Below are 111,213 nucleotides of genomic sequence, written 5' to 3' on the forward strand. Positions count from 1 at the left end.
GCAGATAAAGTTGGAGGCGTCCGGTAGTTCAGGGTCTATAAACAAGGCCAGGGAAACCACCGCTTCATCCTGACGACCATCGGGCAAGGTCATCTTGCGGCGAAAGTCGATACGACCCTGACTTTCCAGACCAGCCTGCACCAGACGGGCGTGGTCAGCATCGGCATCTTTGCTGTGCAGTGCTACCAACGAAATGCCTTCTTCACCGCGGTCGAGAAATTGCCCCAACTGACGGCCGAAACAGAAGCCGTTTACCGCGTTAGTTCCGAATTTGGAGGCATCCTCTACGCCGATCAGTTCGATGAAGTTACCCGGGAACATCATCAGGGATGTGACACTTCCCCAAGGGTGACGGCTGACCGGGGAGGGCGCGAACCCCATCTTGCGATAGAGTTCCAGTGCCTCGGAGTGATTGCGTACCGTGACCAGAGGATGATCGATACCCTGCGGGAACTGCGCGGTAGCTGTCATGGCGGGATCTCCTGTTAGCGTCGGGATTTTGCTTTAAAGGTAGCGAGGGCTGCGGGAGCGTCGCCTACTACCTTGGCTGGAGCGCCCGCAACCACGGTTCCTGCGGCTACCGGCTTGAGTACCACCGCATTGGCCGCCACGATTGCACGCGCTCCCCCTCAATGTTTCCCAGAACGGTTGCACCGGCGCAAATCAATGCGCCCCGGCGGATCTTGGGATGTCTGTCGCCCGCCTCGCTGAGTGTGCTGCCCAGAGTGACGCCGTGCCACAGGCTTACCTGATCCTCGACTACAGCGGTCTCGCCAATGACCAGGCCAATACCGTGATCGACGAACAGCGCCCGGCCCAGACGAGCGGCAGGATGAATGTCGATGCTCCAGGTATTGGCCGCCCAGTTCTGTAAGAGCACCGCGCTTTGCACGTCTCCTTCAGCCCAGAGTGCGTGGGCGATGCGATAAGCCTGCACAGCGAGGATACCGCGGAAGGTCAGAAAAGCGGTGAGGTGGTCAGGACAAGCCGGATTGACGATTTCCAGGTGGTTTATATCGGCTGCGGCCGCTTCTGCGATACCGGGGTTGGCGTCGATGATCGACTTGAACCAGCTCTCCAGTGCTACGTTACTGGCTTGAGCCTGAATCTGACGTGCGAGGTTTGCGGCAAGCGCAGCCTCGAACGTTTCGTAGTCGAGCAGGTGGCTTTTGGCGTATTCGCCTAATGCTGGATTGCGTTCGCTCAACTGGTGAGCCTGTTCGCGAAGGCGCTGCCAAAGAGGGCTCATATCCATCTCCTGTGTCGGTAGGGGAGTATGGACATGGGGTCGAAGAGCGAGCAAAAACACAAACTGAAAACTTTGTTGCTTTTAGTGCAACACAAAAATGGAGCGTATCAGGCGCAAGGCGCGTTTCTCGCAGGCAGCCCAAAAACGATAAAACCGCGTCAGGGCGCGGTTTTATCGAGGTGTGCAGTTCGAAGTGTTTCAGGATGCCCCTGAAACCGAAGACTCGAATCAGACGTTAAACCTGAAATGCATCACATCACCGTCCTTGACGATGTATTCCTTGCCTTCCAGACGCCACTTCCCGGCTTCCTTGGCGCCTGACTCACCCTTGAACTGGATGAAGTCGTCATACGCCACCACTTCGGCGCGGATGAAGCCTTTTTCGAAGTCGGTGTGGATCACGCCTGCGGCTTGTGGTGCGGTGGCACCGACACGGACGGTCCAGGCGCGGACTTCTTCGACGCCTGCGGTGAAGTAGGTCTGCAGGTGGAGCATTTCGTAGCCAGCGCGAATTACGCGGTTCAGGCCGGGTTCTTCGAGGCCCAGGGCTTCAAGGAACATGTCTTTTTCTTCGCCGTCATCGAGCTCGGCGATTTCGGCTTCGATCTTGTTGCAGACCGGCACCAGCATTGCGCCTTCTTCTTCGGCGATAGCGCGGACCACGTCCAGCAGCGGGTTGTTATCGAAACCGTCTTCGGCGACGTTGGCGATGTACATGACCGGCTTGGTGGTCAGCAGGTGGAAGCCACGGATGGTGGCTTTCTCGTCGTTGCTCATGCTCTTCATCAGGCTGCGTGCAGGCTTGCCTTCGCTGAAGTGTGCAATCAACTGCTCGAGCAGGCCTTTCTGGACCACTGCGTCCTTGTCGCCGCCCTTGGCGTTGCGGGTGACCTTTTGCAGTTGCTTCTCGCAGCTGTCGAGGTCGGCGAAGATCAGTTCCAGATCGATGATCTCGATATCGCGCTTGGGGTCGACGCTGTTGGAAACGTGAATCACGTTCTCGTCTTCAAAGCAGCGCACCACGTGGGCGATGGCGTCGGTCTCGCGGATGTTGGCGAGAAACTTGTTGCCCAGGCCTTCGCCCTTCGAAGCGCCTGCCACAAGGCCGGCGATGTCGACGAACTCCATGGTGGTCGGCAGGATGCGTTTCGGGTTGACGATGGCTGCCAGGGCCGCCAGACGCGGGTCGGGCATGGCCACGATGCCGCTGTTCGGTTCGATGGTGCAGAAGGGGAAGTTCTCGGCCGCGATACCAGATTTGGTCAGGGCGTTGAACAGGGTGGACTTGCCGACGTTAGGCAGGCCGACGATGCCGCAATTGAATCCCATGGTGTTTCCCCTCGAGTGATGTCAGGCCTTCTGGCTGTGCAGGTTTTTCATCGCCCGGTTCCATTCACCGGCGAAGATATCCGGCAGCACGCCGAGGGCAAAGTCGATACTGGCGTCCAGTTTTTCCTGTTCGGCGCGTGGCGCTCGACCCAGGACAAAGCCGGATACCTTGCTGGCATCGCCCGGGTGGCCAATGCCAAGCCGCAAGCGATGGAATGTGTTCTGATTGCCGAGCTGCGCAATGATGTCGCGCAGCCCGTTATGACCGCCATGGCCGCCGCCTACTTTGAGTTTGGCGACGCCTGGAGGCAGGTCAAGCTCGTCATGCGCCACCAGAATCGACTCGACCGGGATGCGATAAAAGCCGGCGAGTGCCGCGACAGCCTGGCCGCTGCGGTTCATGTAAGTGGTGGGAATCAGCAGACGAACATCCTGACCCTGGTGCGTGAAGCGCCCGGTCAGGCCAAAGAATTTGCGCTCGGGAACGAGATTGACTCGTTGCGCCGCAGCAATACGCTCAACAAAAAAAGCCCCTGCGTTATGCCGGGTCTGTTCGTATTCGGCGCCTGGATTTCCCAGGCCCACGATCAGTTGTATGGCGGTCACGACAGGGGCTCTTCCTTTGGAGTTGAGGGTTGAACCGCTGACGACAGCGGCAATGTGGACGAAAACTGCTCATTTACCATGATGTAAACTCAGCGATCTCGCCCGCTTTGCCTGCTATCGCTCGCGATGTCTCCTGAGCAACTCCGACGTTACCAAGTAATGAATTACTCGGCAGCGCCTTCTTCAGCTTCACCTTCTTCTTCGTCTTTGACGATACGCGGTGCGTGGACGTTGGCGATTGCCAGGTCAGTACCGTGTGCCAAAGCGACGAACTCAACGCCTTTAGGGGCTTTCAGTTCGGACAGGTGAACGTTGTCACCTACTTCCAGCGTGCCCAGATCAACTTCGATGAACTCTGGCAGGTCTTTCGGCAGGCAGGTCACTTCCAGTTCAGTGGTAGTGTGCGAGATCTCGCCGCCTTTCTTGACCGGAGCTTCTTCGTTCAGGAAGTGGATCGGCACGATTGCGGTCAGTTTCTGGCCGGCAATAACGCGCACGAAGTCAGCGTGCATCACGTGGCCTTTGGCCGGGTGACGTTGCAGCGCCTTGATGATGACGTTTTGCTTCTTGCCACCAACGTTCAGCTCGATGATGTGGCTGTAGGCCGCATCGTTTTCCAGCAGTTTGGCAACTTCCTTGGCCAGCATGCTGATGGACTCGGGGGCTTTGTCGCCACCGTAGACGACAGCTGGAACCAGGCTAGCGAGACGACGCAGGCGGCGGCTCGCACCTTTCCCCAGGTCGGAACGCTGTTCTGCATTCAGGGTAAATTCGTTCATGTTGTATCTCCAAATTAACCACATCCACCGTTGCGTTTGCGACCAGCGCTCGGATGGTATGGGCAAAAAAGCCCCGCCCTGACCGGATGTCAGGNGTCTGCGTGATGTCAGTTAACGGAACATCGCGCTGATCGATTCTTCGTTGCTGATGCGGCGAACCGCTTCGGCGACTACCGGGGCAATATCCAGTTGACGGATACGGCCACAGGCTTGAGCGGCGGCGGACAACGGGATGGTGTTGGTCACCACCAGTTCGTCCAGCACGGAATTTTCAATGTTTTCGATCGCCCGACCCGACAGCACAGGGTGTGTGCAGTAGGCGAAGACCTTGGCAGCACCATGCTCTTTCAGGGCCTTGGCCGCGTGGCACAGCGTGCCGGCGGTATCGACCATGTCATCAACCAGAATGCAGGTACGCCCTTCGACATCACCAATGATATGCATCACTTCGGAGTGATTGGCTTTCTCACGGCGTTTGTCGATGATCCCGAGATCGACACCCAGGGATTTGGCGACAGCACGTGCACGCACGACACCGCCGATATCCGGGGAAACGATCATCAGGTTTTCAAAGCGCTGATCTTCGATGTCATCCACCAGAACGGGGGAGCCGTAGATGTTATCTACCGGAATGTCGAAGAAGCCCTGAATCTGGTCAGCATGAAGATCAACCGTGAGTACACGATCGATTCCCACCACGGTCAGCATGTCAGCGACAACTTTTGCGCTGATTGCAACACGTGCGGAGCGCGGACGGCGATCCTGGCGGGCATAACCAAAGTAGGGAATCACAGCAGTGATTCGGGACGCTGAGGAGCGACGGAAGGCATCAGCCATCACGACGAGTTCCATCAGGTTGTCGTTCGTGGGTGCGCAGGTCGGCTGAATGATAAAGACGTCTTTACCGCGGACGTTTTCATTAATCTCAGTGCTGATTTCACCGTCGGAAAATTTTCCAACAGAAACATCACCCAGTGGGATATGCAGCTGACGTACTACACGCCGAGCGAGATCGGGGTTGGCATTCCCCGTAAAGACCATCATCTTGGACACGCGCAGTACCTAGAGGCTGAGGGTAACCTGGATGAGTATAGAAAATGGCAGGGGCGGCTGGATTCGAACCAACGCATGGCAGGATCAAAACCTGCTGCCTTACCGCTTGGCGACGCCCCTGTATTGAATCAATCGAGTGCCTGGCACTCAATTCCTGCTACAGAATTTGCAGCTTACGATGCAACATCGAGATGTTGCTTCCTTTCGCTACGAACCCCGTAAGGGTCTCTGTAAGAAGGGCCGAGACTTTATCAGCTTCAGCTTTGTTTGGGAAGGCCCCAAACACACAACTTCCAGTTCCGGTTAATTTTGCTTCGGTAAATTTACCTAACAAATTCAAAGCGTTACGTACTTCTGGGTAACGCCTCTCTACAACCGCCTTACAGTCATTTCGACTGTTTCCCTTGGGAACGGGGCGCACTTTAATGGGCGGCGTGTCGCGTGTCAACAACGGATCTGAAAAAATTTCTGCTGTACTTACAGCGACTTGCGGAACGAGCACCAAATACCACGGTTCTTCCGGGTCCACCGGGGTGAGAATTTCGCCGACGCCCTCAGCAAAAGCGGCATGGCCACGCACAAAAACCGGTACATCGGCGCCCAGCGTCAGCCCCAGTTGCGCCAGACGATCCTCATCCCAACCGAGCTGCCACAAATGATTCAGGGCCAGCAGGGTGGTCGCTGCATCCGAGCTGCCGCCGCCGATACCGCCACCCATGGGCAGGCGTTTTTCCAGCCAGATATCCATGCCCAGTGTGCAACCGGACTGTTTTTGCAGGGCTCGGGCAGCTTTGACGATCAGGTTGCTGTCATGCGGGACGCCGGGAACATCGGTCTGCAGGCGAATCTCGCCATCTTCGCGAACGGTAAAGCCCAGTTCGTCGCCGTAATCGAGAAACTGAAACAGCGTCTGCAGTTCGTGATAGCCGTCAGGGCGACGTCCCAGAATGTGCAGCATGAGATTGAGTTTTGCCGGGGCAGGCAAAACCAGTTGTGGCGTGCTCATGGTCATTGCCCCAGTTTGCGAGGCTGCCAGTCCTTGATGACCAGCGTGACATCCAGGTCCTGCCCGTGCAGCTTGACGCGCTCTGGCAGCCAATAACCGTTCTGCTCGACGTAACTGAGGTATTCCACCTGCCAGCCATCCTGTTCAAGGCTGGCCAGCCGGCTGTCGCCATCAAGTGTCAAGTTGCTTTTGCTGTCCGGTGCCGGCAGACCGCGTACCCACCATACGAGGTGGGACACGGGCAGCTTCCAGCCCAGTTGATCCTGCAGCAGTGATTCTGGCGAGGTGGCTTCGTAGCGGCCCTGATTGGCGACTTCGAGCACCACGGCGCCGGGCCTGCCGGTCAGCCGCGCTGCACCACGGCCGAGCGGGCCGGACAGGCGGATATCGTAGTAATCCTGGCGTTGCAGCCAGAACAGGGTGCCGCTGCCGGAGTCTTTCGGCGCGCGGATACCGACTTTACCGTTGATCTGCCAGCCATCGAGGCTGCTCAGTTGCTGTTTGTGCTCGCGCCATTGCGCGGGGTCACCCTTGCCCTGAACGGCTTCGCGAGAGGTGAGGCCGGCGCAGCCGGTGAGCAGGGCGATGAGGCTGAATACGATTACATGGCGCAAAAACATAACGTCAAAGGGTCTCTGATCCGGTCAAGCGTCGCAGTGTGCTGCGCAGGACGGTGCTGTCGGGTTGTTGTTCCAGGGCCTTGGCCCAGACTTTTTTGGCTTCGCGCTGCTCGCCCTTGGCCCAGAGTACTTCGCCCAGGTGAGCGGCGACTTCGTGGTCGGGAAAGCGCTCGAGGGCCTGACGCAGGTAGCGCTCGGCATCGTCCAGATTGCCCAGGCGGTAGTTCACCCAGCCAAGGCTGTCGAGCACTGCCGGATCGTCAGGGCTGATCTGGTGGGCTTTTTCGATCAGTTCGCGGGCTTCGCTATAACGCGTGGTCCGATCGGAAAGGGTGTAGCCCAGCGCATTCAGCGCCATGGCGTTTTCCGGTTCGCGCTTGATGATGGTCCGCAGGTCTTTTTCCATCTGCGCCAGATCATTGCGTTTTTCAGCCAGCATGGCGCGGGTGTACAGCAGGTTGGCGTCATCCGGGTATTGCTTGAGCGCCTGATTCAATACCTGCCAGCCACGATCCAGTTGATCATTGCTGGTCAGGGTTTCGGCTTCGATCAGGTACAGCTGCACGGCATAATCGGGCTCTTCGGCGCGGGCTTCGGACAGCCGTTTGGCGGCTTCGGCACCGTTGCCGTTGCTGACCAGAATATCGGCCTGGCGCAATTGCGCCGCCAGGAAGTCCGGGCCGGGGCCTACCTGAGCGTATTCGTTGAGCGCGCTTTGCGGGTCATCGCGCTCTTCGTGGATGCGGCCCAGATTCAAGTGCGCTGAATCGACATGCGCGCCACGGGCGATCAGTTCTTCCAGATAGCCCGCCGCTTCGTCCCAGGCCTTGGCTTCAAGGCACACCAGGGCCAGCGAGAAGCGCAGCTCGTCGTCATCCGGATACTGCTGCAAGAGTGCGGCAAACTGCACTTTCGCGTCTTCCATGCGGTTTTGCTCGACAAGCATGCGCGCATAGGTCAGGCGCAGGCGCTTGTCGTCGGGGTATTTCTTGATGCTTTTTTCCAGCAGGGGCACCGCTTCCTTGCCTCGGTTCATGCTTTGCAGCAGACGGGCGTGCAGCAGAATCGGCGCGATTTCACCTTCTTTAGGCGGATTGTCCTCAAGCAGTTTCAGCGACTGTTCGGAATCGCCGTTCTGTTGCAGCAACAGCGCCTTGCCGAAAATCAGCTGACCGTTGTTCGGGTATTTGCCCAGCAATCGGTCAAAGCTCTTGAGCAGACCATTGCGGGTGTCCGGATCTGTTTCGGCCGCCGACAGGGCCAGGAAATCGAAGTGCGTGTCGCCCTGGCCTTGCAGGACTCTTTCCATGTACACCAGCGAATCGTCGTAACGCCCGGCGCGCGCCAGTTGAATGGCGGCGGCGCGTTGCGCTTCAAGATTGCCTGGCGCGTTCCTCGCCCAGATCAATGCGGTATCCAGCGCCGACTGATCGGCACCCATGTACTCGGCAATCTGATAAGCGCGCTCCGAGACTCCTGGGTCCTGGGTCTTGATCGCCTGGGTCACGTAGTTGTCCAGGGCGATGTCGAAGCGGTTGCGCTGGCCAGCCAGCTCCGCACTCAACAGGCTGACCAGGGTGTCCTGAGTGAACGAGCCATAGACCTGCGGCTTGGCTTCAGGCGCGGGCGGGGCGTCCTTTTGAGCGGGCACAGGCTGTGACGAGGCGGGAGTCATGGACTGACAGCCGCCCAGAAAGGCGAGAGCAAGGAACAACGCGGAGGATCTATTCATATATAAGAAGGGCGGCTTACCTGCGGTGTGAGCATCATGACACAAGGCTGTTGGCAAAACCCACAGCCGTCGGAAAAACTGATGCAATGCGTGTGTTTGCAGTGTCGCGGACCCGAAAGCACGGTCTGCGACGAGCGATTGTAGTGGGACAATAATATGTGGTGGTTGTTCTGAGCTTATCGAAGTAGGACAATTACCGGCTTCACGTCACCACCTGCGACCCTGAATGGCCTTCCTTGCACTCGGTATCAACCATAAGACCGCCTCGGTCGACGTTCGCGAGCGTGTGGCATTTACCCCGGAACAGCTGGTCGAGGCATTGCAGCAGCTCTGCCAACTGACGGAAAGCCGAGAGGCTGCGATCCTCTCGACCTGCAACCGCAGCGAGTTGTACATCGAACACGAGCACCTCGGCGCGGACAGTATTCTTGCCTGGCTCGCCGATTATCATCACCTCAGTCTTGAAGAACTGCGTGCCAGTGCTTACGTGCACGAAGATGACGCTGCCGTGCGGCACATGATGCGTGTCGCCTCGGGGCTCGATTCGCTGGTGCTCGGCGAGCCGCAGATTCTCGGCCAGATGAAGTCCGCGTACGCGGTTGCCCGCGAAGCCGGCACGGTCGGGCCATTGCTCGGTCGACTGTTCCAGGCGACGTTCAGCGCCGCCAAACAGGTGCGCACCGACACCGCCATCGGCGAGAACCCGGTCTCTGTGGCCTTTGCCGCAGTCAGCCTGGCGAAACAGATTTTCAGTGACCTGCAACGCAGCCAGGCCTTGTTGATCGGTGCAGGCGAGACCATTACGCTGGTCGCCCGGCATCTGCATGATCTGGGCGTCAAGCGTATCGTGGTCGCCAACCGTACGCTGGAACGCGCCAGCATGCTCGCCGCCGAGTTCGGCGCGCACGCGGTGCTGCTGTCGGACATCCCGGCGGAACTGGTCAACAGCGACATCGTGATCAGCTCGACGGCCAGTCAGTTGCCGATTCTGGGCAAGGGCGCCGTGGAAAGTGCGCTGAAGCTGCGCAAGCACAAACCGATTTTCATGGTCGATATCGCCGTACCGCGGGATATCGAGCCTGAAGTCGGCGAGCTGGACGATGTTTACCTGTACAGCGTTGATGACCTGCATGAAGTGGTGGCAGAGAACCTCAAGAGCCGTCAGGGCGCGGCGCTGGCCGCCGAGCAACTGGTCAGCGTGGGTGCCGAGGACTTCATGTCGCGCCTGCGCGAACTGGCCGCAGTCGATGTGCTGCGTGCCTATCGTCAACAAAGCGAACGGCTGCGTGACGAAGAGCTGAGCAAGGCGCAACGTATGCTGGCCAACGGCAGCAATGCCGAGGACGTACTGATCCAGCTGGCGCGTGGCCTGACCAACAAATTGCTGCATGCACCGAGCGTGCAGCTCAAGAAGCTGTCTGCCGAAGGTCGCGTCGATGCGCTGGCCATGGCCCAGGAACTATTTGCCCTCGGTGAGGGCTCGACGGATAAAACCCCGCAATGAAAGCTTCACTGCTCAATAAGCTGGATGTGCTCAGCGACCGTTTCGAGGAACTGACCGCGCTGCTCGGCGACGCGGAAGTCATCAGCGATCAGACACGCTTTCGCGCCTATTCCCGTGAATACGCTGAAGTGGAGCCGGTCGTTGCGCTCTACGCGCAGTTGCTCAGGGTGCAGGGTGACCTGGAGGGCGCACAGGCGCTGCTCAAGGACAGCGATCCGGACATGCGTGAAATGGCCGTCGAGGAAGTTCGCGAAACCAAGCAGCAACTGGTCGAGCTGGAAGCGCAATTGCAGCGCATGCTGTTGCCCAAGGACCCGAACGACGGTCGTAACGTGTTTCTGGAAATCCGCGCGGGCACCGGCGGCGATGAAGCGGCGATCTTCTCCGGCGACCTGTTCCGCATGTATTCGCGTTACGCCGAGCGGCGTGGCTGGCGGGTCGAGATTCTGTCCGAAAACGAAGGCGAGCATGGCGGCTATAAGGAAGTCATCGCGCGTGTCGAGGGTGACAGCGTCTATGGCAAGCTGAAATTCGAGTCCGGCGCGCACCGTGTGCAGCGTGTGCCGGAGACCGAATCCCAGGGCCGTATTCATACCTCTGCCTGTACGGTGGCGGTGTTGCCGGAGCCTGACGAGCAGCAGGCGATCGAGATCAACCCTGCCGACCTGCGGGTCGACACCTATCGTTCTTCGGGTGCCGGTGGTCAGCACGTCAACAAGACCGACTCGGCGATCCGCATTACCCACTTGCCGTCGGGTATTGTCGTCGAGTGTCAGGAAGAGCGTTCGCAGCACAAGAACAGAGCCCGGGCAATGTCCTGGCTATCTGCCAAACTGAATGATCAGCAGACCAGCGCGGCGGCCAATGCCATCGCCAGCGAACGCAAGCTGCTGGTAGGCTCGGGCGATCGTTCCGAGCGCATACGTACGTATAATTTCCCTCAGGGGCGAGTGACGGATCACCGCGTGAACCTGACTTTGTATTCGCTGGATGAAGTTCTGGCGGGCGGGGTCGATGCAGTGATAGAGCCGCTACTCGCTGAATATCAGGCTGATCAACTTGCGGCACTGGGTGAGTAAATGACCATCATCGCAAGTGTACTCAGAAGCGCCGAGCTTCCCGATTCACCGACTGCACGCCTTGATGCCGAGTTGCTGCTCGCGGCAGCGCTGGGCAAACCGCGCAGTTTTCTGCACACCTGGCCCGAGCGCATCGTCAGCACCGAAGCCGCGGTGGCATTCGCCGGTTACATGGAGCGCCGCCGCAAGGGCGAGCCGGTCGCTTACATTCTCGGCCAGCAGGGCTTCTGGAAGCTTGATCTGGAAGTCGCGCCGCACACGTTGATCCCGCGTCCCGAGACCGAAATGCTGGTCGAGGCCGCTCTGGAACTGGTGCCTGCCTTCGCACCCGCTCAGGTGCTGGACCTCGGCACCGGCACCGGCGCGATTGCGCTGGCGCTGGCCAACGAACGCCAGCAATGGAAGGTCACCGCGGTTGACCGTGTGCCAGAGGCCGTCGCCCTGGCCGAACGCAACCGGCAGCGCTTGCAACTGAATAACGCTGAAGTCTTCGAAAGTCACTGGTTCAGTGGCCTGCAAGGTCGACAGTTCGACCTGATCATCAGCAATCCGCCGTACATCTCCGACGCCGATCCGCATCTGTCGGCTGGTGACGTGCGTTTTGAGCCGAGCAGTGCGCTGGTGGCCGGTTCCGACGGGCTGGATGACTTGCGCACGATCATCGAACAGGCGCCTGCACACCTCAACGCGGATGGCTGGCTGCTGCTGGAACACGGCTACGATCAGGGGCCTGCGGTGCGTGAACTGCTGATTCGCGAGGGCTTCGAGCGTATTCAGACGCGCCGTGATCTGGGCGAGCATGAGCGCATCACGTTCGGATGCAAGCCGTGCTGAGTGACCAGGAGCTGCTGCGCTATAGTCGCCAGATTCTGCTGCAACACGTCGATATCGACGGCCAGCTAAGACTCAAGCAAAGTCGTGCGCTGATCGTGGGCGTCGGCGGGCTTGGCTCGCCGGTGGCCCTGTATCTGGCCGCCGCAGGGGTTGGTGAGCTGCATCTGGCGGATTTCGATCACGTCGACCTGACCAACCTGCAACGCCAGATCATCCACGACACTCAGAGCATCGGGCAGGCCAAGGTGAATTCGGCCATCGCCCGGCTCAGCGCGATCAATCCCGAGATCACCCTTGTCGCTCATCGCGCAGCGCTGGATACCGACTCACTGGACGCGGCGGTGCAGGCTGTCGATCTGGTGCTGGATTGCTCGGATAATTTCGCCACCCGCGAAGCGGTCAATGCCGCCTGTGTCGCCGCCGGCAAGCCGTTGGTCAGCGGAGCGGCGATCCGGCTCGAAGGGCAGTTGTCGGTGTTCGATCCGCGTCGTGCGGACAGCCCTTGTTACCATTGTCTGTACGGGCATGGCAGCGAAGCCGAGCTGACCTGCAGCGAGGCGGGTGTCATCGGGCCGCTGGTCGGTCTGGTTGGCAGCCTGCAGGCGCTGGAAGCATTGAAGCTGCTGGCCGGTTTTGGCGAACCCATGGTTGGTCGACTGTTATTGATCGACGCCTTGAGCACGCGTTTTCGTGAACTGAAGGTCAAGCGAGACCCGGCGTGCAGCGTCTGTGGTCCGGCCAGCGTGCAGGGCGAGCATGCTTGACGTTCATATGAGCCATGGCAGCGATGCGCCGGTCGGAATCTTTGATTCCGGGGTCGGCGGTCTGTCAGTGCTCAATGAAGTCCGTCAGCTGCTGCCCAGCGAGTCGCTGCTGTATATGGCGGACTGCGGGCACATTCCCTACGGCGAAAAGACTCCCGAATTCATCATCGAGCGGTGCCTGACGATTGCCGGTTTTTTCCGCGAGCAGGGCGCCAAGGCGCTGGTCGTCGCCTGCAACACGGCCACGGCAGCAGGTGTGTCGCACATACGTCAGCGCTACCCGGACTGGCCGATTGTCGGCATGGAGCCAGCGGTCAAACCGGCTGCCGAGGCGACCCGCAGCGGTGTCGTCGGTGTGCTGGCGACCACCGGAACGCTACAAAGCGCCCGCTTTGCGGCCTTGCTGGACCGTTTTGCCAATGATGTGCGGGTCGTGACCCAGCCGTGCCCCGGGCTGGTCGAACTGATCGAAACCGGCGATCTGGTCAGCCCGCAAATCCGTCAGTTGCTGCAGCACTATGTAGAGCCGCTACTGGCAGCGCGCTGCGACACGATCATTCTGGGCTGCACGCACTACCCGTTCCTCAAGCCATTGCTGCGCGAAATGCTCCCCGAATCGGTCACCCTGATCGACACCGGAGCCGCAGTGGCGCGACAGCTGCAGCGTCTTTTGGCACGGTCCGGCCTGCTTGCCAGTGGTGTCGCACGCGACACTGTGTATTGGTCTAGTGACATACCGGACAATTTCAGAAAAATCCTACCTTTTTTGTCGCAAAACGTCGGCGATGTGAGAAGCTTCCGTTTGTAAAAAAAACGTGAAAAAAGGCGCTTTTGGGGTGAACTAACGTCGCCTCCGCGGCTTCTATAAAAGCGGCTGATGAATTCCAACACTTTTCGTACAATTTAATATATTTAGGACGTTTCTCATGAAGAGACTCTTTTGCCTGGCCGTGATTGCGGCCGCTTTGGCAGGGCAAGCTTCAATCGCGCAGGCTGATGGTGTTGAGTTTTCGGTCGGTCAGACCGGCGAGTCGACCATGACTTATCGTCTGGGCGTGCAGTTCGATTGGGATAAAACCTGGCTGCAAAGCGACATCGGCCGTTTGACCGGCTACTGGGATGGCGCTTACACCTATTGGGATGGCAAGGACTACAAGGATAACCACAGCTTGTCGTTCTCCCCGGTTCTGGTCTACGAATTCGGCAACGGCAACGTTAAGCCATACGTAGAAGCCGGTATCGGCGTCTCGGTGTTCTCCAACACCCAGGTTGAAGACCGCAAGTTCGGTTCTGCCTTCAACTTCGAAGACCGTATCGGTTTTGGTCTGCGCTTCGCGGGCGGGCATGAAGTCGGTATCCGTGCGACCCACTACTCCAACGCCGGCATCAAAGAGCCGAACGACGGTATAGAAAGCTACGCACTGCACTACAAGATGCCGTTCTGATTTGACTGGCATTCGTGCCAACGCTTCGCTACAGCACAACGTAATGCCCTGCCCAAAGCCATTGCGCATAAAATGCTTTTTTATCGCGATGGCACTGACAACGCAGAGTGCGACGTTAGTGACGGCTGAGTTCTGGCGCTGATCCGGGGGATGCGAGGCAGAACGCCGAGCAAGCCGCACCGGGCCAAGGATGGCCCGTTGCGGCGNAGGCTTTGGTTACTTTGGCCTTATCAAAGTAACTCGCCGAGGGGCGAAAAGGTGACCTGAGTCGGGCACCAATTCACCTGATGTCGAAGAACCGCCGTGTGACGCGGAGCGTCACGAAATGCATTACCACGCGGAGCGTGGGAACGATAGTTATCAACCAGGCAACACTGATCAAAGATAAGCCGTCGCAATCCCTTTGCGTTCATTCAGGCAATCTTCCGCACCCGCTTCGAATTCACGACAGATCAACGGGCGTTTCTCGTAGATCGTACACATCATCGTGTTGCGATCCAGCGCAGCGCACCAGCCGTCATCCAGACGCAACATGACCTCGCCACCCCACTCATCGGTATCGATGTAACGCTCAGGCACGCCCGTATCGGTGATCAGCATCACTTCCAGTTGGCAGCAGCAGGCTGCGCAGGTCGAACACGTGACTGCGGGTTCTTCGCCGTGGATCTCTGCGAGCGGAATGAGTGTAGCGTTCAGAGCGGTTCTCCCGAGTGTCTGGCGGCGCGGGCTGCCAGCCATTGCAGCAGGGGAAATACACCCGCCCAGACCAGGCCCAGCACCAGCATGCCTGGCCACACTCCAAGGGGAAGATGGACCTGTGCGAGTTGCGAGCCGGCATAGTACGACATCGGGCCGCCAATAGCGCCCAGCACGACTGCGCGCCATAGTGGCTTCGCCGTCCAGGCCAGGCAATGATTGAGCGTGGTGCCCAGCACCGCCCACAACAGCGCCAGCCACAGCGGCAAGAGATAGCCGCCCGTGCCGAAATCAAAAACGCCGAGTGTCATCAAGGCACTGTCCAGCACGATACCGATCAAGGTCACGGTCAGAATCAGCCGGCCTTCGGCTGCCCATGAGCTGATCCACATAAAATGCACCGCCAGAACGCCGATGGCGATCAGTAGCCAGAAGCTGTTGCCGCCCAGTACGCAGGCGAACCAGCCGATCTGAAACAACAGCGCATTGGCGATGGATTTAAGCATTGAAGCGCCCAAGCAAGGGTTCGCGCAGCGCTTCGGGCTTGGCGAGCAGCAGTTGCGCGGTGCCAATGGTCCGCTCCAGGAAGCCGCCTTCGCAGTAGCACAGGTAAAACTCCCACAGGCGCAGGAAATGCTCGTCGTAACCCAGCTCAGCGAGTTTGCCGTGAGCGTTTTTGAAGTTGTCGTGCCACAGGCGCAGGGTGCGTGCGTAGTGCAAGCCGAAATCTTCCATGTGCAGCAGGTTCATGTCGGTATCGCTGCCGACGATGTCGAGCATCTTCGCCACCGAGGGCAGGGCGCCACCGGGGAAAATGTAACGCTGGATGAAGTCCACATTGCGTTTGGCCTGTGCGTAACGCTGCTCGCGGATGGTGATCGCCTGCAACAGCATCATGCCGTTGCTTTTCAGCAGGTCCGCGCATTGCTTGAAGTACGTGGGCAGAAAGCGATGGCCGACCGCTTCGATCATCTCGATGGACACCAGCTTGTCATACTCACCGGTCAGGTCACGGTAGTCGGTCAGCAGCAGCGTCACGCGATCCTGCAGGCCCAGTTCGATCAGCCGTCGCTCGGTGTAGGCGAACTGTTCTTTGGACAGGGTCGTGGTGGTCACCTGGCAGCCGTAGTGCTGCGCAGCGTAAATAGCCATGCTGCCCCAGCCGGTGCCGATTTCCAGCAGGTGATCGGTGGGTTTCAAGGCAAGTTTCTGGCAGATACGCTCAAGCTTGTTCAACTGCGCCTGTTCCAGCGTGTCGTCTTCGCTGAGGAACTGCGCGGCCGAATACATCATCGTCGGGTCGAGAAACTGCTCGAACAGGGTGTTGCCCAGGTCGTAGTGGGCCGCGATGTTTTTCTGCGAGCCTTCGCGCGTGTTGCGGTTGAGCCAGTGCAGCGCATGAATCAGCGGGCGGGTCAGGCGTGCCATTCCGCCCTCCATCGCATCCAGCACATCCAGATTGCTGACAAACACCCGGACCACCGCCGTCAGGTCTGGTGTCGTCCAGTAGCCATGAATGAAGGCCTCACCCGCACCGATGGAACCGTTGCTGGCGACCATGCCCCAGGCTGCCGAATCGAGAATGTGGATTTCAGCCTGAATCAGTGCGCCGTTCTTGCCGAACACATGGCGCTCACCCCGTTCGATTACTACCAACTGGCCGTTACGCAGTCCTGCGAGTTGCCTCAGCACGCCTCGACGCAAGAGGTTGGCAGTCAAACCATTGGTGCCCAGATTGGCAGAAAAACTACTGCTACTGCTTTTCATGGAGTGAGTCCTTGGATTGCGCGGCGGCAGCACGGTACTCGCCGTCAGCGGCCTGATGGGAAAAGATGGGTATGCGTTTGACCAGCAGGCGCATGGCCTGCCAATAAATGGCCAGACAGGTTTTCGCGGTCATCCATGGATAAGCGATCAGATAGCGGTGCAGCGTCTTGCGGTTCAGATTCTGGCGGGTCAGATTGAGCGTGGCGTCGAACATCTTCAGCTCGCCTTGCCAGTCAGCCATGTGTACACCGATCCGTTCGGCGGGCTGGCTGAAGCTCATGCGGTATTCGAGATCACGTGGCAGGAACGGGGAAACATGAAAGGCCTTTGCCACGGCAAAATGCTGATGGCCTTCACCGGTGGCGGGCAGCACGTAGCTGTAGCGCTCGCCCCACGGGGTATTGGTGACTTCACACAGAATGCCGGCCAGTGTGCCGTCGGCCTCATGGCAGTAGAAAAAACTCACCGGGTTGAACGACAGGCCCCAACTGCGTGCCTGGGTCAGCAGGCAGACGCGACCCGACGGAATGCGGCCCAACGCTTTGCCGACCCGCTCGCGGACCGCCTGGATGAGCGTCAGCCCTTGCCCGGTCAGCTCTGGCAGATAGTCTCGCTCACGAAACGAGAACGGCGCAAAACGCCCCCGACCTGCCAGTGGGGAAAGCCCCAGCACGCTGTCCTGCTCATCCAGATCCAGATAGAGCAGGCCTATCCGATAGGTGAACTCATGGGCGCGCGGTGCAAACCGCCGGTGGCTGATCCAGCCACTGTAGAGGGCGCTGTTCACAGCGTTTCACCAAAGGCCTGGGCGACACGCAGGCCGCTGACCACGCCGTCTTCGTGAAAACCGTTGGCCCAGTAAGCGCCGCAGTACCAGGTGTGATCGACCCCATTGATTTCCTCCCAGCGCGCCTGTGCAGCGATCGCACCGAGGCTGTACTGCGGATGGGCATAGCGGTAGCGGCCAAGGATTTTGGCCGGGTCGATGGCGACAGTCTGGTTGAGGCTGACGCAGAACGTCGTGTCGCTCTCGATCCCTTGCAGAATGTTCATGTCATAGGTAACGGCGGCCGACTGCTGTTCGCCGCCGCCCAAGCGGTAGTTCCAGCTCGCCCAGGCCAGTTTGCGCTCGGGCAGCAGTCGCGTGTCGGTATGCAGTACCACATCGTTTTCGGCATAGCGCAGGGCGCCGAGAATCGACTGCTCGGCACTCGATGGCTGCGCCAGCAGGGCCAGGGCCTGATCGCTGTGGCAGGCAAACACCACCTTGTCGAAACGTTCGCTGCCCATGGCGCTGTGCAGCGTCACACCTTCGCTGTCACGCTCGACACGTGTGACCGGGCACGACAGACGAATGCGCTCGCGGAACGAGGCTGTCAGCGGTTCCACATAACTTCTGGAGCCGCCCTGAATCACGCACCATTGCGGGCGGTGGGTGACCGAGAGCAGACCGTGATTCTTGAAAAAACGCACGAAGAACTGCAACGGGAAGCCGAGCATGTCGGCCAGCGACATCGACCAGATCGCCGCGCCCATAGGCACGATGTAATGATCGATGAAGCGCTGGCCATAACCGCCGGTCTTCAGGTATTCGCCCAGCGTGGTGTCCGCTGCGATGCGCTGGTTTTCCAGATCATCGACCGATTGGCGATTGAAACGCAGGATATCGCGCAGCATGCCCCAGAACCGTGGCGACAGCAGATTGCTGCGCTGGGCGAACAGGCTGTTGAGGTTGTTGCCGTTATATTCCACGCCGGTGCGCGGATCATGCACCGAAAAGCTCATTTCGGCGGGCTTGAAGCCGACACCCAGCTGGCTTAGCAGGCGAATGAAATTGGGGTAGGTCCAGTCGTTGAAGACAATGAAACCGGTGTCAATGGCGTAGGCGCGGCCCTCGACCTGCACGTCCACCGTGTGAGTGTGCCCGCCGATCCAGTCCGAAGACTCGAACACGGTCACCTCATGCGCGCGGTTGAGCAGGTAGGCACTGGTCAGGCCAGCGATCCCGCTGCCAATGACTGCGATCTTCATTGCGCGTCCTTATTCGACGATTCGTTGCGCGCCATGCGTTTGCCGAGGGCCAGTCGGGCGCGTGCCGGGAGCAGGGCCAGCAAGCTCATGCTGAAGATGAACAACGCCGGAAAGGCGATATCCAAGGGGCGTTTGTTGCGCCCCAGTTTGCTGGCGATATGTTTGGCGGCCTTCTCGACCGGCCAGCGCATCGGCATGGGGAAATCGTTTTTCTGCGTCAGCGGCGTGTCGACGAATCCAGGGCTGACCACCGTCACGTCGATGTTTTCGCTGGCCAGATCCAGACGCAGGGCTTCTAGTAGATAACGCAGGCCGGCCTTCGACGCGCCGTAGGCCTCGGCGCGGGGCAGCGCCAGGTAGGTCACCGCACTGGCGACGCCGACCAGATGCGGCTGATGACCTTTGCGCAACAGCGGCAACGCGTGCTCGATGCAGTAACTGCTGGCCAGCAGGTTGGTGCGCACCACACGTTCGACCATGGCCGCTTCAAACTGCCGGGCATCGATGTATTCGCAGGTGCCCGCGTTGAAGATGGCGGTGTCCAGGGCTCCCCATTGCTGCGCGATATCGCCGGCAATCGCCTTGACTTGCTCGGGGTCGGTGATGTCACCGGTCACCAGCAGCACCTGCGTGGGATAAACGTTCGCGAGGTTTTGCAATGGCTCAAGCGTGCGGGCGGTCAGCGCGAGCCGATGACCGGCGTTGAGCAGTTCTTTGGCCAGCGCCAGGCCAATGCCGCTGCTTGCCCCGGTCAACCAGATGCGTCGTGCAACAGGAGTGCTCATCCCAACCTCTTCTTCAACCAATGGATGACCCGACCCATGATGGGCAGATGTTCGTAGAGCAATGCACCGGCATCGAAGTAGTCCCGGTGCCGATAAACCTTGTCGCGCCACTTCAGGTGCGAACAGCCTTCTACCTGAATTGTCCGGCCGGCGGCTAGACGCGGATGCGAATAACTCATGGTCCAGACCAGATAGCCCTCGCCGGGGCGCACCTCGTCGAAGGCGTGGAAGTCGAAGTGCAGGTCCTGGACGTTGGCGTACAGTTCGCCGAAATAGCGGCGCATGGCGGCAAGGCCGTGGATATCGTGCATCGGGTCGCTGAACGACACGTCTTCGCTGTACAGCTCGGCAACCTGGTCAAGGTTGTCCTTGTTCAGCGCGGCAAAACCTTCGGCGAAGCGATGCAGGAAATCAGCCATGTTCGACTCCTGCGGCCGGCTGTCGAGCCGGTAGGGCCTTGAACGCTGCCAGGGCGCGGGCGCGGCTTTTGCTCAGGTCGACGATGGGTTTCGGGTAGTCAGCCGCGCCAAACAGGTCACCGATTAACGACGGGTCATGAATCTGCTTCTTATTCAGATCCGCCAGTTCCGGCAGCCAGCGTTTGATGAAAACGCCTTCGGGGTCGAAGCGTTCCGACTGCGACAACGGATTGAAAATACGGAAGTAGGGCGCCGAGTCGGTGCCGGTGGACGAGCTCCACTGCCAGCCACCATTGTTCGACGCCAGGTCGCCATCGATCAGGTGGCGCATGAAAAAGCGCTCGCCCTCGCGCCAGTCGATCAGCAGGTTTTTGGTGAGAAACATCGCAACGACCATCCTTAGCCGATTGTGCATCCATCCGGTTTCCAGCAACTGGCGCATCGCTGCGTCAATGATCGGCAGCCCGGTGCGCGCTTCTTGCCAGGCGCGCAGCTCTTCGGGGGCATCGCGCCACTTCAACGCCTCGGTTTCCGGGCGAAAGGCGCGATGACGCGAGACGCGCGGGTAGCCGACCAGCGTGTGTTTATAGAACTCTCGCCATAATAGCTCGTTGATCCAGGTCACGGTGCCCACGTTGCCGGTCTCGAACTCGCCCTGATTGCTGGCCAGGGCCGCGTGCAGGCACTGGCGCGGCGAAATCACCCCGGCCGCCAGATAGGCCGACAGCTGGCTGGTGCCGGGCTTGGCCGGAAAATCTCGTTCGTCCTTGTAGTAGCTGATCTGCTCGTCGGCGAACGCGTCCATGCGCCTTCTGGCTTCCGCCTCACCGGCTGGCCACAGGTCACGCAACGCTTTCGCTGGCGTGGCAAAGCCCTTGACCTGATCGGGAATCGGATCGCTTTTTATCGACTGTGCCGGCTGCGCTTTCGGGGTGCGCACCGGGTGCGGCATGGCCTCGTGCAGTCGGGTGTAGCAGACCTTCTTGAACTGGGTGAATACCTGAAAATAGTTGCCGGTCTTGGTCAGGATGCTGCCGGGCTTGAATAACAGCTGATCGAGATAGCTGTTGAAGTGCACACCGGCTTTTTCCATCGCCTTCTGCACTGCCTGGTCGCGACGGGTCTCGTTGATGCCGTATTCCTGATTGAGGTGCAGGCCCTCGACCTTGAACTGTGTGCACAGCTTTGCCAGCACTTCAGGCGCCTGGTCCCAGGTGTCCGCCTCGCGGATCAGCAAGGGAACATTCAACTCGCCCAGCGCTTTCTCGAGCTCGACCAGGTTGCGCAGCCAGAAGTCGACCTTGCAGTCGGCATCGTCATGGATGCGCCACTGCGCGGGACTGAGCAGGTAGACCGCCAGCGTCGGACCGCGCTCCATGGCGGCGGTCAGGGCAGTGTTGTCTTGAGCGCGCAGGTCGCTGCGCAGCCAGATCAGTTGCATGAGAAGTCCTTAGATAAGTCCGAGCTTGCCCAGCTCGATCTGAGCGCTGAGTACGTCATGGGCAAGGGTCAGTCCAGATATCTCGTTGGCCTGTACGAGCAACTCGGCATTATGGATCTGCACCGTTGGTCCGCCCAGCACGACAGGGCAGGTGATATTGGCCAGCAATCGTGGCAGCTGGGTCACGTTCAGCGACTTGCTGGAATACAGCAATATGCCGCGTGGCTTGAGGTATTCGGCTGCCAGCGCCAGCTCGCCGACCGGCAATGGCCAGTCGAACACCTCGACCGGGCAATCGGCGCTGCTCACCAGCCAGGCCGCGAGCCACAGATGCGGCTCCAGCGGCAGATCGGACTGATTGACCAGCAGCAACGGGCTGCCATTGAGCTGACGGTTGTTGTGATAGATGCGCGCGCCGAACTTGCTGCGCAGCCAGGAGTAGAAAAACGTGCGCTCCAGTTGTGCGCCGAACTTGCCTTGCCAGCGCCGTTCCAGTTCGGCCAGCAGCGGCAGCAGCAACTGTTCACACAGTGTGCGCGGCGGGTACAGCGACATCGCCTGATTGAACACGTCATCGACCCGGCGTTCGGCCAGCTCGCCGATCGCGACCAGCAAGGTCTGACGCAATGCGTCCCAGTCGTTGGTCGGCGGCAGAGCGTCCTGGCGATTGTCATCGATCAGGCCCTTGACCTGACTGACCGACACGCCACGGTTGAGCCAGGTCAGAATCTTCATGACGCGCTGCACATGCTCGTCCGAATACAGCCGATGACCTTTGGCGGTGCGGTGCGGGACAATCAGTCCGTAACGCCGCTCCCAGGCGCGCAGGGTGACGGCGTTGACGCCTGTCTGTCGTGCGACCTCGCGGATCGGCAGCCAGTCGCCCGGCACGTCTGTGTCTGTTTCATTCATGAGTCAAATCGCATTGCGCAGGCTGAGGTTTTCCGGGTGGGGCTGCATGTACACCTGCAGTGCCACATAGGGGTCCGGATGTTGGCGAAAATGATGCTTGAGCAGCGTCAGCGGCACGATCAGTGGCACGATGCCCTGGTGATACTGGGCGATGACCTGCTGGATTTCCTGCTTGTCCTCGCTGGTAATGGTTTGTTTCAAATAACCGCACAGGTGTTGCAGGACGTTGGTGTGCGTACTGCGCGTGGCGCACTTTTTCAAGGCCGCCATCAGTTGGCTGAAGTACAACGGCGCGATTTCGTTCGGGTCGGTGCGGCCCATGCTGCCGAGCATCTTGCCCAGCGCCTTGTACTGCACCGGATCGTTGGCCATCAGCTGGTATTTATAGCGCGAGTGGAATTCGGTCAGGGCGCGCCGGGTGATGCCTTCCTTCAACAGCTGTTTCCAGGCGGCATAGGCAAACACGCGGGTGACGAAATTTTCGCGCAGCACCGCATCGTTGAGCCGGCCGTCTTCCTCAACGGGCAGATCGGGATGACGTTCGCAGAAGGCCTGCGCATAGATCCCGCGACCACCGCCATCGACCGGAGCGCCGTTTTCGCGGTAGACCTTGACGCGCTCCAGACCGCAGGAAGGGGATTTCTGCATGAAGATGTAACCGCATATATCGCCCAGCTCATCGGCCATCTGTATGCCGTAATCCGCCAATGCCTCGGTAACGTCCAGGTCACGATTGACCGTGCCGAGCGCCTTTGGATTTTCTGCGTCGCCTACCAGCCTGATCGGCTCGCGGGGGATGCCCATGCCGATAGCGACTTCGGGGCACGCCTGGACGAAATCGAAATACTTGCTCAGCGCCTGCGTACACAGATGAGATTCCTTGTGTCCGCCATTGAAGCGAACCTCGGCACCCATCAGGCAGGCACTGATGCCGAGTTTGGGTTTTTCGATTACGGACGTCGCCATCAGTCACCTCTACAGAAGACTTGTACAGATAGTTCGTGCTGTACAACTTGTCTTCATCATAGGGGTGTAACTGTACAAGTCAAATTCTTTGTAGAGGGCGGTAAAAGCTACTTCCAGCCCATTCGCCAGGTATCCGCCTGTTGCAACACCTGCCACGGCAGCCGCTCGCTGCGCTGGGTCAGCACAGCCTGCAGTTCGATTTCCAGCACAGTGCCTTCTTCGTCCTTGAACAGCTCGGTGACCAGGAAGTGCTTTTCCCGGTTGAGCGGGGTGGCGGCTGTCCATTTCGACAGCAGCAGCTTGCGCGGGTTGATCTGATTCATTGCACATGCTCCAGCAGTCGGCGCGCTGCTTCCTGGCCACTCAGCCATGCGCCTTCCACGCGCCCGGACAGGCACCAGTCGCCACAGACATAAATGCCCAGATCTGCGTCCGACAAGGCGCCCCATTCGTGAGAGCCGGCAGGCCGTGCGTACAGCCAGCGGTGGGCGAGGCTGAACACTGGCGGGGGCATGGTGCAATCGATCAATTCCGCGAATGCACCGTGCAACTGTTCGGTGACCTGTTCTCTGGAAGCGTCGAGATTCTGCCTGCTCCACTGGCTGGTGGCGTGCAGCACCCAGGTATCGAGCGTGGCGTCGCGACCAGGTTTGCTGCGGTCGCGGGCCAGCCAGTCCAGCGGGCTGTCCTGCACGAAGCAACCCTGCATGGGCGTTTGCAACGGGGTTTCGAAGGCCAGCGCCACGGCCCAGGTCGGGTCCATCTTCACGCCTGCCACGACGCTGGCCAGTTTCGGCGCAGCAGCCAGCAGGGCAGTGGCCTGAGGGGCCGGGGTGGCGATGATCACATGGCTGAAAGGGCCGTGGCTTTCGCCTTCTGCATCCAGCAGGTTCCAGTGTTGTTCGCCACGGAACACTTCAGTGATGCGACACGAGAACGACACCGGCAGATCGCCGCGCATCGCCCGGGTAATGGCGCTCATGCCAGGCGTGCCGACCCAGCGCACCTGCTCGTCCGGAGAGGGGCTGAGCCTGCCGCCATGAAAGTTATAGAGCGAGGGTGTCCACTCGGCGACGTGACCCTGGGTTTGCCACTGCTTGACTGCGGTGGCAAAGCGTCGGTCACGGGCGGTGAAATACTGTGCCCCCATGTCCAGCGAACCTGCGTCGCTGCGCTTGCTGGACATACGACCGCCGCTGCCGCGGCTCTTGTCGAAAAGGTGCACTTGATGCCCGGCGGATGTCAGCGCCTGGGCTGCGGAGAGTCCGGCGATACCGGTACCGATGATTGCGATAGGGACAGTCATAGGGGCCTCGTTACCTTGTCTGTACAGACTACGCCGTAGTTAAAACCTGTACAATCTTCTTGTTTGGTATAACTTGCAGTGGTTTTAGAATTTAGCGGTTGAGTCACATTGCCACTGGCAAGGTCGAACGGTTCAGCGACTCGGGCAAAGGCCTCGAGGCTGCGTTTCATTCTGCTGTGGCCTATGGTTCAGCTGACAGTTTCGTTTTCCGGACCAGCGTCACGGACAGCGTCACTGGTAAAAATAAGACTACCCAATTGTCACCTACGCCACGCGAGGTTATCTGCCATGCACATATTGCTGACCGGTGGTACTGGTTTGATAGGACGAGCGCTCTGCCGTTTCTGGTCTGCTCAAGGCCATGAATTGACGGTATTGAGCCGAAAACCCGCCGACGTCGTCGAGCTGTGCGGCCCTTCGGTGCGTGGCATTGCCAGCCTTGATGAGCTGGGTACGCAGCCGGTGGATGCAATTATCAACCTGGCGGGCGCGCCCATTGCGGATCGTCCGTGGACCCGCAAGCGCCGCCTGTTGCTGTGGGAAAGTCGCGTCGGCCTGACCGAGCAACTGCTGAAATGGCTGGGCACTCGCGAGCAAAAACCTGCGCTGATGATTTCCGGCTCTGCAGTCGGCTGGTATGGCGACAGTGGCGAGCGCGAGATCGACGAAACCTCGCTGCCTGCCAAGGAAGACTTTGCCAGCCAGCTGTGCAACGCCTGGGAAGAAACCGCACAACGCGCCGAGGCGCTGGGCGTGCGCGTGGTGCTGATACGCACAGGCCTGGTGCTGTCCGATCGTGCCGGTTTTCTTCAGCGTCTGTTACCTCCTTTCAAATTCGGCATGGGCGGGCCGATCGGCAATGGCAGGCAGTGGATGCCGTGGGTTCACATCCAGGATCAAATCGCCGCGATTGATTTTCTGTTGAATCTGAATGAAGCAAAGGGTCCTTATAATGTCTGTGCGCCGTCGCCGGTGCGCAATCGTCAGTTTGCCAAGGCCCTGGCCGGCACTCTGCACCGGCCGGCATTCATGCCCATGCCGGCGCTGGCCCTGAAAGTATTGCTGGGCGAGCTTTCGGTATTGCTGCTCGGTGGCCAGCGTGCTCGGCCGGAGCGTTTGCAGGAAGCTGGTTTTACATTCAAGTACACCGAACTCGACACCGCCTTGCAGGATTTGCTGGGTCGCCACTGAACGCTGTTGAAATGAATAGGATGTTGCATGACCGATCACGCTTTGTTGCTGGTCAATCTGGGTTCGCCTGCCTCTACTCAAGTGGCAGACGTGCGCAGCTATCTGAACCAGTTCCTGATGGATCCTTATGTGATCGACCTGCCATGGCCAGTGCGCAGGCTGCTGGTCTCGCTGATTCTGATCAAGCGGCCCGAGCAGTCCGCACACGCCTATGCGTCCATCTGGTGGGATGAAGGTTCGCCCCTGGTGGTGCTGAGCAAGCGTCTGCAGCAGGCGATGAAAAAGGAGTGGTCGCACGGGCCGGTCGAACTGGCCATGCGTTATGGCGAGCCGTCCATCGAAACCGTGCTGACGCGGCTGGCAGAGCAGGGCTTCAAAAAAGTCACCCTGGCGCCGCTGTATCCGCAGTTCGCCGACAGCACGGTGACCACGGTCATTGAAGAAGCCAAACGCGTGGTGCGCGCCAAATCGTTGAAGATGCAGTTCTCGGTTCTGCAGCCGTTCTACGATCAGCCCGAGTACCTGAGTGCACTGGTGGAAAGCGTGCGGCCGCATCTGGAGCAACCTTATGACCATTTGCTGCTGAGCTTCCACGGTCTGCCCGAGCGGCACCTGCACAAGCTCGACCCGACCGGCAAGCATTGCCTGAAGGACGACTGCTGCATGACCGCACCCGCCGAAGTGCTCGCCACCTGCTATCGCGCGCAGTGCATACAATCGGCGGCGGCGTTCGCCAAGCGTATGGGCATTCCTGACGGTAAGTGGTCGGTGTCGTTCCAGTCACGTCTGGGGCGCGCCAAGTGGATCGAACCCTACACCGAAGCGCATCTGGATGAACTGGCGGCGAAAGGTGTCAGGAAGCTGCTGGTCATGTGCCCGGCGTTCGTCGCTGATTGCATCGAGACACTGGAAGAGATCGGTGACCGCGGTGCCGAGCAGTTCAAGGAAGCGGGGGGAGAGGAACTGATCCTGATCCCTTGCCTGAACGACGACCCCAACTGGGCGAAAGAGCTGAACAGGCTGTGCGAGCGTGCGCCGTTGATGTTGTGATGCGCTGAACCGCGGAGCATGGGCACGATAGTGTTCTTCCAGACGCTTATCGTTTCTCACGCTCCAGTGTGGGAATGCCCTGGGTGACGCTCCGCGTCACAAATCTGCGCCGCACCCCATGTTCAGGACAGGACGCAGAGCGTCCAGAACTGCATGCCAACGCGGAGCATTGGCACGATAGTCAAGAAGTGAAGCGTCAAGGCAACTGATCATCCAGTTGCTTGTTCTTCCAGCTGTCATTGCCCGGCAGGATCAGGTTCAGGGCGATGGCGGTCACGGCGCACAGGGCAATGCCTTTCAGGCCGAAATCGTTCGGTCCGTTGCCGGTGCCGATCAATACGCCGCCGATCCCGAACACCAGCGTGACCGAGACAATCACCAGATTGCGCGCTTCGGCCAGGTCGATCTTGTGGCGGATCAGGGTGTTCATGCCCACTGCGGCAATCGAACCGAACAGCAGGCACAGAATGCCGCCCATTACCGGGACTGGAATGCTCTGCAGCAGCGCCCCGAATTTGCCGATGAACGCCAGGATGATGGCAAAGAACGACGCCCAGATCATGATCTGCGGGTTGTAGTTCTTGGTCAGCATCACCGCGCCAGTCACTTCGGCGTAGGTGGTATTGGGCGGGCCGCCGAACAGGCCGGCAGCGGTGGTGGCGATGCCGTCGCCGAACAGCGTGCGGTGCAGGCCCGGCTTTTTCAGGTAGTCGCGTCCGGTCACGCTGCCGACTGCAATCACCCCGCCGATGTGTTCGATGGCCGGTGCCAGGGCGACCGGGACAATGAACAGAATCGCCTGCCAGTTGAATTCCGGTGCGGTGAAGTGCGGCAAGGCCAGCCAGGCGGCGTCAGCGATCTTTTTGGTATCGACCACACCAAAGTAGAACGACAGCGCGAAGCCCACCAGCACGCCGGAGATGATCGGCACCAGACGGAAAATGCCTTTGCCGAACACCGCCACAATCAGTGTGGTCAGCAAGGCCGGCATCGAAATCAGCATGGCGGTCTGATAAGGAATCAACTGCACGCCATCGCCGGACTTGCCCATCGCCATGTTGGCTGCAATCGGCGCCATCGCCAGACCGATCGAGATGATGACCGGCCCGATCACCACAGGAGGCAGCAGGCGGTCGATGAAACCGGTGCCCTTGATCTTCACGGCCAGACCGAGAAAGGTGTACACAAAGCCTGCCGCCATGACACCGCCCATGGTCGCGGCCAGACCGAACTGGCCCTTGGCGAGGATGATCGGGGTGATGAAGGCAAAGCTCGAGGCCAGAAAGACCGGCACCTGACGCCCGGTGACGATCTGGAACAACAGCGTGCCCAGGCCTGCGGTGAACAGTGCCACGTTCGGATCGAGCCCGGTGATCAGCGGCATCAGGACCAGCGCGCCAAAGGCCACGAACAGCATTTGCGCGCCGGATAGAATCGTGCGCCACAGTGGATCGTTGAACTCCTGCTGCGTCATCGGGTTACGCGTCCTTCTGCTTGGTGCCGAAAATCTTGTCACCGGCATCGCCCAGGCCCGGAATGATGTAGCCGTGTTCGTTAAGACGCTCGTCGATGGAGGCGGTGTAGATCATCACATCCGGGTGCGCTTGCTCTACGGCAGCGATACCTTCGGGCGCCGCGACCAGAACCATGGCGCGGATTTCCTTGCAGCCAGCCTTCTTCAGCAGGTCAATGGTGGCGACCATCGAGCTGCCGGTGGCCAGCATCGGGTCGATGATCATCGCTAGGCGCTCGTCGATTTCCGGGACCAGTTTTTCCAGGTAAGTGTGTGCCTGCAGGGTTTCTTCGTTGCGGGCCACGCCGACCGCGCTGACCTTGGCACCTGGGATCAGGCTGAGCACGCCGTCCAGCATGCCGATACCGGCGCGCAGAATCGGCACGACGGTGATTTTCTTGCCTGCGATCTTCTCGACTGACACCGTACCGGCCCAGCCTTGAATGTCGTAATTTTCCAGGGTCAGGTCGGCCGTGGCTTCATAGGTCAGCAGCGCGCCGACTTCCTGAGCCAGCTCACGGAAGTTCTTGGTACTGATGTCGGCGCGGCGCATAAGGCCGAGCTTGTGGCGGATCAGCGGGTGACGGATCTCACGAATGGGCATGGGGAAAGGCTCCAGCGGGGCAAAAATCGGTCTAGGTTAATCTATTCAGCTGTTACTGTCTTAAAGCACGTGCAGTATCGTTACGAAGCTTCGACGTTCGCGGCTTTTGCAAGACACACGCAACGTTAGTCCAGAATCACTTGCTCTGGCTTGAACGGATGCGTACCTTTGCCCGCTTTTCTCAAACTGCCTTACCTGGAGAGCGTCATGTCCGCTGATCTCGAGCATATCCGTCAAGTCATGCGCGAAGCTGACTGCCTGTACACCGAGGCCGAAGTGGATGCGGCCATTGCCCGCGTCGGCGCGCAGATCAATGCCGAACTGGCCGAGCGCAATCCTGTCGTGTTCTGCGTCATGAATGGCGGCCTGATTTTCTCCGGCAAGCTGCTCACCCACCTGAACTTCCCGCTGGAAGCATCCTACCTGCACGCAACGCGTTATCGCAACGAAACCACCGGTGGTGATCTGTTCTGGAAAGCCAAGCCGGAAGTCTCGTTCATGGACCGTGACGTGCTGATCATCGACGACATCCTCGATGAAGGTCACACCCTGGGCGCCATCATCGACTTCTGCCGACACGCCGGTGCCCGCGCCGTGCACACCGCCGTGCTGATCGACAAGGACCACGACCGCAAGGCCCGTCCGGACCTGAAAGCCGACTACGTCGGCCTGCCGTGCATCGACCGCTACATCTTCGGTTTCGGTATGGACTACAAAGGCTACTGGCGTAACGCTGCCGGTATCTATGCGGTCAAAGGGATGTAAGGCATTCTGACGGCCGCTTCTGCGAACAGGGGCGGTCGTCGATTCGCAATTATATGGAAACCCTCAATGAAGCTACTGATTCCCGGCGCCGTGGCGTTGGTGCTGTTGTCTGGTCTGGCAGTTGCCGCACCTGCTGCGCCGGTTTCGGCCAGCCCCATGCACGATCAATACCTGCCGCCTGACGACCTGAGCCTGCGCGAAGGTGTGCCCGAGCAGCAACAGTTGATGCGTGTCACCGAATACACCATCGTTGCCGGTAACCAGCGGCAGTCGAGTCAGCAGCCGATTCCGGTCACCTCGCCCTTGTCGCTGCGCCTCAAGGGCAAGTCGCTGAACAAGGGCGCGTCCATCTCCCAGGTGCTCGTGCACTTCGATGGCGGTGATAGCAAAAGCCTTAAAAAGCCGACCTATGATGAGCCGTCGCGCACCTTGACGCTTTATTACCCGCTGTCCCAATACCGTGTGCTGGTGGACTTGCTGCGCAACGAGAAGGTCTATTGCCAGTTCCTCAGTTATGCCAACGGGCACATCTGGGCTGATCTGCACACCACCTCTGCACGTGCGCGTTGAGCGCGGCGCTCGCCGGAGGGTAAACTGCCCGACCGTGAAAGTGTCTGCGACCCGCTGGAGCCTGTAATGCGTAAAGATAAGAAGCAGTTGATTGGCGATGAGATCGGCGATGAGCAGATTAAACTGTTCCTCGATTTCGAGCCGTATGATGCTACCTCGCCGTCGCTGCACAAGCTGATCAAGGCCTACCGTGGGCTGCGCATCAACGATTTCGAACGCTTTCTGGTGTTCTTCAAGGAAGCGGGCCATGACTTCGATGGCAAGGACGAGCACGGTAACGATTTCATTGCCCTGATCAAGGATCAGCGCAACGCCGATGAATACATCGAACTGATCGAGAAAGCCCGCGGTTGACTATCCTGCCAAGGCTCCGCACTGCCAGGGCTGGACGCAGAGCGTCCGGAACTGCATTCCCACGCGGAGCGTGAGGAACGAGAGGCGCACCAGAGAACACCTATCGTGCCAATGCTCCGCGTTGGCATGCATTTCGTGACGCTCTGCGTCACACGGCTGCGCTGCACCGCACGCGGAGCGTAAGGACGAAAGCCGCAGTTATTTGCGCGCCTGATACGCCTTGCCGTAATGCCGCTCCAATCGTGACTGCAACAACTCCAGCCCGATCGACATGATCCAGTACAGCACCGCTGCGGTGGTCAGCATTTCGATGTATCGATAGCTGGAGCGGCCGTAAGACTGTGCCAGAAACATCACTTCCCAGACGCCCATCACTGAAATCAGTGAGGAGTCTTTGAGCATGGAGATGAACTGGTTGGTGGTCGGCGGAATGATCGTGCGCATGGCCTGGGGCAGGGTAACGCGCCAGAAGATCTGCGCCGGGCGCAAGGCCAGGGCCAGCGCGGCTTCACGCTGTCCGGCAGAGACGCCGATGATGCCCGCACGGAAAATCTCGCTCAGGTAAGCTCCGTAGTTGAGCGACAGCGCGATCACCCCCGCCGTGATGGCTCCGGGCACGATGCCGAGTTGTGGCAGGCCGAGATAGATCAGCAGGATCTGGATCAACAGCGGCGTGCCGCGAAAGAACGAGGCGTAAAAGCTGGCGATGCCGAACGCCACCGCGCTGCTGGAAAGCCGCGCGAGTGCCGTGACAAAGCCGAGCGCCACCGAGACCACGATCGAGCACACTGACACGAACAATGTCAGCGCCGCGCCCTGCAGAAAGCCGTTGGGGGCCAGATGCAGCCCGATCAGATTCGGCAGTTTGTCGAGGATGATCGACAGCTTCAGATCGAAGCTCAGGAAGAAACCGGCGAACAGCACAAACATGGCCAGCCAGGTCAGGTAAAGCCGTGTGCGGAAGCCGAAAACTCGCTTGAGCAGGCTCTGCTCGGCCTGCTCGGGTGGGCGCTGGGGCTGAAAGGAAGTCATTTGCTGATGTCAGCACCGATCCACTTTTGCGACAGCTTGCTCAGGGTGCCGTCGCTCTTGAGTTCGGCGAAGACTTGGCGAACCTTGGCGTCCCATTCCGGATCGTCTTTTTCGATGGCCACCGAGTTGGGTTCTTCATACAGCGGCTCGCCCGCCAGTTTGAAGCGCTTGTCCTGATCCAGGCGCGGTTTTGCGGTCACCAGATTGGTGAGTATCGCGTCCAGCCGCTTGCCAGCACCCAGCCCGAGGTCTTGAAAGGCCACGTTGTCGTTGTCGTACGGGGCGATCTGTACGTCTTCGAACGGGTACTGCAGTGGCTTGTCTTCGGCGCCATCAATGACCAGATTCTTGTTCAGATAGCTTTCATAGCTGGAGGCGCTGGTCAGACCGACCTTCTTGCCGCTCAGGTCCTTGGCCGAATGAATACGATCATCCGAGGCGTTGACTACGATCACCGCAGGCGAGGCGTAATACTCGACCGGGAAGTTGAACACTTCGGCGCGGGCCTTGCTCGGTGTCATCGAGCAGACGCAGATGTCATAACGGCCACTCCAGTGGCCTGCGGCGATCACGTCCCAGGACGGCGTTTCAAGGCGCAACTTGACGCCCAGTTTCTGCGCCACGGCCTTGGCGACGTCGACATCGAAGCCGTCCAGTTCATTCTTGTCATTCAGGAAAGAGAAGGGCGGGTAACTTTCCATGAGGACGTTGACCAGCTCTTTGTTTTTCTGCACGCGATCCAGCGTGGCGCCGGCCATAGCGTGTGTGGAGGCCGCCAGAGTGACCAGGCCGATGCCCAGCAGAGCGCGATAATTCACAGATTTCCCCTGAAAAAGTGTTTGTAGTTTGATGAAAGGGCCGTATTAAATACGTTATACAAGACTGACTCATAATGAGTTTTTTTCATATACATATAAGCAGATCACATATGACTCAAGGCACAACTGTAATTCTCGATGGCGGCATGGGCCGTGAACTGCAGCGTCGCGGAGCCCCGTTTCGCCAGCCGGAGTGGTCGGCTCTGGCATTGAGTGAAGCACCCGAAGCGGTGAGTGCGGTACACGCCGCTTATATCGAAAGTGGTGCTCAGGTCATCACCAGTAACAGCTACGCCGTCGTGCCGTTTCATATTGGCGAAGAACGTTTTGCCCGCGAAGGTCAGGCACTGGCTGCGCTGGCCGGGCAACTGGCGCGTGAGTCGGCCGATGCCTCTGGCGGACGCGCCCGTGTGGCGGGCTCCATTCCGCCGCTGTTCGGTTCCTATCGCCCTGACCTGTATCAGCCGGAGCAGGCTGCCGATGTGCTGAAACCACTGGTTGCCGGGCTGTCGCCGTATGTCGACCTGTGGCTGGCTGAAACCCAGAGCTGCATTCTCGAAGCGCAGACCATCCGCGCCGGGCTGCCCAATGACGGAAAACCGTTTTGGCTGTCGTTCACCCTGCAGGATGAGGACACTGACGAAACTCCGCGTCTGCGCTCAGGCGAGCCGGTCGCCGATGCCGCCAGGGCCGCCGCAGCAATGGGTGTCGCCACGCTGCTGTTCAACTGCAGCCAGCCAGAGGTGATCGGCGGCGCAATAGACGCGGCGCGTGAAGTGTTCAAGTCGTTGGACGTCGACATAGCCATTGGTGCGTATGCCAACGCCTTCCCGCCGCAACCCAAGGACGCCACGGCCAACGACGGTCTGGATGAGCTGCGTGAAGACCTTGACCCGCAGGGCTATCAGCAGTGGGCGGCAGACTGGGTCAAGCGCGGCGCCACGCACATTGGCGGCTGCTGCGGAATTGGCCCGGAGCACATTGCCGTACTGTCCCGAAGCCTCTGACCGGCACCTGCAATACACCCAATAAAAAGCCCCGTGGCTGGTAAAGGCTCACGGGGCTTTTTGTTACAGCACAGCAGCAGCGGTAGGGTCAGGCGAAGCTGTGTTCCTGGCTGCTTTTCTGGACCAGTTCCAGCGCCTCGTCGTTCTGCGCGCTGATGCGCTCGTAGAGCGGCGCATCGGTTTCGAGGATCTTTTCCCTGGCCGGGAAAATCTCTTCGAGCTTGGTCGCCCATTCCGTGCGGGTTTTCTCCGGGAAGCAGCGTTCGAGCAGCTCAAGCATGATCGACACGGTCACCGATGCACCCGGTGACGCACCGAGCAGGGCGGCCAATGAGCCGTCTTTTGCGGAGACTAGCTCGGTGCCGAATTGCAGCACGCCGCCTTTTTTCGCGTCTTTCTTGATGATCTGCACGCGCTGACCGGCGATTTCGAGACGCCAGTCTTCGGCTTTCGCCTCCGGATAGAAGCGGCGCAGCGATTCCAGGCGTTGCTCCATTGATTGCATCACTTCGCTGACCAGGTATTTGGTCAGGTCCATGTTGTCGCGCGCCACCGCCAGCATCGGTTTGATGTTGGCCACGCGGACCGAGAGCGGCAGGTCGAGGAACGAGCCGTGTTTCAGGAACTTGGTGGTGAAGCCGGCATACGGTCCGAACAGCAGGGATTTCTTGCCATCGACCACGCGGGTGTCCAGGTGCGGCACGGACATTGGCGGCGAACCCACGGCGGCCTGGCTGTAGACCTTGGCCTGGTGATGCTTGACCACTTCCGGGTTGTCGCAACGCAGCCACTGACCGCTGACCGGAAAGCCGCCAAAGCCCTTGCTTTCTTCGATGCCCGACAACTGCAACAGCGGCAACGCTGCGCCACCGGCACCGAGGAACACGAATTTGGCATCTATCTCACGCGTGCCGCCGCCATTCACGTCCTTGACGCTGACGGTCCAGCCAGCGCCGTTGCGGGTCAGGTTGGTCACACGGCTGCGGTACTTGATCTGTGTGCCTGGAGCACTGGTCAGATGGCCGAGCAGTTGATTGGTCAGCGCGCCAAAGTTGACGTCGGTGCCGTTCATCATGCGTGTTGCGGCAATTTTTTCGTCCGCAGGCCGCCCCGGCATCATCAATGGCATCCATTCGGCCAGCTTTGCCTTGTCTTCGGTGTATTCCATCGACGAGAAGGCGTGATGCTTGCTCATGGCTTCAAAACGGGTCTTGAGGAACGAGATGCCTTTTTCGCCCTGCACGAAGCTCAGGTGCGGGACCGGGTTGATGAACGATCTGGCTGAACCAAAGGTGCCCTTGCGTGCCAGATAGGCCCAGAACTGTTTCGAGACTTCGAACTGGGTGTTGATGTGCACCGCTTTCTTGATGTCGATGGAGCCATCAGCCGCAGGCGGCGTGTAGTTCAGCTCGCACAGACCTGCGTGGCCGGTGCCGGCGTTGTTCCACGGGTTGGAACTCTCTGCAGCACCGGAATCCATCAGCTCAACGACTTCCAGCGTGATGCCGGGGTCGAGCTCTTTAAGCAATACCGCCAGAGTGGCACTCATGATGCCCGCTCCGACCAGTACTACATCGACTGCTTCTTTATGCGCCATTAACGCGTCTCCAAAATCTGCAGCACCAAATTGACGGCATACGATCCTGAGGCTGGTTGCCAGGTGTTCGTGGGCTGGATCAAATGTCTACCCTCGTGCGCCTTGCCAGGATCGCCTGACCGATTCTTCGCAATTTTTCGCATCCAAAGCGCAGGTCCCGGTCAGGTCCGGTCATGGTTCATCATTGCTTCATGAACGCATTTCCAGGCCTGCGAGGCCATTCGACCATCGTCAGGGAGCCCCTTGTGCAATTGGCTCCTGCCGATGGCGTCAGGCTCCGGTCATGGAGGCGCAGTCGCGGTCAGTCCTGTTCAAGAGAGTCGGTTCAGACGCTGATGGTGCATTTACAAACGCGTACCTATTCATTTGCTCGCCACACTCTTGTGAAGTAGTGAAACCCGTTTTTTCACGTCCTTTTGGGAACGCGAACCAAACCTCGAAATGGCTGCGATGACAGCGCTGGCAGGTCAGGAGCATAAAGAGTGAGGCGCTGACGGGCGGGAAAGGTTCGATTCGATTCGAGCTTTCTTCACCTTTCATCGAGCACACTCGTGCGCAAATGACCTGTGTGGGCGGCTCTCTGTGGGCATTACGAAGGCGCTAATACGGCGATTAGCAGTGCTGCGAGGCCCGATCAGGAGACGTCCTTATAATCGGGGGGAGATTATAGCGATGAAATGGCAGGAATTGATCGCTTTAAATGACTTTTATTCGCTCTCCGGTCAGGCGGTGAGCAACTGGCCGCGCGTTGAGCGTTCGCTACGCTGCGTCACGCGTGCGCTGGCGGGCAGTGGTCGATTCAGCCAGCTGATCCGTTGCTCGGTCACTTCAACCCATTCCACGCCGGTCGGACGTTGCGCGCAGTGTTTGAATGCACGGCAGATGCCTGCCTGATCGATACGCGCGTAGTGGCGATGCTGGGGGCGTGCGGTGAACAGAGACCGGAACAGATTCATGGCGCAGCTCCTGTGACGTGAATGAGCGTCTGTGCGATGGAGGCGAGTCTGCCGCGTGGATGTGACGCCATGATTACACCGTGCCGGATGAATCTCGCCCTGCGTTGCTGCGTGAACCCCGATGCGTGTCGAATGTCCGAGGCTTAACGGTCAGTGGCCTCTGGTTAGCGGCTGTTACAGGCCGCTATACTGCGGCACATTCAGTGTCTGGCCCATGGAGAAATGAGCATGCTGCGTCGCATTTTGTTCGGTTTGCTTGCTGTAAGCAGTTTGACCCTGGTGGGTTGCGCCCACAGCCCACAACAACTCAGCCCCACGCCCAAGCTCAACGCGCAGCTGGCGCCGGTAGGGCGCGGGCAGCCTGTGGTGGTGCGTGTCGTCGACGGCCGTCCTGGCCCGACACTGGGCACGCGCGGCGGCATGTACCCGGAAACCAGTTCGATCAGCGTCAACGGTGCCGATATCGTTCCCAAGCTCCAGGCCCAGGCTGAAGCCGCCGTGCGCCTGTTGGGCTTTACGCCGACCCAGGGCGGCAGCGCTCCGCAGTTGACCGTGACCCTCGCTGACTTGAAGTACCAGTCGCCCAAGGAAGGTCTGTATGTGACTGAAGCCACCATCAGCTCGACGTTCCGCGCTGACGTGCGCAATAACGGTCGCACCTACAGTGGTCGTTACGCCGCATCGCTGGATCAGCGTTTCGGTATGGCGCCGAATCAGGAAACCAACACCAAGCTGGTGAGCGACGTGCTGAGCGACGCACTGACCCGCGTGTTCCAGGACCCGACCATCGGTTCGACCCTGTCGCAGTAAGCCTCTAACCATCGCGATAAAAAAGCCCGGCCCCTGTTGAGGGGGCCGGNCCGGGTTTGGTATCAGGCTGCCTGCTGGTAAAAGTCCAGAAAACTCAACCCCGTGTCCTGATCCAGATCCGGCAGATCATGATGAACATGCCCGCCCAGGGCGCAGTAGACCAACCAGTGGCGGTCCTGAACATTGAAGGCCAGGCCATCGATCAACTCCTGCTGCTCATCGCTTGGGGCAATGAGATAAAGGCGATCCTGATTTTTTGCATGCAGCATGACAAGCTCCAAAGAGAGGGAAGTCCGTTTCTCGAGGAGCCACACAATGCAGGCGAAGTATGACGCTGGGGTGACAGCGGCAGAGAATTGTCATGCAGAATATTTCGGGGGCGCATGACCACGCGGAGCATGGGCATGACACGTGTTCTCCCGCACACCTGTCGCTCCTCACGCTCCAGCATGGAAATGCCTTGGGTGACGCTCTGCGTCACGGCGCGCTGAAGCGCTCAAGACCGGACGCAGAGCATCCAGAACGGCGTACCCACGCGGAGTATGGGCGCGATAGACGTTCCGATTCTTAAAGCGCCAGCCCTGCCTTGACGCGGTACTGGTTGCGCACCGGTGTCGCGTATTGCTGAATCATGTAAGGGCGGTGCTCGATCGGCGTGCCAGCCAGGCGACTTTCCCACTCCTCCCTGGCGCGTTCGAGTTCATCGGCCGGGAACAGTGCGTCAGCCTTCGGCACTTCCAGCGCCGGATCGGCATCGCTCCACTGCGCGTAAGCCAGGTAATGCACCGGGAACAGCCGATAGCCGCCGAGAATCTGCCGGTCCATCTCGATGGCCAGTTGCTTGGTGTCCTCGAAATACTCGGTGATCGGCGGTGCGAAGTTCACGTGCACGCGGCCTTTATAGCCGGTGATGCCGAGGGCAATGCTCACGTCGTCTTCGCCCGGCGTCTTGGTGTAGACGCCGGTTGTCGCACGAATGTACAGCTCGCGGGCCTTGGCGCTGTCGCACGGATCATATTCGTAGCTGATCGACACCGGGATCAGGTTCAGCGAACGAATCACGTCGCCAAACGGCTCATCCTTGCGGCTCATGTGGAACATCTTGAGGATCGCCGACTCGGTACGGTCGTCACCGTCCTTGGCGCGGCCCTCGGCCTGAGCGATCCAGATCGACTGGCAGTCCTTGGTGATCGAGTGATTGATGTACGCCGACAGCAGTTGATAAGCCGCCATTTTCTCGCGTCGCCCGATGATCGAGCGATGCACGATGAAGCTCTTGTTCAGGCGCATCAGGTCGCTGACGAATGGCTTTTGCAGCAGGTTGTCGCCAATCGCGATGCGCGGAGTGGGCAGGCCTGCGTGGTACACGGCGTAGTTGACGAACGCCGGGTCCATGACGATATCGCGATGGTTGGCCAGAAACAGGTAGGCGCAACCGGACTTCAGCTGTTCGACGCCGGTGTAGGTGACCCCGTCCGTGGCGCGTTCGATCGTGTGGTCGACGTAATATTCGACCTTGTCCTGCAGCGTGGCGACCGAGTCGATACCGGCAAACTCGCGGCGCAGCTTGCGCGCCAGGGTAGGCTGCAGCAGCCAGCCGAATGCGCCCGCGAGGCGGGGAAAGCGGAATCGGGTCAGAATGGCGAGAAAGGCTTTGTCGCTCAGCAGACGTGCCAAGACGGCGGGGACTTCTGCATCGTTGTAAGGTCGGATGGCATCAAATTCGCCCATCATGCTCTCTTGTTTGAATCGAATAGGGTAAAAAGAAGACGGATTTGTTAAAACTGCCTTCTGAAGAATGGGTCAATTATACGCATAACTGATCCCGGAGACCGTGATGCAGGAATTACAGAGTTACGACTGCCCTTATTGCGGCGAACCTGTCGAAGCCGTACTGGACCTTTCCGGTGGCGATCAACAGTACATTGAAGACTGTCCGGTCTGTTGCCGCCCGATCATTTTCGACCTGCAGACCGACGGCGAAGACTGGAATCTGGACGTTCGCAGCGAGAACGAGTGATGCAGAAGATCTACGAGCCCGAGAACCTGATGGAGGCCGAGTTGCTGCTGGCAATGCTCGCCAGTGAAGGCATCAAGGCGCATCTGGCCGGTCGCGATCTGCTCGGGGCGATGGGCGAGCTGCCGGGGCTGGGGCTGCTGGCACTCAAGGTCGAAGATGCGCAGGTCGCTCGCGCACGAGCGTTGATCACTGCGTACAATAGTGCCTCGCCTCTGTCTGGCGATGAGCCGGACGACTTCCCCGATGTACTGGTGTGCTGAGCACCTTAAAAGAGTCTGATTAGCCCCCATGTGTGGACGCTACGCCCTGTTTCGCTGGACCCCTGCCTTTGCCGCCTTGCCCGGTTTTCCTGCCGATCAGCAGGCGCAATGGAATATTTCGCCAGCCGACTGGGTGTTGATCATGCGCGCCGCCGAAAACGCTGACGGTATCGAGCTGGTGCGCGCGCGCTGGGGCCTGACGCCGGCCTGGCTCACCGACCTGTCGAAAACGCCCGCCCATGCCCGCGCCGAAACCGTGGCCGAGCAGCCGATGTTTCGCGATGCCTTCACCCATCGCCGCTGTCTGCTCCCCGCCAACGGCTTTTACGAGTGGCGCGGCACGGTGCGCAAGCGTCCGTTCTGGCTGACGCCGGGGGAGGGCGCCGCGCTGTTTTTCGCCGCCATCTGGGAAGCCTATCCGGTGCAGGGGCATACGTACCTGAGCGTCGCGGTGGTCACCCAGGCGGCTGCGACCCAGCGTCGGCCATTGATTCTGGATGCCAAGGGTCAGAAAGACTGGCTGGCCGCCGACACGCCGCTGCCGACGTTGCAAGCGTTATTGGCTGCCCCGCAGACGGCGCTGCGCGAACGGCCTCTGGCCAATCTGGTCAACGATCCCAAGCTGAATGCGCCCGAGTGCCTCACGCCATTAAGCTAGGCGGGGACGGCAAAAAACACCGAATCGGACAAATCCGATATCCGCGTTGAAGTACATCTGATACAAACTGGACACACCTGCGGGAACCATCCACCCCTGTCAAAGACCAAGATGCGAGTTGGCCGGTATCTGGCGCAGAGGTCTGCCCCGGGACTGACCGTTTTACACACAAGGAGATACACCATGCGTCCTTCATTTGCCTTCTGTGCCTTGAGCGCTGCGTTGCTGCTCGGCGGGTGTCAGGCAGTCAATACCACGAGTGGCGACTCGGTCGGTGTGGAGCGCAAACAGTACATGTTCAGCATGCTCTCCACGGATGAAGTCAACAAAATGTACGCCCAGTCCTACCAGCAGACCGTTGGCGAGGCGACCAGCAAAGGTGTGCTGGACACCACCAGCGCCAATGCCAAGCGGGTTCATGCAATCGCCAATCGACTGATTGCCCAGGCGCCCAAATTGCGGCCTGATTCGGCGCAGTGGCAGTGGGAAGTCAACCTGATCAAGAGCGACGAGCTGAACGCCAATTGTGGTCCTGGCGGCAAGATTTTCGTTTACACCGGTCTGATTGATACCCTCAAGCTGACCGACGATGAAATCGCTGCGGTCATGGGCCACGAGATCGCCCATGCCCTGCGCGAGCATGGGCGTGAAGCGATGTCCAAGGCATACGGCGTTTCAATGGCCAAGCAGGGCGCAGGTGCCTTGCTGGGATTGGGACAGGACAGCCTGGCGTTGGCAGATACCGTGGTCAACTACAGCCTGACACTGCCCAACAGCCGCAGTAACGAGAACGAAGCCGATCTGCTCGGTCTGGAACTGGCCGCACGTGCCGGTTACAACCCGAATGCGGCGATCACCCTGTGGCAGAAGATGACCCAGAACTCCGGTGGTTCGCAGCCTGAGTTCATGAGCACTCACCCGGCCTCGGAAAGTCGCATCGCTTCGTTGCAGGCTGCGATTCCGAAAGTCATGCCGCTGTATCAGGCTGCCCCCAAATCCTGAGTGAACGAGTCGTCCGTAGCGTTGCGAGTGTCTTTGCAACGCTACGGGCCAGCATTACACCCAGCCGCTGACTTGCATTGCCTTGTAAACCGCCACCAGCGCCAGCACGAAGAACGCGCAGGCAGCCAGTCGGCGGATCAGGGTCAGTGGCAGTTTCTCGGCGGCGAAATTGCCCGCCAGTACCACCGGCACGTTGGCCAGCAGCATGCCCACCGTGGTGCCCAGAATGACCAGCCACAGATAGGAATACTGCGCCGCCAGCATCACCGTGGCGATCTGCGTCTTGTCACCGATTTCAGCGATGAAGAACGTAATCAGCGTGGTCATGAACGGGCCGAACTTGCGTGCCGTGCTGGCTTCGTCATCGTCCATCTTGTCCGGAACCAGTGTCCACAGCGCCGTGGCGGTAAAGCTGGCGGCGAGTATCCAGTGCAGCACTGCGTCTGACAGATAACTGCTGAACCACGCACCTACAGCGCCGGCTGCTGCATGGTTGGCCAGCGTTGCGGCAACGATGCCTGCGATGATCGGCCAGGGCTTGCGAAAGCGCGCAGCGAGAATGAGCGCGAGCAACTGCGTCTTGTCACCGATTTCGGCGAGTGCGACCACTGCGGTAGGGATTAAGAATGATTCCAGCATCAGGTTTCCTAAGGGGCGGGCCGACACGGCTATGACACGTACGACCTCCCCGCCCCGGGTAAGGTGTTCGTGTCATAGGTCTTGTCAAACCACCGATCCGTCTGAGCGGATTCCGGGTCGCACGTACCATGGTCTGAGGACCAAGTATGTTGATACGTGCCGGACGAGCATGGCGCTCGTGGGAGACTACTCCCCTAGGACGGAGCGGATTCTGCCTCCGCGAAAACGTTTCGGCAAGTGCTTATTTCAGGGGCGTTTGGCGCTGTAGATTTTGAAACCGTTGCCTTGCGCCCTGACTTCGCACTGCCCGACGTGCTCTTCGATCAGCGGCTGATAACGCAGAAAGTTATTCGCCACCAAGCGCAGTTCGCCGCCTGATTTAAGATGTTGGCGGGCTTTTCTCAGCAGGTTTTCCGTTGCCATGTAATCGGTATGAACGCCGACATGGAACGGCGGGTTGCTCAGAATCGTGTTCAACCCCATCGGTGCTGCGTCGATGCCGTCACCGGTCAGCACCTGGGCTTGCAGGCCATTGGCGGCCAGGGTCAGGCGCGAGCTGGCGGTGGCGAAGGCATCGACATCGAGCATGATGACTTCGTTGTGCGGGTAACGACGCTTGATCGCCGCCCCCAGCACTCCGGCGCCACAACCGAAGTCGAGCAGGTTGCCGCTGGGCAGCTTGTCAATGTTTTCCAGCAACAGGGCTGAACCACGATCAAGGCGGCCATGGCTGAACACGCCGGGCAGGCTGACGACGGTAAGCGGGCCGTCCTGCAATTCGATCTGGTAGGGCTTGGCGAGGCTTTCCAGGCTGACGGCTTGCGGTGCGTGCTCGACCGTCACCTGCCACAGCTGGCAGTGGCGGGCGCTGTCCAGCTTGCGTGCGCGACCGAACGGGCTCAGTTGCTTGGCAGCCGCTTCGATACCGCCACGTTTCTCGCCGACCAGAAACAGCTCGCGCCCGGCCAGTCGCGAGGCCAGCGCATTGAGCAGGTAGTCGGTCAGGTCGCGTGCCTTGGGCAGGAACAGCACGGCGGCTTCAAAAGCAGTCTGTGGCGCTTCGACGCCGAAATCCACGCGCCCTTCAAAACGTGCGTCCAGCGCCGCCTGATCACCGGCGTGCCAGCACCATCCACGGGCATCCGGCAGTTTTCCGAGCAGGTCATCGGCGGGCAGCCCGACCAACAACAGCGAGCCCTGAAACAGCTCGGCCTGACGGAGTAACACTTCACTGCGCGGGTCCATGGAATGGCTCCTGAAAAAGCGCGCAGTCTAACAGGATATGGGCCAGGACGACGCGGAGCGTCCGGAACGGCATGCGACGCAGGGCGCCGCACGATAGTTGCGATGATCATTCCGCACGCTCCAGCGTCGCACGATAGTTAGAGCAAGCCCTGCGTCGCATCAATGCGGGCACCTGTTGCGGACACACCAGACAGCGTAATCTGCCGAGTCAGACGTCAATCCTCCAGGAGGTCCCACATGTACTGGGCAGAGTTTCTTACCGTTGCGCTGATTCACTTGCTGGCGGTTGCCAGTCCCGGTCCGGATTTCGCGGTGGTGGTGCGTGAAAGCGTGACTCATGGGCGCAAGGCCGGGACCTGGGCGGCGTTGGGCGTCGGCTCGGCGATCTTTCTGCATGTGGGCTATTCGCTGCTGGGGATCGGGATTATCGTTTCCCAGTCCATCGTGCTGTTCAACGCGCTGAAATGGGCAGCCGCTGCCTATCTGCTGTACATCGGCATCAAGGCGTTGCGCGCCAAACCGGCCGCCGCGACGGGCGATGCCGCCATCAAGGCCACGCCCGGCGAGCGCACGGCGCGCGGTGCCTACATCAGCGGTTTCGTCACCAATGGCCTGAACCCCAAGGCGACGCTGTTCTTCCTCTCGCTGTTCACCGTGGTGATCAATCCGCATACGCCATTGCTGGTGCAGGGCGGTTACGGCGTGTATCTCGCGGTGGCGACGGCGGCGTGGTTCTGTCTGGTGGCGCGACTGTTCAGCCAGGCCCGGGTACGCGCAGGATTCGCGCGCATGGGGCACTGGTTCGACCGGGCCATGGGCGGCGTGCTGATCGCGCTGGGCATCAAGCTGGCGCTGACCGAGGTCCGCTGAAACCTGAATTCAGGACGCCTAACACCGAGCATATGCAGCAACCCGGACGCCCCTTGCAGACAGCACGGGGCGTCTCGCCAAATCATCCCTTTTACTGATTTCACTGGCAGCCCGAGGCCCTAGAGTCCATATTTCCAGCCACGCCTGTGGACTTTGAAAAGGGCTTCATATGTTACAGACTCGCGTTCTTCCGCCCGCCGATGGCGCTTATCAGTGCCCTCTGTTGATCAAGCGCCTGCTGCTGTCCGGCAGTCGTTATGAAAAGACGCGCGAAATCATCTACCGTGATTCGGTCCGCTACACCTACGCCACCCTCAACGAACGCATCTGCCGCCTGGCCAACGTACTGACCGCGGCGGGCGTGAAAGCTGGCGACACCGTGGCGGTGATGGACTGGGACAGCCACCGCTACCTGGAGTGCATGTTCGCCATCCCAATGATTGGCGCGGTCATCCACACCGTCAATGTGCGGCTTTCTCCCGAGCAGATCGCCTACACCATCAATCACGCCGATGACCGTCTGGTGCTGGTGAACAGCGAGTTCACCGGGCTGTATCAGGCGATGTCCGAACATTTGAATACGGTCGAAAAGACCCTGCTGCTGACCGATTTGCCAGACAAGACCGCCGAGCTGCCCAACCTCGTGGGCGAGTACGAGACCCTGCTGGCGGCGGCCAGCCCCGAATACGTGTTCGAGGATTTCGACGAAAACTCGGTCGCCACCACGTTTTACACCACCGGCACCACCGGCAACCCCAAGGGGGTGTATTTCACCCACCGCCAACTGGTGCTGCACACCATGGGTGTGGCGACCATCATGGGCTGTATCGACAGCACCCGGCTGCTCGGCACCGATGACGTCTACATGCCGATCACGCCGATGTTTCACGTGCACGCCTGGGGCATCCCCTATGCCGCAACCATGCTTGGTCTGAAGCAGGTGTACCCCGGCCGCTACGATCCCGAGTTGCTGGTAGAGCTCTGGCGCAGGGAGAAAGTCACCTTCTCTCATTGCGTGCCGACCATCCTGCAAATGCTCCTGAACGCCAAGTCTGCCCAGGATGTCGATTTCCGCGGCTGGAAGATCATCATTGGCGGCAGCTCCCTGACCCGCAGCCTGTATCAGGCCGCCAAATCCCGTGGCATCCAGCTCACTGCCGCGTACGGCATGTCCGAAACCGGACCGCTCATATCCGTAGCGCACATCAACGAGGAGTTGAAAGCGGGCAGTGAAGACGAGCGCATCACCTACCGGATCAAGGCCGGCGTGCCGGGGATGCTGGTGGAGGCCGCCATCATTGATCAACAGGGCAACTTCCTCCCGGCCGACGGCGAAACCCAAGGCGAGCTGGTTTTGCGTGCGCCCTGGCTGACCGGAAGCTACTTTCGCGAGCCCGAAAAAGGCGCCGAGTTGTGGGCGGGCGGCTGGCTGCACACCGGCGATGTGGCGACGCTGGACGGCATGGGCTTCATCGACATTCGCGACCGTATCAAGGACGTGATCAAGACCGGTGGCGAATGGGTTTCCTCGCTGGAACTCGAAGACTTGTGCAGTCGCCACCCGGCAGTGCGCGAAGTGGCAGTGGTCGGCATCGCCGATCCGCAATGGGGAGAGCGGCCGTTTGCCTTGCTGGTGATTCGTGATGGCCACCAGCTCGATGCCAAGGGTTTGAAGGAACACCTCAAGCCGTTTGTCGAGCAAGGTCATATCAATAAGTGGGCCATTCCCAGCCAGATCGCGCTTGTTACCGAAATTCCCAAGACCAGCGTCGGCAAGCTGGACAAGAAACGCATGCGCCTGGACATCGTGGAGTGGCAAAGCAGCAACAGTGCCTTTCTGTCGACCCTCTGACACCTCGGGCGTGCCGTATCCGTCGGCGACGGCACGTGTCTGCGCTGCAGGTCCTGCTCTGTGACTTGCCAAATTTGCAAATTACGCCATCCTCCCCGCCACATGTTTTTTGGCGGCCTCCCGGAAACGGGCGGTCCAGAGGCGTTGGTCGTGCAAATCACACTTTAGAGGGATCTAGCGTCAGAGCGTGCTGGCTATAGTCAGCACCGGGAATGGCAAGAGCGGACCTGGCGTGTGTGTTGATTCGATGACTGATTCGTTTCTGGATTTCCCCACCGCCATAACAATAAAACACAAGGAGTAGCGTCGATGACAAGCACATCCCCCTTCTGGCGTCGGGCCAGGCTGCCTCTGGCTGTCAGCCTTGCCTCATCGCTCGCCAGCCCGGCCTTTGCCGTGACCTTCAACGTTGGCGAGATCGAAGGCAGTTTCGACTCCTCGCTGTCGGTGGGCGCGAGCTGGTCGACTGCCAATCCCAACAAGAACCTGATCGGCGCCAACAACGGTGGGCGTGGTCTGTCGCAGACGTCCGATGACGGTCACTTGAACTTCAAGCGTGGGGAGACGTTTTCGAAGATATTCAAGGGCATTCATGATCTGGAATTGAAATACGGCGATACCGGCGTTTTCCTGCGCGGCAAATATTGGTACGACTTCGAACTCAAGGATGAAAACCGCGAGTTCAAGGACATCAGCGACTCGGGCCGCAAGGAGGGCGCCAAGTCGTCCGGGTTCCAGCTGCTCGACGCCTTCGTCTATCACAACTATTCGATTGCCGATCAGCCCGGCGCGGTGCGCTTCGGCAAGCAGGTCATCAGTTGGGGTGAAAGTACCTTCATTCAGGGCGGCATCAACAGCGTCAACCCGATCGATGTCTCGGCGTTCCGGCGACCCGGTTCGGAAATCAAGGAAGGCCTGATTCCGGTCAACATGTTCTACCTGTCCCAGAGCCTGACCGACAACCTGTCTGCCGAAGGTTTCTACCAGCTGGAATGGGATCAGACGGTCGTCGACAACTGCGGCACCTTCTTCTCGCAACCCGATGTGATTGCCGATGGCTGCAACAACAACCTGGCGGTCTTGCGCAGCCGCAGCGGCCTGAACAGCTCGCTGACGGCGGCCGGTTTGCCAGCCGGCGCACGCGGTGCGGTGTTCAATTCGCTGTCGCAGCAGGGCGTGGTGTTCGGCAACCCGGATGAGGGCGCGGTGGTGCGTCGAGGCCCTGACCGCGATGCGCGCGACAGCGGCCAGTTCGGTTTCGCCTTGCGTTACAACTTCGAACCGTTGGACACCGAGTTCGGCGCGTACATGATGAATTACCACAGCCGTGCACCGATTTTCAGCGGGCGCGGCGGCTCGGCCGCTTCGTTCAGTCCGCAAGGGCTGGTCGGTTCGCTGGTTCGCAACGGCATTCCTGCCAGCACTGCCGCCGCGCTGGCCCCCAGCCTGCTGCCGGTGGTGGTGGCGGGCAACTCCAGTTACTACGTTGAGTACCCCGAAGACATTCGCCTGTACGGCCTGAGCTTCTCGACCACGCTGCCCACCGGCACGGCGTGGAGCGGCGAGATCAGCTACCGCCCCAACGCACCGATTCAGGTCAACACCACCGACATCCTCTATTCGGGCATTTCGCCGCTCAACCCCAACGTGTCGCTGCTCAGCGGTCAGCCGAATACGGATCAAGCCGGTTATCGCCGCAAAGAAATCACCCAGATGCAGACCACATTTACCCAGTTCTTCGATCAGGTCATGGGCGCAGAGCGTCTGACGGTGGTCGGTGAAGTGGGCTGGACGCACGTGGGCGGGCTCGAAAGCACCTCCAAAATCCGTTACGGACGCGATCCGGTGTATGGCCCTGGGCCGCTGCCTGGCGGTCAATGCGCAACGCTGAACGCCGGCACGCTGACCGGTGCCGAGCAGAACAACCTGACCCGCTATTGCGAAGACGACGGCTTTACCACTGCCAACTCCTGGGGCTACCGCGCCCGCGCCATCTGGGATTACAACAGCGTGTTTGCCGGGGTCAACCTCAAGCCGAGCGTGGCTTGGTCGCATGACGTCAAAGGCTATTCACCCGGCCCTGGCGGCAACTTCGAAGAAGGGCGCAAGGCCGTCAGCCTGGGGCTCGATGCCGAGTACCAGAACACCTACACCGCAAACCTTTCCTACACCAACTTCTTTGATGGCAAGTACACCACGGTCGATGATCGGGACTTCGTGGCGCTCAGCTTCGGCATGAACTTCTAAGAACATGGTTTTCAGGATGACGATGAACATGAAAATAACAAAAAGTCTGTTGCAAGTCGGGGTTCTGGGTCTGTCGCTGCTGGCGACAGGGGTGATGGCTGCGGTATCCGAGTCCGAAGCGGCAAAGCTGGGCACCTCGCTGACGCCGATGGGCGCGGAAAAGGCCGGTAATGCGGCCAACACCATCCCGGCCTGGAGCCCGATGCCGAAAAACGCCGGGGCGGTGGACAGCAAGGGTTTCCTTGCCAACCCCTACGCCAGTGAAAAACCGCTGTTCATCATCACTGCGGCCAATGTCGAGCAGTACAAGGACAAGCTGGCGCCGGGCCAATACGCGATGTTCAAGCGTTACCCGGACAGCTACAGGATTCCGGTGTACCCGACCCATCGCGGTGCCACCGTGCCGGATGACGTGTTCGTCGCTATCAAAAAGAATGCCACCACCACCAAGCTGGTCGGCGGCGGCAGTGGTCTGGAAAACTTCGACACGGCAATCCCGTTCCCGATCCCGGCCAGTGGCGTCGAGGTCATCTGGAACCACATCACCCGCTACCGGGGCGGCAGCGTCAAGCGTCTGGTCACCCAGGCCACGCCACAGCCCAATGGCTCCTACAGCCTGGTGTATTTCTCCGATCAGTTCGTGTTTCGCGACAAGATGAGGGATTTCGACCCGAAAAATCCGGGCAACGTGCTGTTCTATTTCAAGCAGGAAGTCACCGCCCCGGCGCGTCTGGCCGGTGGCGTGCTGCTGGTGCATGAAACCCTCGATCAGGTGAAGGAGCCGCGTTCGGCCTGGCTGTACAACGCCGGTCAACGCCGCGTCCGGCGTGCGCCGCAGGTGTCCTATGACGGGCCGGGCACCGCGTCCGACGGGCTGCGCACCTCCGACAACCTCGACATGTACAATGGCGCGCCGGATCGCTATGACTGGAAACTGATCGGCAAGCAGGAAATGTTCATCGCCGCCAACAGCCACAAGCTGGACGATCCGACGCTCAAGTACGCCGACATCATCAAGGCCGGCCATATCAACCAGGACCTGACCCGCTACGAACTGCGCCGCGTCTGGCACGTGACCGCTACCCTCAAGGAAGGGCAGCGTCATATCTATGCCAAGCGTGACTTCTTCATTGATGAAGACACCTGGCAGGCTGCCGTCATCGACCATTACGACGGGCGTGGTCAGTTGTGGCGCGTGGCCGAGGCACACTCGGAAAACTACTACGACAAGCAAGTGCCGTGGTACGCGGTAGAAACACTGTACGACCTGCAATCGGGTCGCTACGTGGCGCTGGGCATGAAGAACGAAGAGAAGAAAGCCTACGAGTTCGGCTTCACGGCCGGCACCAGCGACTTCACCCCCAACGCGCTGCGTCAGGAAGGGGTTCGTTGATACCTAATCGATACACGCTGTAGCGCAGCGCCTGCCTTGTGCGCCTGAAAAGCCCCTTGACCGGGGCTTTTTCAGTTGTGGAAAGCGGCCTTATAAGCTGTAGGAATTTTGTTACAGTCTTTTCGGTGATGGCCTTTCAAAAGTAGCGATTTACCCGCTAGTCTCCGAACACCGCGATGCCGAAACAACGATTCCTACACGAGCCGGCCATGACTGATCTGTCCCGAATGCAAGGGTTTGCAGACGGCGCGATTCCTGCGTTGGAAGGACGATTTTTCCGTCCACCTCTGCCTGAGGGTTATGTTCCCCGTGCGCGCCTGTGTCAGCGTCTCGATGCGGGGCTTGGCGGCCGACTGCTGCTGATCTGCGCCCCGGCCGGGTTCGGCAAGAGCTCGCTGGCTGTCGAGTTCTGTCAGGGGTTGCCGGACAACTGGCAAAACGTATGGCTGGGTCTGAGCGCGCGGGACAGCGACCCGGGCCGTTTTCTCGAGCGTTTGCTGGCCAGCCTTCAACAGTTCTTCCCGCAACTGGGCGTTCAGGCGATGAGCCTGCTGAAGATGCGCCAGCGCCACCAGCCGTTTGCCTTCGAGGAGTGGCTCGACGGCCTGCTCGACGAATTGGTCATGCACCTGATACTGAGCAAGCCGCTGCTGCTGGTGCTCGATGACTATCATCTGGCCCAGGGACCGGTACTCGATCGCTGCCTGCAGTTCCTTCTCAATCATCTGCCGGCCGGGCTGGTGGTGATGGTGACCAGCCGACAGCGCCCGGACTGGCATCTGGCACGCTTGCGTCTGACGCGGCAGTTGCTGGAAATCAACGAACAGGACCTGCGCCTCACGCACGCCGAATCCATGGCAGTGCTGGAGCGGCACTGCGGGTCGCTCGACAGCGAGGCGTTGCAAAGCCTGATTCAGCGCAGCGAGGGCTGGGTCGCCGGGCTACGCTTCTGGTTGCTGGCGGCATCCGAAGCCGGCGACGAAAGCGCCTTGCCCCAGGCGCTGCGTGGCAGTGAGGTGCTGATTCGCGAGTACCTGCTTGAAGAAGTGATCGACTGCCTGCCTGCCGATGTTCAGGCGTTTCTCTACGATACCGCCTGCCTGGAACGCTTTTGCGCCGAGCTGTGCGACGCCGCGCGGGACAGCCATGACAGTGTTGAGATGCTGGGTTATCTACAGGCGCATCAGGTTTTTCTGGTGCCGCTGGACGAGCAGGGCCATTGGTTTCGCTATCACCATCTGTTTTCCGATCTGTTGCGCGCGCGTCAGGCGGCCGGTGCACCACCGACCCGTCTGCACCTCAATGCCTGCCGCTGGTTCAGCGCTCAGGGCCAACTGGACGAAGCGGTCGAGCAGGCGTTACGCGCCGGGCATCTGGATGTGGCGGCCAATCTGGTGCAGAACCTCTCGGAAGAGCAACTGCTGGCCGAACAGAACGTCGGCATGCTGCTGCGCTGGAAGATGGATTTGCCGGATGACCTGCTGACCAGCACGCCACGCCTGATCGTGCTCTACGCCTGGGCGCTGGGGCTGGCCTGCCAGCTGGATGCCGCCGAAGAGCTGGCCAATCAACTGAGCCGGTTTCTGCCGGCGCCCTCGGCCACGGCTCAGAAATCCATGCTCGCCCAGTGGCTGGCGCTCAGCGGCATCATCGCCCGTGGCCGTGGAGACAGTGAAAAGACTCAGCGCTATTGCACCGAAGCCCTGCTGAGCCTGCCGGAAAAACGTTATGGGCAGCGGCTGGTGTGCCTGTCGACACTGGCCAACCTCGCGGTTGCCAACGGTGATCTGTGGCGCGCCCGCGTGTTGAATCGTGATGCGCTGGAGCTGGCTCAGCGGGTCGCCAATCCGTTGTTCGAGGCGCTGGCGCATTACGACCGCGCCCGAGTCCTGCAGGCACGGGGCGAGATTCTGCGCGCGCTTGAGGAAGTACGGCAGGGGCAGCAACGCCTCAAAGGCTTGTCCACCGTTCGGCTGTACGCGGTCCGCGCGCGTCTGACGCTGTATGAAGGCTACTTGCTGACCCTGCGTCTGCAGGTGGACGAGGGGCGGGCGTTATTGCTGGCCGGGCTGGCCGAGGCGCGCGCCTGTCGCGACATCAGCGTGCTGATCGGTCATTGCGTGATCGCCACCATGGAAGGCTGCGCCGGCCGCTTTGCCGAAGCCTTCGCCGAGCTTGCCGAGGCCGAACGTCTGATGCACATCTGGGACGTGCCGCCGATCTACTACCTGGCGATGATTACCTTGGTCAAATGCGAGCTGTGGCTGTTGCAGGGGCGCATGGACCTTGCCGAAGCGTGGCTGCTGCGCCTGACGCAAACCTACAACGGCGGTCTCGGCGCTGCGGCCCCCGAATGCCATCCACAATTGCCGCAACACATCGAGTTGCAGCGTGCCGTACTCGAACGACTACAGGGTGACGGCGTTGCCTGCGAGCAGCGCTTGCGGGCGCTTGAGCTGCGCGCTCAGGAGGTGGGGGCGAAACTGCTGGGACTGATCGCCATGACCCAGCAGATCGGCCTGCTGCTGAGCCAGGCGCGACGCGATGAGGCGCGGGAATTGTTGCTGCGCAGCCTGCCCGCAGCGTCCGGCGGCGCACTGATACCGTTCAAGGCGCTGATTGCCGAGCACCCCCAGTGGCTGCATGAGCAACTGCTGCAACTGCCACCCTGTCGGGTTCGAGCTGCGCTGCTGGAAAAACTCCCGGTCTGTTGCACGCCGTTGCACGAGCCGGCACATGGCGGCGATTGCCTCAGCGTGCGTGAACTGGGAGTGCTGCAACTGATTGCACAGGGCTGTTCCAATCAGGAGATCAGCGAGCAGCTGTTCATCTCTCTGCACACCGTCAAGACCCACGCCAGTCATATCAACAGCAAACTGGGGGTCGAGCGTCGTACTCAAGCGGTGGCGAGGGCCAAGACGCTGGGCTTGCTGGGTTGACAGCGGTGGCGTTCACCGGGCCGCTCAGGCCGGGCTGCCCGCCCACAGCGTATCGACTTCTTCCAGCCCCCAGTCGGTGGGTTTTTCGATTCTGACGATCCCGTCCGGGTCGGAAGGGCAAGTCAGGTCGATGACTTGCGCGGCGAACGTCTTGCCGGTGCGCGCCGACATGAACACCTTCACTTTCGGTTTCAGCAGCGATGCCTGACCTTGTTCGACCACCACGCCGAGGCGCCCGCTCTCCAGGCGTACCAGTGTGCCGATCGGGTAAATACCCACGGTCTTGACGAAGCTTTGAAACACCACATCGTCAAAATGCCCTTTCCACGAGGCCATTTCGCGAATCGAATGGGCAACGCCCCAGCCCTTTTTGTAAGGGCGGTCGGAAGTAATCGCGTCATACACATCGCAGACCGCGCCCATGCGCGCGAAGATGCTGATCTGGTCGCCTTTCAGGCCATGCGGGTAGCCCGACCCGTCGACCTTTTCGTGGTGATGCAGGCAGACGTCAATCACCGACGCTGCCACGGGCTGCGTCTCCATGAGGATCTTCACACCCAGCTCGGGGTGGGCCTTCATGATCTCGAATTCGTCGCGGGTCAGGCGGCCCGGTTTGTTGAGCACCGCCGGGGCGATCATCATTTTGCCGACATCGTGCATCAGCCCGGCCACACCGGCCTCACGGACCTGATCGTCAGGCATGCCCATGCGTTTGGCCAGCGCAACCATCAACGCGCAGACCGCCACCGAGTGCATGTAGGTGTATTCGTCGGATGTCTTCAGGCGTGACAGGCTGATCAGCGCGTGCGGATGGCGCAGGATCGAGTTGGAGATTTCTTCCACCAGCAATTGCACATTGCCGACATCCATGGCCCGGCCCATGCGCGCTTCGGTAAACATGGACATGACCGCATCTCTGGCCCGTCCACAGATCACCCTGGCGCGTAGAACTTCCTTTTCGAGACTGGTCGGAGTCGTATCGTCGCTGGCCGATGGCGCTGTCGAGGCGGCCGAGGGCTCGGGTGCCAGTACACGGCTTTTGCCGGTTTCGATCCAGACTTCCTGGGTGCCCGATTGCTGGATGCGCCTGAGCACTTCAATGTCATCGAGCATGACTTCGACCAGGCCTATCCAGAATGGATCATTGGTCCAGCGGCGGCAGATTTTGTGGATGTACATGCCCAGGGCAAGCTCAGCCACAGGTATTTTCTTCAGCATGCTCAGCCACCCGCGTGCATAGGCATGCCAGGCGGCGGGTAAGCGCGACGAGCATACGATGGGCTGCTGGCGGGTATCAGCAGGATGCAGGCGCTATGGACCGACATGACTTCACCTCATTGACTGCAAGGATCATCCTGATCTCACAATGCCAGTATACGGAGGTGTCGCAAAAAATCATGCCTATTTGGTGCATTCCGGTGGGTTCATTCTGCAAGTCCGCCAGTCAGCCGGCAAAGCCTTCATGACACTGGCGTTTCGCTCGGCAGGTGATGATAGCGACGGGCGAAGTACACCAATGCGTCTGCGCCGCTCTGATGCCTGATATCCACGACTTCGCAGAACAGGATGTCATGCGTGCCGACGCTGATCGACTGGCTCACCTTGCAGTCGAGCGCCAGTTTCGCACCGTCCAGGATCGGCGCGCCGGTCACTCCGGGTTCCCACTGGCCGCAGGCAAAGCGTTCCTGCTGTGAGCTCTTGCCGCCGAACAGGTTGGACAAGTCCTGCTGACCGTTGCCCAGCGTATTGACGCACAACGTGCCGTTCTCCATGAAAGCGTCATACACCGATGCACTGCGGTTGATGCAGACCAGCAGCGTCGGCGGTTGATCCGTCACGCTGCACACGGCGGTCGCGGTAAAGCCGGCACGTCCGCCAGGGCCATCGGTGGTGATGACGTTGACGGCGGCGGCCAGGCTGGACATCGCCTCGCGAAACGCCAGCTGGCTGACAGCAGCGATAGGCAGAATGGTGGGAGCTGCAGAGGAAGTAGTCATGAAATGAGTCCTTTCAGGGTTGTGTGCCGAGAAAATCGAACAAGGCGCGTTGGAAGGGCTGTGGATCGGTAATGTTCGAGGCATGGCCGCCATAGTCCAGCAGCGCCAGCGTTGCATTCGGCAGCGCGTTGGCCAGGTGCCGGGATTGCTGCCAGGGCACCAGCATGTCGTCGCGGTTGGCAATCAACAGGGTCGGGGTGTGGATGCGTGCAAGATTGGCCTCCACGTCGAAGGTTTCAAGGGCATGGATACGCCGCAGCAGGTTGTCGGTGTCGGGAAAATGCGCCAGCGCGTGGGCTTCGTCATCGGCCAGCCGCAGGCCGTTGGCGGCGATCCAGTCCGCCGGGTAGAGGAACAGCGCCTGAGCCTGTACGTAGGCCTCAGGTCCGCTGTTCAACAGCAGTTTCTTGCGCACTGAAAAGCAGCGCGCGCTGTGCGGGTTCGGGCTGCTCCAGGCATTGATCAGTACCAGACTTTGCAACAGTTCCGGACGCAGCAGGGCCAGTTCCAGACCCACCAGGCCGCCCAGCGCATGGCCCATGAAATGGCAACGCTGGATACCGAGTGAATCGAGCAGGGCCAGCAACTCGATAGCCATGTGCCGGATCGAATAATCCGCCGGCAGCACCGCAGGGCTGCGTCCGGTTCCGGCATGGTCGTAGACGAGCACGCGGTAATCGCGGGTCAGCAGTGCCAGGTCATCCGCCCAGTAGCGACCGGACCCGCCCAGCCCGGAGCTGAGCACCAGGGTCGGTGCATCGGCATGCTGGCAGGCATGAAACTCATGGAACATGGGTTTTCTCCGGGTGGGCGTCAACTGCCCACAGTCGCGATTCAGCCGATGTGGGCGATGCTGGCGATTTCGATCAGCGCCTCGGGTTTGACCAGGCCGCACTGGATGCAGTAACGGGCCGGTTTCTCGCCCGCGAAATACTCGGCATACACTTCGTTGACTTTGGCGTAGTCGGCCCAGTCACGAATCATGATCATGTTGAACGTGACATCGTCCATCGTCCCGCCCGCGGTCTCGACCACGGTTTTGATGGCTTCCAGCACGTGACGGGTCTGCGCGGTGGCGTCGCCGACGTGTACCACGTTGTTGTCCTTGTCGAACGGCAGCGTGCCCGAGACATAGAGCACGCCGTCGGCCATGGAGCCCGGTACGAACGGCGCGATGGGTTTGCTGGTGCCGGCAGGGATGATCGCTTTTTTGGTCATACTGATGTCCTCACGAAGGTTGCCCGACAGGGCTGAAAGTGGTGCAGAAGTCATCGACGCTGGAAACCCAGCCAAAAAAGGTTTCGATGTTGAACAGCGCGGCTTGCTGAGCGAATTCGGGGCCTGCCTGATGGGTCGCGTCAGCCAGCACCACGCCGAAATACTCCAGATGAAAACCGTCGCGCAGGGTCGACTCGACGCAGACATTGGTGGCGATGCCCGTGAACACCAGATTGCGAATGCCGCGGCTGCGCAGCACGCTGTCGAAGCTGGAATTGAAGAAGCCGCTGTAGCGGATTTTCGGCACCACGATGTCGCCAGGCTGTGGCGTCAGCTCGTCGACCAACTGGTAGTCCCAACCACCCTTGGCCAGCAGTTGCCCTTCGAGTTCAGGGCGCTTGCGCATGGTTTTCAGGGCGTTGGACTTGTGCCAGTTAGGTGAGCCGGGGCCACCGGCCTCGACATAGGCAGGGTCCCAGCCATTCTGGAAAAAGATCACCGGAATGCCTGCCGCACGTGCGGCGGCACAGGCCTTGTTGACATTGGCGATGACCGGCCCGGTGCTGCTGACATCGAACCCGGCCAGGTCCAGATACCCGCCGAGCGATGCGTAGGCGTTCTGCATGTCGACCACTACCAGCGCGGTTTCGCCGGGTTTCATGCGCAGCGGTTCGGGACGGGCGGGTAGCTCGCGGGCGGGCTGCACGTCCGGCACGTCAACGCCTGCGACGGTTACCGAGGTCGTCATCAGACCACCTCCTTGAGTTGCGCAATGTGCTTGCGACTGGTCATCAGCGGCTGGATTTTCTCGCCGAAGTCTTCGACCCCTTTGACGAAATCATCGAACGTCAGCATCACGCCTTGGGTCCCCGGCACACTGGCGACTTCGTCGAGCATTCTTGCCACTGTGGCCCACGACCCCACCAGCGTGCCCATGTTGATGTTGACCGCTGAGGTCGGGTCGGCCATCTGCCGCAGATTGGAACCGGCACTTTTATCCGCCGAACCTTTCTCGCTCAGCCACGCGATCGCTTCTTCATCGGCACCGTCCTTGATGTGCTCCCAGCGAGCCCGTGCAGCTTCGTCGGTATCGTCGGCGATGATCATGAACAGCACACAGGAAGTGACGTTGCGGCCGGTCTTTTCATTGGCTTCGATCAGTTTCTGTGCGGTTGGCGCAAAGGCCGTGGGGGTGTTGACGCCTTTGCCGAAGCAGAAGTTGTAGTCAGCGTATTGCGCCGAGAACGCCATGCCCGCTTCACTTTGACCGGCGCAGATCAGCTTCATGTCGGCCTGTGGGCGAGGGCTGACGCGGCAGTCCTGCATGCTGAAATGTTCGCCCTTGAAGTCGCTGCTGCCGGTGGCCCACAGATCGCGCAGAACCTGAGCGTATTCGGCCAGGTATTCATAGCGGGTGTGGAAGAACTCGTCGCCCGGCCACAGGCCCATCTGCTCGTATTCCGGCTTCTGCCAGCCGGTGACGAGGTTGATCCCGAAGCGGCCATTGGAGATCGAATCGATGGTCGAGGCCATGCGTGCGGCAATGGCGGGCGGGATGGTCAGGGTGGCAACGGTGGCGAACAGCTGGATCCGGCTGGTCACCGCGGCCAGGCCGGCCATCAGCGTGAACGACTCCAGGTTGTGTTCCCAGAACTGCGTCTTGCCGCCGAAGCCACGCAATTTGATCATCGACAGCGCGAAGTCGAAGCCGTAGCCCTCGGCCTTCTGCACGATCTGTTTGTTCAGCTCGAAGGTCGGCATGTACTGCGGAGCATTGCTGGAAATCAGCCAGCCGTTATTGCCGATGGGGATGAAGATACCAATGTCCATATGAGGCCTCTCTGCGTGGGTCGATGCGTGCCAAGGCGCGACTGGCGGCACTTGAATCGTCTTTCAATCGTCTCTTGATCACCTTCTGCATTAAGCGGGCCAGAAAATTTTGTTGTTTTTATTCAAAGGCTTGAAAGTTTTCATGGTTTATTTCAGACCATTTGGTCCGAATCAGAGCACTTGGTTTGTGCAGGGCGCACGCAGATGGGGCAGGGCTGACGGCGCAGGCAATCCGTATCGACAAAACAGCTGCGCCCGTTAAGATGCCCGCTCATTTCGGCATCACTGGATGGATGTGCGTGAACAAGAAACCTCCCCTGGCGGACCCGGCGAACAAGCGCGTACGCAAGGTCAAGCCGGAGACCGTGGTCAAGACGACCCGCGAACCCAGTGCGACATCCCTGAAGCGGCGCATGCGCCTGATGGAAGGCAAGCGCACGCTGATTCTCGATGCGGCGCTGGAGATATTTTCCCGCTATGGCGTGCACGGCAGCAGCCTGGATCAGGTCGCGAGCCTGGCGGACGTCTCCAAGACCAACCTGCTGTATTACTTCAGCAGCAAGGACGACCTGTACCTGAACGTGCTGCGCCAGTTGCTCGAGGTATGGCTGAGCCCGCTGGTGCACTTCACCGCCGACAAGGAGCCGGTGCAGGCGATCAGCGCCTACATCAAGGCCAAGCTGGAGATGTCCCGCGATCATCCGGCCGAATCACGGCTGTTCTGCATGGAAGTGATGCAGGGCGCACCGCTGATTCAGGGCGAGTTGCAGCACCCGTTGCGTGACACGGTGCAGGCCAAGGTGGCGGTGATTCAGCACTGGATCGACAGCGGCCAGTTGGCCCCCATCAACCCGCATCACCTGATTTTCACTCTGTGGGCGACCACTCAGCATTACGCCGACTTCCGCACTCAGGTCGAGGCCGTGACCGGCAAGACGCTGGATGATCCGGTGTTTTTCGAAGAAGTGCTGGCGAGCCTGCGCAGCATGGTTCTGGACGGGATCCTGCCGCGCAAGGTGTGAACGGGGGGCGCCGGCCCTGACCCGCGCACCCCGCCTGCGCAGTGCGCGGACGTCCTGCACAAACCAAGTGCTCTGATTCAGACCATTTGATCTGTTTTATTCGTCTCGATGGCGTCAGGTCGTTGTTCCGTAGCGTTTTTCCTGTACTGGCATGGATGCTGCTAATGCCTGCGTGTGCGGTCCTCATCGGCCATTACCCTCAGGAAAACGTCTATGTACAAGAAACTGTTGCCCGGGACATTGTGTGCGGCCGTAGCGTTGGGAGCGGTCGGCCTCGCTCAGGCTGAAGGATTGACCCTCGAAGGGAAGCCGAAAATCGCCATGGTGTATATCAGCCCGCGCAATGATGGCGGCTGGACTCAGGCCTTCGACGAAGCACGTGTGAAGCTTGAAAAGGATCTGGACACCAAGATCCAGTACGTCGAGAGCGTGCCCGAGAACGCCGCGGCCATTACGCCGGTGGTCGACCGCCTCATCGCACGCGGTGCCAACATCATCGTTGGCACTGCGTTCGGCTACTCCGACACCTTTCTTGCACTGGCCAAAAAATACCCGAAAGTCGCGTTCCTGAATGGCTCGGGCACCACCAATGCGCCCAACCTCGAATCGTTTTACGGGCGTACCTACGAGAGCCAGTACCTGTGCGGTATGGCCGCTGGTGCGGCCTCGAAGACCGGCAAGCTGGGCTTCGTCGCCGCCAACCCGTTCGGCCAGGTCAACTGGACCATCAATGCCTATGAACTGGGCGCCCGGCAAATCAATCCGAAGGCCACCGTCAACGTGGTCTATACCGGTGCATGGAACGATCCGGTCAAGGAGCGCGCGGCCACCATGGCGCTGATCGACAACGGTGCCGATGTGGTCGGTCAGCACGTCGACAGCCCGACACCGCAGATCGTCGCACAGGAGCGGGGCATTCATGGCACCGGCCACCATCGTGACCTGAGCGAGTTCGCCCCCAAGGCGACGGTCTGCTCTTCGCTGTGGGTCTGGGATCGCTTCCTCGGGCCGGAGCTGAAGAAAATCATTGCCGGCAACTGGACGCCGCCTGCCAACGGCGCGCTGCTGTCGATGCAGCAGGGCGGTACCGATATCAAGCTGACTGCGGACACGATCATTTCCGATGCAGACCGCAAGAAGATCGAGGCCGAGCGCGCCGAGCTGCTGGCCGGCAGGAAAATCATCTACAGCGGTCCGCTGGCCGATCGTGACGGTAAGGAGCGAGTGGCGGCCGGTCAGCAATTGTCTGACCCGGACCTGTGGAAAATGGACTGGTTCGTCGAAGGCGTGAAGACTCAGCAATGAGTCAGGTCAATGCGCTGCAACTCACCGGCATCAGCAAATCGTTCGATGGCTTCAAGGCGCTGATCGATGCCGACTTCACCGCCTGTTGGGGGGAAGTGCATGCGCTGCTGGGCGAAAACGGTGCAGGCAAGTCCTCACTGATGAACATCGCCGCCGGGCTGTACGCACCGGAAACCGGCACCCTGCTGCTGGACGACAACCCGGTTCAGCTTCAGGGGCCGAGGGACGCCAGCCGTTACCGGATCGGCATGGTCCACCAGCACTTCAAGCTGGTGAAACCGTTCACGGTGGCGCAGAACATTCTCCTGGCGCTGCCCGAGCAACCTGGCGAAGGCAGCTATCGCAAGCGTCTGCGTGCGTTGGAACAGGAGATTGTCGGCAAGGCCGAGGCGCTGGGTTTTGCGATTGATCCGGCGCGTACCGTCGACAGCCTGTCAGTCGCCGAGCAGCAGCGTGTCGAGATCCTCAAGGTGCTGCTGGCCGGTGCGCGGATTCTGATCCTCGATGAACCGACAGCAGTGCTGACCGATCAAGAGGCCGAGCGTCTGCTGCTGACCGTTCAGGCATTCGCCCGACAAGGCGCGGCGGTGGTTCTGGTCACGCACAAGATGGCTGACGTCAAACGCTATGCCGACCGGGTAACCGTGATGCGTGGCGGGCGCACCGTGCAAACCCTTGACCCGCAGAAGGTGAGTGTCGAGCAACTGGTGCAGCTCACGGTAGGTGAATCGGTGCCGGTTGCCGAACATCAACCGTCGACACCCGGCGAGGTGCGTTTGCAGGTCAAGGACTTGCGCAGCGTCGGCAGCAGTACGCTCAACGGTGTCAACATGAGCCTGCACGCTGGGCAGATTTACGGCATCGCAGGCGTGGGCGGCAATGGTCAGGCTGAACTGGCCAACGCCCTGATGGGGCTTCCGCAAGCCACTGAGGGTGAAATCCACATGGCCGGGTTTGGCGATCTGCGCGGCGCGTCGGCCGATCAGCGTCGGCAGTTGCGCATCGCCTCGATCCCGGCCGACCGCTACGGCGCGGCGCTGGCCGGGTCGCTGTCGGTGGCCGAGAACTTTGCCATCGGCAACCTCCACAGCGGGCAATACGGCTCTTTCTGGCGCCTGGGCTACAAGCGTCTGAAACAGGATGCGCAGCGCGCCGTGGCGGACTTCGACGTACAGGGCGTGCGCTCTCTCGATCAGAAAGCTGCGTTGTTGTCGGGAGGTAACGCCCAGAAACTGGTGATCGCCCGCGAATTCAGCCGCGACCCGCAATTGGTGCTGGTGCACAGCCCGAGCCGGGGCCTGGATGTGCGTGCCACACAGGCGGTGCATGCCCGCTTGCGAGCGGCTCGGGACGCGGGCGCTGCGGTGCTGGTGATCAGCGAGGATCTGGACGAAGTATTGGCCCTGGCTGACCGTGTCGGCGTGATGAACGGCGGGCGCATCGTCGCCGAGTTCGCGCACCCTGCCGACCGGCAAGCCATCGGCAAAGCGATGGTGAGCCATGACTGAATCAGTACATCCGATGAAATCCGCACGGCAACCGTTGCTGGCGCGGCGCTACACCCTGGAACTTCGTCAGCAGACCGGCTGGCTATTGCAGGCGCTGATCATTGCCTTGGCGTTGCTGATCGGGCTGGCGATCTGCACCACCATTCTGATTCTTGCTGGCGTGCCTGCTGACGAGTTGCTCAACGAATTCGTCGTGCAGACGGTGTTCGATGGGCAAAACTTCAAGGCAGTGCTGTTTCAGGCATCGCCGATGATCATGGTCGGGCTCGCCGGGTGCATGGCGTTTCGAGCACGTTTCTGGAACCTGGGGCTGGAAGGCCAGATGATCTGGGGGGCGATTGGCGCTACGGCGATCTCGCTGTTTCAGGTGGGGCCGGAGGCCTTGCGTTTGCCGCTGATGATGGCGGCAGCCGTTATCTGCGGATTGCTGTGGAGCCTGGGCCCGGTGCTGCTGAAGCTCAAGTGGCAGGTCAACGAAATCATCTCGACGCTGATGCTCAATTACATCGCCGCCAATTTCCTCCTGCACCTGGTGTACGGCAGTTGGAAGGACCCGCGAGACAACTTTCCCTATTCCCCCGCGTTCCAAAGCTTCGAGCGGCTGCCCGACCTGTTTGCCGGGTATAACGCGGCGATCCCTCTGGCGCTGCTGGTTACCGGTCTGACCCTGTGGTTCGTTGGTGTTTCGCGAGCGGGGTTGTACCTGCGCTTCGTCGATGCCAACCCCAAGGTCGCCGGGGCCGTGGGCGTCCCGGTGCGCAAGATGATCATCGGCACCGTGCTGCTGTCGGGCGCGCTGGCGGGGCTCGCAGGTTTTGTCGTGACCTCGGGGCAGGAGGGGCGCCTTACCCAATCGTTCTATCAGGGCTACGGGTTTTCCGGGATTCTCATCGCTTTTCTGGCCCGCAACAACCCAGTGGCCGCAACCGTGGTCGCGCTGCTGATCGCCATGCTGTTCGTCGCCGGACGCAATCTGCAGGTGTTCTATCAGATTCCGTTTTCGATGGTGCAACTGATCCAGGCGATCCTGGTGATCTGCGTCGCGTCCTCGGACTTTTTCATTCGCCATCGCCTGCGGCGCATTCAGGCAGGAGAACGTTGATGGAGCTTATTTCCCACTGGCTGGGCAGCGCACCGGATTTTGCCGTGCCGTTCGCCCTGGCAGCGCTGGGCCTGATCCTCATCGAGCGCAGCGGCGTACTGGCGCTGGGCGTCGAAGGGCTGATGCTGGTCGGCGCACTGGCGGGCATCGGCATGCAGTTGAGCCTCGGCTCGCCTGGCCTTTCGCTGCTGGCGTCGATGGCGGCGGCAGGTCTGGTGTCGTTGCTGTTCGCGCTGATGGTGCTGGTGCTGCGGATCAATCAGGTGATCGCCGGGCTGGCGCTGGTGTTCTTTTGTCAGGGCTTGACCGGGTTGCTGGGCACGCTGCTGGGCTGGACCAACCGCCCGGTCAGCGGCTTGCAGGCGGTCGAACTGTGGCCGTTGTCCGAGCTGCCTGTGGTGGGCCGGGTCTTTGTGCAGAACCCGTTGGTGTACCTGACCGTGGTGATTTTCATCGCGGTGGTCTGGCTGCTCGATCGTACGCGCACCGGGCTGCGTCTGCGCGCGGTCGGCGAGAACCCGCAGGCCGCCGATGCCGCAGGTATTTCCGTACTTGGTTACCGCTTGGCAGCGATTGTCGTTGGTTCTGCGTTGATGGGGCTGGCCGGCGGTTTCATTGCCGTGCTCAGCACCAAGATGTGGATCGCCGACATGACTGGCGGGCGCGGCTGGATTGCGGTTTCGCTGGTGATATTTGCACGCTGGTCGCCCTGGCGTGCGCTGGCCGGCGCCTTGCTGTTCGGCGGGATCGAGGCACTGATTCCGCAATTGGCGGCAACCGGCGTGCGCCTGCCTCAGTATTTCGTCCTGATGACGCCCTACGCGGTCACCCTGTTGGTCATGGTCTGGGTGGCGAGCGGCAAGCGGCAATCGAGCAGCCAGCCCGGTGCGCTGGGTGAACCTTACATTCGCGAGGAGCGTCGCTGAGCAATGCGCGCAGAAGCCCGCAAGACGGGCGGTTCAGCACGGGTTAAGGAATTTTTGATAGCGGGTATGCTCTAATCCGGTTACCAGCGTTCGTCAAAACCAGGAGCTCCTGAATGTTTACCTCGCGTCGTTTGATCATTGTTGCCACCGCCGTAGCCATGCTTTCCGGCTGTGCAACATCCAATCCCTATGACAATCAAGGCCAGGCGCAAAGCTCCGGTGGTATGAGCAAAACGGCCAAGTACGGCGGGCTCGGCGCATTGGCGGGTGCGGTCGCTGGCGCGGCCATCGATCACAATCATCGCGGCAAGGGTGCCCTGATCGGCGCTGCAGTGGCGGGTGCCGCATCGGCGGGTTACGGCTATTACGCAGACAAGCAGGAAGCTGCGTTGCGCGAGAGCATGGCCAATACTGGTGTCGAGGTACAGCGTCAGGGTGACCAGATCAAACTGATCATGCCGGGTAACATCACCTTCGCGACGGACTCTTCGGCCATTGCCAGCAGCTTCTATTCGCCGCTCAACAACCTGGCCAGTTCGCTCAAGCAGTTCAACCAGAACAACATTGAAATCGTCGGGTACACCGACAGCACCGGCAGCCGCCAGCACAACATGGACCTGTCGCAACAGCGTGCCCAGAGCGTCGCGACTTACCTGACTTCGCAAGGCGTCGATCAATCGCACCTGTCAGTGCGCGGTGCAGGGCCTGACCAACCGATTGCCAGCAACGCCGACGTCAACGGTCGCGCCCAGAACCGCCGTGTCGAGGTAAACCTCAAGCCGATTCCGGGTCAGCAGTACTGATCAATGCCGCTCCGCTCGCAGGCTGGTTGACGGCGGGGCAAAGAAGTGGGAGCTAACCTGCTCGCGAAGGTGATGGCCTCTTCGCGAGCAAGCTCGCTCCCACGAGTCACTATCAATGCTGCGCCGGATACTGCTCATGCAGGCTGTCCAGCAGCCGGTCTTTCTGTTCCCAGAGCGTGTTGATCCACTGCTGGAATTCCAGGCGGTATTCGTCGTCCTGGTCGTAATTTTTGCCGAGAAACTGCTGCGGGATTTTGATCTCTTCGAAGTGCGCAACCACTTCCCTCACGTTACCGCACAGCAGGTCCCAGTAGCCGGGTTGTCCGCCAGGGTAATGGATGGTCACGTTGATGATCGACTCCAGCTGTTCGCCCATCGCATCCAGCACGAAAGCAATGCCGCCGGCCTTGGGCTTGAGCAGGTGGCGGAACGGCGAGTTCTGTTGCGCGTGTTTGCCGGCCGTGAAGCGCGTGCCTTCGGCGAAGTTGAAAATCCCCACCGGGTTATGGCGAAACTTCGCGCAGGTGCGGCGGGTGGTTTCCAGGTCCTTGCCTTTCTTTTCCGGGTGTTTGGCAAGGTACGCCTTGGAGTAGCGCTTCATGAATGGAAAGCCCAGTGCCCACCACGCCAGACCGATCACCGGAACCCAGATCAGCTCCTGCTTGAGGAAAAACTTCAATGGGCGAATACGCCGGTTGAGCACGTACTGCAAGACCATGATGTCGACCCAGCTCTGGTGATTGCTGGTGACCAGATACGAGTGCTTGTAATCCAGCCCTTCCAGACCGCTCAGGTGCCAGCGGGTGTGGCACAGCAGTTTGATCCAGGCATTGTTGTTGCCGATCCAGGTTTCATGGATGTGGCTCATCAACCAGTCGGTGAAACGCTGTGCCGCAGAGAAGGGCAGGCAGATCTTGAGGATCGTGACCGCGAACAGCACCGTGCAGCAGACGATGGTGTTCAGCGCCAGCAACAGCGAGGCAATGACGCCGCGTAACGGGGCAGGCAGGAAATCCATGAAGGAGATGGCTCCGCAAGTTATCGGAAGCCGCAGACTGCTCTGCGGCACTCGTGTCAGGTATCAGGACAGCGTGTCGGCCTGTATGGCTGTCAGCGCGATGGTGTAGACAATGTCGTCGACCTGCGCGCCGCGCGGCAGATCGTTTACCGGTTTGCGCAGGCCTTGCAGCATCGGGCCGAGGCTCACACAGTCGGCACTGCGTTGCACCGCCTTGTACGTGGTATTGCCGGTGTTCAGGTCCGGGAACACGAACACGTTGGCGCGTCCTGCGACCGCGCTGTCGGGAGCCAGCTGCCGGGCGACCTGTTCGTTGGCGGCCGCATCATACTGCAGCGGCCCGTCGATCAATAGATCGCGGCGGGTTTCGCGTGCCAGTTGCGTCGCTTCGCGGACCTTCTCGACCTCTTCGCCGCTGGCCGAGTTGCCGCTGGAATAACTGATCATCGCCACGCGCGGCGAGATGCCGAACGCAGTGGCCGAATCGGCGCTCTGCAAGGCAATCTCGGACAGCTCGCTGGCGCTCGGATGCGGGTTCATGATGCAGTCGCCGTACATCAGCACCTGCTCGGGAAAGAGCATGAAGAACACTGAAGACACCAGCGTGCAGCCTGGCGCGGTCTTGATCAGTTGCAGGGCTGGTCGGATGGTGTTGGCGGTGGAGTGAATGACGCCGGACACCAGCCCGTCTACCTCGTCCAGCGCCAGCATCACCGTACCGATCACCACCGGGTCTTCGAGCTGTTGCTCGGCCATGGGGGCATTCAGGCTTTTGCTTTTGCGCAGTTCCACCATCGGCGCAACATAGCGTTCGCGAATCAGGTCCGGATCAAGAATTTCCAGCCCCTGCGGCAGCTCGATGCCGTGCGCCTGCGCAACGGCGTGCACTTCCTCGGGTCTGGCCAGCAACACGCAACGCGCGATACCGCGCGCCTGGCAGATGGCGGCGGCCTGGATGGTCAGCGGCTCGTTGCCTTCAGGCAGTACGATGCGCTTGTTGGCCGCCTGCGCGCGCTGGATCAACTGATAGCGAAACACCGCGGGCGACAGGCGCAGCTCGCGGGGCGTGCCGCAGCGCTGGTGCAGCCAGTTGGCGTCCAGATGACTGGCAACGAAATCGGTGATGTTTTCCGCGCGCTCGCGGTCATCGATGGGGATTTCCTTGTTCAACTGATTCAGGCGATTGGCCGTGTCATACGAGCCGCTGCTGACCGACAGCACCGGCAGCCCCGCCTGCAGCGCGCCGCGACACAGCTCCATGATGCGTGGGTCGGGCACGGTATCGCTGGTCAACAGGAGGCCGGCCAGCGGTACGCCGTTTATGGCTGCAAGGCTCACCGCCAGGATGATGTCGTCGCGGTCACCCGGCGTTACGACCAGCACACCCGGCTTGAGCAACGGAACCGTGTTGAGCACGGTACGGGCACAAATGATGATTCTGGTCATGCGGCGCTGATCGTAGTCGCCTGCGTTCAGCACCTGCGCGCCGAGCAGCTCGGCCACATCGCGGGTACGCGGTGCGTTGAGTTCGGCGCGATACGGAATGCAGCCCAGCAGGCGAAAGTCGCCACTGCGCAGCAACGGCGAGTGCTCTTTCAGGCGCGAGGCGAAGACTTCCATGCTCTCTTCGGTGCGCACCTTGTTGAGTATCACCCCCAGCACCTTGGGGTCCTTGGGGCCGCCAAACAGCTGGGCCTGCAATTCGACCCTGCCCGACAGATCGGCGAGCACTTCATTTTCCGGGGCGGAGACCAGAATGACTTCGGCATCCAGGCTCTTGGCCAAATGCAGATTGACCCGCGCGGCATAGCTCGCGCTGCGGGTCGGGACCATGCCTTCGACTACCAGCACATCCTTGCCGACCGCTGCCTGCTGATAAAGATTGATGATCTCTTCGAGCAGTTCATCCAGTTGACCATCACCGAGCATGCGTTCGACATGCGCCAGCCCCAAAGGCTTGGGCGGCTTGAGGCCGTGGGTGCGAGCCATCAGTTCGGTCGAGCGCTCGGGGCCCAGATCGCCGGGGTGTGGCTGAGCGATCGGTTTGAAAAAGCCTACTTTCAAGCCGGCGCGCTCCAGCGTGCGCACCAGTCCCAGGCTGATGGAGGTCAACCCCACGCCAAAGTCAGTGGGAGCGATAAAAAAAGTCTGCATACTGGCTTCTCGATTGAGCAGTGCAAGGGGTCGCAGCACATAGGGAAGCGCTGCCGACCGAAAAAGTCCGGAAACCGTCTAACGCGATTTCTCTGCGGCAAGACTATCGTTATCTGCGGCGTTCGCACACCAGCCGCAACGAAAGGCTTTACCGGTCATCTGTTGACGCTGTGCAGGGTCGAGTACCCAAGGGCGTGACTGCCACGGAGGATCATGACGCAGGTGCTGGGTGTGGCCGCACGACAGCAGCGCGAACCAGTGCCCGTGCTCGTCCTGTCTCAGATCGATAACGATTGAACCTTTCAAAGCGGGCCGTCCGTCAGAGTTGCGTTCGCTTTCGGGCGATTGCTTGGTTAAACTTGCCCGTTCTTCAATCTTAAGCAAAAGGTCTTGTCCCCATGCCGATCGCCGCCAATAAGGCTGTCTCCATTGACTATACCCTGACCAACGACGCTGGTGAGGTCATCGACAGTTCTACCGGTGGTGCGCCGCTGGTTTACCTGCACGGTGCAGGCAACATCATCCCGGGCCTGGAAAAGGCACTGGAAGGCAAGGAAGTAGGCGACCAGCTGAACGTTGCCGTCGAGCCCGAAGACGCCTACGGTGAGTACTCGGCCGAACTGGTCAGCACCCTGAGCAGCAGCATGTTCGAAGGCGTCGACAAGCTCGAAGTCGGCATGCAGTTTCACGCTTCCGGCCCGGATGGCGGCATGCAGATCGTGACTATCCGTGATCTGGAAGGCGACGATGTCACCGTTGACGGCAATCATCCGCTCGCGGGTCAGCGTCTGAACTTCGACGTGAAGGTTGTGGCCATCCGTGATGCCAGTGAAGAAGAAATGGCGCACGGCCATGTTCATGGTGAAGGCGGCCATCAACACTGATTTGTGCTGCTAAGCTCAGGCACTGAAAAGGCGCCCTGGCTGTTCTGCGATGACGACTTTCGTTACGCGTGCGGTCACGGTGCCTTTTTTCGGGTTGTAGCCTGGGGCGACTTGTTTCAAAAGGGGTTCTCATGAGTGCTTTTCACGACATCAAATTGAAAGCGCTGGGTGGCCAGGAACTGCCGCTGGCGAATTTCAGGAACAAAGTGGTTCTGGTGGTCAACGTCGCGTCAAAATGCGGGCTGACACCGCAGTACGCGGCACTTGAAAACCTCTATCAGCAGTACAAGGACCAAGGCCTGGAGATACTGGGTCTGCCGTGCAACCAGTTTGCCGGGCAGGAACCAGGTACCGAGCAAGAGATCGCCGAGTTTTGCCAGCTCAACTATGGCGTGACGTTTACGCTGGGTGAAAAACTCGACGTCAACGGCCCTGATCGTCACTCGCTTTACCGTTTGCTGGCGGGCGAGGGTGCCGAGTTTCCCGGGGATATCACCTGGAACTTCGAAAAGTTTCTGGTCGGCAAGAACGGTGGTGTCAGCGCACGTTTTTCTCCGCGTACCACTCCGGATGATCCTGCCGTGATCCAGGCCATTGAAAAGGCCCTGGCGCAAGGCTGATCGTATAGCCGGGGTAGCATTTCGCATTCGCCCGGCTTTCTTGCGCGCTCGTCGCTTCTGAACTCAAATCAGCCAGATCAATAGTACTGGGCCACCGCAGACGCCCGGCGATACTCTGCGCGCCTGATGGCAATCGACCATTTCACAGGAGTTGCGCATGTCGGCAGAAGCCTTGTTCACGCCTTTCCGTCTGGGCAGCCTGGAGCTGTCATCGCGTGTGGTCATGGCCCCCATGACCCGTTCGTTTTCGCCAGGGCACGTGCCCAACTCGAAGGTCGTCGAGTACTACCGGCGGCGCGCGGCGGCAGGTGTCGGGCTGATTATCACCGAAGGTACGACGGTCGATCACAAGGCATCCAACGGTTATCCGAATGTCCCGCAGTTTTTCGGTGACGCGCCACTGGCCGGCTGGCGCAAGGTGGTCGAGGCAGTACATGCGGAGGGCGGCAGCATCGTTCCGCAACTCTGGCACGTCGGCGCAGTTCGCCGTCCTGGCACCGAGCCGGATGGCAGCGTGCCTGCCTACGGGCCGATGGAGAAGGTCAAGGACGGTCAGGTGCTGGTGCATGGCATGAGCAAGCAGGACATCGACGAAGTCGTGGCGGCCTTCGCCAAGGCTGCCGCCGATGCCAAGGCAATTGGCATGGACGGTGTCGAAATTCATGGGGCTCACGGTTACCTGGTCGATCAGTTCTTCTGGGAAGGCAGCAATCAGCGCAGCGACGAGTACGGCGGCAGCCTCGCCAACCGCTCACGTTTTGCCCTTGAACTGATCAAGGCCGTGCGCGCCGCCGTGGGCCCGGACTACCCGATCATCTTCCGTTTCTCACAATGGAAGCAGCAGGATTACGCCGCGCGTCTGGTACAAACGCCCGAGGCGCTGGGCGAGTTTCTGCAGCCTCTGGCCGACGCTGGTGTGGATATCTTTCATTGCTCTACCCGGCGTTTCTGGGAGCCTGAGTTCGAAGGCTCCGACCTGAACCTGGCGGGCTGGACGCGCAAGCTGACCGGCAAACCGACCATTACTGTCGGCAGCGTCGGACTGGACGGCGAGTTCCTGCAGTTCATGGTCAACACCGACAAGGTCGCTCAGCCGGCCAGCCTGGAAAATCTGCTGAAGCGGCTGGGCAACGACGAGTTCGATCTGGTGGCGGTGGGACGTGCGCTGCTGGTCGATCCGGATTGGGCATTGAAAGTGCGCGAGGGCCGCGAGCAGGACATCCTGCCTTTCAGTCGAGACGCACTGATGACACTGGTCTGATCTTCTTGCTGGCTACCGGCCTGATCTCTTTGGCATTTACAGGTTTTTCGCCCGGGCAGGCCTCACGCAATTGCCGTTCGAACTGATCGATTATCGCCGTCCAGCCCTGGCGACTGGCGTGTTGACGAGCATTGAGGCGCACCCGGCGCAATGTTTCGCTGTCTTCCAGCAACCAGCGCGCCGCGTCGATGAATGCCGCCTCGTCACCCGGCATGGCCAAGGCCCCATTGTGGCCATGACGAATATGCTGCCCGGCAGCGGCTTCGTCGTAAGCGACTACACCCAACCCTGAGGCCAGCGCTTCAAGGACCACGTTGCCGAACGTTTCGGTCAGGCTGGGGAACAGAAACATATCTGCCGAGGCATAGTGCATGGCCAGCACTTCACCGCGCTGAGTGCCGCAGAAGATCGCATCCGGGATCTGCTCCTCAAGCTGCTGGCGCTGCGGTCCATCGCCGACAACAATCAGTTTGATATTACGTTGCGGGTAACTGTCCTTTAGGGTTTCGAAGCTGGCTTTGAGCAAGCCCAGGTTTTTCTCGGGTGCCAGGCGGCCGACGTGTATGACGCCGATATCACCTGCTTGCAGGCCCCAGCTTTCGCGCAGAGCCTGCGAACGCCTGGACGGGTTGAACATCTGGCTGTCGACACCACGAGACAACAACTCGATCCTTTCAAAGCCGCGCCGCTCCAGTTCCACCTTCTGGCTGATGCTCGGCACCAGCGTCATGCGCGAGCGGTTGTGGAACCAGCGTAGGTAGTGGGTCAGCAGCCGAGTGATAAACCCCATGCCGTATTGCTGCGTGTACTGTGGAAAGTTGGTGTGAAAGCCGCTGATCACCGCTATTCCCAAGCGCCGAGCTGCCCGTAGCGCCGACAAACCCAGCGGGCCTTCAGTGGCGATGTACAGCACATCCGGTCGACGCCGCTGCCAGCGGCGCAACAGCTTGTGCATAGAAGACTGACCCCATTGCAACCCTGGATAGCCCGGTATCGGCCAGCCCCGGCAGAGCAGCAGGTCCTCTGCAGCGCCCACGCCGATCTCGTCGTTCTGACGTGGCCGCACCAACTCGACCCGGTGCCCGCGCAACCGCAACCCTTCACAAAGACGCCCCAGGGTATTGGCAACGCCGTTGATCTCGGGAGTGAAGGTTTCAGTAATCAGGGTGACATTAAGAATTTGGCTCATGGGAGCAGTTTCGGCGGGTTACATTTCGGTTATGTGGCGGTTGTGTGATGGATTGGTGATAGGGCGTCGGTAAGGTGAGGAGGTTGGTGTGAGGCTGCGCGGGATAGTTAATAGGTAAACGCATAAGCTGTACAATGATTTCAATAAAACTCACGATAAAGTTCATTGGCTTCCTACAGGTGTTCACATCGTTTCCTAAAAGCGTGTAGTCCGTTCTGATACGTGTTGATATTATCTGTTTGCCTAGTAATGTCGGGTTATCGAATCGTGTGGTTCGTTAACGTTGGTTTGGAATGACTGGATTTTTAGTTGTTCCTGCTTATCAATATACTAGGGAAGTGAAATGAAATTTAACGACAATAAATTGAAATGGGCTCGTTCGGCTTCAGGAATTGCTTTGGCACTTTTAGTCTTTTCGAACCTTGCACTGGCTGGAAACTATCAATCGTCGGTTGCTCTGCCGGTTATTCATTCAAAAGGCTATGTTCACACCGCTGAGCTGCCAGTAAGCAGGCATGCGCCTGTGACAGCGACGATCAAAAGTGTCAGTTGGAACTGGAGCGTGTTGGGCTGGCCTCAGGGGCTTGAGGTCTACTTGTGCCAAGGTGTCAGCGTATGCCTGAACGTATCACGTCAGCGAACGGGGTCCACAACGTTTTTCGGTAATCAGTCTGCACGTCGCAAGTTCTATTACACGATGAAGGTTGGAGAGGCGGGAAGGGTGCCAGTCGCTGGACAGCAAGGGCGAATAACTGTCGATTGGTAATCTCACAAGCGCCCTCCCCCAGACAGGGAGGGCGCTCAGGCTACCAATTTGCCATGTCACGAAATGCGAGAGGAAGAGCGTCGTTAAAGTTTAGTATCTTTTCAAGTATCCTGGCCGCAGGCGTACCTTTCAAATATTCTTCTTCATAAAGGGCGGTTCGCTCTTTTTGCATACACCCCCCGATTTTCTGAAAGTAAGCGCTCGACTCGGGTGTGACTATCTTGCCCGTGGCGCAGTAACGAATTACGGGGTAATCAGATAGATCCACTCCCTCGCCAGTCAATGAATTGTACGCATAGTGTCTGGCCAGGAAGCTCGCTTCGACCGGACTGCTTTGAGCTTGTGCCATCAGCTTGGGCCTGAGCTCTCCTCCTCGCAGGATTGTCCTTGCGCAATGAGGTGTTTCTTTTTCGCGGACGGCTTCTTGAAGTACGCTAGCGAAGCTTTCAGGTGTTGATGCCGGGGGGCGTGGTGTTGTTTTGTACCGTACACCTAACGGTGTAACGTTCAGGAATGGCGAAACATTGTCGGTGTGGGTCATTTGAAAATCCCTCGCGCACGTTCCATTGCTGCAGGCATAGGCACGAATTCTTTATCCTCCACAATGGATCTGCGTTGTTCGATCGTCATGCTATCCATGAAGCGAGTTGAGCGGGACATTGCCGAACTGCCGAGTGTTGCGGGTAATGCGGCTGGAGGTTTTTTCTCCGTCTGTGTGATGGCAGCGTTCAACAGGCTTGCAAACTGACCTGAACGGTTTTCCGGTAGTCTTTCGAGGCATGCGGGTCGGTAGGAGGAGAGTTGTTCTGCGGCAGATTCTGTTTTTATTTCCATAGCGATTACTCCTGTTTTTTAATCAGGAAAGCAAGGGTAATGCCATATTTAATGTATTGGTTGTTCCTACGTCGTTGCGGTCTTGTATTAGAGGTCGGGAAGATATGTCCTACGCAATATTCCTACGTGTAATGTTTTTTCATATCTCGGCAAGGAGTGTCGGGTTGCGGCAAGTCGTTGCCGTTACACGGAATGGAGTTCTATAAGCTGCTTGTAAGAGTGCTGATATATAGCTGTAAGAAGTTTCCTTTTAATGCTGGAGTGCCGAACAGATAACTCATTATCTGTTCGGCACGCTCTCAGGCGTCGTCGTCACTTAGCCGGTCAAGCAGGGCGATCAGCCCAGATCACGAACCAGTTGGCCGATCACTTCGCCCACTTTGGCCAGGTCCGGTGCATCCAGACGATGTTCATCGGCATACGAATAGGCAACGGTGAACAGGCCGGCGGTACGGGTGGAATAGGCAGGGGCATCTTTCTCGAAAACACGGTTCGCGGCTTCGGCTGTCAGCGAATTGGAGCTGATGACCACGCCTTCTTCAGGGGCGTTCACACCGTTGATGTAAACGTTGTCCGGATTGATCGACCATTCGGCCAGTTCACTGACCAGAAAGGCGCGGATCTTTTCCTGAACGGTTGCGTTGTCGGTGGTCAGTGCAGCAGGATTTACTTGAGCATTCATGATTTAACTTCCTTGTTAAGTTCATGTGTCGCTGAGTTTCATGGAAGCTGGCTTCACATGAACGGATTGATTGAGGCCCCATTTAGCCTTGGTTGGCGGGGTGAGTTGCGGTGCATATTTATATGCGTGTGATTTTTCTTCGGGTGTGCCGAACCGCATGGCGCGGCCCGGCAGGTCGGCATTCAGCCTCGTGCGTGGGTCACCGGCAACGCATCCGCGCCGCGCTCGCGCACCCAGAACAGCGTTGCACCGGCCACTGCCGCGGGCATCATCAGCAGGTTGACCACCGGGATCAGCAAGGCGACGTAGACAATGCCGCCGAAGCTCAGGCTTTGCCAGCGCTTGCTTTTCAGCCAGCCGAGCATTTCGTTCCAGCCCAGTTTGTGGTTGTCGGCGGGGTAGTCGATGTACTGGATCGCCATCATCCACACCCCGAACAACAGCCACAGCGGGGCGGCGATGATGTTGGCGACCGGGATGAACGACAGGATGAACAGGCCGAGCATGCGTGGCAGCATGTAGCCCAGCTTGCGTGCTTCGCGGGCCAGGGTGCGGGGCACCATGGCAACCAGTTCGGCCCAGCTGAAATCGGGCGATTCGTCTACGCCACGAACCACGGCTTCGACCTTTTCGGACAGAAACCCATTGAACGGTGCGGCAATGATGTTGGCGACCATGGTGAAAGTGAAAAACACCATCAGCAGCACCAGCGCTACGAACAGTGGCCAGAGGATATAACTGAGAAAGCTCAGCCAGTGGGGCAGGGTCGGCATGAAGGTGTCGACCCACAGCTCGAACTGGTGCACCGCCAGATAGATCAGGCCGCAGAACAACACCACGTTGATGCTCAATGGCAGTAGAACGAACAAGCGCAAGCCAGGGCTGAGGACCAGTTTCAGGCCCTCTCTCAGGTATTGCGGGCCGGTAAGGGCGGGAGCGGGCATGGGAGTCTCCGAGTGCTTGAAAGGCGTGACCTTACCGGCTTTGTGATGGCCATGAAAGAGCGGAGCGCCGACGGTTTTTGAGCATGTCAGACTTGTGGCGTATCCTTGGCGACGAAGAATATCCGGATGGCGCCGCTTTCAAGCGCCCGCGCTATAGAAGTGACCTATAGGGTGGATTGTGAAACGATATTTCCTTAACCTCTGCGGCCCCGATAGGCTGTTCGGCAATCTAGGACCTGTCCTTCAGGTCAGAATTTTCAGGACCTGCCGAACCAAACGACGCTTCCCCAAGCGTTTCGGTGGTCCTTTTTATCCAGCCGTCCCGACCGCGGCGTAAACGGTCGGTCGATAGGAGTGTGTCATGTCAGACGTACGTCATTCCCGAGTGATCATTCTCGGTTCCGGCCCTGCCGGTTACAGCGCTGCGGTCTACGCCGCTCGCGCCAACCTCAAGCCTCTGCTGATCACCGGCATGCAGGCTGGCGGCCAATTGACCACGACTACAGAAGTTGATAACTGGCCAGGCGACCCGCACGGTCTGACCGGTCCTGCGCTGATGGAACGCATGCGCGAGCATGCCGAGCGTTTCGAGACTGAAATTGTCTTCGACCACATCAATTCCGTTGACCTGGCTGGCAAGCCGTTCAGTCTGCAGGGCGATAGCGCAACCTACACCTGCGATGCTCTGATCATTGCCACCGGCGCCAGCGCCCGCTACCTGGGCCTGCCATCGGAAGAAGCGTTCATGGGCAAGGGTGTGTCTGCCTGCGCCACCTGCGATGGCTTCTTCTATCGCAACCGTGAAGTCGCAGTGGTAGGTGGTGGTAACACGGCGGTTGAAGAGGCGCTGTATCTGGCCAACATCGCCAGCAAGGTGACCCTGGTTCACCGTCGCGAAACCTTCCGTGCCGAGAAAATCCTGATCGACAAGCTGCACGCACGTGTCGCCGAGGGCAAGATCGAACTCAAGCTCAACGCCACACTGGACGAAGTTCTGGGTGACAACATGGGTGTGACCGGTGCGCGCCTGAAGAACAACGACGGCAGCAGCAGCGAGCTGAAAGTCGACGGTGTGTTCATCGCGATCGGCCACACACCAAACACCTCGTTGTTCGACGGTCAGTTGGCGTTGAAAGACGGTTACATGGTTGTGCAGGGTGGCCGTGAAGGCAACGCCACGGCGACCAGCGTCGAAGGCGTATTCGCTGCCGGCGACGTGGCTGACCACGTGTATCGCCAAGCCATTACCTCGGCCGGTGCCGGCTGCATGGCGGCACTGGACGTCGAGCGCTACTTGGACGGGCTGGCTGACGTATCGTTCTGATTTGCTCTCGTGCCTTAGCGCTCATTGCTATACACAAATCTTATGGGAGCGATCCGCATTGCTCGCGAAGAGGTCAGTACATCCCCCGGAAACAGGGTGTTTGAACCGATGCCTTCGTGAGCAAGCTCACTCCCACAGTGGGCTGTACTCTGCCTCATGCTGTGTTTAACCCCGTTTTCCGGGCTTACCAGGACGCGTGTATAGCGTGGAGTGCCCAGGTATGGGCACTAGAACGATGTGATTTCAACCCAGCCGATCAAGCCTTGCGCTTGAGCGGCTCGCCTTCAAACTTCACACCCGCCAGACCATTCGCGATCAGCGCACGGATATTGCCGTGGTCGCTGCCTTCAGGTGTGGCTTGTACCGAGCGGTAATGCTCGCCGAACGCCAGCAGCGCCTCTTCGTCAGTCAAGCCTTCCAGTAGCGCCAGGCCCAGCGTCTTGCACGACCCTTCGTTTTGCCCGGCAGCATTGTCGACGTCGCCGTTTCTGAAGGCCTGAGGCTGGTAGTCGTAGCCTTCGGCGATGAACGCCAGGGTGTCGGCAAACGCATGCTCGCCGCTGCGCAGGCGGGTGCGCAGGGAATTCAGATCAGTCATGTTGTTTGGTTTCCTTGACGAACGCCGCCTGTTGTTCGGCGTTCGCTTCTTTCTGATAGCGGGCTTTCCACTCGCTGTACGGCATGCCATAAACCACTTCACGCGCATCATCGATGCTGAGGTCGATGTGCTTTTCGTCAGCGGCGGCCTTGTACCACTTGGACAGGCAATTACGGCAAAAGCCGGACAGGTTCATCAGGTCGATGTTCTGGACATCCTTGCGGCTGTCCAGATGCGCGACCAGTCGGCGGAAGGCTGCGGCTTCGAGTTCGAGGCGTTCTTGCTCGGTCATGACGGGCTCTTTTCAGTAGACGGTTGACGTCATGATAAGAGTTTCAGCGTTGACCGGCGAGCGTGATCGATACCGACTCGGCAAAGCGCAGGGCATGCGGCTTGTCGACTTCCACTTCAGCGTAGGTCACCGCCTCGTGGCTCATCACCAGATCCAGCACTTCCTGGGTCAGTCTTTCCAGCAGGGCAAAGCGATTGCCCTCGACGTGCTGGATGATGGCCTTGGTGATGGTGCGATAGTTGAGGGCATGCTCGATGTCGTTATCCCGGACCGCTTCCTGAGCGGCATAGAGAATCGTCAGGTTGATCAGCACGTCCTGTTTGTTGAGGATTTCGTCCTCATTGATACCGATGAAGGTACGCAGGCGCAGGTCCTTGACCCGGATGCGCGCGGTGCCAGGTTCGAGTCTTGCCATTATTGTCTGCTCCGTCCGATCAATTGCAGAAACTCCATGCGTGTGGTGCTCGAGTCACGGAAGGCCCCCAGCATCACTGACGTGTTCATGGTTGAATTCTGCTTTTCGACGCCGCGCATCATCATGCACATGTGCCGGGCTTCGATGACCACAGCCACACCGGCGGCTCCGGTGACTTTCTGAATCGCATCAGCAATCTGTTTGGTCAGGTTTTCCTGAATCTGCAGACGGCGGGCAAACATGTCGACGATGCGTGCGATCTTCGACAGGCCCAGTACCTTGCCGGTCGGAATGTACGCCACATGCGCCTTGCCTATGAACGGCAGCAGGTGGTGCTCGCAAAGCGAGTACAACTCGATGTTCTGGACGATGACCATTTCATCGTTGTCGGAGGCGAACAGCGCGCCATTGACGATCTCTTCGACGCTCTGGGTGTAGCCATGACACAGATACTGCATGGCTTTGGAGGCGCGTTTCGGCGTATCCAGGAGACCTTCGCGGTCTGGATCTTCACCAAGGCCGAGCAGAATGTCTCGATAGTGCTGGGGCAGGGACGAACTCATCAGAATGATCCTCGGGGCGGCTTACTTGACGTGCCGTCCGCCGTTTACGGTCAGTGTTGTGCCGGTGACATAGGTGCTGTCCAGAAGGTAACGCAGGCTCTGGTAGATCACTTCTGCACCAGGCTCTATGCCCAGGGCCGACTTGGCCAAGGCGTTGGCGCGGTAGGCCGCATCATCCTTGGGTTGAAACATCAACAGCGCCGGTGCTATGCCGTTGACTTTGACAAGTGGGGCGAACCTGGCGGCGAAGGACAGCGTCAGGCTTTCCAGGCCGGCCTTGGTTGCGCAGTAGGCGATATGCTTGCTGCTGCCCTTGCGGGTCACGTCATCGCTGATATGCACGATGTCAGCGACCTCGCTGGCGGTCAGCAACGACTCGCAATGCAGATTGATCAGGTAGGGCGCCAGCATGTGCACGTTGAACATGCGTGTGAAGTTGTCGGCTTCATCGCCCGGTGTTTCTGCCAGCCACTCGGAAGCGTTGTGGACAATGGCCCGCAGGCTTGAGGTCTGGGTTTTCAACAGCTCGACAAAAGCCATGATGCCGGCTTCGCAGGAAAAATCCCCGTGGATGGCCACCGCGCCGGCCTGGCGCAGTTCCGTCACACTTTCGTGCTCGGTGCGATAACTGATGATCACCCGTTGCCCGTGTTCCAGCAGACGCAAGGCGCAATGCAGGCCCACGCGCTGGCTGGCGCCGGTGATCAGGATAGGTGCAGAAGACATTGCCATCGACAGCTCACGTATCGGTTATCCGTAGTGGACGGGGATTGTACGGTCGATTGTTTCTTCCGGTTTACAGGCAAAGTTATACCAGAGAATTTTTTTGTACAACCCTGGACATCATGAAACTCGCCGAGGCAGTGCTCGAAGGCGCTGAGCACGGGGAGGTTGAGGGAACGAGCGGGGCTGGGACGCGACCAAGACCTGTACCGAGGTGTAAAGGTGTACAGGTCTTTATGAGTCTAGCGAGGGGAAGGTGATTGCGTCGGGCGTGCCGGTGCAGGCGTGCTCTGCAGCCAGGGTGCGAGCAGGCGCGTGGACAGCGGGATGAACAGGTAGACCATCAGCGGGGTGAGCACCGCTGTACTGATCATGATGCGCGGTAACAGGTCCAGATGATTGAGCAACGGGCCGAGTAGAAAGTTGAAGATCAGCGACACGGGAAAAAACGCCAGCCAGATCGCGACAGCCTGTTTCCAGCGTGGCGGACGCTGATCGATTGCGCCGAACCAGCCGTCGATGCCGCTGACCCGATGCTCCGAAGGTTGTGCGAAAAGACCGCTGCCGCGCACCAGCCAGGAGCGTCGGGAGGCGGAATGCTCCCAGGCGTGCATGGTGTGTTCATCGGTGAAGCGGAAAATGATCTGAAATTCGTCGTCGCCGGGCGGCGGCGCCAGTACCCCTGAACCCAGATACCCTGGAAAGTCCGTGGCCAACTGTTCGCCTTCGTGCAGCCAGGCCATCATTTCATGGTAGCGACCCTGCGCCACGCGGCGTGCAACCATCAAGGTGACGGGTGAGGTAGACATTGTATATCTCCGGTAGAGGCGTGAAATTCCCGGGTAGGGAGGTCACATGCCGCGATCCGGGATGGTGGGTCGCGACAGCTTCACGTAAACAGCAAGCAAGGATTATTCCTGAAACGCTGATAGACCGGTAGAGCGTTGTCGGGCAGGCAGGTTACTTGTGCAAGGATGGATGCTTGCGACGATGTTCTTGCAGGATGTACTGGCGCAAGCGCTCGGCATCGTCCTTGCCATGCTTGCTGAAATGATAGGCACCGACGTTTTGCCCGATCATTCGCTCCAGCTTGCCGCGCATCGGAATGGGCGCTTGACCCGGCGGGTTGAACCAGGCGGAAAAGTTTCTCGGCAGCTTGCCTTCCTTGCGGTACTCGAGCAACACACCCTTGAACGACAACTCATGAACCCAGAGTGCCGTCAATGCACCCTTTTCTGTTTCGAGAGGGATGGGTTCTTCCAGCACAAGCCGCCATGGGCGGATCTTCGGGCCTTCCTCGAAAATACTCGGCGCGCCGAGCTCCAGATGCAGTGCGTGGAATTCGTCCTCGACCAGATGCAGCGGGAAATTCATCTGCTGATTCTCGAACTGCGCATGGATCGTGACCTGCTCATGAGCGGCCAGTCGGGTCAGCAGATCCTGAATCTGGATGCCACCGTTGACCAGCAGGCTACGCGTACTGTCACGTACGTTCAGCTGAGGGTTGCGGTGCATGCTCTGGATAAAATCCAGCTCAGCCTGGGTGAGTAGTGAATCAGGTTGCATGGGCGGAGGCTCGGTCTAACCGGTTATTGAGAACAAAGACCATTAATTCCGTAATGTGTTCGGACCATTCATCATATTTTTTCATTCAAGTGTTTCAACTCTGCTGTGTTTCTCCGGGCATACCGAAGGCAGAATGGTCCGTAGAAAATTCAGACGGCATTCTAAGGCATAATGTTTCACTTTTTTAAGCTGCTGCAGGAATAACCATGAAAGTCGCCATCGTGTGTGGAACGGTCTACGGATCGGCCGAGGAAGTCGCCAGACACGCCGCTGCATTGTTGCGTGCCGCCGGCCATGAGACGCTCGTCAATCCCCGGCTCATGTTGCCGGAGCTGCTCGCCTTCGAGCCTCAGGCGATCCTGGCCGTGACATCGACCACCGGCATGGGTGAGTTGCCCGACAACCTCATGCCTCTTTATTCAGCGCTGCGCGACGGTCTGCCAGGCGAACTGCGCGGCTTGCCCGGCGCGGTGATTGCACTGGGCGATGCCAGTTACGGCGACACCTTCTGCGCGGGCGGTGAGCAGATGCGCGAATTGTTCGCTGAAATGGGCGTTACCGAAGTCCAGGATATGTTGCGTCTGGACGGAAGCGAAAGCGTCACCCCGGAAACCGACGCCGAGCCTTGGCTGGAAGCGTTCATCAAGCACCTGGGCTGAAAACATCGCGCGTCTTTATCGGGCATGATTCAGCACAGCAGTGTTGATTGTGGCTGTGCCGGACGTGGACGACACTCATCGCAACGTATTCCTGAGGCATGGAGCCAGCGATGAGCGAGTCAGTACGTTTTGACGATAAAGTCGTGGTTGTGACCGGCGCAGGGGGTGGGCTGGGTCGGGCTCATGCGCTGCTGTTTGCGAAACATGGCGCGCGGGTGGTGGTCAATGACCTGGGCGGTTCGGCGCATGGCGAAGGTGCCAGCGCGTCTGCCGCAGATCGCGTCGTCGCCGAGATTCGCGCGGCAGGCGGCACAGCGATAGCCAATCATGATTCGGTGACCGAGGGCGGCCACATCGTGCAGCATGCGCTGGACGCATTCGGGCGCATCGATGTGCTGGTCAACAACGCGGGCATCCTGCGTGACAAGACCTTCGCCAACATGCAGGACGCCGACTGGGATCTGGTCTATCGCGTCCATGTCGAGGGTGCTTACAAAGTCACCCATGCCGCCTGGCCTTACCTTCGCGAGCAGAACTACGGACGGGTGATCTTTACGTCATCGACGTCCGGTATCTACGGCAACTTCGGGCAAGCCAATTACGCGACGGCCAAGCTGGGGCTTTACGGGCTGACCCGCACCCTTGCGCTGGAAGGTCGCAAGAACCGCATCTTCGTCAACGCCATAGCGCCAACGGGCGGCACACGCATGACCGAGGGCCTGATCCCCGCTAATGTCTTCGAGCTGCTCAAGCCCGAACTGGTCAGCCCGCTGGTGGTGTACCTGTGCAGCGAACAATGTCAGAGCAGTGGCGACCTGTTCGAAGTGGGCGGCGGCTGGATCGGCAAGGTCCGTTGGCAGCGCAGTCAGGGGGCCTGCTTCGACCCGCAGACAGGTTTCAGCCCGCAAGACGTTGCGCAGCAGTGGCAGGCGATTGGTGATTTCGCCAACGCAGCGCATCCTGCCGACACTGGCGAAGCGTTGAAAGAGATGATGGTCAACCTGCAGAAGTACGTTAAATAACCCGCCTTTGCTAGCTGACGCAAGACGAGAGTGTTTGTTGAACGTGTGCGCATCTTTAAGCGGGTTGCTTAATTGTATATGGGAAGTTTCACTGTGTTATGTAAGAACTGTCTTTTTGCCCTGTAGGTCGAGTATGGATTTTTGCAGGTCTATTAATTAAGCATCTTCCACTCCGATATGAAGTTCGAACACATTCATATCTGGAGTAACACATGGCCAAATCAATATGGGGCGAACTTCCACCGGTAAGCGTCGCCGCGCCTCCTGAACGAGTCAAGGTCAAGAAGGCTGCGGCACAGGTAACCCAGGTGCTTCAGGAGGTGGGTGAAAATTCGATTGCGCTCAATGCGCTGGCGATGGAAAAGCGCAAGATGAAGCCGCTGTTCAAGGGCTTCAATCCCGAACAGATAACCCCCAAGGATCTCAACAGAGCGGGGATGATTTTATACAAGTTCGGCATGATCGATAATCACACCGCCGAGTTGATGAGTCGCGCAGGCGATGAGTTCGACAAGAAAGGCAAACTGGTCGACCCCAGCAAGGAAATCAACGCGCTGGAGTTTTTTGCCAATCGGATCATCGATATGAAAGAGAAGGCGCTGAGCGGCGATCCCTATGCCAAGGCGCTATTGCCTGATTACATCAGGACCATCCATATCATGCAGAATCTTCAGGTGTTTGCCGAGTCGGGCGACAGTTACGAGATGCGCAAGATCAAGGACATGGAAAACAAGGGGCTGATCAAAAGAACGCCGGATGCCAAGGGCTGAGGCAGGCTGCACGATATAACGCGGAGAGTATTAATCTGCGGGCAATAAAAAAGGCCGCTGCACAGAGACCTGCACGGCGGCCAAACAAAACGCAGGATCAAGGGAGCTTGCAAATCCACGTCGATTTAACGCGCGCAGGTTAACCGCCATCACGCGCCCGAAAAATCCCCGCACAGGATATGCAGCATTACCTGGCGGGTAACAATTCGCAGCGAATGAGCAGGTTGCTCAATGAACGCGGTGGTTTAACGGTAAGCGGCTCAGGCGCTCGGCAAGCTGGAGTCTTTGCATCGGGTCTTCACTGAGCAATAGCGCGCGTTCCAGATCGAAACGTTCGGCCTGCGGGCATTCGAGCAACTGATAAAGGCTGGCGCGGGCCAGGTGATCGCTGCTGGTGGCCTGGCCCAGTTCGACGATGCGGTCGGCATCCTTGAGCGCCGCAAGAACATTATCGTTGATCTGGTGCAGATGCCGCAGGTTGCGCGACAACCGTTGCAGCATGCTGGTCGGGGTGGCGCGAGTCATATGCTCGGCGCGCAGCTGCATGGTTGGGCCGAACTGCCTGATCAACAGCTCGCGGCAGTCAGCGGGATAGAGCCTGCGCCCGCTGCAGGGGTCGAGCAGATGATCGGCACCCGGCACGCGCAACAGGAAGTGACCCGGGAAATTCACGCCTTCCAGGGTAATGTCCAGGCGCCGTGCGATCTCCAGCGCAATCATTGCCAGCCCCAGTGGCTGACCTCGACGCTGCAGCACGATCTTGTGCAGAAGGGCCGAATCGGGTTTGGGAGGGTTCCAGTCATTCTGCTGAAAGCCCAGGGCATTGAGTTGCCGTAACAGCGGTTGGGCAAGTTCAGGCGCAGGCAGGACAGGCAGCGCTGAATTTATCTGGCGCTGCAACTGGGCCATTTCGCTCATTACCTCATGCCACTCGAAATGTGCGTCATGTTCGGTCGACACCCATAACGCAGCTTCAAACACCGAGGGCGGTGTCTGTTGCAGGCAGGCCAGGCAATGCTGACGTGGCGTCATGGACCACTCCGTGCGGCTCGAAATCCAGTGCGAAGACTCTTTGTAGCCCTGTGCGCGAATTTCGTCCAGCGCCACGTGTTTCTACTTGTTCAGGGCTTCTATCAGGTCGGGTGTCACATAGTGAGGACCGTCGAACAGGTACAGCGGATAGCCATCGAAAGCTGCAATCTGCGGTTTCAGTTCGGCCGCCGTTGCCGGGCGGAAGCCGCCGCCTACCTGCGGGCGAAAGGCTTCGACGATGATTCTGACGCGATTCTTGCCCAGCCGTTTGCGCAGGGCGTCGGCGTAGGTGCGGGCAACCGGAGCGGTGCGGGCATAGACACCCACACCATCCTGAAAGAACACACCGATATCGTCCGGCAGCCAGGTTTTCAGCCAGTCCGCTGTGGCGGCGGGCCCGATATTGGCGCCGTCGTAGACGCTGATCCACAGTGGTCTGGGCAGTTTCGCCAGCAGTGCCGGTAACTCCTTGGCACGACTCCAGCTGGGGTCGACCTCGGCGGGGAAGTACCAGCCGGTGACATTGAGCGGCGTTTTCACCTTGGCCAGTTGCGCCGAAAGCACCGCCAGCTGCTCGATATTGTCCCGCGAGCGGGTTTCGCTGAAGTACCCGGCCAGTCCGAGGATCACTTCCTGGGCCCACGGCTCCTTGCCGATCCGTGTCCAGTCCGGCAGCACCGGCACACTGGTCATCGGGGTGCCCGGTATGAACGCCTGATCATCGACCGCCGTCCACTGCACGAGCAATTGCCGTGCGCCGAGCCTGTCCCAGTTGCCGCTTATGCCTACCGTTGCGTTATCCGGTTGCCAGACGATGCCGACAACCCCCGGGCCCTGGGGCTGGATCAGCAGATACAGCTCGCTGGTGCCGAGGGCGATCGCCCCCACCAGCAGGGCGGCCACCGAGGTCTTGATCAATGTTGCCTGTCGCAGCAGTGCGGCCAGAGCCTTCAAACATTACTCCCTGATGGATGACGGGCGTGGATCACCACGAGAACGTCACGCGCGCGAAGACGCCTTCTGCACGGTCATCGCCAAATACCTTCTCGCGATACTGCACGGAGAAATCGACATACGACTGCGGTGCCTTGTATTTGTCTTCACGGAACCAGTAACGCACGCCCGTACCGACACCAAGACCGCCAGCGTTACCGGATGATGTGCTGCTACGGCCGAGGCTGTCGACTTCACTGCGCATCTTTGAATCGTAGTCCACTGCGGCGACTACGTGGGGAAACACCACCAGCCGCGGGCTGATACTGTCCAGACGGAAGCTGCGCCCGACCTGCCATTCACTGTTGAAATAGTTGCGCTTGTCCTGCAGATAGCGCCCGCCTTCAGCGTACAACTGCGAAGTCCACCAGCTCGGTACATCGACGCGCAGGTCGGTGCCGATGCTCGAGCCGTAGCCCAGGCGCACCAGCCAGTCGCCGTCGGCGTTCGAGTTGCCCAGCGGAAAGGTGCGTTCGAAGGCGCCGATCACGTTGACTGCGCTGAACGGTTTGACCCGGATACCGAGCGCGCCCTGCAAGGCGTCCGCGCCTGTGTCGGAGTCGCCTTCCTTGCTCCACAGCGTGTCGGTGACGCGTCCGTAAAGCTCGACGAAGCGCGCGTTACGGTAACCGAAGGGTCGCCAGAACACTTCGGTGCTGTTCTGCACGCTGTCATTGCTGCCGCCGGGCGCGCCGCTCAGGCCGCTGCTGGTGCTGGCACCGCGATAAGTCGTGGTATTGGTCAGGCCCCATTCACGGGACAGATCAGACACGGCGCGTCGGGTGTCGAACACCTGTTGCGCGGGCATCTGCAGATCGCCGGTCTGCTGATAATCGAGGACGCGTTTGAAATAGGCGATGGCTTGCGCATCATCCGATGTGCGCATCGCGCTGTAGGCGGCATCCTGTAGTTCGCGGGGCTTGAGACCGGACTGACGGTCGACACGCTTGAACGTATCCAGTGCGCCTTGATCATCGCCCGCCTGACTGAGGAAATAGGCAATCTGCACTTCATCGCCGGGTTGCAGTTCGCCCGCATCGCGAGCTTGCTGCAGACGTTGCAGTGCTTCACTCGGCTGGCCCATGGCGGCATACAACGAGGCCTGCTCACGCAGCGGCAGGTTGCCGACCGCCATTGCCTGAGCGAAGTCCTGACGTGCACCATCCTGATCGCCCAGGCGTTGACGCATTTGTCCGCGCTGGACGAGCAGGGTAGCGTCGTTACCATTCAGCGCCAGCGCTTCGGTGGCCGCAGAGCGCGCTTCGGCATACTGCCCTTGAGCGATCAATGCGCTGACCAGCAGTTTGCGGTAGGCCATCTGTTTGGGAAAACTGCGCACAGCCTCCCGCGCCTCGCTGACTGCGGTGTCGTTATCGCCGCGTGCCAATGCTTTATAGCCAGTGGCTGCCTTGTCGACCGCCACCTGCTCCTGAATCGCCTGCCGACGACGCGTCAGGACCTGTTGCGGCCCCAGTGCCTGCTCGGCCTCGTTGATCGCTGCCTGCGCTTCGTCCAGACGCTGCTGACGTTGCAGCGCCTCGATCAGCATCATGCGGTAATCGAGATTCTTAGGTGCCTGGGCAATGGCCTTGCGTGCATGACTGGCCGAGCCGTCGTAGTCGCGGTTGGCGTAGGCACGCAGCGCCTGATTGCCTTCCAGGTAGCCAGGCTTGGGGCGCGCCTTGGGGAAGCGGGCCGGGTGATCGCGGCGGTATTTGTCACGTTCTGCCAGGGCAATCAGATCACGCAACTGATCGGCATCCGCACGCTGACGCAACGCTTCGCGCGCCTTGGCGATGGCCAGGTCGTAGTCCTTGCGGTTGTAGGCCATGTAGGCTTCGTTGGCGATGGCATAGGCGGGTCCGGTCAACGGCAAGGGTAGTGTTTCCGCCTGGCTGAGCGGTGCAACAAGACCCAGGCCGCTCACCAGCAGCGACAGGATGAAGGGGCGCTTCATAGTGGCTGCTCCGTTTGATCGTCAGATCGGTAATGGTTGTGCTGACGTGCCACAGCCTGTTCGATGGTTTCTCTGGACAGCACGCCGATGTCGACCAGGTAATCGCCGATCCGGCCATGCACATGCGGGCGGTAGCCGAGCATGGCTTTCTGGAACACTTCGCGGTCCAGCAGGCCTTGCTCGATCAGCAGATCGCCGAGCAGTGGCGCTCTGGCTGGAAGCGGCTGACCCTCGACCACCTGAAGCTGACGCAACTGCGCGACGATGTCGCTTTCACGGGCAATCAACTGCACCGGCTCGGCACCCAGTTGCTCGGTAATCTGTTGCAGACCATCAGGCGGCAGCGGGCTGGCCACGGCAATTTCCTGGCGACCCAGCGCATTCATTTGCAACGGCACGACACGCCAGCGCAGGCAGAACTCATCGGCCAGCACATCGTTTGTCGCACGTTTGCCGGCAATGTCGAATACCCGTGGCAGGTCGTTCTGAAAGGCGATGGCCTCAGCCAGGGTTTCATCGTCGAGCCAGCCGTGGCTAAGCAAAATCCTGCCCAGCGGCAGCTGACGGGTCTGTTGTTCAGCCAGTGCGGTCTGCAGTTTTTCGTCGTTGATGGCTTGCCAGGACAGCAGCACGCTACCCAGGCGGCGTGGCGCTACGGCAATCAGGTCGGAAGACGGAAAGTCATGCATGGTCTTGTCCCAGACCAGCTTGCGGTTGAGCACCTTGCCCACCAGAAACATCCGCCAGGCGCGCGCTGCAGCCATGAAGTTGACGAAGTTGCCGACCACCATGCGCGGTATCGACAGCAAACCGTGCTGCCAGCCGTAAAGCACGGTAGTGAAGTAGCAGCGGTGCAGGATTCGCCATAGCAACGCGATGCCGTTGGCCACCAGCAGGTACTGAATCAGACCTGTGGTTTCAAACGGGGTCGGAAAGCTGGTGTTCCAGAGTCCGCTGGAGCGCAGCACAATCAACGCCAGCAATTGAATGAGGATAAAGTAAGCGAGGATGCTGACGAACGATGTCACCACGCCCTTACGATCTCGGAACAGCAGGTAACGGTTGGCCAACGAGCCAGTCCAGCCCATTTGCTCCCAGCCTTGCAAGCCGATACCCAACGTCCAGCGCGCCTTTTGGCGAAAGGCGGTGCGGAAGGTGTCCGGGAAGAATTCGCGCACGCACAGCGGCATTTCCAGCGTCGATTCATAAGGCTTGCGGAACCAGGACTTGCGCAGCACCCGAAATTGCACCGGAAAGCGTACGAAGATCGCTTGCATACCGTACTTAGCCAATCGCGCGCCGACGTCGTAGTCCTCGGTCAGGCTTTCGGTATTGAACGGCTGGTTCTGGTTTTCATCCGCCAGCACCATCAGTGCACGCCGCGAGAAGCAGGTGCCGACGCCAGCCGAAGGCACGGTGTCAGTCATGCTTTCGCGTACCACCAGATCCTTGCCGTGCCATTCGGCAAACTCGTCCATGTAGGTGCCGGCCACCCATTCGTACCAGTTGCGTTCCAGCGACACGACCGGCAACTGGATCATGTCCTTGCGCGGCAGCAGGTAATTGAACAGGCGCAATTCAAGCGGGTGCAGCACGTCTTCGCTGTCGTGCAGGATGGTCCCGGCAAACTGTACGGCGTGAGTCTTTTCGTACAGAAAAATCGCCTGGATCACCCAGTTCAGACAGTCGGCCTTGCAGGTGGGGCCGGCGTGCGGCACCTCCACGCGGTGCAACTGCTTGTAGCGGCGACGCATCCGCTCCACTTCATCGATGGTGCGCTGGTCGTTGATGTAGGTGCCGACGAACACCACGTAGTTCTGATAGTCGAGCGTCGACACCATGTTTTCGATCATCGGCGCGATGACGTCGTATTCCAGCCAGGCCGGGACCATGATTGCCAGCGGCTGCTCGTCGCGGGCAATCAACTGCTCGGCAGTCAGTGGCCGGTAGCGACGTTCGGCGGTGAACTTGCGGTACAGCCGCCGCGACCAGTACCAGATATCGATGAACAGGTCATCGATACTCGATACCAGAATGATCAGCCCGACAACGATCGTCGCGACTTCCAGCACGCTGTAGTAATGGGCCAGCCAGTAAGGCCAATAGAGCGACGTCATTGCGGCGGCCTGTTACGAGCGATTGCGACGGGCGCTACGGCCAGCCAGCAACAGAATGAGAAAAAGTACGATGCCGGCCGGGATCAGCCACAGCAGCGATGGTTTGCGCCAGGCGTCGATGCCGGTGCTTTCCTCCTCCTCGATCATCTGGCTGCCGGTCGGGTCCTTGGCGTCGAAGGTGGCGATCGGGCCGCTGTCAGCCAGCACCGCGGCGTTGCCACGTTCCAGCAGTAACGGACGTTCGAAAACCGGGGCCTGACCGCCCAACGAGCGATAGACCATGCCGTGCTGGCCGCCGGCTTCGATCACTTGCAGCGAAGCCAGGTGGTTGAGCGACTTGAGGTCGAGCAGCGTCTGTTCTTTGTGGTTGATCAGCAGGTGCCCGTCGTTGCTGGCCTTGACCGACTCGGCCCCGTCCTTGACCGGCAGTTCGAAGGCCAGGAACGCCTTGGCCGGTGTCACGGCGACGCTGGCGTCATCGCTGACGCTGAGCTGTGCACGCAACGGCGAGACGCCGGAAGCGCTGGCGATGCGGATGACTTGCGGCAGGCTGCTGGCTGGGCGCTCAAGGTAGCCCTTGGGCACCATGATCTGCGTGTCGGTGGCGAAGCGTGCCGCCATGCCCGAGAAGTTTTCGTCAGGCGTGACCTTGTCCAGCACGATGTGGCTGGTCGGCAATACCGAAATCGGGAACGCTTGCGGCGTTTCCAGGCATTGGTTGCTGACCGGCTGACGCTGGAAGGACACGCGCAGGACGTTCTGCGCCGCTAGTGCGTACTGCGGAATGCGGGCTTCGATGCGCTCTTTCTTGCCATCGGCAGTCAGTTGCATCGCACCGATCAGGTAATCGTTGAGGAACAGCGTGGCAACCGGTGGTGTACCCGATGCGCCCGGGGCGGCAGCGATATCGATCATCGCAGTCACCGGTACGCGACCGTCATAGGCAACGCTGCCCAGCGGGAACGAGGCGCTCCAGTCGGTTTTTGCCAGCACATCCACCGTGCCGGGCTTGCCGCCCAGACGGGTCAGCGCGACGCGACCATCTTCGCTCAGCGGCATGGCGGCTTCTTCGCCAATGGTCAGCTGACGATTGCGCGCCAGTTTGTTCCACGCCGAACTGAACAGGCCAATGGCCTTGTTGGCCGACTCCGGCTTGATCATCAGCAGCGCACGATTGCCCAGCAGGGCCAGGCTCACGTCATCCCCGGTGCTGTTGGCGAGCGGCTTCTTGATGTGACGCTCGCGCCACTGGCCCAGTGCGCTGGCCGCCGAAGCATCCAGACCCTGCACCTGCGCCTGGAGAGCGTCCATGGCGTCGTCGATGGCCTTGAGCAGCTGTGGATCGCTGATCGCCAGGTCGGCCTGCAACGCAGGTGTCTGGCCAAGCATCAACAATGCACCGATTTCCGCCGGGTCGCGCAGGGTGTACTGGCCCTTGCCTTCGAGCCCTGCAAACGCCGGAATCTGCTTGAGTTCCGCTGGAATAGTCAGGCCGCTCAGGTCCACGCTGTCCTGCACCGCAGGAAACGGCAGGATGCGTGCCTGCTTGCCGATGCGCTCCAGCGCTACGCCCAGACGCCAGGCGGCATCGTAGCTGGCGTTCGACAATGTGCCGGGTGCGACCAGCAGGCCGGGTTTGCCGGGCAGTGCATTCCATACCGCGCCGACGTCCTGCAACTGGCTGGCGTCATAGCTGTACGTCAGGCGCGTGTGCGGGTCGATGCGCAACACGTTGCCGATCGCACGTTCGTCTTCGCAAAGCACTTTCGAGATCACCGACGACCAGGCGATCCCCAGTCGTACCGAACCGCTTTCCCGTGCTGCCTTGTCGACACCCAGCGTCGCGCTGGCATTGCCCTGTTCTTCATTGAGGCCCAGCGCGCGTACCGGATATCCGTCCAGCGACAGCAGCAGCGTGTTGCGGCCAGCCTCGCCGTTCAGGTAGCTGGCATCGAAATTCAGCGTGGCCTCGGTCAATGGCACATTGGCCGGCACCGGCAGGTACAGTTCGCGGCGTGCGTCGGTAGCATTGAGGATGATCGGGCGATCGATACCCAGCTCCCTCAGCTCAATCACGCGCTCCTGGCGATTGTCGGCAGTGATTCGGTTGATCGCCTGGGTCAGGGGGCTTTCGGCAGCCAGGGCGAATGCAGGCATCAGCGCCAGCAGGCTCATCCCGCAGGCAAGTACGCCAAACGCGCCCATGTTTACGGCAACGGAAGATTTCATCGTGCAGATCTCGGTAAAGGCTCAAGGCCATTGGGTCTTGATACAGGCTGCCGGTCTGCTACAACGTTTTTCGGGCACTCGGTCTGAACCGGGTGCCCGTATCGTTTGCGGACTGCTTCCTGCGGATTGTTTTAGGGTTTGTTTGCGCTGCCTGCGCGTCCTTTTTGCTAACTGGCCATCGAGCGCAACTCTGCATGTTCGTGCTGAGGCTTGATTCGCGTATCCAGTTGCATGTCCACCGGGTCCTGGCGCTGACGCGGCAGCTCGGCGACAAATTCATCCACCGGACGGCCCATCAGGGCATCGACGATCCGTGAGCTGGCTTTGCCGTCGCCATAAGGATTGGCTGCGCGGGATGCGTTCTGCCACAGGGCGTCGTCGTCAAACAGGGCGTTCACGCCGCGAATGATGGCGTCCGTTTCGGTGCCCACCAGGCGCACGGTCCCCGCTGCGACCGCTTCCGGGCGCTCGGTGACATCGCGCATGACCAACACCGGCTTGCCCAGCGACGGCGCTTCTTCCTGCACGCCACCGGAGTCGGTGAGGATGACGTGGGCACGTTGCATCAGGCGCACGAACGACAGGTAGTCCAGCGGTTTGATCAGGTGCACGTTGGGCAGGTCGCCCAGGTGCTCGGTCACCGGCCCCAATACGTTGGGGTTCAGATGCACCGGGTAGACGATCTGTATGTCGTCACGCCTGGCGAGTTCGCCCAGCGCCTTGCAGATGTTGAGGAAGCCGTCGCCGAAGTTCTCACGGCGATGCCCGGTCACCACCAATACCCTGCGCTCGGGCACCAGGAACGAAAACTGGCGATCCAGGGCATGACGCAACTGGCGATTGCTGTCGATTCGCTGGGCCGTCAGGTGCAGGGCGTCGATCACGGTGTTGCCGGTCACGAACGAGATGCCCTGCAGGCGTTCGCCCAGCACGTTGCGGCGCGACTCGGCGGTAGGCGCGAACAGATGATCGGAAATCAGATCGATGCAGCGACGATTCATCTCTTCAGGCCACGGCTGACGGATATCGCCGGTGCGCAGACCGGCTTCGACGTGGCCGATGGGGATGCGGCGATGAAAGGCCGACATGGCCGCCACCATCGCTGATGTGGTGTCGCCATGAACCAGCACCTTGTCCGGCTTCATCTCGTCCAGAATCGGGTCGATCGCCGCGTAAAGCGCGGCCGTCAGAGAATTCAGCGTCTGATCCGGGCGCATCACATCGAGGCTGTAGTCGGCTTTGAGCTCGAACATGTCCAGCACCTGTTGCAGCATGCTTTGATGCTGCCCGGTAATGCAGATTCTTGAGTCGATACCCGGCTCTGCAGCCAATGCTCTGACCAGGGGAGCCATTTTGATGGCCTCCGGACGAGTACCGAAAATGGAAAGGACCTTCATTCTGGGGTGCAGACCAGCCATTATTTCCTCCCGCGCCTTTAGCGCGCCGCACAGCAGCAAAAACCAGGCTGAGAACAGCTTGGTGAGACTGCGAGTTGATGAGTTTCTCGGGCGGAAAGATCGGAGTTTGTGGCTCGATGTTCACTTCAGTGTGAATGTAGCAATATGCCTTGTTACCCGGAATTGTCGGGATTATTAGCAGAACAAGATAATAAAGCAAAACGTTTTATTAAGTATTTTTCAAAGTAACAATGGGTAGGAACTTTAGTTTTTCACCACGGTCAGTACAGGGTTGTATTTTTTGAAAAAAGGCGCTTAGGCCAATGAATGCGGGGTCTTCGGGGGCTCTTGGTAACGCTTTTCCTGCTGTTTTGAGTGCTGGGTTATTCGCTGTAATTCTGGATGATGGCAAAAAGTTCCAACAAAAATATCAGCAGCGAGGTGTGCGTCACTACAGCAGAATCCTGACGCCTGTTTAATGACAGGAAGAGAGAAGGGGTTCACAAAAATGACGCTGATATAATGACGCTTGGGAACTTTGATAATGTATCGAGTTTGACACGCTGAGCGGCAGACGGGATGTTAGGAATTAGCTTAGATGCTGTTCAAGTTTGCGCGGCATATACAGTATTGAGTTGTAGCAGCAATACGGGTGATTGCCCAGCCATTAAATGAGAATGATTGGCGACCCCCTCGCAATGAGGGGAGTCGCAGCCCACAGCGGAATCAGTCTTTCGCCTCGGCCGGTTCCGACAGCTCGCTGAGCGCGGTCGCGTTGTTCTTGAACGCAGCGGCGAACACGGCGCGATTCTTGGCCATGTAAATGCTCGCGTCCTCTGCATGCTTCTCCGAGATCCCCGGCACGTTCTTGATCAGGACGTCGGTGAGAAGCTCGGCCAGCTCGAGCATTTGGTCGTGCGCATCGGCGAGTTTACGGTCCACGAAAGTAGTCTCCAGATCGCGGGTACTGCGGTAAAGGGTTTCAACAGCCATTTTGGCCTCGTCGTCTTATCCAGTGTTGAAAGGGCTAGACCCGGACGTTCAGGGCGTCGTGCTCTGACCAGCGGGTATGCAAAGCATTGATCGTGCATGACCAGCGCGCCGGTCAGGTGTAGCGGGGCACTGCGTGAAGACCTTTAGGGAGGCAGGCCTGCGACGCAACAGCGGAAGCGATTTCGCTATTACTGTGTTTTTATACAGTAAAAGCCATGTGCCAATCAAGCCCCGCCTGAATAGTGGCGTTTACGCATCTTTTTTGCGCTGCAAATGTGCCTTGCGACAACCCGCCGCGCTCTCAACCATAGTCTATGGCCCTGTTCCTGCTTTAAAAAGCAGGCCACAAGGGTGTCACGAGTACCCGGCATCATCCGGTCGGCATAAACGAAGGTTCAGAGGTAACGCGTCATGGGGAATAAATGGGCAGTAAAGATAAGACACCGCGTACATGCGCAGGCCGAGTCACTGGGCAACCTGTGTGTGGAGAGCTTCCACTTTCTCGCCCTGTTCGCGATCGGTGCGATCACTGCCTGGGCGTCAGTGGTCGCATTCCTGGGGATGGTCGAGAAAGGCAACGTCACGGTCGATGACATCCTGCTGCTGTTCATCTACCTCGAACTGGGGGCGATGACCGGGATTTATTTCAAGACCAACCACATGCCCGTGCGCTTCCTGATCTATGTTGCGATCACTGCACTGACCCGGCTGCTGATTTCCGACGTGTCCCATCACAACCCGCCGGACATCGGCATCATCTACCTGTGTGGCGGCATCCTGTTGCTGGCGTTTGCGATTCTGGTGGTGCGCTATGCGTCGTACAAGTACCCGTCAGCGAAGATTCCCGATTCGTCCAGCACCGTCAAAGGTGCAGTGACGGAAGAAAAGGGCGAGATCTGATCGAGGCAGTGGCGGCATCTGTGCAAGATGCCGCCAGCAATGTTGCTGGACAGGAGCCCAATCAGTTTAGCCAGACCCCGGCACGCCAGTGCCAGCCGTCACCGGCGCTTTCCCAGTGCGGATGTACATAGTGATAGCCGGGACGCTCTGCTTCCCAGTGGCCATGCACCGGCACGAAACGCTGGCCGTTCCAGTGCCAGTAACCGCGTGCCCATATATAGCCGGGACGAGGCGCCGGTTCCACCTCGACGACGCGTTCCGGTGGCGGTTGTGGCGCGATCACTTCTTCAACGTATTCGTGATGGACATGCGGCCGTTCATGAACCACGCGCTCCTCGACACAGCCTGACGCTATCGCAAGTGATGCGATCAATACCCCATAACGTAAGTACATGTTGCCTCCTCGGAATCAACCGCAGGTGCAGTGGCGCTGAGCTCAGTGCCCAGTCGCTCGAATGTTTCTGCGCAAGGATTGTTGTAGCAGGATGTATCTGTACTTTTGCTGAAGAGGAGGAAGGGGGAATGATAGCGAAAGGCCGGTTTTACTGGGGGGAAAGCCCGTTCAAGCAGGCTGGAAAATATTGAGCGGCATCGGGATAGTCTTGCTCTGTGCAGTGCCAACAACGGCACTGCACAGCGGGGAAGGGCAGGAGTGCATCAAACCCCGGCATTCACCGTTGCCTGGCTCTGTGGCCACAGACCATTGGCCGGGACAGGTGTCTTTTTCAGCGTCGCGCCATCAGTCATCGCTGCAAGGATCTTGATCGCGCTGTCGCCACGTTCGATGGCGATGCCGAATTGCACGCTTTCTATCAGCTTGCGCAGGCGTTGTGGGTCATTGCGTTGGGCAGCGCTGATCAAGCGCTTGGCAACGACGCCGCATTCGTTGGACAAGGTCAGCATGATGCTGCCGTCCAGCCCTTGAATGCTCAGATTCACCCGATAGTCAGGGTGAAACGTGTCCGTGATCATCTGAAAAGGATTGTCCATATCATTCACCTGCTCAATGGTCTGCATAAGTTGACCGGGTATTAGTCCTTTTGGTTCTCGACGACTGATCAGCGGTTGCGTTACTCCTGCGCTTGCTGCTGACGGTGTTGCTGTCGTCTTTCGCGTTGATGACAGGGTTTCGTTTAGAGAAGCTTTGACGCATTCACGACGTTCAGTTCGCGCCAGAAAGTGGCCGTCCTGATGGCCTGCCTCGTGGCGCGTACTACAGGGCTTTGCATGGTTCGGGCCATATTGCAGGGGCGATGCGCTAGAAGCCGCCGAGCGGGCGCACTCCGCAGCCGCTTCCTGGTTGGCTTTGCCACAGGACGAGCCGTTCAGTTCGGTTGAGAACAGTGCTTTCCAAGCCGGGCGAAAACAGCTGCCGGACATGGCCTGCTCGTCTCGCGAATGCGTTTTGCTTATGACTTTTTCGAGTGATTGTCTGACACTCCGACAACCGAATCTTGACGTCAGAGATTCGTAAAGACGGGGTCGAAACCGTACTCGCCCACTGTCCAGGTTCTGACGTTGAGCGTCGTGCTGCGGAGCTGCGGGATGAGTGTTGAACGCTTGTCGGTATGACTGGCTGACTTGCCTGCTCATGGAAGCGAGCAGCATGTTTTTTTGCTCGCCGATGGTGCTCAGGTACAGCGCTCGGGCTGCACGGCGCTGAATGTTAAATTCGATGGACGGCACCCGGCGATCGAAATGGCGGCGAGGCTAGCAACGGGTCAAGGCGGCCAAAGCTGTGCAGCGAGCGTTTGTGGTGCGTACTGATTGGGGCGTGAACCCATGGCGAACAAAAAGGGCGAACCGTTGCCGGTTCGNGTGTCAGTGAAGCATCAGGTCAGACGAGCGGCTTCTTTCTCCTGCTCTTTTTCCAGAAATTCTTCTTCGAGCAGCGCGTCCGGACTGACCGGATCTTCATCCTGTTCGGCGATGGTCGGTGCGGCGCCTCGTTTGCCGCGCAGTTTGCCAAACAGATGCTCGAGGGCGTGATCGAGTTTTACAGCAGCGCCATCCACAGCCTGATCTACCGTATCGGCCTTGTGGGAAACAGAAATGGGTTGGTGTCCTTTGGGGCGAGCTTCCATCTGGCACTTGATGTCGTGCGGGCCAGGCTTGTCGCCGTTTTCGTCGCGGATGTGGACTTCCACGCGGGTCAGGTTTTCATCGTAGTGTTCGAGCGTGCTTTCAACGGTGGTACGAACCCACTCCTCCAGTCGGATACTGCTTTCGATGTGATTATCGCTATTGACCTGGATTTGCATAGTTAATCCTTATTAGGGCTTGCTCGTGCGAGGCTGGACTGCACGATTCCTGGCGGAATCGATTTCGTTTGCGCTCATTCACAGTGTTGGCGGCAATGGCCTGACAATTCAACCCCAATGTGTAAGAAATATTTCGCAGCAAAAAATGGCTGCCCTGGCGCGAGGTTACGAATCGGGAACGGACGCAGAGCGTCCAGAACGGCATTCCCACGCGGAGCGTGAGGAACGAGAGGTGTCCGGGAGAACACTGCTCTCGCGCTCTGGCGTCCGAAACTAGAACGCGACCGACGTCTGTACGTACACCGTGCGCGGTTCGCCGACGTATTTGCCGCGGTTGTTGTCGTCGAACGAGCGGGTGTAGTACTGGCGGTTGAAGATGTTCTTCATCCCGACCGCTACGTTGAGGTCAGACAGTTTCGGGCCGAAATCGTAGTTGGCTCGGGTGCTGAACAGCATGTACCCAGGGATCTTGCCGGTGCTGCCATCGGCGCTTTCAGTCGAGGTATTGGCGTTGTCGGCAAACTGGTCGCTCTGGAAGGAGCTGTCGAAATTGAGCTTCCACGGCCCTTCGGTGTAGCTGACGCCCATCGTTCCCTTGTGCTTTGACGAGAACGGCACGCGATTGCCCTTGTTCGGGCCGTCTTCGCGGATCGTGGCGTCGACGAAGGCGTAGGTCGCGTAGATATCGTAGCCGGCCAGCATCGGGCTCAGGCCTTCCAGTGCATAGTTGACGCTGGTCTCGATGCCCTGATGGCGCGTCTCGCCGCGTGCGATCACCGTGTCGTTGGTCTGGTTGCTGTCGTACTGGTTGTCGAAATTGATCAGGAATGCGCCGATCTCGGCCCGCAGGTTGCCATTGTCGTAGCGTGTGCCCAGTTCCCAGGTGCGGGCTTTTTCCGGTTTGACTTCATCCCCGGTGACGCGGTTAGGCATCTGGCTGTACTGCACGCTGCCGAACGAGCCTTCGGTGTTGGCGTACAGGTTCCAGGTGTCGGTCAGGTGATAAAGCACGTTCAACGCCGGCAACGCAGTGCTGTAGTCGCCCTGGTAGCGTGCGTTGGTGAGGTTGTTGTTCTGCGCGGTGTCGATCATCTCGTAGCGAACGCCCGGCGTGATGGTCCACTTGCCGATATCGATGCGGTCGTCGATGTAGAACGCATGCGCTTCGGTCGCGCCGCGTGTGTCGCGGTCGTTGCGGCTGGCGGTGGTCGGCAGGTTGCCGGTGACCGGTTCGCGGTAGCGCAGTTCGTGACCGGCTTCGTTGACGTAGCGGTAGCCAACGCCGACTTCATGCCAGGTTTCGCCCAGCGCAAAGCCTTGCGAGAAGCGCGTTTCCAGACCGCGTACCCAGTATTCGCGGGGCGACAGGGAAACGAAGCTGCCCTGATCCAGATAGCCGCTGCGCAGGGTCTTGGTGAAGAACGTGTTGGCGGTGAAGACGCGCGCGTCCTGTTCGTATCGATAGCCGAAGTTGAACATCGTGCGACGGCCCCAGAACTTGTCCTTCAGGCGCGTCGACTGGTAAGGGTCGGCGTCGTAGTCCTTGACGCTCAGGCCGCCGGGCATCTGCGCTTCGCCATCGTAGTACTGTGCCATGGCGTTGAGGCTGTTGGCTTCGTCGATCTGGTATTTACCCTTGAGGATCAGGTCGTCGATTTCGGTATCGCTGTGTTCACGCCAGTCACCGCCGCGCACGCCGGAATACAGAATCGCACCGCCCAGGCCGTTGTCTGCGGTGCCGCCGGCCAGCAGGTTGCCGGTGGTCTTGAAGCCGTCGTGGCTGGACGACGGGCTGGTCTCGGTTTGTATGCCGCCCTTGAGAGTAGGTGCATCAGGGATCGCGCGGGTCACGAAGTTGACGATGCCGCCCACGTTCTGCGGACCGTAACGGACTGCGCCACCGCCACGCACCACATCGACTGCGTCCATGTTGCCCATGCTGATCGGTGCAAACGACAGTTGCGGCTGGCCATAGGGCGCGAATGGCACCGGGATACCGTCCATCAGCACGGTAGAACGCGACGCCAGGCGTGGATTGAGGCCGCGAATGCCGAAATTCAGCGCCATGTCGTGGCTGCCGGTGCCGTTGTTGTCCGGCGCATTGACGCCCGGAATGCGATTGAGCACTTCACGCGCCGATGTCGCTCCGACCCGCTCGAACTCCTCACGACGAATCACGTCACGTGCGCCGGGATGTTCGAAAACGTTGGTTTGCTGCGCCGCGCCCAGCCAGTCGCCTACCACCGTGGAGACACCCAGCTCGATCGGCGCGCCAACAGCATTGACCGGTTGCAGGGTGAAGCCGTTATTGCCATCGGCCATGGCCTGCAGGCCGGTGCCTTCGAGCAAGGCGTTGAGGCCCTGCTCAGGTGTGTACTGACCTTCCAGGCCACGGCTTTTCAGGCCGCTGGTGATCTGCGAACCATACGAAATCAGCACGCCAGACTCACGACCGAACTGGCTCAGCGCCGCTTCAAGCTCGCTCGGCGCAATGTGATACACCTTGGGTGCGACCTCTGCAGCCTGCACCATCGACAGACTGCCGACCGAGAGGCTGGCACCGAAAATGACATGGCGCAATGTGCGCACCAGCGGTGAAAGTTGAGTAGGGCGGGCTGACATGCAGGAGTCCTTTGACCGGAAGGTTGAGAGAGGCTTTCCCTGTCTGTCACGCGAGGATCGAAAAACGGCTCACGCTTTTTGAAAAATTTTAGCCGGCCAGCGCAAATCCAGCTGTCATCCAAAAACCGCTGTGTGACGCAGAGCGTCACGAACGGCATTCCCACGCGGAGCATGGGGACGATAGTCAGCGGAGTTTCAGTCCCGTATTTCGGGCTCTTCAGGATGTGTACGTCACCATGAGGACCCGGCGTGGAAACGAGCAATCACGATCAAACCCGCGCCTGCACGTTCACCCAATACCGCGTGAAGCGTTGCACGCGCACCGGGAGGGCACGTTCGAGCATGTCGAGGATGCGCTCGCTGTCGGCCAGCGGGTAACTGCCGGAAATAAGCAGCCCTGCAACCTTCGCATCGCAATTGAGACGACCGCGGCGGTAGCGGCCCAACTCTGCAAGAAAATCCACCAGCCTCATGCGCGACGCCACCAGCATCCCGTCCGCCCAGGCGCCACTGCCTGCGTCCAGCGGACGAACCTTGTCCCAGTCATCACGACTGAACGTCACCTGTTGGCTGGCCAGCAGCATCAAACCGGGGCCGCTCTTGCCGGCAGGGACTATTTCAAGGGCTCCGGCAAACACGGCCAACTGCGTGCGCCCATTCAGTTGACGCAGGTTGAAACGACTGGCGCCTGTCGACGCCCTGACCGAGCCTTCGGCACTCAACAGGTTCAGCGGGCGCGTGTCCGCCGAGGCCGTCATGAGGATTTCGCCCTGCAGCAGTTCGATCAGGCGCTGCTGAGCATCAAAACGCACATCCACCGCGCTGGCAGTATTCAACTGCACCTGACTGCCGTCGCTCAACGCCACTTTGCGCTGTTCACCCACGCCACTGTCGTAGTCGGCCAGCAAAGGTTGCAGGGCGATCTGCTCGCGCAGGCTCCAGCCCGCTGCCGAGCCTGCGCCGAGCAGCAACAGCAGCTTCAACGCATGCCGACGGCTGGCGGACTTCGGCGCATTGAGTGCCGCGTGCGCCAGCGGCGAGGACAGTCCACTCAGGCGCTGATTGACCCGCTGCATGTGCGCCCACGCCCGTTGATGCTCGACGTTGCCATTGAGCCACAGCTGCCAGGCGTGCTGACGGCGGGCATCCAGCGTGCCCTCCTGCATTTCCAGCAGCCAGCCAACGGCCTGCTGTGCCACGGCGGGCGAGATGTCGGATTTGTTCAGGGACTCGCTGTTGGTGTTCATAGGGCGAAATAGCAGCGCAGGGCGGCCTTGTGCAGATGGCGCTTGACCGTGGCGATGGAAATACCCAGTTCGGCAGCGATCCGGCCATGGCTCAAACCGTCGACCTGCGACAGCAGAAACGCCTGCTTGACCAGGGTCGGCAGGCCGTCCAGCAGTTGATCGAGTTCCACCAGGGTTTCGAGAATGATCGCCCGCTCTTCTTCCGAAGGCGCCACGCTCTCCGGCAGTGCGGCCAGTGCCTGATAGTAGGCGTGCTCCAGGTCCTGACGCCGGTAGTGATTGCACAGCACGCGCTTGGCAATGGTCGTCAGAAAGGCACGCGGCTCGATAATCTGCGACGTATCGCGTGCGCCCAGGACCCTGATGAAGGTGTCCTGCGCCAGATCTGCCGCGCTGTGCGGGCAGCCGAGCCTGCGCCGCAACCAGGTCGTCAGCCAGACGTTGTGTGCCCTGTACAGGCCTTCGACAGTGTGATTGAGAGCGGAGTGGGCGACGGGCATCACGGGAAACAATCCACGAGGACTCATTGATGGCGTGGATTCTGGCAGACTCTTTTGCGTATGAGAATATTTATCATTAATATTGCGGTTCATTTGTCCCGTTCGGGATGAATGGCGCACACCGCCGGCTTTCGTTGCGACCCCTTCCTGGCCGCTTGTGACCGGCTTCCCTGGTTTCATGAATCAATGCAGAACCTTTGATGGATGTCACCACCGCAAGCCGCCCGTTGCCGGAAAAGCGCACGGCAAAAGCCAGAACCAGGGGCGTGACGGCTGCCTATCGCCTTGCCGTTGTCTCGCGGACACTGGCTGCGGTATTTGCCGGTTACCTGCTGGCGTCGTTGTTCAGTACCTGCATCGCACAATGGCTGCCGATTACCCGCGCCGAAGCGGTGGTGACGGGGATGATGTTCTCGTTTCTCGCCTATCTGGGCGCGGTGCTCTGGTGTTTTGCCTGCCGCACGGCGCTGCAGGCGTGGGTCGGGGTGCTGACGCCCTGTGCGCTGCTGGGCGCGGCCTACGCCTGTGGTCGGTGGTTGCTGTGAAGGAGGGTTTTCGCCAGTCGATGGCCTGGTTGCACACCTGGGTCGGTTTACTGTTTGGCTGGTTGCTGTTCGCGATTTTTCTGACCGGCACGCTTTCCTATTTCAAGGACGAGATTACCCACTGGATGCAGCCGGAGATTCCGGTGCGCGCCCTCGATGCAGGCGCCAGCGTGCAACAGGCTCAGCTTTATCTGCAAAGCCATGCCGCCGGGGCTACGCGCTGGTTCATCAGTCTGCCCGATCAGCGCACGCCCGGCCTGATGGTCGGCTGGCTGCCCGAAGGCAAACAGGGCCAGCGCAACAACTTCGTACGCAAGCTGCTCGATCCGCAGACCGGCAGTGAGGTGCAGGCGCGTGACACACGCGGTGGCGATTTCTTCTACCGGTTTCACTATCAACTGCAGATGCCATACCCCTGGGGCCGCTGGCTGGCAACCAGCGCCGCGATGGTGATGCTGGTCGCGCTGATCACCGGCATCATCATTCACAAGAAGGTTTTCAAGGAGTTCTTCACCTTTCGTCCGCGCAAGGGCCAGCGTTCCTGGCTGGACGGGCATAACGCGTTGGGCGTGCTGGTGCTGCCGTTTCACCTGATGATCACTTACAGCAGTCTGGTGATCTTCATGTCGATGGTGATGCCCGCGAGCATTCTCAGCCAGTACGACACCGTCCAGGCCTTCTACAGCGAAGCCTATCCGTTTCCGGAAACGGTCAAGCGCGAAGGCACCGCTGCGCCGCTGGTGGCGCTTGCGCCATTGGTCAACGCAGCGAATGCGAAATGGGACAGCGGTCAGGTGGGTCGGGTTATCGTTAATAATCCGGGCGACAGCACCGCTTCGATTCTGCTGACGCGTGACGACAAGGGCAGCATTGTGCCGGACCGGGGCGGGGCGCTGACGTTCAGCGGTGCCAGCGGCGAACTGTTGAACGAAGTGCCCGAGCGCCCGCTGGCGCTGCTGATTTCCAGCGGGATGTATGGCCTGCACGTGGGCCATTTCGCCGAACCGTTGCTGCGCTGGCTGTACTTCATTTTTGGTGTCGCCGGGACTGCAATGATCGGCACCGGCTTGGTGATGTGGCTGGGCAAGCGTCAGCTCAAACACGCCAAGACCGGCGTGCTGCCGCTGGAACTGCGTGTGGTCGAAGTGCTGAACATTGCCAGCATGTCCGGGTTGATGATCGCCGTGGCCAGCTTTTTCTGGGCCAATCGTTTGCTGCCTGGCGGATTCGCCGGGCGTGCTGATTGGGAGGTCAGCGTGTTCTTCACGGTTTGGGCCGTGTCAGTCATGCATGCTGCGCTGCGCAAGGGGCGTAGCGCATGGCGAGAACAACTGTGGCTCGGCGCGCTGCTGTTCGCCGGTCTGCCGGTGCTCGATCTGCTGATCTGCGGTCGCTATCTGCTGGATGCGTTGATGTCAGGAAACCGGGTGTTGGCGGCTTTTGACCTGACGGTGCTGGTCACCGGGCTGTTCCTGGGCTGGGCGGCGCTGAAGTTCAAGGCTGCGCCTGCCGGTAAAACCTCCCGCGTCTCGTTGCCGGTCGTACCTCAGGAGGCCCCCTGATGCTGCTGGCGGCCTTGCTCTGTTATGTGGGGTTCACGTGCCTGTGTCTGTCCATGGCCCGACATTACGGTGAACTGCTCAAGGGGCCGTTGACCGAACAGCGGCGACGGCTGCTCAAACTGGCTGGCTGGGGGACGCTGTTACTGTCGTCGTGGGCTGCGGTTCATGACTGTGGCTGGATGATGGGGACGGTGTACTGGTTCGCTGCGCTGATGGGCAGCGCGGTGTTGCTGGTTGCGTTGCTGTCGTTCCGTCCGCGTTGGGTGCTGGCACTGGCGGGGTGTGGGGCGCTGTTGAGCCCGTTGGCCGCGGTAGGTCAGTTATTGGCCTAACGCCGTTCTGTATTCACCCGGTGTCGCCCCTGTGGCCTGACGAAAGCGGTTGCTGAAATGGCTGGCGCTGGCGAACCCGCAGGCCAGCGCGATCTCGCCCAGCGGCTTGCCGGTGCCGCGCAGTAACTGGCGCGCCCGCTCGATACGCCGCGCCAGCAGGTACTGGTGCGGCGGCAAGCCGAAGCTTTCGCGAAACATGCGTGCGAAGTGGTATTCCGACAGCGCGCACAGGCCGGCCAGTTGGCCAAGGCTCAGCGGGTCGGCGAGATGCATTTCGATGAAGTCCACCAGATGCCGGCGCAGGTGCGGCGCCAGGCCGCCTTTCAAGCGCAGCCCTTCGCGCAGCCCAGCCTGGCTGAGCAGCGCATGGCTGACCATCTCGTGCGCCAGGCTGCTGGTCAGCAGGCGCTCGCCGGGTTCTGCCCAGTTCAGGCGAATCAGCTGCCGGAAGCGTGCCGCCTGTGCGGGGTCTTCCAGAAAGGTGTTTTCCCGCAGTTGCATCTCGCGCGGCTCACGGTCCAGCAGGGTCACGCAGCCCAGCGCAAACTGTTCCGGGCTGAAATACAGATGCGCCAGACGGATCTCGCCATTCACTACCCAGGCGGACTCATGGCCGGCAGGCAAGATGCACAGTTTGCCCGGCGCGCCTTTCTGGTCGGGTCTGCCGCGGCGAAAGGTCCCGGTACCGTCCTCGATATAGCACGACAGCGTATGGTGGGTCGGTGCGTGATATTCCTGCGAGTCATGCCGATTGTTCCACAACGCCGCCACCAACCCGTCGCCCAGCGGCGCGCTTTGCTCCAGATGGGCATTGGGCGAACTGTTCAGGGCCTGAAAGACCTGGATGGATTCAATGGTGGGCATGACGATTCCTCTAGGATTTGTATCCTACTCGCTGGCGACGCCGCTGCCAGTAGCGCTTGAAGCAAATGCGCAAGATTGTGCAAGCGCTGGCAGACCGGCACGCAGCAGACTGATGGCTCATCAAGGAGCCTGCACCATGAACCTCTCGCTTTATCTGCTGACCGTGCTGATCTGGGGCACCACCTGGATCGCTCTGAAACTTCAACTCGGCGATGTCGCGATTCCGGTATCGATCGTCTATCGCTTTGCCCTGGCAGCGTTGGTGCTGTTTGCATTCCTGTTGCTGAGCAAGCGTCTGCAGCCGGTCAATCGTCGTGGCCAGTTGATTTGCCTGGCGCAGGGCGTGTGCCTGTTCTGCGTCAACTTCATGTGCTTCTACACGGCCAGCCAGTGGATACCCAGTGGCCTGATCGCGGTGGTGTTCTCGACCTCGACACTGTGGAATGCGCTGAACGCACGGGTGTTCTTTCGCCAGAAAATCGCCAGCAATGTACTGGCCGGTGGCGCCATGGGCCTGATCGGTCTGGCCTGTCTGTTCTGGCCTGAAATGTCCGGGCATGGCGCGAGCCGGCAGACCCTGATCGGCCTGGGACTGGCCTTGCTCGGCACGCTGTGCTTCTCGGCGGGCAACATGCTGTCGAGCCTGCAGCAGAAAGCCGGTCTGCGTCCGCTGACCACCAATGCGTGGGGGATGTTCTACGGGGCAACGATACTGGGCATGTATTGCCTGCTGAGCGGCACGTCGTTCACCTTCGAATGGAACACGCGCTACGTAGGCTCACTGCTGTTTCTGGTGATCCCCGGCTCGGTGATTGCGTTCACTGCCTACCTGACCCTGGTCGGGCGCATGGGGCCGGAGCGTGCGGCTTACTGCACGGTGCTGTTCCCGGTCGTGGCGCTGAATATCTCCGCCTGGGTGGAAGGCTATCAATGGACCTTGGCTGCCTTGCTGGGGCTGGTGCTGGTGATGGTCGGCAACGTGCTGGTGTTCAGGAAGATCAGACCGGTTGCCGTCGTGGTCGGCGGCAAACTGGCCTGAGTTGGTGGCTATCGTGCCTTTCCGGCAGATCGGCAGAGGCGCGGGCTTCAGCCTTTCCACACCTGCGGGTTGACCAGATCCTGTGGTCGTTCACCGAGCAGCGCGCTGCGCAGGTTGCCGTAGGCGCGGTCGGCCATGGCCTGGCGGGTTTCGGTGGTGGCTGAGCCGATGTGCGGCAGGGTCACCGCGTTCTTCAATTGGAACAGCGGCGATTCGCTCAGCGGCTCTTTTTCGTAGACGTCCAGACCGGCACCGCGAAGGGTGCCGTTCTGCAGCGCTTCGATCAGCGCGGGTTCATCGACGATCGGGCCGCGGGCGATGTTGACCAGGATGGCGCCGGGCTTCATCAGGCTCAGCTCGCGGCGGCCGATCAAGTGTTTGGTCTTTTCACTCAGCGGCACGACCAGGCAGACGAAATCCGCTTCGGCCAGCAATTGATCCAGGCTGCGAAATTGTGCGCCCAGCTCCTGTTCGAGCTCGGTCTTGCGGCTGTTGCCGCTGTACAGAATCGGCATGTTGAAACCCAGACGACCACGGCGGGCAATGGCTGCGCCGATGTTACCCATGCCGACGATCCCCAGCGTCTTGCCATGCACATCGGTGCCGAAGTGCGGCGGTTCGATGCTGCGCGTCCACTGTCCGGCCTTGGTGTAGGCATCCAGTTCGGCGACCCGGCGAGCGCTGCTCATGATCAGCGAGAAGCCCAGGTCGGCGGTGCTTTCGGTCAGTACATCCGGTGTGTTGGTCAGTAGAATGCCGCGCTCGCTCAGGTAGTCGACGTCGTAGTTGTCGTAGCCCACCGAGATGCTGGACACCACCTCCAGCTTCGTGGCGTTCTGCAGTTGTTCGCGACCCAGCTTGCGGCCTGCGCCGATCAGCCCGTGGGATTCAGGCAAGGCTTCTGCAAACTGCGCGTTGATATCACCCTGTTTGGGGTTGGGCACGATCACGTTGAAGTCTTGCGCCAGGCGCTCGGCCATTTCAGGAGAAACACGGCTGAAGGCGAGTACGGTTTTTTTCATTGGGCAGTCACTCTCGAGCGGTTGAATGAGTAGCACGCTAACATTCCTCCCCGCTCTTTGGCAGCCGCTTTTTGCAGTTGTACGATGTCAGTACGATGACTTGAGAGCCTGGACATGCAGATCGGCTTCATCGGCAGCGAGAATTTCCGGCAGGGAACCGCGCAGGTATTCAACCCAGGTTCTGATCTTCGCATCCAGATACTGGCGTGAAGGGTAGATGGCGTAAAGGTTCAGCTCTTGCGAGCGGTAATCGGACAATACCCGCACCAGTGTGCCGTTGCGCAGCCCCTCGATCGCCGAGTAGATCGGCAGAATGCCAATCCCCATGCCGCTGGAAATCGCAGTTTTCATCGCATCCGCAGAGTTGACCAGCAGCGGCGAGCTGTTGATGGTGACCATTTCCTGGCCTTCCGGGCCGTCGAACAGCCACTTGTCCAGCGGGAACACCGGGCTCACCAGACGCAGACAAGCATGATTCAGCAGGTCGGCAGGCTTGTGGGCCATGCCGAACGTTTTCACGTACTCGGGGGACGCGCACACGATACTGTAGGTAATGCCCAGGCGCTGAGACACAAACCCCGAGTCAGCCAGTTCGCTGGCCAGCACGATCGACACGTCATAGCCTTCTTCCAGCAAGTCCGGCACGCGGTGAGTCATGGTCAGATCGAACGCGACGTCCGGGTGGTTACGCCGGTAACGGGCGATGGCGTCGATCACATAATGCTGGCCGACGCCGGGCATCGAATGCACTTTGAGCTGCCCGGCCGGGCGGGCATGAGCGTCGCTGGCTTCGGCCTCGGCTTCTTCTACCGAGGCAAGAATCTGTTCGCAGCGCAACAGATAACGCTTGCCTGCTTCGGTGAGGGCAATGCGTCGGGTGGTGCGATTGAGCAGGCGCGTCTGTAAATGTGCTTCAAGGTTGGAGACCGCGCGCGAGACGTTGGCGGTGGTGGTGTCCAGCACGGCGGCGGCGGCAGTGAAGCTGCCCGCTTGCGCCACGCAGCTGAAGGCACGCATGTTTTGCAGGGTGTCCATGAGTACTTCTCTGAGTAGATGGCAAATTGTGACATGAAGTAACGGATGCATGTATCCAGACCAAAGGATTATCGCCGTTTCAGTAACAAAGATTCACAAATCTCCCCGCTTATCGCCGCGTCGAGCGCCGCCTAGAATCGCCGCCATTCAAGGTGTGTCACCTTCGTTCGGGAACTTGCAGCTGTGCCGCGTCGCATCATCAGAGGGCTCTGGCCCGTCGGTATCCTGGCTTTTACGCTGGTCCTCAACGGCTGTATCGGAACACATGGAATCAAACCGCAGGGCACTGTCCTGCACGCCGACAGCCTGGCCACGGATCAGGCGATTCAGGGCGCTGCCCTCGACGCCCATTGGCCCGCAGCGCAATGGTGGCGTGCCTACGGCGATGCGCAACTGGACCGCTGGGTCGAGATGGCGACGCTGGGCAGCCCGAGTCTGGCACTTGCCGCGGCTCGTGTGCGCCAGGCGAGAGCGATGGCGCAGGTCGCCGAGTCCGCCGAGGCTGTGCAACTGCAAGGCAACGCCAGCCTGATGCGTCACGACTGGCCCGAGGATCAGTTTTATGGCCCCGGCGCGCTGGCCGATACTCGCACCTGGGACAACAATGCGTCACTGGGCCTGAGCTACGCGCTGGATCTGTGGGGACGTGAACGCAACGCCAGCGAGCAGGCCGTTGATCTGGCGCACGTGAGTGCTGCCGAGCAGCGTCAGGCGCAGCTCGAATTGCAGGAAAACGTGGTGCGCGCCTACATCCAGCTGTCCCTCGACTACGCCCGACTGGATATCGCCGAGGCGGCACTGGCCCAGCAGCAACAGATACTCGACCTGGCGCAGCGTCGCCTCAAGGGCGGGATCGGTACGCACTTCGATGTCAGTCAGGCCGAAACCCCGCTGCCTGAGGCGCATCGGCAGATCGACGCGCTGCAAGAGGCCATCGCGTTGGGTCGAAACCAGCTGGCCGCGCTGGCAGGCAAGGGGCCGGGGCAGGGTGCGGCCTTGCAGCGGCCTGCGCTGTCCTTGCACTCCTCTCTCACATTGCCCTCGACATTGCCTGCCGAACTGCTGGGCCAGCGGCCTGACGTGGTGGCTGCGCGCTGGCAGGTGGCGGCGCAGGCGCGCGGTATCGACGTTGCGCATGCGGGCTTTTATCCCAATGTCGATCTGGTCGGCAGCCTGAGCTACATGGCCACGGGCGGCGGCATGCTGGAGTTTCTGACCGGTAGCAAACTGGGTTACAAGGTCGGGCCGGCCATCAGCCTGCCGATCTTCGACGCTGGACGCTTGCGGGCGGAACTGGGGCAGGCGTCGGCTGCTTACGATCAGGCCGTTGCGCATTACAACCAGACGCTGGTGATGGCGCTGAAAAGTGTCTCCGACCAGTTGATTCGGCGTGCCTCGATGGACAAGCAGCAGGCACTCGCTGCCGAGTCGGTGGCGTCTGCGCAAAAGACCTACGACATCGCGTTGATCGCCTGGCAGCGCGGCCTGACCGATTACCTGAACGTGCTCAATGCGCGCACGCAGCTGTTCCGCCAGCAGCAGATTCAGCAGCAGGTCGAGGCCGCGCGGCTGGAAGCCTACGCCGGGCTGGTGGTGGCGCTGGGCGGTGACGGTGGCGAGAGTGGCAATCCCACTGGTCATTCCGCTGACACTGCTGCCAAGTCCGGGGGCGGGCAATGATCGCCTCGCTACAGCGCATCACCGACCTGCCGTGGCGTCGCGAATTACACAGCTGGGCGCGCAGTGACGGGGTGACCTGGGTTTACATCTTCAAGGTGCTGCTCGCCGCATTCCTCACCTACTGGCTGGCACTGCGCCTGGAACTGCCGCAGCCGCACACGGCGATGATCACGGTGTTCATCGTCATGCAGCCACAGAGCGGACAGGTGTTCGCCAAGAGTTTTTATCGCCTGCTGGGGACGCTGGCCGGGTCGGCGATGATGGTGCTGTTGATGGCCCTGTTTGCGCAGAACCCGCTGCCGTTTCTCGGCAGCCTCGCGCTCTGGGTCGGTCTGTGTTCGGCCGGTGCGGCGCGCTATCGCAACTTTCGCGCGTACGGTTTTGTGCTGGCCGGGTACACCGCCGCCATGGTGGGGCTGCCTGCCCTGGCGCATCCGGAAGGTTCGTTCATGTCGGCGGTGTGGCGGGTACTGGAAATCACTCTGGGTATCCTGTGTTCCACGGCCATCAGCGCAGCGGTGCTGCCGCAGAGCTCCAGCGCAGCGATGCGCAACGCGCTTTATCTGCGCTTCGGCGGGTTCGCGCGCTTCGTGGTCAACGGTCTGCGCGGCGATATTTCACGCACTGAATTTGAAACCGGCAATGTACGTTTTGTGGCCGAGGCCATCGGCCTTGAAGGGCTGCGCAGCGTCACGGTATTCGAAGACCCGCACATGCGTCGCCGCAACGGTCGACTCAACCGTTTGAACAGCGAATTCATGGCGGTCACCACGCGCTTCAATGCCCTGCACCAATTGCTCGAGCGTCTGCGCCTCGAACAGGCCGATCAGGTGTTGAAGCATATCGATCCCGGCCTTGAAAACCTTGCAGAGCTGCTCGACGGATTCGCCGACCGCGCCTTGACCAACGATGACGCGGCGCTGCTGGTCACGCGTCTGGAGTCGTGCAGGGAGCACTTCCCCGAACGGGTCAGAAGCCTGCGCGCCGAGTTGGAGCACACCCTGCCCAGCGACGCCGAACGACTGGACTTTCACACCTCGTTCGAGCTGCTGTACCGCCTGCTCAGCGAGTTGCTCGACTACGCACGAACCCACGCATCACTGGCCGACCACAGCCATGAGCGTGAACAGTGGAAGGGCTCGTTCGTACCGCGTACCCACTGGATGACCGCGCTGGCAGCCGGCGCCCGGGCGACCTGCGTGGTCGGTCTGATGAGTGTGTATTGGGTGCTGACGGCGTGGCCCAGCGGCGCGAGCATGGTCCTGGCCTCGGCGGCCACCGTTGCTCTGTCGTCGACCACCCACAACCCCAGACGCATGTCGCTGCAAATGGCTGGCGGTACATTGCTCGGCGCGCTGTCGGGATTTATCGAGACCTTTTTTCTGTTCCCGCACATCGACGGTTTTCCGTTGCTGTGCCTGCTACTGGCCCCGGTGTTTGTGCTCGGTGCATACCTGGGCTCACGTCCACAGTGGACGGGATACGGACTGGGGCTGCTGATTTTTTTCAGCCTGGGCTCGGTGCCGGACAACCTGACGGTCTACGACCCCTACACCTTCATCAACGATTACCTCGCGATGGTCGTCGGTATGCTGATCTGTGCCGCTGCCGGAGCAATCATCCTGCCGCCCAACAGCCGCTGGATGTGGCAACGCCTGGAACAGGCCTTGCGCAATCAAGTGGTGTTTGCGATCAGCGCGCCGCTCAAGCGTCTGGGCTCAAGCTTCGAGAGCCAGACCCGCGACCTGATGCATCAGGCGTACGGCCTGGCGATTGGCAAACCGCTGGTTCAGCGCGAGTTGTTGCGCTGGATGTTCGTGGTGCTGGAAATCGGCCACGCCATTATCGAGCTGCGCCATGAACAGGCGCTGCTGCCGATTCACCCTGCTTACGCCGAGTACCAGCCCTGGCGCATCGCGCTGCGAGTCATGGGGCGCGCTTTGGTGCGGCTGTTCATCCAGCCTGATGCGGTCAATCTGCAGCGCTGTCTCTCGGCAGTCGATCAGGCCATCAAGCGGGTGCAGGAGGCCGATGAACCCTTCGCCTCGCATTTCGATACGTCGGTGCTGCGCCGGGTAAAAAGCTACCTGCACTTTATCCGCACGTCACTGCTGGACCCGCAATCGCCGCTGGCCGCTTATGGCGTTGCGCGAACCGCTTCAGGAGTCGCCCATGCCGCGTGAAATAGCCTTCCACGGTCTGTATATGCCGACCCTCACGCTGATCTTTCTGCTGGCCGTGGTTCTGGCATGGGCGCTGGACCGTCTGCTGGCCGGTTTTGACCTGTATCGGCATTTCTGGCACCCGGCCTTGCTGCGTCTGAGCCTGTTTATCTGCATCTTCGGCGCGTTGGCGCTGCCCCTTTATCGTTGACGCCTGAGTCGGGAAAAATCTCTGGATGAAAAAGTTCTTCAGTCTGTTTGCCACGTTGCTGGTGCTGGCAGTCGCGCTCTGGATCGGTCGTACGCTGTGGATCGACTATATGGATAGCCCATGGACCCGCGATGGCCGGGTGCGCGCCGATACCATCAACGTGGCGGCCGATGTGTCCGGCACTGTGGTCGAGGTGCCGGTGCGTGACAACCAGTGGGTAAAGCGTGGCGATCTGCTGATGCAGATTGACCCGGAGCATTACCGGATCGCCGTAAAGCAAGCGCAGGCGTTACTGGCTTCACGCAAGGCAACCTGGGAGATGCGCAAACTGAATGCCAGGCGGCGTGCCGACATGGATGAACTGGTCATCTCGGCGGAAAATCGTGACGACGCGAGTAACGTAGCCACCTCGGCCCTGGCCGATTACCAGTTGGCCCAGGCGCAACTGGAGGCGTCCGAGCTTAACCTGTCACGCACGCGGGTACTGGCGGCGGTGGACGGTTACGTCACCAACCTCAATGTCCATCGCGGTGACTATGCGCGTATCGGTGAAGCGAAGATGGCCGTGGTGGACATGAACTCGTTCTGGGTCTACGGCTTCTTCGAGGAAACCAAATTGCCGCACCTGAACGTGGGCGATCCTGCCGATATGCAGTTAATGAGCGGCGAGGTGCTCAAGGGTCATGTCGAAAGCATTGCACGCGGCATCTACGACCGTGACAACCCGCAAAGCCGCGAACTGATCGCCGACGTCAACCCGACTTTCAACTGGGTGCGTCTGGCCCAGCGCGTGCCGGTGCGTA

General features: G+C 59.9%; 112 protein-coding genes, 1 tRNA gene, 1 pseudogene and 1 riboswitch (2 of these 115 running past the window's edge). Of the genes and pseudogenes, 45 read left to right on the forward strand and 69 right to left on the reverse strand.

Annotation, left to right across the window (positions count from 1 at the left end):
* The 10 genes and pseudogenes from AO388_RS09390 to AO388_RS09435 all read right to left on the reverse strand — a co-directional run.
* Positions 1-471: the 5' portion of a VOC family protein gene (locus tag AO388_RS09390; RefSeq protein WP_058416361.1), read on the reverse strand. 420 nt of this gene lie to the left of the window's left edge; 471 of the gene's 891 nt are visible here — the first part of the coding sequence; its start codon is at positions 469-471; its stop codon lies beyond the left edge, outside the window.
* Positions 472-485: 14 nt separating this feature from the next.
* Positions 486-1,249, reverse strand: a pseudogene (epsC, locus tag AO388_RS09395) (serine O-acetyltransferase EpsC).
* A gap of 228 nt (positions 1,250-1,477) precedes the next feature.
* Entirely contained in the window at positions 1,478-2,578 is a 1,101-nt protein-coding gene (gene ychF / locus AO388_RS09400) for a redox-regulated ATPase YchF (RefSeq protein ID WP_058416362.1), read from the reverse strand.
* A 21-nt stretch (positions 2,579-2,599) separates the two neighbouring features.
* Positions 2,600-3,184 (reverse strand): aminoacyl-tRNA hydrolase, encoded by a 585-nt coding sequence (pth, locus tag AO388_RS09405; protein ID WP_003317127.1) that lies wholly within the window; start codon positions 3,182-3,184, stop codon positions 2,600-2,602.
* Between the two features lie 164 nt (positions 3,185-3,348).
* A complete protein-coding gene (locus tag AO388_RS09410; RefSeq protein ID WP_003365632.1) occupies positions 3,349-3,963 on the reverse strand; it encodes a 50S ribosomal protein L25/general stress protein Ctc in 615 nt (204 codons plus the stop codon).
* 111 nt (positions 3,964-4,074) lie between these two features.
* Positions 4,075-5,016, reverse strand: a complete 942-nt coding sequence (locus AO388_RS09415) for a ribose-phosphate pyrophosphokinase (protein WP_003317125.1) — start codon at positions 5,014-5,016, stop codon at positions 4,075-4,077.
* Positions 5,017-5,061: 45 nt separating this feature from the next.
* A tRNA-Gln gene (locus AO388_RS09420) sits at positions 5,062-5,136 on the reverse strand.
* A gap of 37 nt (positions 5,137-5,173) precedes the next feature.
* Positions 5,174-6,022 carry a 4-(cytidine 5'-diphospho)-2-C-methyl-D-erythritol kinase gene (ispE, locus tag AO388_RS09425; RefSeq protein ID WP_003365629.1) on the reverse strand — a complete coding sequence of 283 codons (849 nt, stop codon included), beginning with the start codon at positions 6,020-6,022 and terminating at the stop codon, positions 5,174-5,176.
* Between the two features lie 2 nt (positions 6,023-6,024).
* Positions 6,025-6,642 (reverse strand): lipoprotein insertase outer membrane protein LolB, encoded by a 618-nt coding sequence (lolB, locus tag AO388_RS09430; protein ID WP_058416363.1) that lies wholly within the window; start codon positions 6,640-6,642, stop codon positions 6,025-6,027.
* A gap of 4 nt (positions 6,643-6,646) precedes the next feature.
* The gene (locus AO388_RS09435) at positions 6,647-8,374 is read right to left on the reverse strand and encodes a tetratricopeptide repeat protein (protein WP_003433719.1); all 1,728 of its coding nucleotides are present in this window, start codon (positions 8,372-8,374) and stop codon (positions 6,647-6,649) included.
* 226 nt (positions 8,375-8,600) lie between these two features.
* Here AO388_RS09435 and hemA point away from each other — a divergent pair, with 226 nt between their 5' ends.
* The 6 genes from hemA (at position 8,601) to AO388_RS09465 (ending at position 14,000) form a co-directional block, all read left to right on the forward strand.
* Positions 8,601-9,878 (forward strand): glutamyl-tRNA reductase, encoded by a 1,278-nt coding sequence (gene hemA / locus AO388_RS09440; RefSeq protein ID WP_003433718.1) that lies wholly within the window; start codon positions 8,601-8,603, stop codon positions 9,876-9,878.
* A complete protein-coding gene (gene prfA / locus AO388_RS09445) occupies positions 9,875-10,957 on the forward strand; it encodes a peptide chain release factor 1 (protein WP_003404940.1) in 1,083 nt (360 codons plus the stop codon). The genes hemA and prfA overlap by 4 nt, the downstream gene beginning before the upstream one ends.
* Positions 10,958-11,791 carry a peptide chain release factor N(5)-glutamine methyltransferase gene (gene prmC, locus AO388_RS09450; protein WP_003365617.1) on the forward strand — a complete coding sequence of 278 codons (834 nt, stop codon included), beginning with the start codon at positions 10,958-10,960 and terminating at the stop codon, positions 11,789-11,791.
* Positions 11,785-12,555, forward strand: coding sequence for a molybdopterin-synthase adenylyltransferase MoeB (locus AO388_RS09455; protein ID WP_161428593.1), 771 nt, complete (start codon positions 11,785-11,787; stop codon positions 12,553-12,555). Before prmC ends, AO388_RS09455 begins: the two co-directional genes overlap by 7 nt.
* Positions 12,548-13,363, forward strand: a complete 816-nt coding sequence (gene murI / locus AO388_RS09460; protein WP_058416364.1) for a glutamate racemase — start codon at positions 12,548-12,550, stop codon at positions 13,361-13,363. The genes AO388_RS09455 and murI overlap by 8 nt, the downstream gene beginning before the upstream one ends.
* Positions 13,364-13,481: 118 nt before the next feature.
* Positions 13,482-14,000: an acyloxyacyl hydrolase gene (locus AO388_RS09465; protein ID WP_002552154.1), complete on the forward strand. Its 519-nt coding sequence runs from the start codon at positions 13,482-13,484 to the stop codon at positions 13,998-14,000.
* Between the two features lie 378 nt (positions 14,001-14,378).
* On the opposite strand, the gene AO388_RS26775 is transcribed toward AO388_RS09465, so the two are convergent.
* The 12 genes from AO388_RS26775 to AO388_RS09525 all read right to left on the reverse strand — a co-directional run bounded on the left by AO388_RS26775 (position 14,379) and on the right by AO388_RS09525 (position 24,323).
* Positions 14,379-14,738 (reverse strand): YkgJ family cysteine cluster protein, encoded by a 360-nt coding sequence (locus AO388_RS26775; protein ID WP_044309893.1) that lies wholly within the window; start codon positions 14,736-14,738, stop codon positions 14,379-14,381.
* The gene (locus AO388_RS09475) at positions 14,693-15,202 is read right to left on the reverse strand and encodes a DUF2878 domain-containing protein (protein WP_003365611.1); all 510 of its coding nucleotides are present in this window, start codon (positions 15,200-15,202) and stop codon (positions 14,693-14,695) included. Before AO388_RS09475 ends, AO388_RS26775 begins: the two co-directional genes overlap by 46 nt.
* A complete protein-coding gene (locus AO388_RS09480; protein ID WP_058416365.1) occupies positions 15,195-16,463 on the reverse strand; it encodes an SAM-dependent methyltransferase in 1,269 nt (422 codons plus the stop codon). Before AO388_RS09480 ends, AO388_RS09475 begins: the two co-directional genes overlap by 8 nt.
* Complete coding sequence (locus AO388_RS09485; protein ID WP_003433714.1) at positions 16,450-17,250, reverse strand: DUF1365 domain-containing protein; 801 nt, start codon at positions 17,248-17,250, stop codon at positions 16,450-16,452. The genes AO388_RS09480 and AO388_RS09485 overlap by 14 nt, the downstream gene beginning before the upstream one ends.
* Positions 17,247-18,494 carry an NAD(P)/FAD-dependent oxidoreductase gene (locus AO388_RS09490; protein WP_046719923.1) on the reverse strand — a complete coding sequence of 416 codons (1,248 nt, stop codon included), beginning with the start codon at positions 18,492-18,494 and terminating at the stop codon, positions 17,247-17,249. Before AO388_RS09490 ends, AO388_RS09485 begins: the two co-directional genes overlap by 4 nt.
* Complete coding sequence (locus tag AO388_RS09495) at positions 18,491-19,279, reverse strand: SDR family NAD(P)-dependent oxidoreductase (protein WP_003433712.1); 789 nt, start codon at positions 19,277-19,279, stop codon at positions 18,491-18,493. The genes AO388_RS09490 and AO388_RS09495 overlap by 4 nt, the downstream gene beginning before the upstream one ends.
* Complete coding sequence (locus tag AO388_RS09500) at positions 19,276-19,698, reverse strand: nuclear transport factor 2 family protein (RefSeq protein ID WP_003433711.1); 423 nt, start codon at positions 19,696-19,698, stop codon at positions 19,276-19,278. The genes AO388_RS09495 and AO388_RS09500 overlap by 4 nt, the downstream gene beginning before the upstream one ends.
* Entirely contained in the window at positions 19,691-21,139 is a 1,449-nt protein-coding gene (gene phrB / locus AO388_RS09505; RefSeq protein ID WP_058416366.1) for a deoxyribodipyrimidine photo-lyase, read from the reverse strand. Before phrB ends, AO388_RS09500 begins: the two co-directional genes overlap by 8 nt.
* 9 nt (positions 21,140-21,148) lie before the next feature.
* The gene (locus AO388_RS09510; RefSeq protein WP_044309899.1) at positions 21,149-22,051 is read right to left on the reverse strand and encodes a MerR family transcriptional regulator; all 903 of its coding nucleotides are present in this window, start codon (positions 22,049-22,051) and stop codon (positions 21,149-21,151) included.
* Between the two features lie 3 nt (positions 22,052-22,054).
* Complete coding sequence (locus AO388_RS09515) at positions 22,055-23,017, reverse strand: YbgA family protein (RefSeq protein WP_058416367.1); 963 nt, start codon at positions 23,015-23,017, stop codon at positions 22,055-22,057.
* Between the two features lie 107 nt (positions 23,018-23,124).
* Positions 23,125-23,340: a TIGR02450 family Trp-rich protein gene (locus AO388_RS09520; RefSeq protein ID WP_002552164.1), complete on the reverse strand. Its 216-nt coding sequence runs from the start codon at positions 23,338-23,340 to the stop codon at positions 23,125-23,127.
* Entirely contained in the window at positions 23,337-24,323 is a 987-nt protein-coding gene (locus tag AO388_RS09525; RefSeq protein WP_003365592.1) for an NAD(P)/FAD-dependent oxidoreductase, read from the reverse strand. The genes AO388_RS09520 and AO388_RS09525 overlap by 4 nt, the downstream gene beginning before the upstream one ends.
* Before the next feature lie 288 nt (positions 24,324-24,611).
* On the opposite strand from AO388_RS09525, the gene AO388_RS09530 reads away from it, so the two are divergent.
* Together AO388_RS09530 and hemH are read left to right on the forward strand one after the other, a co-directional pair.
* Positions 24,612-25,514 (forward strand): TIGR01777 family oxidoreductase, encoded by a 903-nt coding sequence (locus AO388_RS09530; RefSeq protein ID WP_058416368.1) that lies wholly within the window; start codon positions 24,612-24,614, stop codon positions 25,512-25,514.
* Positions 25,515-25,541: 27 nt separating this feature from the next.
* Positions 25,542-26,564 carry a ferrochelatase gene (gene hemH / locus AO388_RS09535; protein ID WP_024661430.1) on the forward strand — a complete coding sequence of 341 codons (1,023 nt, stop codon included), beginning with the start codon at positions 25,542-25,544 and terminating at the stop codon, positions 26,562-26,564.
* Positions 26,565-26,760: 196 nt separating this feature from the next.
* Here hemH and AO388_RS09540 read toward each other — a convergent pair whose 3' ends face one another.
* Complete coding sequence (locus AO388_RS09540; RefSeq protein WP_003365584.1) at positions 26,761-28,038, reverse strand: uracil-xanthine permease family protein; 1,278 nt, start codon at positions 28,036-28,038, stop codon at positions 26,761-26,763.
* 4 nt (positions 28,039-28,042) lie between these two features.
* Positions 28,043-28,681, reverse strand: a complete 639-nt coding sequence (upp, locus tag AO388_RS09545) for a uracil phosphoribosyltransferase (protein ID WP_003365583.1) — start codon at positions 28,679-28,681, stop codon at positions 28,043-28,045.
* A 207-nt stretch (positions 28,682-28,888) separates the two neighbouring features.
* Between upp and AO388_RS09550 the strand changes: the two genes are divergently transcribed.
* The 3 genes from AO388_RS09550 (at position 28,889) to AO388_RS09560 (ending at position 30,370) form a co-directional block, all read left to right on the forward strand.
* On the forward strand, positions 28,889-29,446 hold the full coding sequence (locus AO388_RS09550; RefSeq protein WP_003433705.1) for a hypoxanthine-guanine phosphoribosyltransferase: 558 nt from the start codon (positions 28,889-28,891) through the stop codon (positions 29,444-29,446).
* A gap of 66 nt (positions 29,447-29,512) precedes the next feature.
* Entirely contained in the window at positions 29,513-30,016 is a 504-nt protein-coding gene (locus AO388_RS09555) for a hypothetical protein (protein WP_003365577.1), read from the forward strand.
* A gap of 66 nt (positions 30,017-30,082) precedes the next feature.
* Entirely contained in the window at positions 30,083-30,370 is a 288-nt protein-coding gene (locus AO388_RS09560; protein WP_003365576.1) for a PA4642 family protein, read from the forward strand.
* Positions 30,371-30,568: 198 nt separating this feature from the next.
* Here AO388_RS09560 and AO388_RS09565 read toward each other — a convergent pair whose 3' ends face one another.
* Together AO388_RS09565 and AO388_RS09570 are read right to left on the reverse strand one after the other, a co-directional pair.
* Positions 30,569-31,402, reverse strand: coding sequence for an amino acid ABC transporter permease (locus AO388_RS09565; protein WP_003365574.1), 834 nt, complete (start codon positions 31,400-31,402; stop codon positions 30,569-30,571).
* Complete coding sequence (locus tag AO388_RS09570; RefSeq protein ID WP_003365572.1) at positions 31,399-32,220, reverse strand: ABC transporter substrate-binding protein; 822 nt, start codon at positions 32,218-32,220, stop codon at positions 31,399-31,401. The genes AO388_RS09565 and AO388_RS09570 overlap by 4 nt, the downstream gene beginning before the upstream one ends.
* 110 nt (positions 32,221-32,330) lie before the next feature.
* On the opposite strand from AO388_RS09570, the gene AO388_RS09575 reads away from it, so the two are divergent.
* On the forward strand, positions 32,331-33,227 hold the full coding sequence (locus tag AO388_RS09575) for a homocysteine S-methyltransferase family protein (protein ID WP_054080646.1): 897 nt from the start codon (positions 32,331-32,333) through the stop codon (positions 33,225-33,227).
* Positions 33,228-33,315: 88 nt separating this feature from the next.
* Here AO388_RS09575 and mqo read toward each other — a convergent pair whose 3' ends face one another.
* Together mqo and AO388_RS09585 are read right to left on the reverse strand one after the other, a co-directional pair.
* Entirely contained in the window at positions 33,316-34,824 is a 1,509-nt protein-coding gene (gene mqo / locus AO388_RS09580; protein ID WP_058416369.1) for a malate dehydrogenase (quinone), read from the reverse strand.
* Between the two features lie 722 nt (positions 34,825-35,546).
* Entirely contained in the window at positions 35,547-35,780 is a 234-nt protein-coding gene (locus AO388_RS09585) for a hypothetical protein (RefSeq protein ID WP_003365562.1), read from the reverse strand.
* A gap of 228 nt (positions 35,781-36,008) precedes the next feature.
* Between AO388_RS09585 and AO388_RS09590 the strand changes: the two genes are divergently transcribed.
* Positions 36,009-36,590, forward strand: a complete 582-nt coding sequence (locus AO388_RS09590; RefSeq protein WP_003365560.1) for a YajG family lipoprotein — start codon at positions 36,009-36,011, stop codon at positions 36,588-36,590.
* 62 nt (positions 36,591-36,652) lie between these two features.
* Here the strand turns inward: AO388_RS09590 and AO388_RS09595 are convergent, their stop codons facing one another.
* Positions 36,653-36,859 carry a hypothetical protein gene (locus AO388_RS09595; RefSeq protein WP_003346138.1) on the reverse strand — a complete coding sequence of 69 codons (207 nt, stop codon included), beginning with the start codon at positions 36,857-36,859 and terminating at the stop codon, positions 36,653-36,655.
* A gap of 298 nt (positions 36,860-37,157) precedes the next feature.
* Positions 37,158-38,321 (reverse strand): 1-acyl-sn-glycerol-3-phosphate acyltransferase, encoded by a 1,164-nt coding sequence (locus AO388_RS09600; RefSeq protein WP_032609513.1) that lies wholly within the window; start codon positions 38,319-38,321, stop codon positions 37,158-37,160.
* Between the two features lie 106 nt (positions 38,322-38,427).
* Here AO388_RS09600 and AO388_RS09605 point away from each other — a divergent pair, with 106 nt between their 5' ends.
* From AO388_RS09605 to AO388_RS09620, 4 genes are all read left to right on the forward strand, one after another.
* Positions 38,428-38,610 (forward strand): CPXCG motif-containing cysteine-rich protein, encoded by a 183-nt coding sequence (locus AO388_RS09605; RefSeq protein ID WP_002552181.1) that lies wholly within the window; start codon positions 38,428-38,430, stop codon positions 38,608-38,610.
* Positions 38,610-38,870, forward strand: coding sequence for a putative signal transducing protein (locus tag AO388_RS09610; protein WP_003365554.1), 261 nt, complete (start codon positions 38,610-38,612; stop codon positions 38,868-38,870). Before AO388_RS09605 ends, AO388_RS09610 begins: the two co-directional genes overlap by 1 nt.
* A 28-nt stretch (positions 38,871-38,898) precedes the next feature.
* Entirely contained in the window at positions 38,899-39,528 is a 630-nt protein-coding gene (locus tag AO388_RS09615; RefSeq protein WP_003365552.1) for an SOS response-associated peptidase, read from the forward strand.
* Positions 39,529-39,711: 183 nt separating this feature from the next.
* Entirely contained in the window at positions 39,712-40,530 is an 819-nt protein-coding gene (locus AO388_RS09620) for a M48 family metallopeptidase (RefSeq protein ID WP_003365550.1), read from the forward strand.
* 54 nt (positions 40,531-40,584) lie between these two features.
* Here the strand turns inward: AO388_RS09620 and AO388_RS09625 are convergent, their stop codons facing one another.
* Positions 40,585-41,169, reverse strand: a complete 585-nt coding sequence (locus AO388_RS09625; RefSeq protein WP_003365548.1) for a TMEM165/GDT1 family protein — start codon at positions 41,167-41,169, stop codon at positions 40,585-40,587.
* Positions 41,170-41,238: 69 nt separating this feature from the next.
* A riboswitch (yybP-ykoY riboswitch) is annotated at positions 41,239-41,377 on the reverse strand.
* A 38-nt stretch (positions 41,378-41,415) separates the two neighbouring features.
* Complete coding sequence (locus AO388_RS09630) at positions 41,416-42,414, reverse strand: class I SAM-dependent methyltransferase (protein ID WP_054080647.1); 999 nt, start codon at positions 42,412-42,414, stop codon at positions 41,416-41,418.
* A gap of 237 nt (positions 42,415-42,651) precedes the next feature.
* On the opposite strand from AO388_RS09630, the gene AO388_RS09635 reads away from it, so the two are divergent.
* From AO388_RS09635 to AO388_RS09655, 5 genes are all read left to right on the forward strand, one after another.
* Positions 42,652-43,284 (forward strand): LysE family translocator, encoded by a 633-nt coding sequence (locus AO388_RS09635; RefSeq protein WP_003433697.1) that lies wholly within the window; start codon positions 42,652-42,654, stop codon positions 43,282-43,284.
* Positions 43,285-43,453: 169 nt separating this feature from the next.
* Positions 43,454-45,136: a fatty acid--CoA ligase gene (locus tag AO388_RS09640; protein ID WP_058416370.1), complete on the forward strand. Its 1,683-nt coding sequence runs from the start codon at positions 43,454-43,456 to the stop codon at positions 45,134-45,136.
* 309 nt (positions 45,137-45,445) lie between these two features.
* Positions 45,446-47,383, forward strand: a complete 1,938-nt coding sequence (locus tag AO388_RS09645; RefSeq protein WP_003365537.1) for a DUF1302 domain-containing protein — start codon at positions 45,446-45,448, stop codon at positions 47,381-47,383.
* Between the two features lie 28 nt (positions 47,384-47,411).
* A complete protein-coding gene (locus AO388_RS09650; RefSeq protein ID WP_058416421.1) occupies positions 47,412-48,776 on the forward strand; it encodes a DUF1329 domain-containing protein in 1,365 nt (454 codons plus the stop codon).
* Between the two features lie 209 nt (positions 48,777-48,985).
* Complete coding sequence (locus AO388_RS09655) at positions 48,986-51,715, forward strand: LuxR C-terminal-related transcriptional regulator (protein WP_058416371.1); 2,730 nt, start codon at positions 48,986-48,988, stop codon at positions 51,713-51,715.
* 24 nt (positions 51,716-51,739) lie between these two features.
* Here AO388_RS09655 and AO388_RS09660 read toward each other — a convergent pair whose 3' ends face one another.
* From AO388_RS09660 to rutA, 6 genes are all read right to left on the reverse strand, one after another.
* Positions 51,740-52,933: an HD-GYP domain-containing protein gene (locus tag AO388_RS09660; protein WP_003433690.1), complete on the reverse strand. Its 1,194-nt coding sequence runs from the start codon at positions 52,931-52,933 to the stop codon at positions 51,740-51,742.
* A 242-nt stretch (positions 52,934-53,175) separates the two neighbouring features.
* Positions 53,176-53,712, reverse strand: coding sequence for an NADH-dependent FMN reductase RutF (rutF, locus tag AO388_RS09665; protein ID WP_058397484.1), 537 nt, complete (start codon positions 53,710-53,712; stop codon positions 53,176-53,178).
* Between the two features lie 13 nt (positions 53,713-53,725).
* Positions 53,726-54,505, reverse strand: coding sequence for a pyrimidine utilization protein D (gene rutD / locus AO388_RS09670; protein WP_054080653.1), 780 nt, complete (start codon positions 54,503-54,505; stop codon positions 53,726-53,728).
* A 41-nt stretch (positions 54,506-54,546) separates the two neighbouring features.
* Positions 54,547-54,930: a pyrimidine utilization protein C gene (gene rutC, locus AO388_RS09675; RefSeq protein WP_003365523.1), complete on the reverse strand. Its 384-nt coding sequence runs from the start codon at positions 54,928-54,930 to the stop codon at positions 54,547-54,549.
* A 10-nt stretch (positions 54,931-54,940) separates the two neighbouring features.
* Complete coding sequence (gene rutB / locus AO388_RS09680; RefSeq protein WP_024661844.1) at positions 54,941-55,678, reverse strand: pyrimidine utilization protein B; 738 nt, start codon at positions 55,676-55,678, stop codon at positions 54,941-54,943.
* A complete protein-coding gene (gene rutA, locus AO388_RS09685; RefSeq protein ID WP_003433682.1) occupies positions 55,678-56,760 on the reverse strand; it encodes a pyrimidine utilization protein A in 1,083 nt (360 codons plus the stop codon). Before rutA ends, rutB begins: the two co-directional genes overlap by 1 nt.
* A gap of 293 nt (positions 56,761-57,053) precedes the next feature.
* On the opposite strand from rutA, the gene rutR reads away from it, so the two are divergent.
* From rutR to AO388_RS09715, 6 genes are all read left to right on the forward strand, one after another.
* The gene (gene rutR, locus AO388_RS09690) at positions 57,054-57,782 is read left to right on the forward strand and encodes a pyrimidine utilization regulatory protein R (protein WP_058416372.1); all 729 of its coding nucleotides are present in this window, start codon (positions 57,054-57,056) and stop codon (positions 57,780-57,782) included.
* Between the two features lie 213 nt (positions 57,783-57,995).
* Positions 57,996-59,087 carry a BMP family ABC transporter substrate-binding protein gene (locus AO388_RS09695; RefSeq protein ID WP_003365515.1) on the forward strand — a complete coding sequence of 364 codons (1,092 nt, stop codon included), beginning with the start codon at positions 57,996-57,998 and terminating at the stop codon, positions 59,085-59,087.
* Positions 59,084-60,595, forward strand: coding sequence for an ABC transporter ATP-binding protein (locus AO388_RS09700; protein WP_058416373.1), 1,512 nt, complete (start codon positions 59,084-59,086; stop codon positions 60,593-60,595). The genes AO388_RS09695 and AO388_RS09700 overlap by 4 nt, the downstream gene beginning before the upstream one ends.
* On the forward strand, positions 60,588-61,697 hold the full coding sequence (locus AO388_RS09705; protein WP_042930348.1) for an ABC transporter permease: 1,110 nt from the start codon (positions 60,588-60,590) through the stop codon (positions 61,695-61,697). Before AO388_RS09700 ends, AO388_RS09705 begins: the two co-directional genes overlap by 8 nt.
* Entirely contained in the window at positions 61,697-62,623 is a 927-nt protein-coding gene (locus AO388_RS09710) for an ABC transporter permease (RefSeq protein WP_054080658.1), read from the forward strand. The genes AO388_RS09705 and AO388_RS09710 overlap by 1 nt, the downstream gene beginning before the upstream one ends.
* 113 nt (positions 62,624-62,736) lie before the next feature.
* Positions 62,737-63,426 carry an OmpA family protein gene (locus AO388_RS09715; protein WP_003433676.1) on the forward strand — a complete coding sequence of 230 codons (690 nt, stop codon included), beginning with the start codon at positions 62,737-62,739 and terminating at the stop codon, positions 63,424-63,426.
* A 112-nt stretch (positions 63,427-63,538) separates the two neighbouring features.
* On the opposite strand, the gene AO388_RS09720 is transcribed toward AO388_RS09715, so the two are convergent.
* The 3 genes from AO388_RS09720 to AO388_RS27330 form a co-directional block, all read right to left on the reverse strand.
* A complete protein-coding gene (locus tag AO388_RS09720) occupies positions 63,539-64,444 on the reverse strand; it encodes an acyltransferase (protein ID WP_058416374.1) in 906 nt (301 codons plus the stop codon).
* A 63-nt stretch (positions 64,445-64,507) separates the two neighbouring features.
* The gene (pta, locus tag AO388_RS09725) at positions 64,508-66,598 is read right to left on the reverse strand and encodes a phosphate acetyltransferase (RefSeq protein ID WP_003408730.1); all 2,091 of its coding nucleotides are present in this window, start codon (positions 66,596-66,598) and stop codon (positions 64,508-64,510) included.
* 78 nt (positions 66,599-66,676) lie between these two features.
* Positions 66,677-66,982: a DUF3565 domain-containing protein gene (locus AO388_RS27330; protein WP_003365499.1), complete on the reverse strand. Its 306-nt coding sequence runs from the start codon at positions 66,980-66,982 to the stop codon at positions 66,677-66,679.
* Between the two features lie 14 nt (positions 66,983-66,996).
* On the opposite strand from AO388_RS27330, the gene AO388_RS09730 reads away from it, so the two are divergent.
* From AO388_RS09730 to AO388_RS09740, 3 genes are all read left to right on the forward strand, one after another.
* The gene (locus AO388_RS09730; protein WP_003365497.1) at positions 66,997-67,482 is read left to right on the forward strand and encodes an FKBP-type peptidyl-prolyl cis-trans isomerase; all 486 of its coding nucleotides are present in this window, start codon (positions 66,997-66,999) and stop codon (positions 67,480-67,482) included.
* A 131-nt stretch (positions 67,483-67,613) separates the two neighbouring features.
* Positions 67,614-68,102: a glutathione peroxidase gene (locus tag AO388_RS09735; protein ID WP_003365493.1), complete on the forward strand. Its 489-nt coding sequence runs from the start codon at positions 67,614-67,616 to the stop codon at positions 68,100-68,102.
* Positions 68,103-68,259: 157 nt separating this feature from the next.
* Positions 68,260-69,363 (forward strand): NADH:flavin oxidoreductase, encoded by a 1,104-nt coding sequence (locus tag AO388_RS09740; protein WP_003433673.1) that lies wholly within the window; start codon positions 68,260-68,262, stop codon positions 69,361-69,363.
* On the opposite strand, the gene AO388_RS09745 is transcribed toward AO388_RS09740, so the two are convergent.
* Positions 69,332-70,552 carry a glycosyltransferase family 4 protein gene (locus tag AO388_RS09745; RefSeq protein ID WP_058416375.1) on the reverse strand — a complete coding sequence of 407 codons (1,221 nt, stop codon included), beginning with the start codon at positions 70,550-70,552 and terminating at the stop codon, positions 69,332-69,334. The genes AO388_RS09740 and AO388_RS09745 overlap by 32 nt on opposite strands.
* 343 nt (positions 70,553-70,895) lie before the next feature.
* On the opposite strand from AO388_RS09745, the gene AO388_RS27335 reads away from it, so the two are divergent.
* Positions 70,896-71,318, forward strand: coding sequence for a flagellar protein FlhE (locus tag AO388_RS27335; RefSeq protein WP_226995476.1), 423 nt, complete (start codon positions 70,896-70,898; stop codon positions 71,316-71,318).
* A gap of 40 nt (positions 71,319-71,358) precedes the next feature.
* Here AO388_RS27335 and AO388_RS09750 read toward each other — a convergent pair whose 3' ends face one another.
* The 4 genes from AO388_RS09750 to cysZ form a co-directional block, all read right to left on the reverse strand.
* Positions 71,359-71,859, reverse strand: a complete 501-nt coding sequence (locus AO388_RS09750) for a hypothetical protein (RefSeq protein WP_054080661.1) — start codon at positions 71,857-71,859, stop codon at positions 71,359-71,361.
* Entirely contained in the window at positions 71,856-72,152 is a 297-nt protein-coding gene (locus tag AO388_RS09755; RefSeq protein ID WP_058416376.1) for a hypothetical protein, read from the reverse strand. The genes AO388_RS09750 and AO388_RS09755 overlap by 4 nt, the downstream gene beginning before the upstream one ends.
* Before the next feature lie 337 nt (positions 72,153-72,489).
* A complete protein-coding gene (locus AO388_RS09760) occupies positions 72,490-72,834 on the reverse strand; it encodes a hypothetical protein (RefSeq protein ID WP_003365484.1) in 345 nt (114 codons plus the stop codon).
* 182 nt (positions 72,835-73,016) lie between these two features.
* Positions 73,017-73,778 (reverse strand): sulfate transporter CysZ, encoded by a 762-nt coding sequence (cysZ, locus tag AO388_RS09765; RefSeq protein WP_003433659.1) that lies wholly within the window; start codon positions 73,776-73,778, stop codon positions 73,017-73,019.
* Positions 73,779-74,139: 361 nt separating this feature from the next.
* On the opposite strand from cysZ, the gene trxB reads away from it, so the two are divergent.
* Complete coding sequence (gene trxB / locus AO388_RS09770) at positions 74,140-75,102, forward strand: thioredoxin-disulfide reductase (RefSeq protein WP_003316986.1); 963 nt, start codon at positions 74,140-74,142, stop codon at positions 75,100-75,102.
* 256 nt (positions 75,103-75,358) lie between these two features.
* Here trxB and AO388_RS09775 read toward each other — a convergent pair whose 3' ends face one another.
* From AO388_RS09775 to AO388_RS09805, 7 genes are all read right to left on the reverse strand, one after another.
* A complete protein-coding gene (locus AO388_RS09775; protein ID WP_003365480.1) occupies positions 75,359-75,700 on the reverse strand; it encodes a HopJ type III effector protein in 342 nt (113 codons plus the stop codon).
* Entirely contained in the window at positions 75,693-75,992 is a 300-nt protein-coding gene (locus tag AO388_RS09780) for a DUF1244 domain-containing protein (protein ID WP_054080662.1), read from the reverse strand. The genes AO388_RS09775 and AO388_RS09780 overlap by 8 nt, the downstream gene beginning before the upstream one ends.
* Positions 75,993-76,035: 43 nt before the next feature.
* Positions 76,036-76,407, reverse strand: coding sequence for a dihydroneopterin triphosphate 2'-epimerase (gene folX / locus AO388_RS09785; protein WP_003316983.1), 372 nt, complete (start codon positions 76,405-76,407; stop codon positions 76,036-76,038).
* Positions 76,407-76,970 (reverse strand): GTP cyclohydrolase I FolE, encoded by a 564-nt coding sequence (gene folE, locus AO388_RS09790; RefSeq protein WP_058416377.1) that lies wholly within the window; start codon positions 76,968-76,970, stop codon positions 76,407-76,409. The genes folX and folE overlap by 1 nt, the downstream gene beginning before the upstream one ends.
* Positions 76,971-76,991: 21 nt before the next feature.
* A complete protein-coding gene (gene folM, locus AO388_RS09795) occupies positions 76,992-77,702 on the reverse strand; it encodes a dihydromonapterin reductase (RefSeq protein ID WP_003433655.1) in 711 nt (236 codons plus the stop codon).
* A gap of 233 nt (positions 77,703-77,935) precedes the next feature.
* A complete protein-coding gene (locus AO388_RS09800; RefSeq protein ID WP_003346204.1) occupies positions 77,936-78,502 on the reverse strand; it encodes an antibiotic biosynthesis monooxygenase in 567 nt (188 codons plus the stop codon).
* A gap of 151 nt (positions 78,503-78,653) precedes the next feature.
* Positions 78,654-79,259 carry a hypothetical protein gene (locus AO388_RS09805; protein WP_003365472.1) on the reverse strand — a complete coding sequence of 202 codons (606 nt, stop codon included), beginning with the start codon at positions 79,257-79,259 and terminating at the stop codon, positions 78,654-78,656.
* A gap of 206 nt (positions 79,260-79,465) precedes the next feature.
* Here AO388_RS09805 and AO388_RS09810 point away from each other — a divergent pair, with 206 nt between their 5' ends.
* The 3 genes from AO388_RS09810 to AO388_RS09820 all read left to right on the forward strand — a co-directional run bounded on the left by AO388_RS09810 (position 79,466) and on the right by AO388_RS09820 (position 81,710).
* Positions 79,466-79,918, forward strand: a complete 453-nt coding sequence (locus AO388_RS09810) for a flavodoxin (RefSeq protein WP_003433653.1) — start codon at positions 79,466-79,468, stop codon at positions 79,916-79,918.
* Between the two features lie 110 nt (positions 79,919-80,028).
* The gene (locus AO388_RS09815) at positions 80,029-80,940 is read left to right on the forward strand and encodes an SDR family oxidoreductase (RefSeq protein WP_003433651.1); all 912 of its coding nucleotides are present in this window, start codon (positions 80,029-80,031) and stop codon (positions 80,938-80,940) included.
* A gap of 212 nt (positions 80,941-81,152) precedes the next feature.
* The gene (locus AO388_RS09820; protein ID WP_003365464.1) at positions 81,153-81,710 is read left to right on the forward strand and encodes a hypothetical protein; all 558 of its coding nucleotides are present in this window, start codon (positions 81,153-81,155) and stop codon (positions 81,708-81,710) included.
* Between the two features lie 228 nt (positions 81,711-81,938).
* On the opposite strand, the gene AO388_RS09825 is transcribed toward AO388_RS09820, so the two are convergent.
* From AO388_RS09825 to AO388_RS09855, 7 genes are all read right to left on the reverse strand, one after another.
* Entirely contained in the window at positions 81,939-82,742 is an 804-nt protein-coding gene (locus tag AO388_RS09825; RefSeq protein ID WP_003365462.1) for a SirB1 family protein, read from the reverse strand.
* Between the two features lie 81 nt (positions 82,743-82,823).
* Complete coding sequence (locus tag AO388_RS09830) at positions 82,824-83,696, reverse strand: hypothetical protein (RefSeq protein WP_003433649.1); 873 nt, start codon at positions 83,694-83,696, stop codon at positions 82,824-82,826.
* Positions 83,697-83,727: 31 nt separating this feature from the next.
* Positions 83,728-85,692, reverse strand: coding sequence for an NfrA family protein (locus AO388_RS09835; RefSeq protein ID WP_058416378.1), 1,965 nt, complete (start codon positions 85,690-85,692; stop codon positions 83,728-83,730).
* Positions 85,689-87,809, reverse strand: a complete 2,121-nt coding sequence (locus AO388_RS09840) for a glycosyl transferase family protein (RefSeq protein ID WP_003433646.1) — start codon at positions 87,807-87,809, stop codon at positions 85,689-85,691. Before AO388_RS09840 ends, AO388_RS09835 begins: the two co-directional genes overlap by 4 nt.
* Before the next feature lie 12 nt (positions 87,810-87,821).
* Positions 87,822-90,038, reverse strand: coding sequence for a cellulose biosynthesis cyclic di-GMP-binding regulatory protein BcsB (locus AO388_RS09845; protein ID WP_032609504.1), 2,217 nt, complete (start codon positions 90,036-90,038; stop codon positions 87,822-87,824).
* 167 nt (positions 90,039-90,205) lie between these two features.
* The gene (wecB, locus tag AO388_RS09850; protein ID WP_003365455.1) at positions 90,206-91,456 is read right to left on the reverse strand and encodes a non-hydrolyzing UDP-N-acetylglucosamine 2-epimerase; all 1,251 of its coding nucleotides are present in this window, start codon (positions 91,454-91,456) and stop codon (positions 90,206-90,208) included.
* A gap of 705 nt (positions 91,457-92,161) precedes the next feature.
* The gene (locus AO388_RS09855; protein ID WP_003365454.1) at positions 92,162-92,428 is read right to left on the reverse strand and encodes a YebG family protein; all 267 of its coding nucleotides are present in this window, start codon (positions 92,426-92,428) and stop codon (positions 92,162-92,164) included.
* A 411-nt stretch (positions 92,429-92,839) separates the two neighbouring features.
* On the opposite strand from AO388_RS09855, the gene AO388_RS09860 reads away from it, so the two are divergent.
* A complete protein-coding gene (locus AO388_RS09860) occupies positions 92,840-93,328 on the forward strand; it encodes a phosphate-starvation-inducible protein PsiE (RefSeq protein WP_003316964.1) in 489 nt (162 codons plus the stop codon).
* A 61-nt stretch (positions 93,329-93,389) separates the two neighbouring features.
* Here AO388_RS09860 and AO388_RS09865 read toward each other — a convergent pair whose 3' ends face one another.
* The 6 genes from AO388_RS09865 to AO388_RS09890 all read right to left on the reverse strand — a co-directional run bounded on the left by AO388_RS09865 (position 93,390) and on the right by AO388_RS09890 (position 99,958).
* Positions 93,390-93,722, reverse strand: a complete 333-nt coding sequence (locus tag AO388_RS09865) for a YXWGXW repeat-containing protein (RefSeq protein WP_003365453.1) — start codon at positions 93,720-93,722, stop codon at positions 93,390-93,392.
* Positions 93,723-93,985: 263 nt separating this feature from the next.
* The gene (locus tag AO388_RS09870) at positions 93,986-94,318 is read right to left on the reverse strand and encodes a DUF3509 domain-containing protein (protein WP_032609541.1); all 333 of its coding nucleotides are present in this window, start codon (positions 94,316-94,318) and stop codon (positions 93,986-93,988) included.
* Between the two features lie 842 nt (positions 94,319-95,160).
* Positions 95,161-95,589, reverse strand: coding sequence for an HPF/RaiA family ribosome-associated protein (locus tag AO388_RS09875; RefSeq protein WP_003365451.1), 429 nt, complete (start codon positions 95,587-95,589; stop codon positions 95,161-95,163).
* A 273-nt stretch (positions 95,590-95,862) separates the two neighbouring features.
* Positions 95,863-98,211, reverse strand: coding sequence for a TonB-dependent Fe(3+) dicitrate receptor FecA (fecA, locus tag AO388_RS09880; RefSeq protein ID WP_003433642.1), 2,349 nt, complete (start codon positions 98,209-98,211; stop codon positions 95,863-95,865).
* A gap of 269 nt (positions 98,212-98,480) precedes the next feature.
* The gene (locus AO388_RS09885; RefSeq protein ID WP_058416379.1) at positions 98,481-99,458 is read right to left on the reverse strand and encodes a FecR domain-containing protein; all 978 of its coding nucleotides are present in this window, start codon (positions 99,456-99,458) and stop codon (positions 98,481-98,483) included.
* Positions 99,455-99,958 carry a sigma-70 family RNA polymerase sigma factor gene (locus AO388_RS09890; RefSeq protein WP_058416380.1) on the reverse strand — a complete coding sequence of 168 codons (504 nt, stop codon included), beginning with the start codon at positions 99,956-99,958 and terminating at the stop codon, positions 99,455-99,457. Before AO388_RS09890 ends, AO388_RS09885 begins: the two co-directional genes overlap by 4 nt.
* 200 nt (positions 99,959-100,158) lie before the next feature.
* On the opposite strand from AO388_RS09890, the gene AO388_RS09895 reads away from it, so the two are divergent.
* Genes AO388_RS09895 through AO388_RS09905 form a run of 3 tightly spaced genes read left to right on the forward strand, consistent with a single transcriptional unit; the run spans position 100,159 to position 102,397 of the window.
* The gene (locus tag AO388_RS09895; protein ID WP_044309212.1) at positions 100,159-100,503 is read left to right on the forward strand and encodes a DUF3649 domain-containing protein; all 345 of its coding nucleotides are present in this window, start codon (positions 100,159-100,161) and stop codon (positions 100,501-100,503) included.
* A 20-nt stretch (positions 100,504-100,523) separates the two neighbouring features.
* Positions 100,524-102,065 carry a PepSY-associated TM helix domain-containing protein gene (locus tag AO388_RS09900; RefSeq protein ID WP_058416381.1) on the forward strand — a complete coding sequence of 514 codons (1,542 nt, stop codon included), beginning with the start codon at positions 100,524-100,526 and terminating at the stop codon, positions 102,063-102,065.
* Positions 102,065-102,397, forward strand: coding sequence for a DUF3325 domain-containing protein (locus tag AO388_RS09905; protein ID WP_024663437.1), 333 nt, complete (start codon positions 102,065-102,067; stop codon positions 102,395-102,397). The genes AO388_RS09900 and AO388_RS09905 overlap by 1 nt, the downstream gene beginning before the upstream one ends.
* Here the strand turns inward: AO388_RS09905 and AO388_RS09910 are convergent.
* Positions 102,386-103,261: an AraC family transcriptional regulator gene (locus tag AO388_RS09910; RefSeq protein ID WP_024663438.1), complete on the reverse strand. Its 876-nt coding sequence runs from the start codon at positions 103,259-103,261 to the stop codon at positions 102,386-102,388. The two genes, AO388_RS09905 and AO388_RS09910, sit on opposite strands and share 12 nt — an antisense overlap.
* 136 nt (positions 103,262-103,397) lie before the next feature.
* On the opposite strand from AO388_RS09910, the gene AO388_RS09915 reads away from it, so the two are divergent.
* Entirely contained in the window at positions 103,398-104,300 is a 903-nt protein-coding gene (locus AO388_RS09915) for a DMT family transporter (protein WP_003365436.1), read from the forward strand.
* Between the two features lie 47 nt (positions 104,301-104,347).
* Here the strand turns inward: AO388_RS09915 and AO388_RS09920 are convergent, their stop codons facing one another.
* Complete coding sequence (locus AO388_RS09920) at positions 104,348-105,322, reverse strand: 2-hydroxyacid dehydrogenase (protein ID WP_054080669.1); 975 nt, start codon at positions 105,320-105,322, stop codon at positions 104,348-104,350.
* An 87-nt stretch (positions 105,323-105,409) separates the two neighbouring features.
* Entirely contained in the window at positions 105,410-106,357 is a 948-nt protein-coding gene (locus AO388_RS09925) for a LysR family transcriptional regulator (RefSeq protein WP_017277809.1), read from the reverse strand.
* Positions 106,358-106,540: 183 nt separating this feature from the next.
* Here AO388_RS09925 and AO388_RS09930 point away from each other — a divergent pair, with 183 nt between their 5' ends.
* The 4 genes in view from AO388_RS09930 to AO388_RS09945 are tightly spaced (at most 25 nt apart) and all read left to right on the forward strand, a layout consistent with a single transcriptional unit that may run on beyond the window.
* Positions 106,541-108,037, forward strand: coding sequence for an efflux transporter outer membrane subunit (locus AO388_RS09930; RefSeq protein ID WP_058416382.1), 1,497 nt, complete (start codon positions 106,541-106,543; stop codon positions 108,035-108,037).
* A complete protein-coding gene (locus tag AO388_RS09935) occupies positions 108,034-110,220 on the forward strand; it encodes an FUSC family protein (RefSeq protein WP_058416383.1) in 2,187 nt (728 codons plus the stop codon). Before AO388_RS09930 ends, AO388_RS09935 begins: the two co-directional genes overlap by 4 nt.
* Positions 110,210-110,410, forward strand: coding sequence for a DUF1656 domain-containing protein (locus AO388_RS09940; RefSeq protein ID WP_003365425.1), 201 nt, complete (start codon positions 110,210-110,212; stop codon positions 110,408-110,410). The genes AO388_RS09935 and AO388_RS09940 overlap by 11 nt, the downstream gene beginning before the upstream one ends.
* Positions 110,411-110,435: 25 nt before the next feature.
* Positions 110,436-111,213 carry the 5' portion of an efflux RND transporter periplasmic adaptor subunit gene (locus AO388_RS09945; RefSeq protein WP_058416384.1) on the forward strand. It continues 83 nt past the right edge of the window, so the window shows 778 of its 861 coding nt (coding positions 1-778); it begins with the start codon at positions 110,436-110,438; its stop codon lies beyond the right edge, outside the window.

This window comes from Pseudomonas sp. ICMP 10191, assembly GCF_001467335.1.
In the GTDB taxonomy this organism is placed as follows: domain Bacteria; phylum Pseudomonadota; class Gammaproteobacteria; order Pseudomonadales; family Pseudomonadaceae; genus Aquipseudomonas; species Aquipseudomonas cerasi.

Bases quoted from the DNA above. Each gene is read 5' to 3' on its own strand.
- ychF (WP_058416362.1), bottom strand. From the start codon at position 2,578: ATGGGATTCAATTGCGGCATCGTCGGCCTGCCTAACGTCGGCAAGTCC.
- AO388_RS09410 (WP_003365632.1), bottom strand. From the start codon at position 3,963: ATGAACGAATTTACCCTGAATGCAGAACAGCGTTCCGACCTGGGGAAA.
- ispE (WP_003365629.1), bottom strand. From the start codon at position 6,022: ATGAGCACGCCACAACTGGTTTTGCCTGCCCCGGCAAAACTCAATCTC.
- lolB (WP_058416363.1), bottom strand. From the start codon at position 6,642: ATGTTTTTGCGCCATGTAATCGTATTCAGCCTCATCGCCCTGCTCACC.
- AO388_RS09435 (WP_003433719.1), bottom strand. From the start codon at position 8,374: ATGAATAGATCCTCCGCGTTGTTCCTTGCTCTCGCCTTTCTGGGCGGC.
- hemA (WP_003433718.1), top strand. From the start codon at position 8,601: ATGGCCTTCCTTGCACTCGGTATCAACCATAAGACCGCCTCGGTCGAC.
- prfA (WP_003404940.1), top strand. From the start codon at position 9,875: ATGAAAGCTTCACTGCTCAATAAGCTGGATGTGCTCAGCGACCGTTTC.
- prmC (WP_003365617.1), top strand. From the start codon at position 10,958: ATGACCATCATCGCAAGTGTACTCAGAAGCGCCGAGCTTCCCGATTCA.
- murI (WP_058416364.1), top strand. From the start codon at position 12,548: ATGCTTGACGTTCATATGAGCCATGGCAGCGATGCGCCGGTCGGAATC.
- AO388_RS09465 (WP_002552154.1), top strand. From the start codon at position 13,482: ATGAAGAGACTCTTTTGCCTGGCCGTGATTGCGGCCGCTTTGGCAGGG.
- AO388_RS26775 (WP_044309893.1), bottom strand. From the start codon at position 14,738: ATGGCTGGCAGCCCGCGCCGCCAGACACTCGGGAGAACCGCTCTGAAC.
- AO388_RS09475 (WP_003365611.1), bottom strand. From the start codon at position 15,202: ATGCTTAAATCCATCGCCAATGCGCTGTTGTTTCAGATCGGCTGGTTC.
- AO388_RS09480 (WP_058416365.1), bottom strand. From the start codon at position 16,463: ATGAAAAGCAGTAGCAGTAGTTTTTCTGCCAATCTGGGCACCAATGGT.
- AO388_RS09490 (WP_046719923.1), bottom strand. From the start codon at position 18,494: ATGAAGATCGCAGTCATTGGCAGCGGGATCGCTGGCCTGACCAGTGCC.
- AO388_RS09495 (WP_003433712.1), bottom strand. From the start codon at position 19,279: ATGAGCACTCCTGTTGCACGACGCATCTGGTTGACCGGGGCAAGCAGC.
- AO388_RS09500 (WP_003433711.1), bottom strand. From the start codon at position 19,698: ATGGCTGATTTCCTGCATCGCTTCGCCGAAGGTTTTGCCGCGCTGAAC.
- phrB (WP_058416366.1), bottom strand. From the start codon at position 21,139: ATGCAACTGATCTGGCTGCGCAGCGACCTGCGCGCTCAAGACAACACT.
- AO388_RS09510 (WP_044309899.1), bottom strand. From the start codon at position 22,051: ATGAATGAAACAGACACAGACGTGCCGGGCGACTGGCTGCCGATCCGC.
- AO388_RS09515 (WP_058416367.1), bottom strand. From the start codon at position 23,017: ATGGCGACGTCCGTAATCGAAAAACCCAAACTCGGCATCAGTGCCTGC.
- AO388_RS09520 (WP_002552164.1), bottom strand. From the start codon at position 23,340: ATGAATCAGATCAACCCGCGCAAGCTGCTGCTGTCGAAATGGACAGCC.
- AO388_RS09525 (WP_003365592.1), bottom strand. From the start codon at position 24,323: ATGACTGTCCCTATCGCAATCATCGGTACCGGTATCGCCGGACTCTCC.
- AO388_RS09530 (WP_058416368.1), top strand. From the start codon at position 24,612: ATGCACATATTGCTGACCGGTGGTACTGGTTTGATAGGACGAGCGCTC.
- hemH (WP_024661430.1), top strand. From the start codon at position 25,542: ATGACCGATCACGCTTTGTTGCTGGTCAATCTGGGTTCGCCTGCCTCT.
- AO388_RS09540 (WP_003365584.1), bottom strand. From the start codon at position 28,038: ATGACGCAGCAGGAGTTCAACGATCCACTGTGGCGCACGATTCTATCC.
- upp (WP_003365583.1), bottom strand. From the start codon at position 28,681: ATGCCCATTCGTGAGATCCGTCACCCGCTGATCCGCCACAAGCTCGGC.
- AO388_RS09550 (WP_003433705.1), top strand. From the start codon at position 28,889: ATGTCCGCTGATCTCGAGCATATCCGTCAAGTCATGCGCGAAGCTGAC.
- AO388_RS09555 (WP_003365577.1), top strand. From the start codon at position 29,513: ATGAAGCTACTGATTCCCGGCGCCGTGGCGTTGGTGCTGTTGTCTGGT.
- AO388_RS09560 (WP_003365576.1), top strand. From the start codon at position 30,083: ATGCGTAAAGATAAGAAGCAGTTGATTGGCGATGAGATCGGCGATGAG.
- AO388_RS09565 (WP_003365574.1), bottom strand. From the start codon at position 31,402: ATGACTTCCTTTCAGCCCCAGCGCCCACCCGAGCAGGCCGAGCAGAGC.
- AO388_RS09575 (WP_054080646.1), top strand. From the start codon at position 32,331: ATGACTCAAGGCACAACTGTAATTCTCGATGGCGGCATGGGCCGTGAA.
- mqo (WP_058416369.1), bottom strand. From the start codon at position 34,824: ATGGCGCATAAAGAAGCAGTCGATGTAGTACTGGTCGGAGCGGGCATC.
- AO388_RS09585 (WP_003365562.1), bottom strand. From the start codon at position 35,780: ATGAATCTGTTCCGGTCTCTGTTCACCGCACGCCCCCAGCATCGCCAC.
- AO388_RS09590 (WP_003365560.1), top strand. From the start codon at position 36,009: ATGCTGCGTCGCATTTTGTTCGGTTTGCTTGCTGTAAGCAGTTTGACC.
- AO388_RS09595 (WP_003346138.1), bottom strand. From the start codon at position 36,859: ATGCTGCATGCAAAAAATCAGGATCGCCTTTATCTCATTGCCCCAAGC.
- AO388_RS09600 (WP_032609513.1), bottom strand. From the start codon at position 38,321: ATGGGCGAATTTGATGCCATCCGACCTTACAACGATGCAGAAGTCCCC.
- AO388_RS09605 (WP_002552181.1), top strand. From the start codon at position 38,428: ATGCAGGAATTACAGAGTTACGACTGCCCTTATTGCGGCGAACCTGTC.
- AO388_RS09610 (WP_003365554.1), top strand. From the start codon at position 38,610: ATGCAGAAGATCTACGAGCCCGAGAACCTGATGGAGGCCGAGTTGCTG.
- AO388_RS09615 (WP_003365552.1), top strand. From the start codon at position 38,899: ATGTGTGGACGCTACGCCCTGTTTCGCTGGACCCCTGCCTTTGCCGCC.
- AO388_RS09620 (WP_003365550.1), top strand. From the start codon at position 39,712: ATGCGTCCTTCATTTGCCTTCTGTGCCTTGAGCGCTGCGTTGCTGCTC.
- AO388_RS09625 (WP_003365548.1), bottom strand. From the start codon at position 41,169: ATGCTGGAATCATTCTTAATCCCTACCGCAGTGGTCGCACTCGCCGAA.
- AO388_RS09630 (WP_054080647.1), bottom strand. From the start codon at position 42,414: ATGGACCCGCGCAGTGAAGTGTTACTCCGTCAGGCCGAGCTGTTTCAG.
- AO388_RS09635 (WP_003433697.1), top strand. From the start codon at position 42,652: ATGTACTGGGCAGAGTTTCTTACCGTTGCGCTGATTCACTTGCTGGCG.
- AO388_RS09640 (WP_058416370.1), top strand. From the start codon at position 43,454: ATGTTACAGACTCGCGTTCTTCCGCCCGCCGATGGCGCTTATCAGTGC.
- AO388_RS09645 (WP_003365537.1), top strand. From the start codon at position 45,446: ATGACAAGCACATCCCCCTTCTGGCGTCGGGCCAGGCTGCCTCTGGCT.
- AO388_RS09650 (WP_058416421.1), top strand. From the start codon at position 47,412: ATGAAAATAACAAAAAGTCTGTTGCAAGTCGGGGTTCTGGGTCTGTCG.
- AO388_RS09655 (WP_058416371.1), top strand. From the start codon at position 48,986: ATGACTGATCTGTCCCGAATGCAAGGGTTTGCAGACGGCGCGATTCCT.
- AO388_RS09660 (WP_003433690.1), bottom strand. From the start codon at position 52,933: ATGCTGAAGAAAATACCTGTGGCTGAGCTTGCCCTGGGCATGTACATC.
- rutF (WP_058397484.1), bottom strand. From the start codon at position 53,712: ATGACTACTTCCTCTGCAGCTCCCACCATTCTGCCTATCGCTGCTGTC.
- rutD (WP_054080653.1), bottom strand. From the start codon at position 54,505: ATGTTCCATGAGTTTCATGCCTGCCAGCATGCCGATGCACCGACCCTG.
- rutC (WP_003365523.1), bottom strand. From the start codon at position 54,930: ATGACCAAAAAAGCGATCATCCCTGCCGGCACCAGCAAACCCATCGCG.
- rutB (WP_024661844.1), bottom strand. From the start codon at position 55,678: ATGACGACCTCGGTAACCGTCGCAGGCGTTGACGTGCCGGACGTGCAG.
- rutA (WP_003433682.1), bottom strand. From the start codon at position 56,760: ATGGACATTGGTATCTTCATCCCCATCGGCAATAACGGCTGGCTGATT.
- rutR (WP_058416372.1), top strand. From the start codon at position 57,054: ATGTGCGTGAACAAGAAACCTCCCCTGGCGGACCCGGCGAACAAGCGC.
- AO388_RS09695 (WP_003365515.1), top strand. From the start codon at position 57,996: ATGTACAAGAAACTGTTGCCCGGGACATTGTGTGCGGCCGTAGCGTTG.
- AO388_RS09700 (WP_058416373.1), top strand. From the start codon at position 59,084: ATGAGTCAGGTCAATGCGCTGCAACTCACCGGCATCAGCAAATCGTTC.
- AO388_RS09705 (WP_042930348.1), top strand. From the start codon at position 60,588: ATGACTGAATCAGTACATCCGATGAAATCCGCACGGCAACCGTTGCTG.
- AO388_RS09710 (WP_054080658.1), top strand. From the start codon at position 61,697: ATGGAGCTTATTTCCCACTGGCTGGGCAGCGCACCGGATTTTGCCGTG.
- AO388_RS09715 (WP_003433676.1), top strand. From the start codon at position 62,737: ATGTTTACCTCGCGTCGTTTGATCATTGTTGCCACCGCCGTAGCCATG.
- AO388_RS09720 (WP_058416374.1), bottom strand. From the start codon at position 64,444: ATGGATTTCCTGCCTGCCCCGTTACGCGGCGTCATTGCCTCGCTGTTG.
- pta (WP_003408730.1), bottom strand. From the start codon at position 66,598: ATGCAGACTTTTTTTATCGCTCCCACTGACTTTGGCGTGGGGTTGACC.
- AO388_RS09730 (WP_003365497.1), top strand. From the start codon at position 66,997: ATGCCGATCGCCGCCAATAAGGCTGTCTCCATTGACTATACCCTGACC.
- AO388_RS09735 (WP_003365493.1), top strand. From the start codon at position 67,614: ATGAGTGCTTTTCACGACATCAAATTGAAAGCGCTGGGTGGCCAGGAA.
- AO388_RS09740 (WP_003433673.1), top strand. From the start codon at position 68,260: ATGTCGGCAGAAGCCTTGTTCACGCCTTTCCGTCTGGGCAGCCTGGAG.
- AO388_RS09745 (WP_058416375.1), bottom strand. From the start codon at position 70,552: ATGAGCCAAATTCTTAATGTCACCCTGATTACTGAAACCTTCACTCCC.
- AO388_RS27335 (WP_226995476.1), top strand. From the start codon at position 70,896: ATGAAATTTAACGACAATAAATTGAAATGGGCTCGTTCGGCTTCAGGA.
- AO388_RS09750 (WP_054080661.1), bottom strand. From the start codon at position 71,859: ATGACCCACACCGACAATGTTTCGCCATTCCTGAACGTTACACCGTTA.
- AO388_RS09755 (WP_058416376.1), bottom strand. From the start codon at position 72,152: ATGGAAATAAAAACAGAATCTGCCGCAGAACAACTCTCCTCCTACCGA.
- AO388_RS09760 (WP_003365484.1), bottom strand. From the start codon at position 72,834: ATGAATGCTCAAGTAAATCCTGCTGCACTGACCACCGACAACGCAACC.
- cysZ (WP_003433659.1), bottom strand. From the start codon at position 73,778: ATGCCCGCTCCCGCCCTTACCGGCCCGCAATACCTGAGAGAGGGCCTG.
- trxB (WP_003316986.1), top strand. From the start codon at position 74,140: ATGTCAGACGTACGTCATTCCCGAGTGATCATTCTCGGTTCCGGCCCT.
- AO388_RS09775 (WP_003365480.1), bottom strand. From the start codon at position 75,700: ATGACTGATCTGAATTCCCTGCGCACCCGCCTGCGCAGCGGCGAGCAT.
- AO388_RS09780 (WP_054080662.1), bottom strand. From the start codon at position 75,992: ATGACCGAGCAAGAACGCCTCGAACTCGAAGCCGCAGCCTTCCGCCGA.
- folX (WP_003316983.1), bottom strand. From the start codon at position 76,407: ATGGCAAGACTCGAACCTGGCACCGCGCGCATCCGGGTCAAGGACCTG.
- folE (WP_058416377.1), bottom strand. From the start codon at position 76,970: ATGAGTTCGTCCCTGCCCCAGCACTATCGAGACATTCTGCTCGGCCTT.
- folM (WP_003433655.1), bottom strand. From the start codon at position 77,702: ATGGCAATGTCTTCTGCACCTATCCTGATCACCGGCGCCAGCCAGCGC.
- AO388_RS09800 (WP_003346204.1), bottom strand. From the start codon at position 78,502: ATGTCTACCTCACCCGTCACCTTGATGGTTGCACGCCGCGTGGCGCAG.
- AO388_RS09805 (WP_003365472.1), bottom strand. From the start codon at position 79,259: ATGCAACCTGATTCACTACTCACCCAGGCTGAGCTGGATTTTATCCAG.
- AO388_RS09810 (WP_003433653.1), top strand. From the start codon at position 79,466: ATGAAAGTCGCCATCGTGTGTGGAACGGTCTACGGATCGGCCGAGGAA.
- AO388_RS09815 (WP_003433651.1), top strand. From the start codon at position 80,029: ATGAGCGAGTCAGTACGTTTTGACGATAAAGTCGTGGTTGTGACCGGC.
- AO388_RS09820 (WP_003365464.1), top strand. From the start codon at position 81,153: ATGGCCAAATCAATATGGGGCGAACTTCCACCGGTAAGCGTCGCCGCG.
- AO388_RS09825 (WP_003365462.1), bottom strand. From the start codon at position 82,742: ATGACGCCACGTCAGCATTGCCTGGCCTGCCTGCAACAGACACCGCCC.
- AO388_RS09835 (WP_058416378.1), bottom strand. From the start codon at position 85,692: ATGAAGCGCCCCTTCATCCTGTCGCTGCTGGTGAGCGGCCTGGGTCTT.
- AO388_RS09840 (WP_003433646.1), bottom strand. From the start codon at position 87,809: ATGACGTCGCTCTATTGGCCTTACTGGCTGGCCCATTACTACAGCGTG.
- AO388_RS09845 (WP_032609504.1), bottom strand. From the start codon at position 90,038: ATGAAATCTTCCGTTGCCGTAAACATGGGCGCGTTTGGCGTACTTGCC.
- wecB (WP_003365455.1), bottom strand. From the start codon at position 91,456: ATGGCTGGTCTGCACCCCAGAATGAAGGTCCTTTCCATTTTCGGTACT.
- AO388_RS09855 (WP_003365454.1), bottom strand. From the start codon at position 92,428: ATGGCTGTTGAAACCCTTTACCGCAGTACCCGCGATCTGGAGACTACT.
- AO388_RS09860 (WP_003316964.1), top strand. From the start codon at position 92,840: ATGGGGAATAAATGGGCAGTAAAGATAAGACACCGCGTACATGCGCAG.
- AO388_RS09865 (WP_003365453.1), bottom strand. From the start codon at position 93,722: ATGTACTTACGTTATGGGGTATTGATCGCATCACTTGCGATAGCGTCA.
- AO388_RS09870 (WP_032609541.1), bottom strand. From the start codon at position 94,318: ATGGACAATCCTTTTCAGATGATCACGGACACGTTTCACCCTGACTAT.
- AO388_RS09875 (WP_003365451.1), bottom strand. From the start codon at position 95,589: ATGCAAATCCAGGTCAATAGCGATAATCACATCGAAAGCAGTATCCGA.
- fecA (WP_003433642.1), bottom strand. From the start codon at position 98,211: ATGTCAGCCCGCCCTACTCAACTTTCACCGCTGGTGCGCACATTGCGC.
- AO388_RS09885 (WP_058416379.1), bottom strand. From the start codon at position 99,458: ATGAACACCAACAGCGAGTCCCTGAACAAATCCGACATCTCGCCCGCC.
- AO388_RS09890 (WP_058416380.1), bottom strand. From the start codon at position 99,958: ATGCCCGTCGCCCACTCCGCTCTCAATCACACTGTCGAAGGCCTGTAC.
- AO388_RS09895 (WP_044309212.1), top strand. From the start codon at position 100,159: ATGGATGTCACCACCGCAAGCCGCCCGTTGCCGGAAAAGCGCACGGCA.
- AO388_RS09900 (WP_058416381.1), top strand. From the start codon at position 100,524: ATGGCCTGGTTGCACACCTGGGTCGGTTTACTGTTTGGCTGGTTGCTG.
- AO388_RS09905 (WP_024663437.1), top strand. From the start codon at position 102,065: ATGCTGCTGGCGGCCTTGCTCTGTTATGTGGGGTTCACGTGCCTGTGT.
- AO388_RS09910 (WP_024663438.1), bottom strand. From the start codon at position 103,261: ATGCCCACCATTGAATCCATCCAGGTCTTTCAGGCCCTGAACAGTTCG.
- AO388_RS09915 (WP_003365436.1), top strand. From the start codon at position 103,398: ATGAACCTCTCGCTTTATCTGCTGACCGTGCTGATCTGGGGCACCACC.
- AO388_RS09920 (WP_054080669.1), bottom strand. From the start codon at position 105,322: ATGAAAAAAACCGTACTCGCCTTCAGCCGTGTTTCTCCTGAAATGGCC.
- AO388_RS09925 (WP_017277809.1), bottom strand. From the start codon at position 106,357: ATGGACACCCTGCAAAACATGCGTGCCTTCAGCTGCGTGGCGCAAGCG.
- AO388_RS09935 (WP_058416383.1), top strand. From the start codon at position 108,034: ATGATCGCCTCGCTACAGCGCATCACCGACCTGCCGTGGCGTCGCGAA.
- AO388_RS09940 (WP_003365425.1), top strand. From the start codon at position 110,210: ATGCCGCGTGAAATAGCCTTCCACGGTCTGTATATGCCGACCCTCACG.